Source organism: Geomonas sp. Red276 (assembly GCF_054784495.1).
The window spans coordinates 1-89057 of the sequence record NZ_BLXW01000022.1 but is presented as its reverse complement, the minus strand read 5'-3'; the positions used below and the strand labels follow the sequence as shown (position 1 = coordinate 89057).

General features: G+C 62.2%; 75 protein-coding genes, 1 tRNA gene, 1 other RNA gene and 2 pseudogenes. 25 read left to right on the top strand and 54 right to left on the bottom strand.

Translation table 11 applies throughout. The features are described from left to right. The 6 genes and pseudogenes from ACYVL5_RS15640 to ACYVL5_RS15615 form a co-directional block, all read left to right on the top strand. Positions 1-120 (top strand): annotated as a pseudogene (locus tag ACYVL5_RS15640) (IS1595 family transposase); the annotation flags it as partial. Positions 121-259: 139 nt separating this feature from the next. Beyond that, complete coding sequence (locus tag ACYVL5_RS15635; protein ID WP_460596510.1) at positions 260-580, top strand: YkgJ family cysteine cluster protein; 321 nt, start codon at positions 260-262, stop codon at positions 578-580. Between the two features lie 100 nt (positions 581-680). Continuing rightward, entirely contained in the window at positions 681-1457 is a 777-nt protein-coding gene (locus ACYVL5_RS15630; protein ID WP_460596509.1) for an HAD family hydrolase, read from the top strand. A 394-nt stretch (positions 1458-1851) separates the two neighbouring features. After that, positions 1852-2325 carry a permease gene (locus ACYVL5_RS15625; RefSeq protein WP_460596508.1) on the top strand — a complete coding sequence of 158 codons (474 nt, stop codon included), beginning with the start codon at positions 1852-1854 and terminating at the stop codon, positions 2323-2325. Next, entirely contained in the window at positions 2325-2870 is a 546-nt protein-coding gene (locus ACYVL5_RS15620) for a permease (protein ID WP_460596507.1), read from the top strand. The genes ACYVL5_RS15625 and ACYVL5_RS15620 overlap by 1 nt, the downstream gene beginning before the upstream one ends. Then, on the top strand, positions 2867-3211 hold the full coding sequence (locus ACYVL5_RS15615) for a PadR family transcriptional regulator (protein WP_460596506.1): 345 nt from the start codon (positions 2867-2869) through the stop codon (positions 3209-3211). Before ACYVL5_RS15620 ends, ACYVL5_RS15615 begins: the two co-directional genes overlap by 4 nt. Before the next feature lie 242 nt (positions 3212-3453). Here ACYVL5_RS15615 and ACYVL5_RS15610 read toward each other — a convergent pair whose 3' ends face one another. The 3 genes from ACYVL5_RS15610 to ACYVL5_RS15600 form a co-directional block, all read right to left on the bottom strand. Then, entirely contained in the window at positions 3454-4290 is an 837-nt protein-coding gene (locus ACYVL5_RS15610) for a hypothetical protein (RefSeq protein WP_460596505.1), read from the bottom strand. A gap of 176 nt (positions 4291-4466) precedes the next feature. After that, on the bottom strand, positions 4467-4865 hold the full coding sequence (locus ACYVL5_RS15605; RefSeq protein ID WP_460596504.1) for a response regulator: 399 nt from the start codon (positions 4863-4865) through the stop codon (positions 4467-4469). 13 nt (positions 4866-4878) lie between these two features. Continuing rightward, a complete protein-coding gene (locus tag ACYVL5_RS15600) occupies positions 4879-5304 on the bottom strand; it encodes a Spy/CpxP family protein refolding chaperone (protein ID WP_460596503.1) in 426 nt (141 codons plus the stop codon). 290 nt (positions 5305-5594) lie between these two features. On the opposite strand from ACYVL5_RS15600, the gene ACYVL5_RS15595 reads away from it, so the two are divergent. After that, entirely contained in the window at positions 5595-6026 is a 432-nt protein-coding gene (locus ACYVL5_RS15595; protein WP_460596502.1) for a bacteriohemerythrin, read from the top strand. A gap of 74 nt (positions 6027-6100) precedes the next feature. On the opposite strand, the gene ACYVL5_RS15590 is transcribed toward ACYVL5_RS15595, so the two are convergent. Then, on the bottom strand, positions 6101-6313 hold the full coding sequence (locus ACYVL5_RS15590; protein ID WP_460596501.1) for a hypothetical protein: 213 nt from the start codon (positions 6311-6313) through the stop codon (positions 6101-6103). A gap of 283 nt (positions 6314-6596) precedes the next feature. On the opposite strand from ACYVL5_RS15590, the gene ACYVL5_RS15585 reads away from it, so the two are divergent. The 4 genes from ACYVL5_RS15585 to ACYVL5_RS15570 all read left to right on the top strand — a co-directional run bounded on the left by ACYVL5_RS15585 (position 6597) and on the right by ACYVL5_RS15570 (position 10340). Next, entirely contained in the window at positions 6597-7625 is a 1029-nt protein-coding gene (locus ACYVL5_RS15585) for a hypothetical protein (protein ID WP_460596500.1), read from the top strand. Positions 7626-7669: 44 nt separating this feature from the next. After that, positions 7670-8950 carry an OmpA family protein gene (locus tag ACYVL5_RS15580; protein WP_460596499.1) on the top strand — a complete coding sequence of 427 codons (1281 nt, stop codon included), beginning with the start codon at positions 7670-7672 and terminating at the stop codon, positions 8948-8950. 351 nt (positions 8951-9301) lie between these two features. Continuing rightward, complete coding sequence (locus tag ACYVL5_RS15575; RefSeq protein WP_460596498.1) at positions 9302-9658, top strand: helix-turn-helix domain-containing protein; 357 nt, start codon at positions 9302-9304, stop codon at positions 9656-9658. Between the two features lie 310 nt (positions 9659-9968). After that, positions 9969-10340, top strand: coding sequence for a pyridoxamine 5'-phosphate oxidase family protein (locus ACYVL5_RS15570; protein WP_460596497.1), 372 nt, complete (start codon positions 9969-9971; stop codon positions 10338-10340). A gap of 323 nt (positions 10341-10663) precedes the next feature. Here the strand turns inward: ACYVL5_RS15570 and ACYVL5_RS15565 are convergent. From ACYVL5_RS15565 to ACYVL5_RS15540, 6 genes and pseudogenes are all read right to left on the bottom strand, one after another. Beyond that, positions 10664-11080: pseudogene (locus ACYVL5_RS15565) on the bottom strand (DUF2459 domain-containing protein); the annotation flags it as partial. 334 nt (positions 11081-11414) lie between these two features. Beyond that, the gene (locus tag ACYVL5_RS15560; protein WP_460596496.1) at positions 11415-12026 is read right to left on the bottom strand and encodes a hypothetical protein; all 612 of its coding nucleotides are present in this window, start codon (positions 12024-12026) and stop codon (positions 11415-11417) included. Positions 12027-12078: 52 nt separating this feature from the next. Further along, positions 12079-13272, bottom strand: a complete 1194-nt coding sequence (locus ACYVL5_RS15555) for a Wadjet anti-phage system protein JetD domain-containing protein (RefSeq protein WP_460596495.1) — start codon at positions 13270-13272, stop codon at positions 12079-12081. Then, on the bottom strand, positions 13269-16697 hold the full coding sequence (locus ACYVL5_RS15550; protein WP_460596494.1) for an SbcC/MukB-like Walker B domain-containing protein: 3429 nt from the start codon (positions 16695-16697) through the stop codon (positions 13269-13271). The genes ACYVL5_RS15555 and ACYVL5_RS15550 overlap by 4 nt, the downstream gene beginning before the upstream one ends. After that, the gene (locus ACYVL5_RS15545; protein ID WP_460596493.1) at positions 16684-17319 is read right to left on the bottom strand and encodes a DUF4194 domain-containing protein; all 636 of its coding nucleotides are present in this window, start codon (positions 17317-17319) and stop codon (positions 16684-16686) included. The genes ACYVL5_RS15550 and ACYVL5_RS15545 overlap by 14 nt, the downstream gene beginning before the upstream one ends. A 177-nt stretch (positions 17320-17496) precedes the next feature. Next, positions 17497-18918, bottom strand: coding sequence for a Wadjet anti-phage system protein JetA family protein (locus tag ACYVL5_RS15540; RefSeq protein WP_460596492.1), 1422 nt, complete (start codon positions 18916-18918; stop codon positions 17497-17499). 277 nt (positions 18919-19195) lie between these two features. Here ACYVL5_RS15540 and ACYVL5_RS15535 point away from each other — a divergent pair, with 277 nt between their 5' ends. Together ACYVL5_RS15535 and ACYVL5_RS15530 are read left to right on the top strand one after the other, a co-directional pair. Beyond that, positions 19196-20452 carry a hypothetical protein gene (locus ACYVL5_RS15535; RefSeq protein WP_460596491.1) on the top strand — a complete coding sequence of 419 codons (1257 nt, stop codon included), beginning with the start codon at positions 19196-19198 and terminating at the stop codon, positions 20450-20452. 107 nt (positions 20453-20559) lie between these two features. Then, positions 20560-21231 carry a fibronectin type III domain-containing protein gene (locus ACYVL5_RS15530; protein ID WP_460596490.1) on the top strand — a complete coding sequence of 224 codons (672 nt, stop codon included), beginning with the start codon at positions 20560-20562 and terminating at the stop codon, positions 21229-21231. 751 nt (positions 21232-21982) lie between these two features. Here the strand turns inward: ACYVL5_RS15530 and ACYVL5_RS15525 are convergent. The 7 genes from ACYVL5_RS15525 to ACYVL5_RS15495 form a co-directional block, all read right to left on the bottom strand. After that, on the bottom strand, positions 21983-23323 hold the full coding sequence (locus ACYVL5_RS15525) for a Fic family protein (RefSeq protein WP_460596489.1): 1341 nt from the start codon (positions 23321-23323) through the stop codon (positions 21983-21985). A gap of 155 nt (positions 23324-23478) precedes the next feature. Then, positions 23479-24225, bottom strand: coding sequence for a carboxymuconolactone decarboxylase family protein (locus tag ACYVL5_RS15520; RefSeq protein ID WP_460596488.1), 747 nt, complete (start codon positions 24223-24225; stop codon positions 23479-23481). 11 nt (positions 24226-24236) lie between these two features. Next, positions 24237-24644, bottom strand: a complete 408-nt coding sequence (locus ACYVL5_RS15515) for a cupin domain-containing protein (RefSeq protein ID WP_460596487.1) — start codon at positions 24642-24644, stop codon at positions 24237-24239. 16 nt (positions 24645-24660) lie between these two features. Beyond that, positions 24661-25647, bottom strand: coding sequence for an aldo/keto reductase (locus ACYVL5_RS15510; protein ID WP_460596486.1), 987 nt, complete (start codon positions 25645-25647; stop codon positions 24661-24663). A gap of 127 nt (positions 25648-25774) precedes the next feature. Then, entirely contained in the window at positions 25775-26956 is a 1182-nt protein-coding gene (locus tag ACYVL5_RS15505) for an iron-containing alcohol dehydrogenase (protein WP_460596485.1), read from the bottom strand. 375 nt (positions 26957-27331) lie between these two features. Continuing rightward, entirely contained in the window at positions 27332-28228 is an 897-nt protein-coding gene (locus ACYVL5_RS15500) for an AraC family transcriptional regulator (protein ID WP_460596484.1), read from the bottom strand. A gap of 296 nt (positions 28229-28524) precedes the next feature. Continuing rightward, positions 28525-29439 (bottom strand): DNA-3-methyladenine glycosylase family protein, encoded by a 915-nt coding sequence (locus ACYVL5_RS15495; RefSeq protein WP_460596483.1) that lies wholly within the window; start codon positions 29437-29439, stop codon positions 28525-28527. 224 nt (positions 29440-29663) lie between these two features. Between ACYVL5_RS15495 and ACYVL5_RS15490 the strand changes: the two genes are divergently transcribed. The 3 genes from ACYVL5_RS15490 to katG all read left to right on the top strand — a co-directional run bounded on the left by ACYVL5_RS15490 (position 29664) and on the right by katG (position 32724). Beyond that, positions 29664-29975 carry a hypothetical protein gene (locus tag ACYVL5_RS15490; protein WP_460596482.1) on the top strand — a complete coding sequence of 104 codons (312 nt, stop codon included), beginning with the start codon at positions 29664-29666 and terminating at the stop codon, positions 29973-29975. 69 nt (positions 29976-30044) lie between these two features. Continuing rightward, complete coding sequence (locus tag ACYVL5_RS15485) at positions 30045-30350, top strand: DUF3303 family protein (protein ID WP_460596481.1); 306 nt, start codon at positions 30045-30047, stop codon at positions 30348-30350. Positions 30351-30537: 187 nt separating this feature from the next. Next, positions 30538-32724: a catalase/peroxidase gene (gene katG, locus ACYVL5_RS15480; protein WP_460596480.1), complete on the top strand. Its 2187-nt coding sequence runs from the start codon at positions 30538-30540 to the stop codon at positions 32722-32724. A gap of 74 nt (positions 32725-32798) precedes the next feature. On the opposite strand, the gene ACYVL5_RS15475 is transcribed toward katG, so the two are convergent. Continuing rightward, a complete protein-coding gene (locus tag ACYVL5_RS15475; RefSeq protein ID WP_460596479.1) occupies positions 32799-33848 on the bottom strand; it encodes an adenosine deaminase family protein in 1050 nt (349 codons plus the stop codon). A 122-nt stretch (positions 33849-33970) separates the two neighbouring features. Further along, positions 33971-34723, bottom strand: a complete 753-nt coding sequence (locus tag ACYVL5_RS15470) for a flagellar motor protein MotB (RefSeq protein ID WP_460596478.1) — start codon at positions 34721-34723, stop codon at positions 33971-33973. Positions 34724-34875: 152 nt separating this feature from the next. On the opposite strand from ACYVL5_RS15470, the gene ACYVL5_RS15465 reads away from it, so the two are divergent. The 4 genes from ACYVL5_RS15465 (at position 34876) to ACYVL5_RS15450 (ending at position 40733) form a co-directional block, all read left to right on the top strand. Next, on the top strand, positions 34876-35499 hold the full coding sequence (locus tag ACYVL5_RS15465; RefSeq protein ID WP_460596477.1) for a TetR/AcrR family transcriptional regulator: 624 nt from the start codon (positions 34876-34878) through the stop codon (positions 35497-35499). A gap of 245 nt (positions 35500-35744) precedes the next feature. Next, entirely contained in the window at positions 35745-36488 is a 744-nt protein-coding gene (lexA, locus tag ACYVL5_RS15460) for a LexA family protein (RefSeq protein WP_460596476.1), read from the top strand. Beyond that, a complete protein-coding gene (locus ACYVL5_RS15455) occupies positions 36464-37717 on the top strand; it encodes a DNA polymerase Y family protein (RefSeq protein ID WP_460596475.1) in 1254 nt (417 codons plus the stop codon). The genes lexA and ACYVL5_RS15455 overlap by 25 nt, the downstream gene beginning before the upstream one ends. Positions 37718-37745: 28 nt before the next feature. Continuing rightward, positions 37746-40733, top strand: a complete 2988-nt coding sequence (locus ACYVL5_RS15450) for a DNA polymerase III subunit alpha (RefSeq protein ID WP_460596474.1) — start codon at positions 37746-37748, stop codon at positions 40731-40733. A gap of 185 nt (positions 40734-40918) precedes the next feature. Here the strand turns inward: ACYVL5_RS15450 and ACYVL5_RS15445 are convergent, their stop codons facing one another. From ACYVL5_RS15445 to ACYVL5_RS15325, 25 genes are all read right to left on the bottom strand, one after another. Then, a complete protein-coding gene (locus tag ACYVL5_RS15445) occupies positions 40919-41725 on the bottom strand; it encodes a tetratricopeptide repeat protein (protein ID WP_460596473.1) in 807 nt (268 codons plus the stop codon). A gap of 370 nt (positions 41726-42095) precedes the next feature. After that, a complete protein-coding gene (locus tag ACYVL5_RS15440) occupies positions 42096-44573 on the bottom strand; it encodes a hybrid sensor histidine kinase/response regulator (RefSeq protein ID WP_460596472.1) in 2478 nt (825 codons plus the stop codon). Between the two features lie 300 nt (positions 44574-44873). Then, positions 44874-46031, bottom strand: a complete 1158-nt coding sequence (gene ftsZ / locus ACYVL5_RS15435; protein ID WP_460596471.1) for a cell division protein FtsZ — start codon at positions 46029-46031, stop codon at positions 44874-44876. 161 nt (positions 46032-46192) lie between these two features. Beyond that, entirely contained in the window at positions 46193-47428 is a 1236-nt protein-coding gene (gene ftsA, locus ACYVL5_RS15430) for a cell division protein FtsA (RefSeq protein ID WP_460596470.1), read from the bottom strand. A gap of 9 nt (positions 47429-47437) precedes the next feature. After that, positions 47438-48265, bottom strand: a complete 828-nt coding sequence (locus ACYVL5_RS15425; protein ID WP_460596469.1) for a cell division protein FtsQ/DivIB — start codon at positions 48263-48265, stop codon at positions 47438-47440. A 317-nt stretch (positions 48266-48582) separates the two neighbouring features. Beyond that, positions 48583-49500 (bottom strand): D-alanine--D-alanine ligase, encoded by a 918-nt coding sequence (locus tag ACYVL5_RS15420; RefSeq protein WP_460596468.1) that lies wholly within the window; start codon positions 49498-49500, stop codon positions 48583-48585. 48 nt (positions 49501-49548) lie between these two features. Further along, positions 49549-50451: a UDP-N-acetylmuramate dehydrogenase gene (murB, locus tag ACYVL5_RS15415; protein WP_460596467.1), complete on the bottom strand. Its 903-nt coding sequence runs from the start codon at positions 50449-50451 to the stop codon at positions 49549-49551. Between the two features lie 5 nt (positions 50452-50456). Beyond that, positions 50457-51842 (bottom strand): UDP-N-acetylmuramate--L-alanine ligase, encoded by a 1386-nt coding sequence (murC, locus tag ACYVL5_RS15410; protein WP_460596466.1) that lies wholly within the window; start codon positions 51840-51842, stop codon positions 50457-50459. A gap of 213 nt (positions 51843-52055) precedes the next feature. Next, a complete protein-coding gene (gene murG / locus ACYVL5_RS15405; RefSeq protein WP_460596465.1) occupies positions 52056-53153 on the bottom strand; it encodes a UDP-N-acetylglucosamine--N-acetylmuramyl-(pentapeptide) pyrophosphoryl-undecaprenol N-acetylglucosamine transferase in 1098 nt (365 codons plus the stop codon). Next, positions 53150-54217 carry a putative lipid II flippase FtsW gene (ftsW, locus tag ACYVL5_RS15400; RefSeq protein ID WP_460596511.1) on the bottom strand — a complete coding sequence of 356 codons (1068 nt, stop codon included), beginning with the start codon at positions 54215-54217 and terminating at the stop codon, positions 53150-53152. Before ftsW ends, murG begins: the two co-directional genes overlap by 4 nt. A gap of 32 nt (positions 54218-54249) precedes the next feature. After that, the gene (gene murD, locus ACYVL5_RS15395) at positions 54250-55611 is read right to left on the bottom strand and encodes a Mur ligase family protein (protein ID WP_460596464.1); all 1362 of its coding nucleotides are present in this window, start codon (positions 55609-55611) and stop codon (positions 54250-54252) included. A gap of 114 nt (positions 55612-55725) precedes the next feature. After that, positions 55726-56817 (bottom strand): phospho-N-acetylmuramoyl-pentapeptide-transferase, encoded by a 1092-nt coding sequence (gene mraY / locus ACYVL5_RS15390; RefSeq protein ID WP_460596463.1) that lies wholly within the window; start codon positions 56815-56817, stop codon positions 55726-55728. Next, positions 56817-58232 carry a UDP-N-acetylmuramoyl-tripeptide--D-alanyl-D-alanine ligase gene (locus ACYVL5_RS15385; protein WP_460596462.1) on the bottom strand — a complete coding sequence of 472 codons (1416 nt, stop codon included), beginning with the start codon at positions 58230-58232 and terminating at the stop codon, positions 56817-56819. Before ACYVL5_RS15385 ends, mraY begins: the two co-directional genes overlap by 1 nt. Before the next feature lie 297 nt (positions 58233-58529). Beyond that, a complete protein-coding gene (locus ACYVL5_RS15380) occupies positions 58530-60044 on the bottom strand; it encodes a Mur ligase family protein (protein ID WP_460596461.1) in 1515 nt (504 codons plus the stop codon). Between the two features lie 15 nt (positions 60045-60059). Further along, positions 60060-62024, bottom strand: coding sequence for a penicillin-binding protein (locus ACYVL5_RS15375; protein ID WP_460596460.1), 1965 nt, complete (start codon positions 62022-62024; stop codon positions 60060-60062). Continuing rightward, a complete protein-coding gene (ftsL, locus tag ACYVL5_RS15370) occupies positions 62021-62356 on the bottom strand; it encodes a cell division protein FtsL (RefSeq protein ID WP_460596459.1) in 336 nt (111 codons plus the stop codon). The genes ACYVL5_RS15375 and ftsL overlap by 4 nt, the downstream gene beginning before the upstream one ends. 12 nt (positions 62357-62368) lie before the next feature. Beyond that, positions 62369-63310 (bottom strand): 16S rRNA (cytosine(1402)-N(4))-methyltransferase, encoded by a 942-nt coding sequence (rsmH, locus tag ACYVL5_RS15365; RefSeq protein WP_460596458.1) that lies wholly within the window; start codon positions 63308-63310, stop codon positions 62369-62371. Further along, a complete protein-coding gene (mraZ, locus tag ACYVL5_RS15360) occupies positions 63311-63793 on the bottom strand; it encodes a division/cell wall cluster transcriptional repressor MraZ (RefSeq protein ID WP_460596457.1) in 483 nt (160 codons plus the stop codon). A gap of 329 nt (positions 63794-64122) precedes the next feature. Further along, positions 64123-64446 (bottom strand): hypothetical protein, encoded by a 324-nt coding sequence (locus ACYVL5_RS15355; RefSeq protein ID WP_460596456.1) that lies wholly within the window; start codon positions 64444-64446, stop codon positions 64123-64125. Positions 64447-64480: 34 nt separating this feature from the next. Next, entirely contained in the window at positions 64481-64984 is a 504-nt protein-coding gene (locus ACYVL5_RS15350) for a hypothetical protein (protein ID WP_460596455.1), read from the bottom strand. An 88-nt stretch (positions 64985-65072) separates the two neighbouring features. Beyond that, positions 65073-65502, bottom strand: an RNA gene (gene rnpB / locus ACYVL5_RS15345) — RNase P RNA component class A. 232 nt (positions 65503-65734) lie between these two features. Beyond that, positions 65735-66448: a zinc ribbon domain-containing protein gene (locus tag ACYVL5_RS15340; RefSeq protein ID WP_460596454.1), complete on the bottom strand. Its 714-nt coding sequence runs from the start codon at positions 66446-66448 to the stop codon at positions 65735-65737. Positions 66449-66490: 42 nt separating this feature from the next. Continuing rightward, positions 66491-67609 (bottom strand): Nif3-like dinuclear metal center hexameric protein, encoded by a 1119-nt coding sequence (locus tag ACYVL5_RS15335; RefSeq protein ID WP_460596453.1) that lies wholly within the window; start codon positions 67607-67609, stop codon positions 66491-66493. Positions 67610-67730: 121 nt separating this feature from the next. Then, positions 67731-67807 (bottom strand) — tRNA-Ile (locus ACYVL5_RS15330). A 229-nt stretch (positions 67808-68036) separates the two neighbouring features. Continuing rightward, complete coding sequence (locus ACYVL5_RS15325) at positions 68037-69167, bottom strand: THUMP domain-containing class I SAM-dependent RNA methyltransferase (RefSeq protein ID WP_460596452.1); 1131 nt, start codon at positions 69165-69167, stop codon at positions 68037-68039. A 233-nt stretch (positions 69168-69400) separates the two neighbouring features. Here ACYVL5_RS15325 and sucC point away from each other — a divergent pair, with 233 nt between their 5' ends. Continuing rightward, positions 69401-70561, top strand: a complete 1161-nt coding sequence (gene sucC, locus ACYVL5_RS15320) for a succinate--CoA ligase subunit beta (RefSeq protein WP_460596451.1) — start codon at positions 69401-69403, stop codon at positions 70559-70561. Positions 70562-70719: 158 nt separating this feature from the next. Continuing rightward, positions 70720-71607 carry a succinate--CoA ligase subunit alpha gene (gene sucD / locus ACYVL5_RS15315; RefSeq protein ID WP_460596450.1) on the top strand — a complete coding sequence of 296 codons (888 nt, stop codon included), beginning with the start codon at positions 70720-70722 and terminating at the stop codon, positions 71605-71607. 62 nt (positions 71608-71669) lie between these two features. Here the strand turns inward: sucD and ACYVL5_RS15310 are convergent, their stop codons facing one another. Beyond that, entirely contained in the window at positions 71670-72206 is a 537-nt protein-coding gene (locus ACYVL5_RS15310; RefSeq protein ID WP_460596449.1) for a DUF4337 domain-containing protein, read from the bottom strand. A 268-nt stretch (positions 72207-72474) separates the two neighbouring features. Here ACYVL5_RS15310 and ACYVL5_RS15305 point away from each other — a divergent pair, with 268 nt between their 5' ends. Next, positions 72475-73788, top strand: a complete 1314-nt coding sequence (locus tag ACYVL5_RS15305; RefSeq protein WP_460596448.1) for a sensor domain-containing diguanylate cyclase — start codon at positions 72475-72477, stop codon at positions 73786-73788. A 191-nt stretch (positions 73789-73979) separates the two neighbouring features. Here the strand turns inward: ACYVL5_RS15305 and ACYVL5_RS15300 are convergent, their stop codons facing one another. From ACYVL5_RS15300 to ACYVL5_RS15280, 5 genes are all read right to left on the bottom strand, one after another. Then, the gene (locus tag ACYVL5_RS15300) at positions 73980-74747 is read right to left on the bottom strand and encodes an outer membrane protein assembly factor BamD (protein WP_460596447.1); all 768 of its coding nucleotides are present in this window, start codon (positions 74745-74747) and stop codon (positions 73980-73982) included. 33 nt (positions 74748-74780) lie between these two features. After that, the gene (typA, locus tag ACYVL5_RS15295) at positions 74781-76586 is read right to left on the bottom strand and encodes a GTP-binding protein TypA/BipA (protein ID WP_460596446.1); all 1806 of its coding nucleotides are present in this window, start codon (positions 76584-76586) and stop codon (positions 74781-74783) included. A 102-nt stretch (positions 76587-76688) separates the two neighbouring features. Continuing rightward, positions 76689-77417, bottom strand: a complete 729-nt coding sequence (locus ACYVL5_RS15290) for a hypothetical protein (protein WP_460596445.1) — start codon at positions 77415-77417, stop codon at positions 76689-76691. A 57-nt stretch (positions 77418-77474) separates the two neighbouring features. After that, positions 77475-78935 carry a lytic transglycosylase domain-containing protein gene (locus ACYVL5_RS15285; RefSeq protein WP_460596444.1) on the bottom strand — a complete coding sequence of 487 codons (1461 nt, stop codon included), beginning with the start codon at positions 78933-78935 and terminating at the stop codon, positions 77475-77477. Positions 78936-79562: 627 nt separating this feature from the next. Beyond that, positions 79563-80690 (bottom strand): DUF362 domain-containing protein, encoded by a 1128-nt coding sequence (locus ACYVL5_RS15280; protein WP_460596443.1) that lies wholly within the window; start codon positions 80688-80690, stop codon positions 79563-79565. Positions 80691-80859: 169 nt separating this feature from the next. On the opposite strand from ACYVL5_RS15280, the gene xerC reads away from it, so the two are divergent. Then, positions 80860-81741, top strand: a complete 882-nt coding sequence (gene xerC, locus ACYVL5_RS15275; protein ID WP_460596442.1) for a tyrosine recombinase XerC — start codon at positions 80860-80862, stop codon at positions 81739-81741. Between the two features lie 140 nt (positions 81742-81881). Here the strand turns inward: xerC and ACYVL5_RS15270 are convergent, their stop codons facing one another. The 3 genes from ACYVL5_RS15270 to ACYVL5_RS15260 form a co-directional block, all read right to left on the bottom strand. After that, on the bottom strand, positions 81882-82556 hold the full coding sequence (locus tag ACYVL5_RS15270) for a fibronectin type III domain-containing protein (protein WP_460596441.1): 675 nt from the start codon (positions 82554-82556) through the stop codon (positions 81882-81884). Between the two features lie 778 nt (positions 82557-83334). Continuing rightward, positions 83335-84930 (bottom strand): acetyl-CoA hydrolase/transferase C-terminal domain-containing protein, encoded by a 1596-nt coding sequence (locus tag ACYVL5_RS15265; protein ID WP_460596440.1) that lies wholly within the window; start codon positions 84928-84930, stop codon positions 83335-83337. Positions 84931-85487: 557 nt separating this feature from the next. Then, complete coding sequence (locus tag ACYVL5_RS15260; RefSeq protein ID WP_460596439.1) at positions 85488-87590, bottom strand: methyl-accepting chemotaxis protein; 2103 nt, start codon at positions 87588-87590, stop codon at positions 85488-85490. 208 nt (positions 87591-87798) lie between these two features. Here ACYVL5_RS15260 and ACYVL5_RS15255 point away from each other — a divergent pair, with 208 nt between their 5' ends. Beyond that, positions 87799-88239 carry a PAS domain-containing protein gene (locus ACYVL5_RS15255; RefSeq protein ID WP_460596438.1) on the top strand — a complete coding sequence of 147 codons (441 nt, stop codon included), beginning with the start codon at positions 87799-87801 and terminating at the stop codon, positions 88237-88239. A gap of 63 nt (positions 88240-88302) precedes the next feature. On the opposite strand, the gene bfr is transcribed toward ACYVL5_RS15255, so the two are convergent. Further along, positions 88303-88767: a bacterioferritin gene (bfr, locus tag ACYVL5_RS15250; RefSeq protein WP_460596437.1), complete on the bottom strand. Its 465-nt coding sequence runs from the start codon at positions 88765-88767 to the stop codon at positions 88303-88305. Between the last annotated feature and the right edge of the window lie 290 nt (positions 88768-89057).

The following is an 89057-nucleotide window of genomic DNA, read 5'->3' as shown; positions in this document are numbered from 1 at the left end:
CAGTACCGCTTTAACCGTCGTTTCGATCTTGCTGCTATGCTTCCCCGCCTCGCTGCTGCCGCTGCCCGGACTGGCAGCCGACCAGAGCGGTGGTTACGCCTAGCGGAAGATTGGCGCTAATCAGGTTTTTCTAAGCCTTTCCTCGTGTGATTTCATTGAAACTCCCTCCACTTTTGCAGTATAGTCCCCTCATCCTCCGATCCGCCCAGTCACCGTGGTTCCCGTCATTGAACGTGCTGTCATAGAGGGGGGTGTGGCTATGTTATTTCCCAGGCGTGAGAAAGAAGTCCGGCATGGAGTACTGCTGGAGAAACCGGTCGATGACCCTCCCTGTTGCCGCGGCTGCGACGGGGTCTGCTGCCGCTCCTTCCCGAGCGTGGAGCTTACCTGGGAGGAATACGAGCAACTCCAGGCCTTGGGCGCCACCCGCCTGGAGTTCGCCCTCTACGGCCCTCCGAGGCTCATGATCGAAAACGGCTGCGAATTCCTGGTGGGAAGCCGCTGCGGCATCTACCTCCACCGCCCCGCCATCTGCCGGCATTTCATCTGCCGGACCGAGGGCGGCGCCTCCTCCGCCTAACCATCCGTACACAGGACACCTTTTCGGTGCCAGGCTGCGGACCACCTCCTGGCCGGCATGGGGGACTGCCCCAAACCTAACGAGCCCACCGGAGGCAGACATGATAAGAGGAGTACTTCTCGATCTCAGCGGCACCATCCATCTCGGCCCCAACCCCTTACCGGGTGCGGTCGCGGCGGTAAGCTCCCTCGAGAAGCGGGGGATACCGGTCCGCTTCGTCACCAACACCTCCCGCAGGACGCGCGAAACCCTCTACCGGGATCTGAACGAGATGGGATTCAGCATCCCGGCCGAGCACATCTTCACCGCGCCGCTCGCGGTCCGGCGCTACCTGGAGCTGCACGGCCTGCGCCCCTACCTGCTGGTCCACCCCAACCTCTTTGCCGATTTCCAGGGGATCCCCCGGGAGAACCCCAATGCCGTGGTGGTGGGGGATGCCGAGGACGATTTCAGCTATCAAAAGATGAACGAGGCCTTCCGGCTGCTCAAGCAGGGTGCCAAGCTCCTCGCGACCGGCCGCACCCGCTACTTCGAGGGGAAAGACGGGCTGGAACTGGACGCCGGCCCCTATGTCGCCGCCCTTGAGTACGCCGCCCAGACCAGCGCGGTGGTACTCGGCAAACCGTCCGCGGAGTTCTTCCTGGAGGCAGCCGAAGAGCTGGGGCTTCACCCCTCGGAGTGCGTGATGGTCGGGGACGATCCGGAATCGGACGTGGCCGCCGCCGTGCGGGCCGGCCTGCACGGGATACTGGTCAAGACGGGGAAGTACCGTGACGGTGACGAGAAGCTGGTCGGCGATGGGGGGATGGTGGCGAGCGACGTGGTCGCCGCCATCGAGTGGGTGTTGGAAAACGTGGCAAAACCAATCAAACAGTAGAACGCGGATGACGCGGATTTGGCGGATTTACGCGGATAACCCATAAAAACATTTTCTGGAAACTTCAAAAGCTTAATCCCGCACCGCAAATACGTTCTCATGTTTCTTCAAAAAAAAGCCGCCCGGGGTGACCCGCTAGCTAGTGGGTTAACGTGGGTATGGTTTTTAGGACCACAGGATGTAGCCTCCAGGGCGTAAAACCGCGCTGGGGGCTACTTTGCGTTTGCCCCCCTCCCGCCCCACGCATCACCAAGCAGTTTGGAGCCTTCCGTTACCTTTAGCGCCGCGCCCTACGCCTAGCCTACCCGCGAGCTTCTTTCCACTTGACTTTCAACAACCAGCACTCTACTGTAATTTACATATAGATGCAAAAAGCATCTGATGGAGGTGTTCGATGGTATCAATTTCCTTCTGGTCCATCACAGCGGTGGTGGTGCTGGTTTCCTGGTGGCGGGACCCGGAGCGGACTAAAAAGGCACTCCGTACCAGCGGCCGATCGCTGCAGGGGCTCATACCAAACGTGCTGGGGATGATCGCCCTGGTCGGCCTGGTGCTCGCGTTGGTCCCACAAGAGATGCTGACCAAGATGTTCACCTTCAAAGGGGTGACCGGCTTTGCACTGATCTCGCTGGTTGGCGCAGTCGTCACCATTCCCGCCCCGATTGCTTTTCCCTTGGCCGGTTCGCTGCTTCGGGTGGGAGCGGCTCCGGCCGCTCTGGCCGCGTTTATCACAACGTTGACGATGGTCGGCATTGTCTCGGCCCCCATGGAGGTATCCTACTTCGGGGTGAGGTTTACCCTGGTCCGGCAGACCTTGAGCTTCGCCGCCGCAATCGTCATAGGTCTGCTCATGGGGGTGTTTCTCTGATGGCAACGCAACTCATGAAATACCGGTTATTTCTCCTGGTCGCAGCCGTCGACGTTACGTTGGCCCTCTGGCGACCAGCGCTGGCCGGACATTCGGCGACGAACGCATTTAGTTTCCTGGCCGAGGTCCTGATGATCCTCCCGCCGGTGATGGTGCTGATAGGACTGCTGGATGCATGGGTCCCCCGGGTGTTGGTGGAGGCGCATCTTGGCCGGGGTGCCGGGTTGCGCGGTGCAATCTTTGCCATCCTCCTCGGGACCGCCGCAGCGGGGCCGATCTATGCCGCATTCCCCATCGCGCTCTCCCTGCGTAACAAGGGGGCGCGGTTGGCGAACATGGTGATCTTCCTGGGCACCTGGGCCAGCATCAAGATTCCGATGCTTCTCATGGAAGGCAGTTTCATCGGCCTGCGCTTCGCCCTTTTGCGGCTGGCATTCACCGTACCGTGCGTCTTGGGTGCCGGCTACCTGATGGAAATGATCATGCCTGAGGATGCCGTGCTCGACGCGGCGGAGCCGGGTTTAAGGGAGGAAACGGCAGTATGACAGCGAAGGTAAGACAGCACTATCGGCATTTGCCTGCGTTCATCCTGTTGGCGCTGGCGGAAAAACCGGTGCACGGAAGCGCGATACACAGCGTGTTGATGGAACGGATGGGGCTTTACCGGCCGGACAGCGGCGCCATCTACCGGACTCTTCAACAACTGGAACAGGACGGCGAGGTCGTCTTTGAATGGGACACCAGCGGGAGCGGGCCGGCGAGGAAGGTCTACAGCCTCACCCCTGCGGGATGGGGAAAATTGGAACAGTGGCGGGAGGATATTGAAATGCGAGTAGTTAACCTGCAGAACTTCCTGGAGATTTTCTCTTCGTTGAAGAAGCCATAGAAGGGGTTGAGGGCATAAACGACAAGCCCTCGGGAGGGAGCGAGTGCCCCGGAGGTACAAAATCAGCCCCTATCCAGGCTTAAGACCTGAATAGGGGCTGATTCGTTTACCACAACATCTTGTGTGCCGTTTGCCGTACCCACGATAACCCACTAGCTAGGGGTGACCCGCGGGCGGCTTTTTTTGTCAGAGGCTAGCTCTTTCTGAGAGTTGTTCGCTCGGAGTGGACGAGAGCTCGCAGACTAGAAGAGGTAGTAGAGGGAGAAGCCGAGGCGGACGCCGTCGACGTCCTTCACCTTGGCGCCGGTCTCCTTGTCGGAGACATCGGTGGACCAGACGTAGGCGACACTCGGGATCAGGTAGAAGTTGTGGGCGACCTGGATGTAGGGGGCGGCCTCGATGTCGAAGTCTTCGTTAGCAGTCACCTTGCTGGTGGCGGTGTTGAAGTTCGCGTCGAACTTGGCATCGAGGGTGAAGGTTTCGTTGATCTCCTTCTCCACGCCGAGGGTCAGGGTGTGGGTGTCCTGCTCGCCGTTGTTCCTGATGGTGGCACGGTAGATGGCGTACGGGGTGTGGTGGCGGTTGAGCTTGTAGCTCGCGGCCACGAATGGGCTCACGTCGGTGGTGCCGGTGCCGCCGGAACCTTTGCCGGCGGTGTCGAATTTCAGGCCGAGGCCGCCGACCACCGCGTAGCGCTCCTCCTCGCCACCCAGCAGGTGAAACTTACCTTGCAGGGCGAAGTCGCCGAAGCCGTCGCGCTGCTCCAGCTCGGGATCCAGGCCGGGCATCTCGACCTTCGCGCGCTCGTTGAAGAGATAGGGGATGGAAGCGGTCATCTCGAAGCCGGGGATGATGCCGACGCCGACGGAGTAGAGGGATTCGGTGGTGTTGTAGTAGACCTTGCCGGTGCCGTCAGCCGGGCTGCCGAGGTTGCCGGCAGCGTGGGTGTACTCGAGGGTGGCCTGGGCTTCCACCTGCTTGGGATCGAGGATGTCGGTTACCAGCAGCTTGTGTTCCGCGCGCGCGGCGGTCGCTGTCATCATCACGAGGCCGAAGACAGCAAGGAAAATCTTCTTCATTGAACTTTTTCCTCCAGGGTTGAATTGTGAAGCAAAAAAATTCATTAATACATCAACTTCACATTAAAGGCAACCCCTGGATCCCCTTGATGCCGAGACAAAGCGGCACACGCTCATTACGAAATAATAGATCTGTCCCGGTTTTCCAGTTTCGTTTCTACGGTTTCTGGATGGCTTCAATGATGGAGCGGAAGGCCCCGGGGGACGCGGGCCTTCCGCGAGTACCACCAGACGATGCTCAGGATGTCCTCCGGCCGGCACGGCTTCCTCAGCACCGGGGAAATCCCGATCCGCGACGCCTCGCGCTCCACCACGAAGGAGGCGTCGCCGGTGATCATGACGATGCGGAGCTTCGGATAGAGCCGCTTCGCCTCCTCCGACAACTCGAGCCCGTTCAGCCCGGGCATGTTGAGGTCGGTGATCATCAGGCCGTAGCCCCCCTTCTTCAGCATGCCGAGCGCCTCCAGCCCGTTGGAGGCTGCATCGACGCCGACTTCTTCCTGTTCGATGACGCACTTCAAGAGCTTTCTGAAATGGTCGTCATCGTCGACTACGAGGACGTTTCCGCGCTCCATGGCCGCCCCCCGATCAAAGTGGCGGAGCTGGGCGCCGGCCGGGGTCGGGCTCAAGCTTCTGGGCCAGCGTACGCTGAGCGGAGGTCAGCACGGCGTTCACCTGGAAGCGCGTCTTCACCCTGGAGACCGTCAGCTCCTCCTCGACCTGGGCCAAAGCGGCCGCCAGGGACTGGACGGAGGCCTCGTCGTAGCTCGTCGCCCACCCGGCGAGACGAAGCTGCGCCCGCAGCTCCTCCCCCTTTTGGACCAGGGAGGCGTCGGCATCGCGGGCGGCCTGCATGATCGCCTCGATCTGGGCCTGCTGGGCAGCGGTCAGATCGAGAGCCTTGGCCATCGACTGCACGGGATCGGGCGGTGGGGGAAACCCTGCCGCGGAGCCGAAGCTCGCCAGCCCGAAGATGAGAAGCGCCACGGTGCTTCCTGCCATTACCTTTTTCATCGTCTCCTCCTTCTGTTGATTGGACACTTGGGGAAGCGCCCGCCGGTATCGGTGTCGATGACTAAAAGGTACCGCAGCGCACCATTAAGTTGGGTAAAGAGATGTGGAGAATTGTCAACGGGGAACGGAGTCAGTTTCAGGAGGCTCTACCTTCAGGGAGAAGAACACTCACCAGCGCCAAAGAATGACATAAGCAGGTGAAACTCCTACGCCGGCTTGACAAGGAGAGCGGCAGACGGCAACCTTTTATGACTGAGAATCGCACCTTATTCTATTCTGGCAGGGCTGGCATGACGATGATAACGTGGAACTTTGCTTTCGTGGTTGGCATTGAAGAGGTCGATCAGCATCACCGGCGCCTGGTGGACCTGCTGAACAAAGGGTATCGCCAGTTGAACGATGACACCTCACCGCTCAACCTTCGACCGGTCCTCATGGAGCTCGTGGACTACGCCAACTATCACTTCGCCTGCGAGGAGAGTTGGATGGCTTCCGCCAGTTACCCCGACCTGCCAAGGCATAGAAAAGAGCATGAGCTCTTTACCGAAAGGGTGCTGGCTCTCACGAGACGGCACCAGGAAGAGAAAGAGGTCACCCTCGAGACCCTGAACTTCATCCACAACTGGATCACCCACCATATCCTCGAAGTCGACGTGGAGTTCGCCGACTTCGTCAAGGCCTGGAAGATCACCAACAAAATACAGAGTCTTACCGCCCGCTGACCGGCTTTTCTTGTCACATCATACCGGTCAACGCGCTCTACTCCCGCGCCGAAAGGGAGTGCGGCTCCCGCCACTCACCAAAGCGGCGCCACCGGCTGTTCCGTGAAGACGGGAACCGGCCCACCCCTTCCGTCGCCGTCGCGGTCGGAGAGCGTGAGCAAGGAGAGGTAGGGCCTCGCGGCCGGGTCGTAGATGACCGTGATCCGCCCGCCTCTTCCCGGGGCGCCGGGGAACCCGTCCCGGCCATCCCTGCCGTCCCACCCCGATTCTCTCCCCTTTGCGCCCATGGCCCCCTCCTCAAAGCAGTATTAAGATCCTCATACCAGCTGACTGTGCAGGCAGTGTGGAGGAAATATGGAATTAACGGCAGCATGGGAATCGGTCAGGGGTGTCGCCGAGACAGTAGTTTTCTTTGCCGCGCCGACATTGACATGTCCAGCCGACGAAGTAGATTAATAGAATCCATTCAACAACTGGCTTTAACCAGGACCCCGACAGGAACCTGCGCAATCCAAAGAGCAAGGGTGGCCTCACTGTCTGATTCGCCACTCTGTGCAGTGGGACGATCCGATGGACCATACACTCAGGAGAGGGGCGATCCTCCTCGCCGTTGTCATCACCTTCGTGCTGCTGGTACTGCCGGCACTCCCGATGGCGGCGCAGGCCGGCGAATTCACCTTCCTGACCGAGCATCCCGGTAAGGCAACCGCGACGGTCACGGTGGCCAACCAGCCGCTGAAACTGCTGAGCCGCCAGGACGCCGCCGCCTACAAGCGAAACCTGGAAAAGCTGCGCGAGCTCATCCTCAAGCAGCCGGTGTTCCACCCCCCCCGCGGGGTGGAGGTGATCGGCTACTTCCGCCCCAACGATTCCCTCCCCGCCTCCACCAAGCTTCCCATCCCCGGCTTCGGGTACCTCCGCTTCCATTTCTACCATCTCGCCCCCAAGAGCGGAAAACCGGTCCGCATCTGCTGCACCACCGACGAGATCCACGTCTCCATCAACGATCCCGGCCAAGGCTTCGACGGCATCGGGGGGGAGAGCGGGTTCGCCTCCAAGGCGATCTACGAACCGCGGAAGGTGGCGGAGATGGCGGGCTTCCCGGTCTACCGGATGGACGGCGGCGACGAGCTCGTGCTCCTCACCCGCAACGGGGTGGTCCCCTGGATACCGGTGACCAGGGAGGAGTACGTCACGGTCTATCTCAAGTACTGGCAGGCGATGGCCAGGGAGACCCCGCAGGAGACCGTGTTCCTCCCGCAGATCGTCGCCAGGCACCGGGCCGCCCTGGAGAGGATGACGCCGGAGGAGCGGAAGATGCAGGCGCGCCAGTTCACCTGGGACCCGTACGAGCCGACCCTCGCGCCGGTGGGGAGCGAAGAGGGACGGCCGCTGGTGCGGATCAACCCGGCCTGGTACGACCCGTCCCTGCCGCGCTCCGCGTTCCAGCTGATCGCCCTCCGCTTCAGCTACAGCGGCAACCTCAACCACGACGCCCCCGGCAAGACGGTGCAAGGCGACGTGAGCCCCTTCAGGGTCTGGCAGGCGCTGCACACCTCGGACTGGGGGGAGATCGGCAAGGCCTTGACCGGTCAATAACCTGAAACGGCCAAAGAACCAATTCAAGTAAGGGGGGGACAGCCATGAAACGACAGCTACTGCTGGGAGGAGTGCTTCTGTTGGCCGGGGCGGCGGTCTGCCACGCCGACTGGCTGAGCGACACGATCCAGGGGGCCGGGAAAAGGCTCGGCAATCGTGCGGTGAACGACGCCGGCAACAGCGCCTACGATTCCGCCAAGGGGGCCGTGAAGGGGGACAAGTCCAAGGCGCCCAACGCGAAGCAGACGCAGGGGGGATCGCCGCAGGGAGGGCAACAGCAGTCGGCGGCACCGTTGCCGGCCGATATCTCCATAGAAGAAGCGGAAAGGGTCCTCACCAAGTTCGACTTCGTCCCGGGTGACCAGATGATCTTCCACGACGATTTCGCCGAGACCGAGGTGGGCGAGTTCCCGCGCAAGTGGACGCTCGACGGCCCCAAGCCCGGCAACAACAACACGGTCGACGTCGTCGAGTACCAGGGGAAACATTTCCTCCGTTCGGTTCCCGGCACCGGGGGGATGCCCCCCGCAACCCAATACCTGCGGCTGGACCAGAAAGGGGACTTCCCGGAGAAGTTCACCATCGAGTTCGACGCCGTCCTCTCGTCGGTCAACAACTCGCCGGTCTACTACGTCATGTACAAGGTCCTCTTCGTCCCCGCCGACAAGAAGATCGACCTCTGGCGGCGCTCAAGCCCTGCCGCGCTCCAGATCTCCGGCCAGGACAACGTCTCCGCCAACACCATGACCAAGGTAAAGCTCAACGACGGCAAGGTACACCACGTCTCCATCAGCGTGAACGGCACCTTCGTCAAGGCCTACGTCGACAACCAGCGGGTGATCAACGACCCGGACGGGGTGAAGCGCCCCATCAAGCAGCTCGGTCTGCAGATGTCCACCCCCAACAACTTCAAGGCCGAGAACGTGATGTTCACCAATTTCAGGCTGGCGGCCGGCGGGAAGGAGATCAAGTCGGCGCTCGACACCGACGGCAGGATCGTCACCCACGGCATCCTGTTTGACACCGGGAAGTCCACCATCAAGGGTGAGTCGCTCCCGACCCTCAAGATGATCCTGGGCCTTTTGAACGATGATCCCGAGCTGAAGTTCTCCATCGAGGGGCACACCGACAACCAGGGGAACAAGAAGATCAACCAGCCGCTCTCCGAGGAGCGCGCGGCAGCGGTCAGGTCGTGGCTGGAAGGAAAGGGGATCGATTCCGGCCGCCTGAAGACCGCCGGCTTCGGCGACAGCAAGCCGATCGACAGCAACAAGACCCCGGAAGGAAGGGCCAACAACCGGCGGGTCGAATTCGTGAAGTTCTAAGCCCGGCGCCAAGAAGGCCGCCCCCATCACCGGGGCGGCCTTCTTCTTTCTACTTACCGGGGCCTTTTTAACCTTGACCGCATGATACATAAATAAGGTATATTACGGTCTATGCCGTGAGGCTAACGAGGCAGGCGGACAAGCAGAAAGAGAAGCTTCCGGAAAAGGTCCGGGGGGCTCTCCTCTTTCTTTTACACGAGATTTCGCGACGAGGGCCGGTGAGGGGTGATTGGCCCAACTATGGCAAGCTCGGTCCCGGCCGTCACCACTGTCATCTGAAGAAAGGGAAGCCGACGTACGTCGCGGTATGGCAAGAAGTTGCCGGGGAGATCCGACTCGTGGAGGTCACCTATGTTGGAACGCACGAAAAAGCACCGTACTGAAAACCAACTGGAGGCCCGTTTCGTCGGGAGCCGGGAGGAGATCGGCAAGCTGCGCGAGTATGCCAAGCAGATCGGGGCCAAAGAGAGCGATGGTGGTGTCACCATTCAAGAAGCCTTCCCCGGTTACGCTGATAACGCCGGCGGGATGGCTATCAGAGGGGCACGCTTCAGGGAAGGGCTGACCCAACGGCAAGTTGCCGAAGCCACCGGCATCCCCCAAAGGCATATCTCCGAATTGGAAAACGGAAAACGGCAGATCGGCAAGGAGTGGGCGAAACGACTGGCAAAAGCCCTCAATGTCGGCGATTATCGACTGTTCCTGTAGCTACCTTCACTGGTTTCCCGCCCCTGGCTTTCGTGTACGTTGAGCATGTCACCTACTGGACCGACCTTTTTCCAGCAGCCCCTGTGACGAGATACCTGGCGTCCGAGGCCCGTCGCCGCTGCCCCCATATTTAATTTCACAACTGCACCTTTTAATGGGGACACTTCTCTTCTATGCTCAATGAGTGGGAAGCTCCCCCGACCGCTCCCGTACCTCTGGCTGCGGACGGAGTTGCCGGTGGAGGCGCTCCCTTTCGACGTCCCTGATGAATGAATTGGCCAACCGATGCAAACGAAAGAGGAGAAGGATCATGATTCCCGAGAAGCTGCTGGAAATACTGAAACAGGATGGCATCGTCGCCATCGCGACGTTGGGGGAAGACGGGCCGCACATGGTCAACACGTGGAACAGCTACGTCAAGATCACCGAAGAGGGGCGGTTGCTGATCCCCGCCGGCTATATGAACCGCACCGAAGCTAACGTCGCCTCCAACCCCAACATCCTCATCACCCTCGGGAGCAGCAAAGTCCAGGGGCTGCACGGGCCGGGCGCCGGATTCCTCATCAAAGGGAAGGCTACCTTCGAAACCTCCGGCCCGGACTTCGACCTCCTGAAGGCCAAGTTCAGCTGGGTCCGCGCCGCCCTGGCGGTCGATCCCGAATCCATCACCCAAACCTGGTAGCCCCTCCCCCCCGTTCGACTCCTTATACCCTCACCCTTCAGGGGTGGCCGAAGGCCCGACTCTTTATACCCTCGCCCCTTCAGGGGAGAGGGTGGCCGAAGGCCGGGTGAGGGAGGTTTTGTCGGAGCCCTACCCTCACCCCCGCCCCTCTCCCCCAGTGGGGGCGAGGGGAGAGGTAAAAAGGGGAGAGGGTGGCCGAAGGCCGGGTGAGGGAAGGTTTTCTTCGCCGCCCTGACTTGTTTCATGACCCCCGCGGCCCGCAAGGTGAAGGCGGTATCCATCGGAACTCCTCCGCTTTCCAGCACCTTGGCCGTCCACGTATTGCAGGTGTCGAAGATGACGTAATACCCTACCGCATCGAAGAACCTCCCCTCCCCATGCGCGCCGTCCTTGAGAGGATACGGGCGGTGGCTGGCGTCGAGCTTGAAGCTCGCCCGCAACCGCTCCCTCATCCGCGCCAAACCCGTTTCCGACACGTTGAGCTCCACGATCTCGCTTCCGGGGAACGACTTCGCCGGAGTCGCCGGAATGGAAAAGACATGCATGACGCTGGGATTTCGCCAGAACACCGTCTTCAGGAAGACCCAGCTACTGACCTTTTCCGCCTGGTAGAATTCCGCCTCGCCCCAGCCGAACTCGTAGTACCTCCCCGGCGACAGATACTCCTTCACAAAGGCAAGCTCTTCCCCGAGGTCATCCGCCGACAACACGACGCCCGTATGCCATCCGTGCGCCGGCATCCAAGACCGAGCGCTCCTCGGCCTTGGATGCCGGCGGGTATTTCCACGTCTTGCCGGCAGCGCACCCGGTAAGGAGCATCGTCAACACCACCGCCACCAGCACCCGCCATTTCCGCCGCAGCAAATCGTTACCTGTAGTGGACATCGCTCCTGCCCCCGTGGCTTTTCCAGGTGAGCTACCAGGTAAAGGATGCCAGAAAGGCGGGATTTTAACATCCGTAAGGAGGCGCGGCCCTGTATGCCCACCGTTTCTTCATGCCGCGTGGGCACAGGGTGCCCACCCTACGAGTATCAGTCAGGCCGCGTGGGCACGGATTGTCCCCCCCTACGGGTATCAGTTGCTGCGGACGACGAACTCCATAAAGAGCCAGGCAACGACGAGGGAGACGGGAAGGATGTACCAGATGATGCGGCCGACGGAGTGGCGTTCCGGCCGCGCCGGCCAGCCGTCGTGGAGAAAGGCAAAGGTCACCCCGCGGCCGGCGCGCCATTCGAGGTTCCAGAACAGGCCAGCCAGGAAGTAGAGGAAGGAGGAGGCGTAAAGGTTCTCGAGCCACATGGGAGTGTAGGAGCCGTCGCGAAGGAGGATATAGAGGTCGTACGACCAGCTGGCCGAGAAAAGCCAGAGGCAGAGGGCGCAGTAAAGCTCCCACGCCCTCCCCTGCCGGCGGATCGTCTTCCAGATGACACCGACGGCCCAGGGAGCGGAGAGGAAGGTGAAGGTCGCCATGAAGAAGGCGTCGAAGTAGTCCCAGGTCGGGTCGCCGGTGTAGGGCGCGATGACCGAGGTGCCGACGGCCCCGAGGAGGAAGGTGGAGACCTTCCACGGGACGGCCAGAAACCGGCGGTACCCCGGCTGAAGCAGCGTGCATGCGTCCCGCTTCAGGCCGATGAGGATGAACGCGGTGACGGTGATCAACGAATATGCGGTGACATAGATCTTCATGCCGACGTTATCGGAAGATGCTTGCCAAACTTGAAGGAAAGACGTGATGCGCTCAGGGGAGCGGACCGCAAGGATCAACGTTTTCCTGTTCCAGCCACCGGGGTGGATCGTGAGCCAGGATGGCCTCGACCAGCGGCGAGAGGAAGGGATGGCGTGAAGCCAAGGCTGCCAACTTCCCGGTGTCGAGGCGGTCGCAGATTTCTCCATACCGGGCCAGCAACTCCGGGGTCATGAGGTGGGGATGCAAGGTCCGTTGCAGCTGATCCTGTATCCGCGCCATGATCCGCACTCCGCCCAGGTCGAGGTCACCCCAGTGGAAGAACGGGACGCCGGAGGGAAGCTCGTGGTCGAGCATCCGGATCAGCGACAGCGTTTTCGACGAGGGGAAACCGGCCGTGTAAAGAACCAGCCCCTCATCCTCCACCTCGGCGACATGCCGGTTGAAGGAGGCGGGGTTCTCGATGAACAGGACGTAGGAGGGCAGAGACGGGAACTCCACCCCGTCGACGGACTGCGGAGGGAAACCGAGGTAGGGGCGGACGGCGCGAAAGTCGAACAGCCGCCCCCGGTTGCGGATGGTTATCGGCCCCCTGAAAAGGACCGGGTGAGGGAATTTCACCAGCCCCAGCGACTGGTAGAGCTCGGCAGGGTCGAGCTCATCCCCCGGAAACTGCCGCTGCCAGATCCGCGAGAAACGGGGCATCATCCGCTCCATCGCCTTGGAATCCCCGACATGGCGCGCGCTGAAGGTGCGCAGATCCAGCCCCTCCTGCTTCCCGGCCGCGACGGCGTCCAGGGCCCGAAGAAGCTCCCCGGCCTCACCCACCTGTGTCACCGCCAAACCGTGGGCGGTTTTTCCCACCCGCCAATGCTCGGCCATCTCCTCGGCCAGATCCGCGATCCAGGAAGGCATCCCCGCCACGACCGGCCGGAGGTCTCCCAAGGCACGCGCCGCCTCGACGCTCGCCACCGGCAGGCCGAGAAAAGCGGCGAGCTTCGCGCCGTCAGTCAGGGTGATCCGTTCAACGAGATGGGCAGTGGTGAGGCGCCCCCATTTCAGATGTATCGCCTCCTCGCGTTCGGCAGAGTTCAGGTAGGCGTGCAGGGCGTCCTTGTCGTCGAGATTCTCCGCCTCGAAATAGGAAAGTGCCCGGCTGCGGGTGATGGGAAGCGAGACGGCCATATCGGGGGAGGCCTCCCACTTCCGAAGCATCTTCAGCAGCAACTCCTCTCCGTACCGGCTCATGGTGCGGGGACCTCGAACGGCGCCAGGGAAGGCTCAGACGGCGGCGCGAAGTAGGGATTGTCCGATCTCAGCAGGCGCTGCCCCTCCTCGGTCGGGTACTCCACCTCGAGATCGACGTTCCCGCCGTCCCGGAAGATCCGGACGATGGTGCTCATGTTCTCCGACATGATGCCGTACTTCTCGTCGGGAGCCGCCAGGATCACCTGCAGATGGATGTCCTTCAAGAAGGTGAGGCAGTTGGAGCAGTTCTCCAGGTCGAGCTTGTTGAACGCCTCGTCGAAAAGGGCCAGCGCCACGCCGCCGCGCCCCTCACCGGTCGCCGTGGAGCCGATCCGGTAGGCGGAGGCGAGCGAGGCCCCGATCGCCACGTAAAAGGGGGCCTGGTTCTCGCCCCCCGATCCCTTCTGGATGCGCTGCTTGAGCGAGGTCTTCTGGGTCCCGTCCTTGTCGAACATGGTGAAGTCGAAGACCAGATAGTTGCGGTAATCCTCCAGGTGCTTGGAATGATTCTCGTCCTTGAGCGCCTCCGCGATCTCCTCGATCGCCTCCCGATGCGGTGAGGAGGGATCGTTCGCCAGGTCGAAGAGGCCGCCGACGTTGGCCTGGCTGGCGGCGTCGAGCGAAGCGATGTAGGAGAGGATCTTCTCGTACTGCGGATTGTTCTTCCACTTGAACTGGTAGATCTCGTCGTGGAAGGGGCGCTTCTTGAGGTGGCGGTTCAGGTCGGTGACGAGCGACTTCACCTTCTCCAGCCGGGCGTTCAGGTTGACGACGAACTTGGCCCGGAAGGCGATCTCCGCCTCGTAAAGCGCGCGCGAGGACTTCTCCCGGTATTCCGCCAGCGCCGTGTCTTCCAGGCTCTTCTTCATCAGCCGCACGGCGTAGGAGACCTCCTCGAAAGAGCCGTCTCCGGCCGGCACCGCCTCCTCCGAACTCTGCAGGTAGCGGTTGCAGTGTTCCCGGAACTGTCCCCGGGCCTTCTCCTCGGTCCGGCCGATCCGGTCGGAAGCCTGCCTCGCCTCCTGCTCGGCGTGGTCGATCAGGGCGTTGTAGTCCCAGGAGAATTTTTCCCGCAGCCTTTCCATGACGTCCATCGCCTCGGCAGTGACGAAATGGCGGCTGTGGCTTGAGTTGTCACGCTCCTTGCCGAAGTGGTCGAGCATCCGCTCCTTGGCCTCAAGCTCGCTTTTTAGCTTGGCGATGGCATTTTGCAGCTCGACCGTCTTTTTCTTCAGCGCCTCGCGCCCTCTCCTCGCCTCCTCGATCGCCTTCTCCAGGGCGGCAATGGAACCCTTGAGCCCCTTGTCCTCGTGCTGGGTGAGATCCTGGATCTCCTGCCTGAGCCCTTCCAGCCGCCCCTGCCCTTCGTCGCGCACCCGGGCCAGCTCCTGGAGGCTTAGCGGGAACTCCTTCAGCGCCTGCACCTTCCCCAGGGCCTGGCGAAGCCCGAAGAGGATCTCGACGTTTTTCTGGAGGGCCTCGCGGTCCAGGTTCTTCTCCCGCGCCTCCTCCTGGATCCGCTCCAGGAGTTGCTCCCTCGACTGCCGGCCGAGGATGGAATCAACCGGCCGCATCGCGGTGGTGGCCCCGCCGGTGTAGAGCATGAGGTCGGCGGTGGCGGCCCGGTCGTGCTTGATGAGCTCCTGCTCGGTCTCCACCCGCATGACGTTCCCGAGGTGCCGGTTGACGTAGGCACGCGCGTGCTCGTTGTCGGTGGTCACCAGTTCCGCCAGCGACCCCGGCAGCGCCTTATTGAGCCAGCGGCCGCTCTTGGTGGTGTCGACCACCCGCTGCCCCTTGTTGAACTGGCGCCCTTCCCGCCGGTAGACCCGGATGGCGTCGGTCGCCTGCGCCGGATCGACGATTAGCGCCTCGCGGTGCGCTCCCAGGCAGCTCTCGATGGCGTTTCGCCAGCGCGGGTCGGAAACGTCCACCAGGTCGCACAAAGGCGTGGAGGGGATCTTGAATTCCGCCAAGAGGTCGCAGAGGCTTTCCGTCTCGTCGCTGATCGCCTTCCCCACCTTCAGCTTGGCCGCCCGCTTGGCGAGCTCGGTCACCTGGCGGTCGATGTCGACCAGCCGGGACCCGTACGCGCTGCTGCTCTTCTCCAGGGACGGCAGGTGCTCTTCGATGGCGGCGAGCAAGGTGGAAACCGTCACATCCGCCGCTGCCGGGTCCGAGGGCCAGAGCGACTCCAAAATCCCCTCTCCCGTGGTGACCAGGCCGTTGGCGTCCCGGATGGCGCGGGCGAGCGGCGCCGGTGCCGCCTCGACAAGCTCTTTTCGCTCCGGAAGCCCCTTGAGGGTTTTCCTCACCCCGGCCAAGGCCTTGAGGGCATCGCCCGTCTCCCGTTCCGAGCGCTCCAGGTCGAGCTCCAGCTTTTTCTTGCGGTGCTCGAGGTCGGAGTTGGCGAGCAGGGCCTTCTTCTCCGCCAGCGCACCGATGTCGTTCTCTATCTTGAGATCGAAACGTTCCTCCTCCTGGGCGATCTCCTCCAGTTGGGACTCGGCCGCCTCCAGGGCCTCCTGCTCGGGGCCCAATAGTTCCATGATGCGGTCGATCTGGGCGGTATGGCCGATCCAGGTGAAGGTCGCCTGGGCCTTGTGCGCCTTGATGGCGGCGTCGCAGGTGGCGGTGATGGCGGCGAGGTTCTCGATCCTGGTCGCCACCTCCTCGGCCTTGGTGCTCATGTCCCGGTAGTTCTTGAGCGCGCGGCGCAGGTCACCGAGCCTGAGCGACTCGTCCTCCTCCAGGATGAACTTCCTGACGAACTCGGTGGTGTCGGTGATGGGGGAAAAGACGATGGCGTTCTTCAGGTTCTTGAGGATGGTCTCGTCGTCGTTGGGGTACCCCTTGTCCTCGCTCAACTGGGCGAAGAGCTCCTTGGTGAAGCGCCCCGCCTGGGTCGGGAAGGAGACCGTCCCGGGGAAGCGGCGGCTGAAGGAGTGCTTCACCTCGCTCCAGGGAATGGTCTCCCGTCCCTGCGGGGTGGAGCGGACGAAATCGCCGATCCCCACCGACAGGCCGGGGACGATGAAGCGCCCGTCGACCCGCTCGTCGGGGTCGGAAAGGGTGGCGCTGAAGGCGAGTCCCACGCAGCTCTCCTCCCCGGTCGCCTCGTCGATGAATCCGAGCGCGAGATAGGTGGTCGCCTGCTCGCGCGGGCGGATGGAGGCGGAGAGATTGGGATCGTCCACCACCCCCAGGCAGTACTCCCGGATGCTCCGCCGGCTCCGCTCGCCCGCTCCCGCGTTGAGCATGACCCGGTTCTTGTTGGCGCCGGTCAAAACCGTCTGCACCGCGTCGAGGATGGAGGATTTCCCGGAGGCGTTGGGGCCCACGATCGCCATGTTGCCGCGCACCGGGATCTCCACCGCGGAAAGGAGATACCACTGGACCAGTACGATCTTGTTAAGCTTCTTCATCTGCGCTCTCCCCGGTTACCTCGCTCACCTCTTCCTCAGCCTCCTCTTCGCCTCCCGCGATCATCGACTCGAGCTGGCTTATATACCCTTCGGTGGTGACCATGCGCACGGCGGGACGGATCTGCAGGGAGATCACGCGGTCCTGCTCGTCCTCCACCTCGATGATGCCGAAGCGGCAGAAGGTGCGGAGGATCTCGCGCAGGCGCACGAGTCCCGGGCGCTCGCGGCGTACCAGGGTCTGGTACCGGTTGAGGAGGGCTTCGGTCTCGGTGAACACTGACCCCTGGCGCGCCTCGAACCTCTCCACCCCCTCCTCGTAGAGAAGGCGCAGGCAAAGGAGGAGCAGCGACTCCTCCTGGCTCAGTTGCACCACCCGCGCGCCGTCCTGCGGCAGGATGCCGACCAGCCCGTAATCCTGATCGTAGACGAGCCGACGGTTAAGGGCATCGAAGAGGTTGGTGAAATACGGTATGTGGCCGATCACCCGGTGGTAGTGTTTCCTGTCGCGGCTTTGGTCGGCGTAGAGAAACTGCCGTTCGAGGAGGACCGACGCCGTCTGCCGCATATCCGCCGCCAGCAGGTCCCCTTCCGCATCCAGCACTCTCTTCAATTCGTAAAGCATCCCGTGCTCCTTACTAATACGTACAGATCCCCTCGCCCCTCCAAGGGCGAGGGGCAGCACTTCCTTATCCCCTCGCCCCTTTAGGGGAGAGGGGCAGGGGTGAGGGAGGCTTTAAAATCTTCCCTCACCCGGCCTTCGGCCACCCTCTCCCCCAGGGGGGGCGAGGGTATAAGATATCTATATCCTTCTCCTCACCACGAACCCTGCACATTCGAGCCAGCGGTTGCGGCACGGCTCGCCGGTCGGTTCAACCTCGTACCTCGTCGCCAGGCCGAACCCTTTGCTGCCGAGCTTGGAGAGGAACTTGACGTGAGTGAAGGCGACGTAATCCTCCACCGTCTCGATCTCCATCTCCTGCGCATTCACCTGGTCCTTCGCTGCCAGGTGCCGCTCGAGGTAGGCGACCACCTTGTCGGGCGTCACCCTCCGGCGGGCCATGTAGAGGGTCAGCGCCCGGCTCTTGGCGATCACCTCCGCCGAAACCGCCGCCTCCCGCAGCACCTGGCCCGACAAGGGCGAACGCCGCCGCGCAACCAGCCGCACGCTGTTGGGCGAGAGAACGGGATGGTTCATGAGGGTGGGCGGCGACGGGAATTCTCCATCCGGACCACAGGCCGCCGCCCCCCCCGCCCCGACCGCTTCCAGGACGGCGGCGATCCGGTTGCGCATCCCCGGGGTCGTCTTGTCGAGGTAGCGCACCGTTTCGGCAACGCGGTCCTCCAGGCGGGCCCGGAACTGGTCGATCTTGGCCAGCCGCCGGTCCACCAGCTCGAACGAGCGGACAAGGTACTGGATGTCGTCCATGACCCGCATGAGCGACCTGGTATCCGTTTCCCCGTAGCGCTCCGCGTAATGCTTGGCGATGGCAACCGCCGTCTCGTATTTCCCCTGCAAGACGCGCAGGTGCTGGAGGATGCGGGTGCGGAACCGGAACGGGTTGTTCTCCGACTGCAGGGTCTTGTAGTCGGCGATCAGGATGTTGGTGACGAAATCGTCGAAGAAGGAGGCGAAGATCTCGCGCGGCGAACGGCTGGCGATGATCTGTGACTGGATGTCCTTCAACCCGTAGATGATGCTGGTTAAGTGGCTGGTGAACTTGCGTGTATTGTCCACCGCCTCGATCAAGAGCTGCCCCATCTCGTCGGGATTGTTGATCGCCGCTTCGATCTGGACCAGGATACCGAGCACGGTGCCGCCGTAGCTCTTCTTTTCGTTGTGCGAGATCGAGATCAGCGACGCCAGGAGGGAGCTGACGATGGGGGGCATGACCACCGTCTTGTTGTACCCCTCCTGGTCCTCTTCCAGCCAGCCGGTCCTGATCAGCCGATGGTAGAGATAGTCGGCGCAGCGGGGAACGGTGGGGAACTGCTCGATCTCCTCGGTATCCTCGGTACTCTCGGCTACCCACTGCAGCCGTTCGATCCGCCCGAGCGTTTCCTGTATCTCGGCGATCACGGCGTCGCGGCGCGGGAAGAAGTCCTCCGCCTCGTTCTCGTCGAAGAAAACGGGATAGAGAGCCAGCAGCACATCCTCGTAAAGATGCCGGTTCGGGCCGGCCAGCGGCTTGAAAATGTCGTCGGGGAGTTTCTTGAAAAGCATCAGCCATCGACTCGAAGAATAGGCGTGATACGGTCGGCAAGACCGCGGCGTACAGCGGTTCACATTGACCTATCATCGCCTCAAAGTCAAGGCGTCAGAGATATTCGCAGGGATGATTGACCAAGGCCCACCATAGGTGACGACGCTTCAGTCAGTTCATAGTGTCAGAGCATTTCCATTGAGCCGAGAGAATGCCTGCGGTGATAAAATTGATATACACAAAGAACACGATCTACGCCGATCCGGATAAAAGAATCGCAGCTCCGCGAGGTGATCCATGACTGAAGAAGAGACCGTTCGTGACGCGCGTACCGGCGCCAGCCTCCCGGCGACATTTCCCATCCGGGGAGCGAAGCGCTGGCGCCTCGTCTTCACTGCCGCCAAGGGGGTGCTCTTGGTGGCGCTGCTCCTTTCCACCGTTTTCATCGTGACCGTCCCGGCCTCATCGTCTGCCGCAGTGTCGGTGGGGATTTCGGTTACCTTCGCACCGCCGGCGCTCCCGGTCTACGTCCAGCCTCCTCCCCCCGCCCCGGACTACATCTGGGTCCCGGGATACTGGGCCTGGGATCCGGAGTACGGCTACTACTGGGTGCCCGGCACCTGGGTCCCCGCCCCCTACCCCGGCTGGCTATGGACTCCCGGCTACTGGGCGTGGGACAACGGGGTCTATTTCTGGAACGAAGGTTATTGGGGCCCGGTGGTGGGCTACTACGGAGGGATCAACTACGGCTGCGGCTACAACGGGTACGGATACTACGGGGGATACTGGCGGGATAGACATTTCTACTACAACCGCGCGGTGAACAACGTAGGGTCCAACGTCACGACCGTCTATCGAAGCCCGGTCAACCGCAGCACGACCAGGCGGGTAAGCTTCAGCGGCGGCGAGCGGGGGGTGCATGTACGCCCGACGACGGCCCAGTTGGCGGCAACCAGGGAGCGGGGCTCCGGCCCCATCGCCCCGCAAAGAGAGCACACCCAGGCGGCCCGCCGCGACCCGGGGCTGCGAGCCTCGGCCAACCGTGGTCGTCCCGGCATTGCCGCCACCGTCAGACCGGGTGCCCTGAGCGGCCCGGGAGTGGTCCCGGCGAAACGCGCCGGCGCGCCGTACCGGGCTCCTGCCGCACATCAAACCGGTGGACGGGAGAAAGTTCCGGGAGGTGCTTCGCCGGAACGAGCTCGCCACGAGCCCGCTCCCGCTGGAGTGCAACGAGGCGGACACGAACAGCCCGCGCACCAGCAGGCGGCGCCTCGCCGCGAACGGCCGGGAGCGACTACGTACCGTCCGCCCGCAGAACCGCGCCGCGAAGAGCGGACCCCGCGGGAGTTCGCCCCGCCCCCGGTACAGCGCCGGGAACAGCCGGCCGTACGGGAGATCCGCCCCCCGGCAGGATATTCGCCCGCTCGGGAGATGCCGCGCATGGCGCCCCCGTCAATGGGTGGGCACGCCGAACCGCGCGGAGCGCCTCATGAAGCGCCCCCGGCTCCGCACGGAGGAGGAGCCCCCCGCGAGGAGGGTGGTCACGGGAGATGACGGGGAGCTTTGATAGGAGGGAAGTGGAATGGGACTTGACAGCCGGAGAACAGCCATTATATTAGATTGCATTAACAAAATCCAATCCCACGAACAGGAGGTGTTGCATGCCGTTACCGGTTAACCCGATCAGCGTCTTTGATACCAGCTTCCTCAACTATCCCCATCTCAAACTGGCCAGCCAGATCATGGCTATCGGCGAGGCGTTCATGGCCCACAAGTATTACCAGGCGATGCCTCCAGGCGTCCCCGTCGGGGTCGAAATCAGGGACATCGGCACCCGTTACCATGACCTGACCTACGCGGTAATGACCGGCACCTTCGGCAGGAAAAGCGAGCGCGACGCACTTCGTGAAAAAGCCGTGTTGGCCACCACGCTGGCGCTGAACTGGGCGGGGATGAAGTACTTGATGGAAAACGACTTCGATTACATCAGCAACCTCGCGGTAGACCACAAGAAGGCTCCCGCTCCCAGAAGCACCACTCCTGTCATGCTCCCCGCGCCGAACAAAGTCTACTTGGAGCAGGCCCCCATGACCGGCTCCCTGCGTCTTGTGATCGGAAGGGTAAAAGGAGCCGCCGCATACCACATTCAGGCCTGTAAAGGGGATCCCAACGACGAGGCCGCGTGGAACCTGGAGTGGCAGTTCACCAAGATCAAGGGAGGCGTCACCTTGAACGGCCTGGAGCCCGGCAAGGTCTACTACGTCCGCGTCAGGTGCCTTGGCCACGCCGGCCTCGGCCCCTGGTCCACCTATGTCCATCTCATGGTCACCTGAAACCATCATCCCCCCTCCCCTCGCAAGGGGAGGGGGGATAACAGGTATGACGAGGGGCACCATCCGTCGAGCTTCCCCGCCCAAGATTAATGCTTGAAGCCCCCAACCGGACTGTCACCCCCACGAAAAAAGCTCGCCTTCATAGCCGGTTCGTTCCCCAGTCCAAAAGAAAACTCCACCCGTTTAAAGGCCGCGAGGACGCCGGGTCTCACCTATCGTGTCGGGAAAGAGTCGACGACGCCAAAAATTCGCCCACCGCGGAAACAGCACGTCCTTGATGAACGATTTTCGTTATGCCCCTCCACGCAACTACCAGCAATGACAGTGATAAAAAGCGGATAACGAAGATCCCGGAAGGATTTTCGCTATTCTTTCCGCCAGTAGGTAAACCTTCCCCGGCACATCGCACGACTCCGAGGCAGTACCGTTCAACAGACGGAGGTCAGATCTCAGGGGTAGAAGATTTACGAGGGAGGCCACCAGGAGCCTTAAGTTTGAAAGGTTACCGAGGTAGGGCGGGAAATTCTCAAGGAAGGGGAAAAGTAGCCTCATGTCCGGAGGGAGGACCGGGCCGGTGGAATTGTTCGCACCGGCTCCCCAGCTCTCTGTCGACCGGGAAACAAAAACGTCGATCTAGCGGTGAAAATGTCCACGAAGCGCCGCAAAGCCTTACCCTGAAAGCTCGAAGAATAATTGCGCTGCGCATGAAAAAAAGTCGCCTCGATTCCCTATGCCGGCCTTTCAGGGTTCTTCATGGATGCGACAGCTCTTCCAGCCTCTTTCTCAGGTCCAGGGGGGCGGCGAAAGCGAAGGCGTTACCCTGCTTGCGCTTTCTAAGCAGCGGCACCTCCTCTGAGAGCTTCAGGAGATCGGTACGGGCTGTCTGATAGCTGATTCGGTGGCTGTTGCGGTGTCCCTCTATTGTGTAAAGCGCACCAGGATGTTTGAGCGCGTGATCCAGCAGGGCAAGTTGGCGGTGATTGAGTTTTCCCTGAAAAACGGTGCGTTCCAGTAGTTTCTCCGCCTCCTCGATCTCCCCCGCCTTCGTTCTCAGGTACTCGTGCAGCCGCTCGATCGCCTTTCTTATCGTTTCTAATTGGTGAATCAGGAAGTAGGTTACGTCGTTTTCGTCGGTCTCGGTAAAGAGATAGGCTTTAACATACTGCTGGGGCGCCTCTTTGATGACGGCCGAGATGGAAAGGAATTCCAAAAGCCAGTATCCGTGCCGTAGCGCGTACCAGTAGAAGAGTGCCCGTGCGGTGCGGCCGTTGCCGTCTACGAAGGGATGGTCGTAACCGATCATGAAGTGAAGGATCATCGCCTTGAGAAGCGGATGGAGAAATCCCTGCGCCTCCCGCTCGTTGGCAAAGGTACACAAAAGCTCCAGACGCGATTCCAACTCTTCGGCTTTGGGAGGAGTATGGAGAATCTCTGTTCCGCCGGCATCGACGACGTGGATGCGGTCGTTGACGGCCCTTAGACGACCCGCCTTGTCCGGATCCTGCAGCGTCTCCTCGGTGAGGATCCGGTGCAGCTCGAAAATCATCTCCTTGGTCAGGTTCTCATTGCGGTTCTCGCGGACGAACTGCATGGCGAGATAGTTGTTGTAGATCATCTGCTCGCTGTAGTCCCGAGGCGGCCGCCCCTCGCGAAGCATTTCTTTGGCCACTTCTCGTGTGGTAGCGGCACCTTCTATCTGACTGGAGTTGATGGCCTCTTCCATGAGGGAACTGACGAGATAGGTGTCCCGTGTGTTTGGGTTGGTAATTGGCTGATGCATGAGGATGCTGCCGCTGGCATTCTGGTCGAGCCAATGCAGATCCTTCAGCATGGAATCTATGACCACGTACCGGAAATGGTCACCTGCTTTGTCTATGAAGGGAAGCTGCTTGTAATTGCGCGACAATTTGAAGCTCAGCCAATACTGTTCCGGTGTGAGTCCGTGCGGAGGCTCCAAGTAGCGGACCTTGTCCCAGTGGAGGTACCTCCCCTGAGCGTCAGTAACCATCCGCAAGCCGATTACCTTGCCCAGCAGCGCCGGCCCGGCAGCGACGACGGCATTGAGGATATCCTGCGTAAGGGGAGGTCTCACGGGTATTTTCATTGCCACACCTCTGTAAAAGTTCTCTCGATTATACACAGATATATAGCAATTACTACTTTTTTCATAATTAGTACTTCGTCTCCCCTTCCCATTCAACCCCTCGCCCCTTCAGGGGAGAGCCGAAGGCCGGGTGAGGGAGGTGGTCACCCGGCTTCGTTCAGGCAGCGGAGGGCATTGAGGGCCCGGGGATACCCCACGTAGGGGATAAGCTGGGTGATGATCTCGAGCAGGAGTTCCTTGCCATTGCCGATCTTCACGTTCCCCAGGATGTGTCCCTTCAACTGCGGCTCGCACCCGCCCAGTGACAGCAGCATGGAGAAGGTGAGGAGTTCCCGCATGTTGATGTCCAGCCCGCCCCTGGTCACGTAATCGCCGAAACAGTTTGCCGACAGGAACTCCTGGATGTGGCGCTGGCCCTCGGGTGCCTGCCGGTACATGGTGTCGATCATCTCTCCGAAGATCTCCTTCTGGAGCGCCAGGCCCTTGTCGAATCGGGTCTCGGGCGAGGTGGTGGACTGCCCCTCCAGCGGCAGGGTAATCCCCCTGCTTTGCAGGATCTCGTTGGTGGCGAGGAGAAAATCGAAAACCTTCGCGATCCCCACGTAGGGAACCGCCTGGTACACGATTTCCTTTATCTCGACGGGCGAGACCCCGACGTTGAGGGCGCCGCCCAGCATCACCCGGTATTCGCCCAGCGCCTGGCTGGCGATCATCGATGCCAGGATGATCATCAGGCGGCTCCTGGAATCAAGGCTTCCGTGGCGAAGCACCTCGTCGAAGGCGAAGTTGTCGAACACCTCGATCAGTTCAGGGTCGGTGAGCTTCAGGGTCGACTGGTGATAGGGAAAAAGTTCCTCATGGTTTTTTTCTGCTGTCTCGCTGATAGCCATGGTCGTCCTCTCTACTTCAAGGTATCGTAGTCGTCGTCCGCTACCGGCTCCAGCCAGGTTGCCGGCCCTTTTTCCGGGTGGATCTCTATGGCAATGTGGGCAAACCAGCTGTCTTTAGCGGCTCCGTGCCAGTGCTTGACATCGGCGGCAATGGTGACGACGTCGCCCGCATGAAGCTCCTGGGCCGGCTTGCCCCATTCCTGGTAGTAGCCCCTGCCCCCGGTGACCAGCAGGACTTGGCCGCCTGCGTGTTTATGCCAGTTGTTGCGGCACCCCGGCTCGAAGGTGACGTTGCCGATGGGAAGGGCCGAATCGCCAGGGGTCAGCATCTTGAGCCAGACGGTTCCCTTGAACCTGTCCGTTGCCAGCTTCTCCCCGATGGGGAAGATCACGCCGGTGCTGAGATCGTTCGTGTTCATATTCGCTCCTGTTTTTTCAAAGACCGGTTCTTTTTTCGAGGGCCTCCGGATACCGCGCTCCTTCGATCGCTATCCTGGCAGCCGCGCTCTCGATCTCGCCGAGATCGGCGCTAGTCAGTTCTAGGTCCACCGCGCCGATATTCTCCTCCAGCCGGGCGAGTTTGGTGGTGCCCGGGATGGGGACGATCCACGGCTTCTTGGCTAGGAGCCAGGCGAGGGCTATCTGCGCCGGAGTGGCCCGCTTCTTCTCCGCGATCTCGGTAAGGAGGTCGACGAGCGCCTGATTGGCCTTGCGGGCCTCGGGAGTGAAGCGCGGGACGATGTTGCGGAAGTCGTTCTTCTCGAAGGTCGTCTTGTCGTCGATCTTGCCGGTCAAAAAACCCTTGCCGAGCGGGCTGAATGGGACGAAGCCGATGCCGAGCTCCTCCAGGGTGGGGATGAGCTCCTCCTCGGGGCGTCGCCACCAGAGCGAGTACTCGCTCTGTACCGCCGTCAACGGCTGTACCGCGTGGGCCCGGCGGATGGTGTGCACCCCCGCCTCCGACATGCCGAAATGCTTCACCTTTCCCTCGCGGATCAACTCCTTCACCGTTCCGGCGACCTCCTCGATGGGAACGTTGGGGTCGACCCGGTGCTGGTAGTAGAGGTCGATCGTCTCCACGTTCAGGCGCTTGAGAGATCCTTCCACGCTCTCCCTGATCCGCTCGGGGCGGCTGTCCTGGACCTGCTGGCCATTTTCGTCGACCCCGATCCCGAATTTGGTGGCGACCGCGATCCTCCCGCGGAAGGGAGCGAGCGCCTCGCCCACCAGGGTCTCGTTCGCGTACGGACCGTAGATCTCGGCGGTGTCGAAGAAGGTGATGCCGTGATCAACCGCTTTGGCGATGAGATCGATCATTTCCTTCCGATCGGGAACCTTCCCGTAGGCCATGCTCATCCCCATGCAACCGAGCCCCAAGGCCGAAACCTCAAGACCGCTATTTCCCAAGATGCGTTTTTTCATGATCTCCTCCGTTCACCTTTTAGGGCTGGCTGACGGTCCCTGAAAGGCAACTGCTCCCCGCACCGCGTCCCCCCCCCTACACAAGGGGAGGGACAGGGTGAGGACGGGTTTAGCTGGGGCGGGCTAATCAGAAAGCCGCACGCAGTATCTGCAGTACCTCGTCTTTGCCGAGCGAAGTCAGTATGCCCAGGTTTCCGTCTTCCACGGCTTTTCCGGCGATGAGGTCGAGGTCTTCTTCCCTGACTCCGGCTTCGCGCAGGTTCGCCGGCATCTTGATGGCCGCGTAGAAAGCCTCCAGCTGCCGCACCCCGGCCTCCGCGGCTTTGGCATCGTCCTCCTCGCGGACCTCCATGACGTTGCGGGCGAATCTCGCGAAGAGCGGCAGGTGTGCGGGAGCCGAAGTCATGGTGTGACGCATCCAGGTGGGAGTCAGCAGCGCCAGGGTGACGCCGTGGGTCATGTCGTACTTGCTGGAGAGCTCGTGCCCCATGCCGTGCAGCGGGAAGGAGAACATCGGCTTGCCGAGCAACAGCTGGAAGCCGGCCAGGGCCATGGAGCTCGCCCACATGATGTTGGCCCGGGCGTCATAGTCCGCAGGGTTGGCCAGGATCTTCGGGGCCTCCTCCAGCACCGCCTTCATAAGGCCTTCATTCATGCGGTCCTGCACGTTAGCGCCGGACTCGGGGGTGAAGTACTGCTCCATGAGATGGCAGAGGATGTCGGCGACCCCGGCCATGGAATGATACTCCGGCACGGTATACGTGTACTCCGGGTCGAGGATGGAGAACCTGGGATTGACCAGCGGGTGCATGAGCACCTTTTTCTTGTGAGCCTCGCCCACGGTGATGACCGCCCCCATGTCCATCTCTGAACCGGTACCTGCCATAGTCAGGATGGTAGCCAGGGGCGCCGCGGCTTTGAGGTTGGCCCCCGGCCCTCCGCGGAAGAGATCGTTGACCGGGCCATCATATTTCACCCCGGCGGCGATCGCCTTGCAGGCGTCGAGCGTCGATCCGCCTCCCACCGCCAGGATGAAGTCGCAGCCGTTAGCACGGTAGAGCCCGATCCCTTCCTCAACGCTTTCGACCCGCGGGTTCGGCTGGATCCCGCTCAACTCCACGTACGGGAGACCGGCTTTTTCGAACTGTCCGAGGATCGCCTGGTAGATGCCGTTTTGCTTGATGCTGCCGCCGCCATAGGCGAGCAGCACCTTGGAGCCGCCATGAGCCTTGATGGTCTCGCCTAAAATGTTGATTTGCCCCTTGCCGAAGTAAGCGGTGGTAGGAATGCTGTAAATGAAATTGTCCACGTTCGTTCTCCTTCACTGTGTTGATATCGATGGTTGAAGCGTACACCGGTGCGGAAAAAGCAGGTAGTTCGATCCTGTTCAATTTTTGCCTGATCGTCCGGAAGGCTAAAAAAATCGGAGTCTCAGGAGAAAACGGACGCCAGGGTGTGGGCAGGAGGTGTAGCGGGGAGCAAAGAGTAAACACCGGGAAACGCGGCGCTACGAGGGTGAAGGGAACCGTAAATGTGCTGGAATAGCCATTGCCCATTGGGCCGAGACGGCCCCACCCTTCGGTTGGGGACCGGCGGAAAGGATCCGAGAAGGCAAAAAGGGGACCGGCACCTGAGGTGCGGTCCCCTTTTCGCAGGGTACAGACGATCCTGGACCTCCTGAAGTTCAGGCTGCGGCAGATGACTGGCGTAGCCTGTTGATGTCCCTCAAAGGAGGCGCGCCGAAGAGACGCCCGTATTCGCGGCAAAACTGTGATGCGCTCTCGTAACCGACATTGAATGCCGCGGTCGTTGCATCGAGACGTTCGGTGAGCATCAAACGCCGCGCCTCGTTCAAACGCAGCATTTTCTGGTACTGCAACGGGCTCATGGCCGTCAGGGTCCGGAAGTGGTGATGGAAGGTGGAGGTGCTCATGTTGACCTTGGTCGCCAGATCATCGATGCGTAACGGCGAAGTGAAGTTTCCCTTAAGCCAGTCGATTGCCCGCGCTATCTGGTTGCCTTGGCTTCCCGTGGAAGCTATCTGGCGCAATCGATCCCCCTGATCCCCTACCAGCAGACGGTAGATGATTTCCTTCTGGATGACCGGCGCAAGGATAGGAATATCAACTTCGTCGTCAAGGAGGTCGATCAAACGCCGGAAGGCATTTACCAGGGGCATGGTCACCTCGCCGGTTGCCATGCCGCAGCTTGAGCGCTGGGCGCGGGGCTGGGGGAGGCTCGAGTCGAGCATCAACTGGGAAATCTCGCGCAGATCGAGTGTCAACCTGAGACCGAGGTACGGCTTTTCCGGGCTCGCCTCGATGATCTGAACGAGGGTGGGCAGATGGACAGCCGTGATCAGGAAGTGGTTGGCGTCGTAGACGAACGAGTCGTCACCGAGTTGCACCCGCTTGGCCCCTTGCGCGACGAGGCAGACACTCGGCTCGTACATGCCGCTTGTTGGCTCCGTCGGCGCCACTCGCCTGAAAAGAGCAAGCCCCGGGACCGCCGTCGAGTGCAACTCCCCCTGTTCGGTCCATCGGGCAATGCTCTCACCTAAAGCCTTTATCGCGCTTTCCATGACACCCCTTATGCATCCTGCAGAATTCAATAAGTTTGCCCCCTCTTTCCTCAAGACATCTTACTTCCCACCAGGCACTCTTTCAACGGCTTATCTGGCTTTCGGAGTATCGGGCAAGAAATCAGCAGGATTGATATATCCAAAAGATGTGCCCCGGCGCCACCGTCCTCAAAGGCCTTCCCCGCGTAGGCGGAAATATCCAAAGAGCCCGAAGGCAACATAGCCGGATGGCTTGAGCAATTGCAGAAGATCGAGAGATAGGAGTGATGAGACCGCCACTTCGAAAGTTGCGCCTGTCAGTGGGAATTCCAGAGGTTTACCGTTGCGTAGCTTCGCCAGGGACGCCACGTTTCTGCCAGTGCCAGAATTTCTTTTGGCGTACGGGGCTCAAGCGCTTTTTTAACGCCGAAATCCGTATGTGGAAACGCGTCCGACCAGCCTAAAGCCCGCATGGCAACGTACTGCGCTGTCCAGGGGCCGATGCCGGGGATTGCCATCAGTTTCTTTATCTCGATTTGGGGCCGGGCACCGAAACGAAGATCGACTTCTCTCCCTGCTACCACCTGGGCTAACTTCAAGATCGTTCGCGCCCGTACTCCCGTGATGCCCAACGGCCCCAAACGATCTTCGATAGGGCGATCCAAAGCAATGATCGCTTCGGGCGATGGGAAGATGTGGGTGAGGTCCTCCACTCCGGTCTCAATTGGAGTGCCATAGGCGGCAACCAACCTTGCGGCCAGTGTGCGAGCCGCTTTCACGGTGATTTGCTGCCCAAGAACTGCCCGCACCGCCATTTCGAAGGGATCGAAACAGCCTGGCAAGCGAGTGCCCAAGGTGCAGAGACCGGCGCGGATCGTGTTCATTGAGGCAAGAGCCTCATAGACCGCATACGGCTCGCAGTGCAAGTCAAACAGGTGACGAATCCGGGCCAACAACGTGGTCAATACCGGCAGCAGAGAGGGGCTAAACGTCACGGAGAGAACGTCGCGTTGTGGCCGGAAGCCTACTCGGACCCAGCCACGGACCTGTCGTTTCTCTCTGGCGGGCATGGTTACCGTGCGAAGATATTCCCCATCCACGACCCTCTCCACCCGAGGAATGGCACGCAGGGCGAGAAAGTTCAGCATCTGCTGCCATTGATAAGGCGGACGGTAGCCTAGCTCAAGAGTTACAGGCGATTTGAGAACAATAGTGCGGCTTGTTTTTTTCACCGTCCCAGAACGCTCCCCCGGTTAAGTATTCCCCCCCTCACATTACTGCATGCCTTATGCCTAGGCAAGAAGGCCGTCATGACTCCCCGCAGCGATAAATACTTGGCACTTCGGCTATTCCGCCGGCTACGGCAACCAATTCCTTGTTTTTTGCTCATTGTTTGCATGTTCGGTAGATATCCTTCCTCGCAAGCAGGCTCACGAAAGTAGGAGAGGAGGAAACCATGCCCATCGCATTCGCAGCAGCCCTGGTGCTTCAGGTTGCGGTCTTGACTGGCGCTATCTTCACAAATGCATTTCGTGGCGGCTCTGATCACGGAGTGTCAAACGAAGCACCGACGGCATGGGTTGAACCGCCGGAAGCGTTCCCTCCCTCACCACCGGAACCCATCTCGTCCACACAAGAAGAAAGGATCGGACCGCGCATTGTCCAACCGGTGACCGGTGGTGCGCCGGAAATTGCCATTCCGCTTGGCGGGGGTATGTATCAACCGGTCACCGGCGGAGCGCCGGTGGTAGGTGTCCCGCTCGATTGAGTGTTCCTTCCGACCTGTACAGACCCGAATGACTCGCACTATAATTGAAACAGCCAAGGAGGTAGAGTCATGCGTGTGCTGTTGGTAGCGAAACTGTCGACTTCAGAATTCAACGCCAGCCTCAAAAACGGCAATGCCGGCAAAATCATCAACCGCATCCTTGAAGACACCAAGCCGGAAGCAGTCTATTTCACGGCTGAGGAAGGGTGCCGGACGGCGATGCTGATCGTTAATCTTGATGACCCTTCTTCGATTCCGCGCTTGGCGGAACCGTGGTTCCTCAACTTCAACGCGTCGATCGAGTTCAAACCGGTCATGACACCGGACGACCTGAGAAAGGCCGCTCTCGACGACCTTGGGAGAAAATGGGGTTAACTGTACCGTCAAGATGCCCTACTGAGAGAGGCGGCCGCTAATGGCCGCCTTTTTTGTGCCCCTACACCTGGCCAGGAGCCGCTCTAACCTTCACTCTGTCAGAGCGCGTCAAGACTTGACTCTTTCGACAGACCGTCGCCTGCTCGGTATACTTTGAAGAGAAAAACCTAGCAGAAAGGAGCCGATTATGAGTGCCGACGACAAGTGCCCGAAGGCGGCCAAAGTCAGTGCGCAGACAGCCGCGCGGTCGAACAGAGAGTGGTGGCCGTCCCAGCTGGACCTCAAGATCCTGCACCAGCACCCACTCCAGGCCAATCCGATGGGCAAGGATTTCAACTACGCCGAGGAGTTCAAAAAGCTCGACCTCGACGCCCTCCAAAGGGATATCTTCGAGCTGATGACCGCGTCGCAAGAGTGGTGGCCGGCGGATTACGGGCACTATGGCCCGTTGTTCATTCGGATGGCCTGGCACAGCGCAGGCACCTACCGCATCGGCGACGGCCGGGGCGGCGCGGGAGCAGGGAGCCAGCGCTTCGCCCCCCTCAACAGCTGGCCCGACAACGCAAACCTCGACAAGGCGCGCATGCTTTTGTGGCCGATCAAGCAGAAGTACGGCAGGAAGATCTCCTGGGCCGACCTGATAATCTTCGCCGGCAACTGCGCCTTGGAGTCGATGGGATTCAAGACCTTCGGCTTCGGCGGCGGGCGTGAAGACATCTGGGAACCGGAAGACATCTACTGGGGGCCCGAGGACACCTGGCTGGGCGACCGGCGCTACACCGGCGAACGGCTGCTCGAAAATCCTCTCGCCGCCGTACAGATGGGTCTTATTTACGTGAACCCGGAAGGCCCAAACGGCAACCCGGACCCACTCGCCGCGGCCAAGGACATTCGCGAGACCTTCGCTCGCATGGCGATGAACGACGAGGAGACCGTCGCGCTCATCGCCGGCGGCCACACTTTCGGCAAATGCCACGGAGCGGGCGCCGCTACACACGTCGGCCCCGAACCCGAAGGAGCGGGCATCGAGGAGCAGGGGCTTGGCTGGAAATGCAGCTTCGGCACCGGCAAAGGCGAGTACACGATCACGAGCGGGCTGGAAGGCGCCTGGACCACCAACCCGGTGAAGTGGGACAACGGCTACCTCGATGTCTTGTTCCGCTACGACTGGGAACTAACGAAGAGCCCTGCCGGCGCGCACCAGTGGACGCCCAAGGACCCGTCCGCAAGGGACAGCGTGCCTGACGCCCACAACCCCGCGAAAAGGCACGCCCCCATGATGCTGACCACGGACCTGGCCCTGAAACTGGACCCGATCTACGCACCGATCGCCAGGCGCTTCCACGAGCATCCCGATCAACTGGCGGACGCGTTCGCCCGCGCCTGGTTCAAACTGACCCATCGCGACATGGGTCCCCGGCCGCGCTATCTCGGCCCGCGGGTCCCTGCCGAAGAGCTCGTCTGGCAGGACCCCATCCCCCGTTGTACTCACGAGCTGATCGACGATCGGGATATCGCCGCCCTTAAGGAAACGATCCTGGCCTCGGGACTTTCCGTCTCCCAGTTGATCTCGACGGCCTGGGCATCGGCGGCCACCTTCCGGAGCTCCGACAAGCGCGGCGGGGCAAACGGAGCGCGCATCCGCCTGGCCCCGCAAAAGGACTGGGAAGTCAACCAGCCGGCCCAACTGAAGAGCGTGCTTGAAACCCTCGAGGGAATCCAGCAGCGGTTCAACGCCGCGCAACAAGGCGGCAAGCGTGTCTCGCTAGCCGACCTGATCGTCCTGGGGGGATGCGCTGCGGTCGAGCAAGCGGCCAAGAATGCCGGCCGGCATCTGCCGGTACCCTTTACCCCGGGACGCATGGATGCCTCGCAGGAGCAGACCGACGTGGCGTCATTCGCCCCGCTGGAGCCGGCCGCGGACGGATTCCGCAACTACCTCAAGAAGAGATACTCGGTAACGGCCGAGGAGTTGCTGATCGATCGGGCGCAGTTGTTGTCGCTGAGCGCTCCGGAGATGACCGTGCTCCTAGGCGGCCTGCGCGTTCTGAATGCCAACTTCGGGCAGTCTCAACACGGCGTCTTTACCAAGCGGCCGGGGGCGCTGACCAATGACTTCTTCGTGAACCTGCTGGACCTGAGCACGACGTGGAAGGCGACCTCGGAGGACGAGGATGTTTTCGAGGGCCACGACCGGGCGACGGGCGCACTGAAGTGGACCGGCACCCGGGCCGACCTGATCTTCGGTTCCAACTCCCAGCTCCGCGCCCTGGCGGAGGTGTACGGGAGCAGAGACGCCCAGGAGAAGTTCCAGAATGACTTCGTCGCGGCTTGGAACAAAGTGATGAACCTCGATCGCTTCGATCTGGCTTGACCTCTCAGGCATCACACAAAAAAAGCCTTGGCCATCGCCAAGGCTTTTTTTGTGCAAGGCGGCCTTCGCCTGCATCACGGCGAAGACCAATCGGCGGCAAAGTAGCGATCGAGATCACAGATCCATCCATCCTTGAGGCGCTGTTCGACAAAGCTCGCTTCGAAGCTGTTGCGGGCCAGGCGATACGCCTCCCTGACCCCTAAGCGGGGAAACGCTTCGAAGGTGGCGGTGTAGTTGTCGTTCAGGTACCCCCCGAAATATGCGGGATCGTCCGAGTTGACGGTCACCACGATCCCAGCGGCCAGCATGCTGGCGATGTTGTGGGCGGAAAGGTGCGGGAAAACGGCGAGCTTCACGTTGGAGAGCGGACAGACCGTGAGCGGTATCCTCTCGCGTACCAACCTTTCCACCAGAGCGGGGTCATCCATGCAATGCACGCCGTGATCGACCCTTTCGGCCTTCAAAAGATCGAGCGATTGGCGAACGTAATCGGCCGTTCCCTCCTCCCCCGCATGCGCCACCACCCGCATTCCCAGCTCACGGCAACGCGCGAAGACCCGTTCGAATTTCTCCGGAGGGTTCCCCCGCTCCCCGCTGTCGAGGCCGACCCCGATAAACTTGTCGCGAAACGGCAAAGCCTCTTCCAGTACCGAAAAAGCGTCTTGCTCAGGCAGATGGCGCAGAAAGCAGAGTATCAGCGAAGAGCTCAGGTGAAGCTCTTCGCGGCCGCGAGCCAAGGCCCGGTCGAGTCCGCCGATGACGGTGCCGAAAGGAATCCCCCTGGCAGTGTGCGTTTGGGGATCGAAGAAGATCTCCGCGTGGACGATGTTGTCAGCCTTGGCGCGATTGAGGTAAGCCCACGCCATGTCGAAAAAGTCGTCTTCGGTCTGGAGCACGCCGGCTGCGGCGTAGTAAAGGTCGAGAAAACTCTGCAGGTCCGTGAAGGCGTATGCCGAGCATAGCGCCTCGATGTCCGGGTAAGGGAGCTTGATGCGGTTGCGTCGAGCCATCGCGAGGATCAGTTCGGGCTCGAGGGTGCCTTCGATGTGGAGGTGCAACTCCGCCTTCGGCATGTGACGTAGGATATCGGCAAGCTGGGTGCGGGAGATGGAATCGAGCTTCATCGGGATTCCTTCCAATGACAACAGTGTGACCGCATGTCAGTGCGACAAAGAAACCAAGTCAACTCAATCATAATCTGACAGAGAGCTTTCCGCTAGGACTGAGCAGATGAAGCGCGGTGGGTTCATCTTCCCAGCACCACGACATCCACCCGCCGGTTCTTCGCTCTTCCCTCTGCGGTTGCATTTTCCGCCACCGGCTGGTACTCGCCGAACCCGGTCGCCGAGACCTGCTGGGGTGAAACCCCATACTCCCCTACCAGTTTTTTCACCAGTGAGGTGGCCCTGGCGGTGGAGAGGTCCCAATTCGAGTTGTACTGGCGGTTATTGATCGGTTGGTCATCGGTGTGACCTTCGATACTGCAACGGTTGGCGTACCGGTTCACGATGGCGGCCACCTCACCCACAATCTCGGAATTATCTCCCTTAAGACCAGCACTGCCGGAGTCGAAAAATCCTGCCTCTTTCAGACTGATCACCAGCCCGCGCTCGCTTAAGGAGGTGGATACTTTCCCTCCGGCCCCCTTTTTCATCAGGTAGGCATCCAAGGCCGCCTTGATGGCGCGGAGATCCGACTCGCCCGCCAGGGGCTTTCTCCCCGAGACAGCGGGTGGCGGCAACGAGGGCCTATGAAGGTCAGGGACGATGACGGGCTTGCCACCATCGATGATCGCCGGTTTCTGAGATGCCCCGCTACCGACCTGGACCATCCCGAACGCCTCGCGTATCGACTGCGCGGCGTCTTCTGCCTTCTTTTTGTCCTGCTGGGACATGGCGTACAAGGTGACGAAGACGGCAAAAAGCAGCGTCAGCAGATCGCCGTAAGATACCAGCCACCTTTCGTGATTGGGTTCCTTTTCGGGTTCTTTCTTGCGCATGGCATTTCCTCCGCGGCATGGGCGTCACCAGGGCCCTCTCATCTCTTAACGGTACCGTACAGTACAGTTTTATACCTGGACAAATTATACCCGGGTAGACTAGAATGCAACCCCGAAGTGATTAGGAGTTTTTAGCGGGGGATTAAGGGGATATGAGACTGAAAACGGAAGCCAAGCGGCAGGCGATCATCGAGGAGGCCGCCGAGTTATTTCGCGCCGTTGGGTTTGAGCGCGCCTCGATGGCGGAGATCTGTGCCCGGGTGGGGGGATCGAAAGCCACGGTGTACAACTACTTCTCCTCGAAGGAGGAGCTCTTCATCGAGGTCGTGATGCAGTCGACGGAGGCGCAGTTCGAGGCGGTGCACCAGTCGTTCGAGGAGGAGGTAGAGGATGTATCTCTCGCGCTGCGGCGTTTCGGCGAGCGTTTTCTCGCCCTGATCTACTCGCCGGAAATCCTGGCCACCCGTCACATGGCCATCGCCCAGGCGAAGCATTCCGAGGCAGGGCGGCTGATCTACGAGCGGGGTGTGTTGCGCAGCCAGAAGCTGATTGCCAATTTTCTCGAATCCTGCATGAAGAAAGGAAAGCTCCGCCAAGCCGATCCGATGATCGCGACCCTCCACCTGGTGAGCCTGCTCGAAGCGGAGTTCCGGGACCGCTTTTTATTCCAGTTGCCCGGAGACATCACCGCAGAAGAGATTGCAGCGGGAACGGCCCGCGCCGTCGAGGTCTTCATAGCCGCCTACGCTCCACAGCAGCCGAAACCGGGAGCCTAGTAAGTTCTCCGCCTACGCATACCTAACCGCGTAACAAGCGACCTCGCAAACGAAGCGTCCCACCTTGCAGCACGCAAGTAAGCTCTCATCCCCTCCCCTCTTGTCCTTATACTCCCCGCCATCGTGCATGGTCCTCTGCGTCGGAAGATGACGACGACGTCCTGCTCCGTATAGTCCCCCCTCTTGACTTACGATAAACTTACGAGTATCGTTACCGGGCGAAGTACAAGTCGGCGGGAGGGGGTATGACGCCTAAACAGAGGAAGGTGCTGGAGTTTATCCTGGAGTTCCAGCAGCGGCAGGGGTACCAGCCGTCGCAGCAGGAAATCGCCAAGGGGTGCGGGTTCGAGTCGCTGGGGACGGTGCAGCATTACCTGCGGATCCTGGAGAGGGACGGGTACCTTTCGCGGCAGTGGAACGCTAAGCGGGGGCTGCGGCTGACGGTGGCGGAACAGGGAGAGGCAAATCCCCCCTGGCCCCCCTTCGCAAAGGGGGGGACGTCCGGGCCGCAATCTCGCGATGTGGCGGGGACGTTGGGGCACCGGGGGGCGTTATCGCCGGAGATCGAGATACTCCCAACCGCGGCGCAAACGGAGCTGCCGCTGATCGGGATCGTGGCGGCGGGGAGGCCGGTGGAGGCGTACCAGATGGCGGATGCCATCGAGGTGCCGTCGGCGATGGCGGGACCGGGGAACGTGGTGTACGAGGTCCGCGGCGATTCCATGGTGGAGATGGGGATCATGGACGGCGATTATGTGGCGGTCCACCCGCAGGCGGTGGCCGAGAACGGCCAGACGGTGATCGCGGAGGTGAACGGCTCGATCACCATCAAGACCTATTTCAGAAAGGGAGACGTGATCGAGCTCAGGCCCGCCAACGTGGCGATGCAGCCGATCATCGTCACCGAGGACGACGAGTTCCGGATTCGCGGAGTGCTGGTCGGCTCCATGAGGTTTTACCGCAAGTGGACAGGGAAATCCTCCATATAACCATTCCCGCCTTTCCCATCGCGCTCGCCCGTGTCGTTCATTCTCACCTGCGTGGCCGTCCGGTGGCGGTTGCCCCGCTCAACTCGGAACGCGCGCTTATCCAGTGTGCGTCGCAGGAGGCGGTCTCCGACGGCGTGCATCCCGGCACCTCCATCTTCCAGGCCCGCAAGACGTGTCCCTCGCTGATCGTCATCGCTCCCGACCCGCACCTGAGCGCCAAGGGAAGCCAGGGGCTCATGGAACTGTCGTCGGAATACACCCCGGTGGTGGAACCGGGGGCCGGACGGGTCTTCCTGGACGTCACCGCGTCGCGCAGGCTGTTCGGACCGGCGCGGGACGTGGCGGCCAGACTGGAGAAGTCGATCGCGTCGCGTCTGAGCCTGGAGGCGATGGCGGGGACCGGGATCAACAAGCTCGTCTCGCGGGTGGCGGCCGATGTCATGGAGGAGCCCGGAGTCTACGACGTCTTCCATGGGGCCGAACGCCACTTCCTCGCGCCCTTCCCGGTCTCGGTGCTTCCGGGGGTGGGCGAGTCGCGCCAGGCCTTGCTCTTTCGGGATCTTAACCTTCAGCGGGTGGAACAGGTGGCGTTGCTCTCCGTTCCGCAGCTTCGCCTGGCGGTGGGGCCTTTCGCCCCCCTTCTCCACGACCGCGCCTGCGGGATCGACCGGTCACCGGTGCAGCCCCCGCGCATGAGCACGGAGATCGTTGAAGAAGGGCTCCTCGACCAGGAGGAGAACGACGACGCGGTGCTCTTGTGCGAATTGCTGCGGCTGGTGGAGGGGTGCGGCGTCAGGCTGCGCCGGCTGGGGAAGGGGGCGAGAAAGATTTCCCTGTCGGTCATGTACGCGGACGGGGTGGCGGAGCAGGGTAAGAAGGTTCTCCCCGAGCCGGTTTCGCTGGACCTGCTCCTTCTGCACGAGGTGGAACGGCTCTTCTTCGCCACCTGCAGGAGGAGGCAACGGGTACGCGGGCTGAGGCTTACGTGCGACCAGGTGGGTGAGGATGTGGGGCAGATGGATCTCTTTGCGCCGGTCAGTCAGCACCGGCACACGAAGAAGCAGTCGGACTTGCAGAGTACGCTCGATGCGCTCAGGGAGAAGCATGGGAGTGAGGTGATACGGTGGGGGAAAGGGGTCGCCGCTCACAGGGAGAAGGTGACGCTGAGTGAGCAGTCAGCGGAGTGGGACCCGGATGCTAGCAAGTACATGACGCTTACCAAGCAATAAAGCACTCTTAGACTCTCAGGTTTTCAAAATGTTTATCCATCTCCATGTCCATTCTTCTCTTTCCCCCAACTGGGGGATCCATCCTCCGGAACGGCTCTGCGCGTCGGCGGCGGCGATGGGGTTTCCGGCCATCGCCATCACGGACCGTAACGGCCTCTACGGTGTGCCGCGCTTCGTGGATGCCGCTCGGGAGGCGGGGATCGTCCCGATCATCGGCACCGAGGCGGTCACCGCCGACAACCGGGCGGTGCTTCTGGCAAAGAACCAGGAAGGGTACGCGAACATATCCCGGCTCATCTCGGATCTGCACTGCCGGAAAGGGTTCGACCTCACGGCGGCTCTGGCCGAGTACCGGCAGGGGATCGTCGTCATCTCCGACGACGCACGGCTCATTTCCTCTCTGAAGAAGGTTTCCGCCAACGGCCTTTTCGTCGAGCTCTCACCCGGCCATGCACTCCACCGAGCGCTCTCGCTCGCCCGCGAGACGCGTCTGCCGCCGGTGGCCACCTCGCGGGCACTCCTCTTGCGCAAGGAAGACTTCCACCTGCACCGGGTGCTCCGCGCCATCGACCTCAACACCAAGCTCTCCCGGCTCGCTCCCGAGGAGACGGCCTGCGACTCCGATTACCTCTACCCGACCGCTCGGATCGCCGAATTCTTCCCCCATTGCCCGGAGGCGGTATCCAACTCTCTCAAAGTGGCCGACCTTTGCCGCTACGACTGGGATTTCTCCAGCACCATCTTCCCCGCCTTCCGTGACTTCGCCAACGGCACTGCATTCGACGAGCTCTCCCGCCGATCCCGCGAAGGGGCCCTCTGGCGCTACGGCGCCATCGACGACAAAGTGGAGGCCCGGCTGGCCAAGGAACTCTCCATCATCCACGACAAGGGGTTCGCCCACTATTTCCTGGTGGTGGAGGAGATCTCCAAGCAGTCGCAAAGGACCTGCGGCCGGGGGAGCGCCGCGGCCTCGCTGGTCGCCTACTGCCTCGGCATCACCCATGTCGATCCGATCAAGCACAACCTCTTCTTCGAGCGCTTCCTCAACGAGGGGAGAAGCGATCCCCCCGACATCGACATGGACTTCCCGTGGGACGAACGGGACGACATCCTCGACTTCGCCTTCGCCCGCTACGGGGCCAAGCGCGCGGCCATGGTCTCCAATCACGTAGGCTTCAAGGGGCGTTCGGCGCTGCGCGAGGTGGCCAAGGTCTACGGGCTCCCCGATTACGAGATCAAGGAGATGACGGAAAGGATCTCCACCTTCTGGAAGGCCGAACAGAGCGCCGCCGCCATTGGCGGTCATCCGCTCTTCAAGGACGAGAGGCTGTCGCAGGACTGGATCGAAATAATCGCCACCGCGCAGAGGTTGAGCGGCCAGCTTCGTCATCTCTCCCTGCACTGCGGCGGTCTGGTCATCGTCCCGGACGAGATCCGCAAGTACGTGCCGGTGGAGATCTCGCGCAAGGGGCTGCCGTTCATCCAGTGGGAGAAGGACCAGACCGAGGATGCCGGTCTCGTGAAGATCGACATCCTCGGCAACCGATCGCTCGCGGTGGTGCGCGACGCCATGGCCGCCGCCCAGGTTAATTACGGCATCGAGATCGATTACCCTTCCTGGCGCCCGCTCGACGACGAGAAGACCTGCGAGCTGCTGCGCTCCGGGCTCACCATCGGCTGCTTCTACCTGGAATCGCCTTCCATCCGGCTTCTGATGCGCAAGATATGGAGCCCCACCGCACCTGCCGCGACTTTCAACTACGACCTCTTCGAGGTGCTGGTGCAGGCCTCATCCATCATCCGCCCCGCCGCCAACAGCTTCATCCAGGAGTACGTGGCGAGGATGCAGGGGAAGGCCTGGGCGCACCTCCATCCCCTTTTGGAAAGCGTGCTCGGCGAGACGCTCGGGATCGCCATCTACCAGGAGCAGATCACCCAGATCGCCATGGAACTGGCCGGCTTCTCCGCCAGCGAAGGGGATCAGCTACGGAAGGTGATCACCAAGAAGCATCGGGAGAAGAAGCTCGCCGACTTCCGGGCCAAGTTCTTCTCCGGAGCGGCCGCCCGGGGTGTCGAGCCGCCGGTGCTCGAGGCAATCTGGGACCAGATCCTCTCCTTCTCGGGTTACTCGTTCTGCAAACCGCACTCGGCGAGCTACGCCCACTTGAGCGCCAAGGCCTCCTATCTGAAGGCCCACTTCCCGGCCGAATTCATGGCGGCGGTCATTTCCAACCAGGGTGGCTACTACTCGCCCTTCGCCTACCTCTCGGAAAGCAGACGCATGGGGATCACCGTCCTTCCTCCCGACATCAATGCGAGCGACCACCGCTATAGCGCCAGGGAGATGAACCTGCGGATCGGGCTGATGCAGGTCGACGGGCTCACCACCGGCTGCGTCGAGAAACTTTTGAAAGAGAGAGCCGAGCGGGGGGCATTCTCCTCGTTTGCCGATTTCCAGCGGCGGGTGGCGGCGGCGAGGAGCGATGTGGAGCGGCTGATCAAGGCGGGGTGTTTCGACTCGCTGGAGGGGATCGGGAGGCGGCCGGCGCTCATCTGGGAACTGTTGCACCACCAGCAGCAATCGACCGGTTTTCTCTTCGAGCAGAAGACGGAACTGCCGCGGGCGCAGGCTTACGACGAGAGGACGGTGCTGAGGCAGGAGGTGGAGACGCTCGGTTTCCTGGTATCCCGGCACCCGCTCACTCTCTACCGGGAACAGTGGCTGAAGCACCGGCCGATCAAGGGCGCCGATCTCATCCGCCATGCAGGCAGGTGGGTCACCATGGTCGGCTGGTGGATCACCACCAAGATGGTGGAGGACAAGCGCGGGCGTCCCATGGAGTTCGTCTCCTTCGAGGACGTCACCGCCATCTACGACGCGACCTTCTTCCCGGACGTCTACGCAAGGTTCTGCCGGAAACTCTCGCAGCGGCGGCCGTACCTGTTGAAAGGGATCGTCGAGGAAGAGTTCGGAGTCGCCACGCTGAGGGTGAAGTGGGTAGGTTTCCTGGATTGAGCTCAGGGCGGGAGGGGAGCCCTCTCACTATCCCTTGTCCCAGTACGGGAGGGTGGCCGAAGGCCTCCTGCTTCCCCTCGCCCTCCGGGAGAGGGTGGCCGAAGGCCGGGTGAGGGTAGATCTAGCACCTTCCCTCACCCATATCCCCTCTCCCGGAGGGCGAGGGGATATGGGCTCTCCCAAGTTCAGCGTGAATTGGCCCGCCAGCCGTGTTCCATCAGGAAACGCTGGGCGGGGGTGTATTTCATCGCGGCGGCGGCCCTGATGAGGGCTTGCCCCAGGAACTCGGTCTCCGGTTTCTCACCTAGGCGCGCACCCTGCCAATACAGGAACCTCGGGTCCTGCGCGTCGGTGCTCTTCATCGCCGCCTGCAAAAAGCCTTGGGCGGTGTCGAGACAACGGGGGACTCCCTGCCCTATCGCATAGAGACAGGCAAGCCGGATCTGGGACTTGAAGTGGCCGTACTCAGCGGCCCTGCGGTACCAGTAGGCGGCCTCGAAGGGGTTATGGTGCTCGGGATCGCGGTCGTAGATGTAGGCCAGGTAATACATGGCAGCCGTCTCGCCGTCGAAAACGACCTCGTAGAGCAGATCCAGGGCGCGCTCGATGTCCTTCTGGCAGTGCTGGCCGAAGATGAAGAGCTCGGCAAGCACAATGACACTGGGTGCATACCCTCCCTTCCACGCGCTCTCGAGAAGGTCGACGGCGCAGTGCACGTCGTGGGGGACGCCTGATCCCTGAAGGTGAAGCAGGCCCAGTTCGTGTTGTGCCCGCGCCTTTCCCCCCTTGGCGGCGGTGGCCAGGTAACTTGCCGCCTTCACCTCATCCCTCACCACTCCTTCACCCATCAAGTGCAGAAGCCCCAGGGCCTCCGCTCGTTCAGCCTCAAACTCCGATACGTCTGCCGAAGCCTTCTTGGACACCTTTTTTATGCGTAACTCCTTGGCTTTTTGCCTGAAGTCTATGATGTTATGCCTGGTAGCGTCTGTCATTTGAAACCCTCCGAAGCACAGAATGCCACCCTACTGTCAGTAAGGGTCGTGTCTCGAAAGGTTACAACTACTATGCCAGAGATCTAATAGGACCATCACGATCCCATAAGGCCGCAAAGAGACATGTAAAAGCCATTAGAGAGCGATTAGAGGCTGATTGGAGAGGCGAAAACGGGCGGGGAAAGGGGTGTCCCGATAAGCGTCACTTGTCCCGAAACGGGCCGAAAAGCGACAAAAGTTGAGCACAATTGCGGCTGGAGCTAGCATGGCGGCTGGAGCTAGCATGGCGGCTGGAGCTGGCAAGGCGGCGGGAGCTGGCAAGGCGGAGGGAACTGGCATGGCGGCTGGAGTGGGCAAGGCGGCCGAAGCTTCAGGCGGCCAGGACCTCCCGTACCTTCTTGAGCAACTCCTGCGGCGTGCTGGGCTTGGGAAGGAAGTTCCCCTTGGCGAAGGTCACCCCCTTCCGGGCCACATCGTCCGGCGTGTATCCGCTTGTGAAGAGGACCTTCGTCCGCGGGTTCTTCCTCGCGATGGCGGCGTAAGCGTCCTTGCCGTTCATCTTCGGCATGACCACGTCCATGATGACGAGATCGACGCTCTCCCGGTGCTCGAGAAAGCGGTTCACGGCATCCTCCCCGTCCACCGCCTCGATGACCCGGTAGCCGTTACTCGACAATACCTCCGAGGTCAGCCTGCGGACCTCCGGTGCGTCTTCGGCCACCAGCACCGTCTCACTCCCCGCGTAGCAGCCCGTATCGACCACATCCGCAACGGTCCTGCCCACATCCTTGCCCAGGATCGGCAGGTAGACGTCGAAGATGGTACCGACTCCCGGCTCGCTCGTCACATCGATGAACCCTTCATGCTGCTGGACGATGCCATACACGATGGCCATCCCGAGCCCGGTCCCCTTGCCGACCTCCTTGGTGGTGAAGAACGGCTCGAAGATGCGCGCCTTGGTGGCGGCGTCCATTCCGGCGCCGGTATCCGCCACCGAGAGCATCGCATAGCTTCCCGCCTTGCCCACGCCCCGTTTCCGGACCAGCTCCGGAGTCAGCTCGACCACCGAGGTGCTGATGCTGAGCCGGCCGGATCCGCTGATGGCGTCGCGCGCGTTGGCGACCAGGTTCATCAGGACCTGCTCGATCTGCCCCGGGTCGGCCATGATCTGCAGCCGCTGCCGGGAGAGGTCGATGTCCAGCTCGATCTCCGCGGTTATCAGGCGCCTTAAGAGCTTGTTGATGTTCTCGACCACGTGGTTGAGCTCTACCGCCCGGGGATCTTTGACCTGCTTCCGGCTAAAGGCGAGGAGCCCCTCGGTAAGGTGTGACGCCCGGTCGGCCGCGAGCTGCACCTGGTCGAGATACTTTGCCGCGGGATGGTCGGCGTCGACGGTGCCCTGGGAGAGGTTGGCGAAGCCGATGATGGCGGTGAGGAGGTTGTTGAAATCATGGGCGATCCCTCCCGCCAGCTGCCCCACGGCCTCCATCTTCTGGGAATGACGCAGTTGCTCCTCCATCCGCCGTTCCCGCTCGACGTACATGGCGTTGCGGATGCTCATGCCGATCACCGGGGCGATCCCCATCAGAAGGGTCATGTCACTTTGCACGAGGAGCCGTTTCGTCCTCACGTTGTCCACCGCCAGCACTCCGAGGGATTCCCCCTCGTAGACGATCGGACAGCAGATGAAGGACTGGGCCGCCATCATCTCGGTGAAGGCGGCGCTGCGGGCGGCGTGATGGGGGCCGACCTCGGCCAGGTCGTTGACCAGCACCGGTCGCTGCTCACGGAAGGTCCGGACGAGGACCCCATTGGAGTTCGGGTGGAGCTTGAAGGAAGTTTGCCGCAGGAGTTCGAGCTGGTCGCCGCGATAGCCAAACCCGGTCCGGAAGGTCAGCTCGGACGGCCCCTCGTCGGCCAGCAGGATCAGGCAGCGGTCATAGCGGAGGCGGTTTTCCAGCGCCATGATCACGCTCTCCAGTACCTCGTCGATGTCGCTCTGCCTGCTGATCGCCTGGCCGACCTCGTTGACCATGCGTGCATTGTTATAGTTGGACTCCACCTGCTCGACCAGGTGCTCCGACGATTCCCTCAACTCCAGCAGGGCCCCGGTCAGCTCCTTCCCTTCCAAAAGCTCCGCGGTATAGGAAGTGCCCAGGAACGCCATCACCAGCATCGACGAAAGCGCCGCCACCATCTGGGGGGAGACGAAGAGGGCCGAACCGGCCACCGCGAGCAGCAGCACGGGCGTCAGGCGGTTCCTCACGGTGCGGATGCGTACGTAGGAGGGCTTGTTCCAGGTCACGATGTACCGGCAGCAGTCCCCCCCCCTGAACAGGCACTCGGGGTGCTCGACCTTGGGCAGGCCGAAGTTGAAGACCAGCGGAACCGCCTCCAGGAAACCGAGCCGGTTTTCGCACTGGTAGGCCCGCTCCTGGACCCCCTTCACCGGCTGGGCGGTGATCTCGTAGGTGGTCTCCGCCAGGCGCTGCGACGTGTAGAGCGAGGAGCGGGTCAGCTTGGGGACCGACCGGGCGATGCCGTTGAAGACCACGGCGGGGCTGACCATGCCGAGGAAGCACTTGGCGCCCAGGCCGAGGCCGTCCAACGAGGCCGCGAAGCGCCCGCCTTCCCGGGAGATGTCGTGGCCGATCATCGTATTCATCTTCTCATGGAAGAGATCGACCTGGCGCTGGGTGAACCAGTGCCCCTCGTCGCTGACCTCGCCTGAGGTCATTCCGGCATAGCTCAACAGTTCTTCGACGTCGACGTGCCGGTATTTGCGCCTGATGAGCGTCACGAAGATGTTGATGATGCGGCTACTGTAAAGCTGCGGGCTGGCTGGCATTAAAGGGGCACTCCGTTGTATTGCGGGGGACGGCATCTTCTGGTGCCTGTCTCCTTTTCTATCGGAGCAAATGCCGCTCCCCTTTAATGGAAAGAGCAGCCGCCCGTCAACAGCCCCTCTCTCGAACCTTCCCTCACCCCGGCCCTCTCCCGGAGGGAGAGGGAGAGCCTGCTCGAGGGGAAATTGGGAGTGGTGAGGGTGGGGGGATCCCGGCGGAAGAGGGATCGCCGGGCGGAAAAAAGAAAAGCCCGGCGCCGTTGACGGGCCGGGCTTTTCAGTGGGGGGACGGAAGGGGTGCTGCTAGTCGACCGACTTCCTGAGGAAGGTCGGGATGTCGTACTGGTCCTCGTCGTCCATCAGGAAGGCGCTCCGCTGGGAGCGGATCTGGGTGTCGCGCTGGTGCTTCTCGCGGATGAAGGTCGGGATCTCGCGGTTGATCTCCTGCTGCTTCGCCATGGCGGAGACGTTCTTCAGCTCGTGACGCCCCTTCTCGAGGTCGAAACGGTCGCCGAAGCCGGTGGCGATGGCGGTGATCTTGATCGTCTCGCCGAGGCTTTCGTCGATGACCAGACCGATGATGATGTTGGCGTCCTCGTGGACCTTCTCGTGGATGATCTTGCTGGCGGCGTCGAACTCGTCCATGGTCATGGAGGCGGAGCCGGAGATGTTGACCAGCACGCCCTTGGCGCCGGAGATGTCGATGTCCTCGAGCAGCGGGCTGGAGATGGCGCGCACGGCGGCGTCGATGGCGCGGTTCTCGCCGTTGCCGAGGCCGATACCCATCATGGCCATGCCGCGCTCGCTCATGATCGACTTGACGTCGGCGAAGTCGACGTTGATCAGGCCGGACTGGGTGATCAGGTCGGAGATACCCTGGACCGCCTGACGGAGCACGTCGTCGGAAGGTTTGAAGGCGTCGAGGATCGACATGGACTTCCCGGCCAGGCCGAGCAGACGGTCGTTGGGGATGACGATCAGGGAGTCGACGTGCTTCTTGAGCTCCTTGATGCCGTCCTCACCCTTGGCCAGGCGCTGACGCCCCTCGCGGGTGAACGGCTTGGTCACCACGCCGACGGTCAGGGCACCCTGCTCGCGGGCCACCTCGGCGATGATCGGGGCGGCACCGGTACCGGTACCGCCGCCCATGCCGGCGGCGATGAAGATCATGTCGGCACCCTTGAGTGCCTCGGTAAGTTTTTCTTTGTCTTCGAGAGCGGCCTCACGGCCGACGTTCGGGTTGGCACCCGCGCCAAGCCCCTTGGTGAGCTGGGTCCCGATCTGGATTTTTACCGGCGCCTTGGACATCCTGAGGGCCTGGGCATCGGTGTTGGCCACGATGAAATCGACGCCGGCAATGCCGACCGCCATCATGGTGTTGACCGCGTTTCCGCCGGATCCGCCAACCCCGATTACCTTGATTTTCGCGCTTTGATCGATGCTCTCATCGAAGTGAAACATGTCCCCTCCCCCTCCTTTTTCGCGCCCCCCGGCCGAAGTTAAAATTAACCGCCTTTATACTACGTTTTGCTTTTCATTGGAAGCCGAAAATGCACTGAGAGATAACTTTTCGGCCTGCCATTTTCCGAATCATTCCGAGCCAGTGGCCGTATTGCGGGCCGTTAGAAGAACTCGCCAAACCAGTCCTTCATTCGCCTACTTACCCGCCTGAAGACGGTGTCGTCGCTTTGCTGGGGGGGGAATTCGTGGATCCCGACGTTCTTGCTGCCGTACACCACGAGCCCCACGCCGGTGGCATAGACCGGGGAGTTCACCACGTCCGTCAAACCGCCGATTTTCTGGGGGAGTCCGCGGCGGACCGGGAGATTGAAAATCTGCTCCGCGAGCTCCGGCATCCCCTCGAGGATGGTGGAGCCGCCGGTGATGACCACGCCCGAGGCGATCATGTCCTCGAGCCCGCTCTTGACGATCTCGCGGTTGACCAGGGTGAAGATCTCCTCGACGCGCGGCTCGAGGATCTCGCAGAGGAGCTGGCGGGAGAGGACCCGCGGCTTGCGGCCACCCACGCTCGGGACCTCGATGGTCTCGTCTTTACCGACCATGGAGGAGAGGCAGCAGCCGTACTTCTGCTTGATCCGCTCGGCCTCGGCCATCGGGGTACGCAGCCCCACTGCGATGTCGTTGGTCAGGTGGTTCCCCCCCAGGGAGAGCACCGAGGTGTGCTTGATGGCGCCGTCCACGAAGATGGCGATGTCGGTGGTGCCGCCGCCGATGTCGACCAGGGCCACGCCGAGCTCCTTCTCGTCAGCCGAGAGCACCGCCTCCGAGGAGGAGAGCTGTTCGAGGACGATGTCGGCGACCTCGAGGCCCGCCCGGTTGCAGGACTTCACGATGTTCTGGGCGCTCGCCACCGCGCCGGTGACGATGTGGACCTTGGCCTCCAGCCGGACCCCGCTCATCCCCAGCGGCTCGCGGATGCCATCCTGGTCGTCGATGATGAATTCCTGGGGGAGGATGTGGATGACCTCGCGGTCCATCGGGATGGCGATCGCCTTGGCGGCCTCGATCACCCGTTTCACGTCCTCGGGGGAGACTTCGCGGTTCTTGATGGCGATGACACCCTGGGAGTTGAAGCCCTTGATGTGCCCTCCCGCGATGCCGGCGTAGACCGACTTGATCTCGCATCCGGCCATCAACTCGGCCTCCTCGACCGCCTTCTTGATGGCCGACACCGTGCTCTCGATGTTGATGACCACCCCTTTGCGGAGCCCCTTGGAGGGGCTCGTGCCGATGCCGACGATGTCGAGACCGTCTTCGGTCAGGTTGCCCACGATGGCGCAAATCTTGGTGGTGCCGATGTCGAGTCCTACGATCAGGTTGTCTCTTCTGCCGGACATAACTCCCCCCTATACCTTTTTAACTATTATTTTGTCTGTGTAATCCAGATCGATGTAGTCGAGCGCCTGCATCTGGGGCTTGAGGTTCGCGTAGATGGTGGAGAAGCGGGCCAGCTTCTCGTCGAAATCCCCCTTGCCCAGCTTGATGGGAATCCCCCCGGCCATGGTGAAGAGGGTGAACCCGTACCCCTTGTCGTAGTGGATCTCGGAAACGTCCTCCATCCCGAAGCCTTTCCCTTTTCTCAGGGTGTCGACCAGCTGCAGGGCGCTCACGAACGCCTCGTGGCTTCCGGAGGGATCCTTCTCGAGATCCTCCTCGGCGACGCCGGTGATCAGCGGGTAGTCGAGCCGGTCCCCCTCCACCAGCGGCTTGAAGAGGTTACCCTTGGCGTCGAGGTAATAGAGGCAGCCGACATTGGCCACCGCCGCGGCGGAACGCTCGGTGAGCGCGATGGAGATGGTGTGGGGGAAGAAGCGGCGGACCTGGACCTTCTCGATCCACGGGTTCTTGGAGAGTTGCTCCACGACCCGCTTGAGCCTGACGGCGAGCATGGAATCTCCCGGCTTGATCCCGGCCATGGCGATGACTTCGTCGCGGGAGAGCTTCTTGGTCGGCGATACCTCGATGGTTTCCAGCCGGAAAAGGGTGACGGCCGAGACATTCCGGTAGGCTTTCACCCCACCGAAACCGAGAGCGGCGCAGATGACCACCCCCCCGATCCCCCTGGCGAGCCAGGTGACGATCGGGCGCCAGTTGATCGGCTTGCGCTGCTTGGGCGCCTTCTTCACCCGGTTGTGGGCTACCTGGCGCGGTTTTTTTGTATGCAGATCACGCATCCGGACACCGTTTCTAGGTTAACGATCAATACAGTTCAATGACTTCATTCAAAGCGGCTCGCGCCGCATAAAACCCAATCCGGTTGTTGGGGACTGGCTCCGCCTGGTGCCTGCCCCCTTTCGATCAGGGGACGAGAGGAGGATCGGCCTTCGGCTTTCGCCTCCCAGGGGGACAGGCACCTTCGGAGCCGGTCCCCTTCCCCTACATCCCGTGACCATCCCGCTTTATCCCCAGGAAGTGGGACCGACGCCGATCGGCCCCCGGGCCGACCCCCTCGGCCCTGCCTCCCTGGGGAGGCGGAAGGAGAAGCAAGGGGTTAGATTTTCAGCGAGGCCGACAGGACGATCCTCTCGACCAACTGCTGAAAACTGATACCGGCCCCGCCGGCTATTTCCGGCAACAGGCTCAGGTCGGTCATCCCCGGCAGGGTGTTGACCTCGAGGATGTAACAGTCGCCGCTCTCGGTGACCAGGAAGTCGACCCTGCTGTAGCAGTCGCAGGCGAGGCAGGCATGGGCCTTCTCTCCGGCCCTCAGCACCTTCTCGTAGGTCGCCTCCGGCAGCCGGGCGGGGAGGATGTGCTCGGCCATCCCGGCGGTGTACTTGGCCTCGAAATCGTAGAACTCCCGCTTGGGAACGATCTCGATGGCACCGAGCGCCCGGCCGTCGAGGATCCCGACCTGGACCTCGCGCCCGTCGATGAACTTCTCGACCAGGATCTCGGCGTCGTACTTGAAAGCCTCCTCGAGGGCGGCCGCCATCTGGGAGAACTCCTTCACGATGCTTACCCCGACCGAGGAACCTTCCTGGGAGGGCTTCACCACCACCGGCAGCGGGAAGGTGAGGTTGAGCGGCTCGCCCCGTCTGAGCACCTGGTACGGTGCGACGGAAAGCCCGGCGGCGGAGAAGACGGTCTTGGAGAAGATCTTGTTGATGGCGAGGGCACTGGCCAGGACGCCGGAACCGGTGTAGGGAATCCCCATCAGCTCGAGGAGCCCCTGGACGGAGCCGTCCTCGCCGAAACGGCCGTGGAGGGCGATGAAGGCGATCTCGATCCCCTCGGCGGCCACCCGGCCCGCCAGGTCACGGCCGACGTCGATGCCGACCGCACGGTACCCGAGGGAGGTAAGCGCCCGGAGCACCGCCTGCCCGCTGCTCAGCGACACTTCGCGCTCGGCGGAAAGCCCACCCATCAATACACCGATCTTCTTATGCTTCATATCCTCGACGGTCATCCTCAGGCCCTTCCCCCTTTCTCGATCATTGCATCCCCGCAAGGGAACCTATCCTTCCCCGATGATCCTTACTTCCTCTTCCAACTCCACCCCCGAGTGCTCCCTGACCCTCACCTTCACGAGGGCGGCCAGGGCCAGCAGGTCGGCAGCCTTGGCGCCGCCGCGGTTGACGAGGAAGTTGGTGTGAACCTCGGAGACCTGGGCCCCTCCCACCGTGGTACCTCTGAGACCCGCCTGCTCGATCAGTCGCCAGGCCTGGGTCCCCGGGGGATTCTTGAAGAAGGAACCGGCACTCGGGAAGCCGACCCGCTGCGACTTGCCGCGGATGTGGAGGTAGGAGGACATGGTCTCCTCGATCACCCTCCGTTCGGCCGGCTCCATCCTGAGCTTGGCGCCCACCACGATCTCCCCCGGTTCCAGCTTCAGGAAGCGGTAGCCGAATTCCAGCTCCCCCACCTTCCGTACCTTGAGCTCCCCCGCGAGGAGCGTGGTCAGCGTCTCCACCCGCTGCAGGGTCTCCCACCCGTGCGCCCCGGCGTTCATCGCGACGGCCCCGCCGAAGGTACCGGGGATGCCGCAGAGGAACTCCACCCCGGAGAGGCAGTGCTCGGCGGCGACCCGGCAGAGCATCGCGTTGGAGACTCCGGCCTCCACCTCGAGCCGCGCTCCCGGCATCGGTTTCACCGCGTCGAGCGCCTTGAGAGAGATCACGCAGCCCCTGAGGCCGCCGTCGCGGACCAGCAGGTTGAAACCGGCACCCACCAACGTGTAGGGGATGGACGCCTCTTCCATCTTGGCGACCGCCCACCTGAGGTCGGGAAGATCGGCCGGCTCGATGTAGAGATCGGCAGGGCCACCGACCTTGAGCCCGGTGTGCTGGGCCATCGGCTCGTCCCAGCGGACCTCGCCGCGGAGCTCGGCCGCGATGGCTTTGAGCTGTTCGCGGAGCACGCGGCTTACCCCTCGGCGCCGCCGGAGAGCCGCTTCAGCATGGTCTCCCCTACCTGCCAGACGTTACCGGCGCCCAGGGTCAGCAGGATGTCGCCCGGCTGGAGCATCTGCTCCAGGTGGTCGCAGAGCTGGTCGCGGTCGGAGATCCAGGAGACCTCGCGGTGGCCGTGGCGGCGGATCCTTCCGGCCAGGTTCTCGGCGGTGACCCCCTCGATCGGCGCCTCGCCGGCCGGGTAGATGTCGGTCAGGATCAGCACGTCGGCGTCGTGGAAGGCCTTCACGAACTCCTCGAAGAGCTCCTTGGTCCTCGTGTAACGGTGCGGCTGGAAGACGACCACCAGCCGGCGCTCGCTCCATCCCGACTTGGCGGCGGCCAGGGTGGCGCGGATCTCGGTCGGGTGGTGGCCGTAGTCGTCCACCACCATGATGCCGTTGGCCTCCCCCTTCAGGTGGAAGCGGCGTCCGACGCCGCCGAAGGCCGCGAACCCTTCGCGGATCACCTCGAAGGGGATGTCGAGCTCGCGGGCGACCGCGATGGAGGCCAGCGCGTTCAGGACGTTGTGGGCCCCCGGCATGTGGAAGGTGATCTCGCCGAGCCGCACACCTTTGTGGTGGGCGACGAAGCTCGTGGTGAAGCCGGAGAGCTTGATGTCGGTGGCGCGGTAATCGGCCTGGGCCGACAGCCCGTAGCTCGTGAAACGCTTCTTGACCCGCGGGAGGATGTCCGCCACGTTGCCGTTGTCCAGGCAGAGGACGGCCAGGCCGTAGAAGGGGATCTTGTTGATGAACTCGACGAAGGTGTCCTTGATCTCGTCGATCCCGCTGTAGAAGTCGAGGTGGTCGGCGTCGATGTTGGTCACGACGGCGATGGTCGGGGAGAGAAGGAGGAAGGAGCCGTCCGACTCGTCCGCCTCGGCGACCAGGAACTGCCCCTGCCCGAGCCTGGCGTTGGTACCCAGCGAGTTGAGCCGGCCGCCGATCACCATGGTCGGGTCGATCCCCCCCTTGGAGAGGAGGGTGGCCACCATGGAGGTGGTGGTGGTCTTACCGTGGGTGCCGGCCACCGCTATGCCGTACTTCATCCGCATCAACTCGGCCAGCATCTCGGCGCGGGGGATGACCGGGATCAGCTTCTCGTGGGCCTCGATCACCTCAGGGTTGTCTTCATGCACGGCACTGGAGATGACCACCACGTCGACGTTGGCGACGTTTTCGCGGGCGTGCCCGTAGAAGATCTCGCCCCCCAGCCCGGCCAGGCGCTCGGTGATCTCGGAGGAGCGGAGGTCGGAACCGGAGACCTTGTAGCCGAGGTTCAAAAGCACCTCCGCGATGCCGCTCATCCCGATCCCGCCGATCCCTACAAAATGTATTTTTTCGATTTTTCCGTACACGGAACGTCCTTTCGTTTTGCGTCGTCGGGGGTCTGGCTCCGCCAGGTGCCTGACCCCTTGTCTTTTTTCCGCAGCGCCGAGGTCCCCACCTTTGCGAAGGGGGGACAGGGGGGATTTCACCAACTTTCACCGGCTCATTTACGCTGCCGGCCTGGAAGCTCGGTCCACCTTTCCCCGCCCTCTCACCCCCTCCCTCCGGAAGCGGGAAGAGGGTTACTTCATCCGCTTGGCCAGGTTCACCTTCTCCATCATGGCGGCCACGATGGCCTGGGCGGCGTCCAACTGGGCGAGCGAGCGGGCGTTACGCTCCACCTCGGCGAGCCCTTCCGGGTTCTCCAGGTGGGAGACGATCTCCTTGGCCAGCAGCTCGCCGGAGAGGTCTTCCTCCAGGATCATGAAGCCGGCGCCCCGGTTGATGAGCGACTCGGCATTCTTTCTCTGGTGGTCGTCCGCCGCGTAGGGGAACGGAATGAAGATGCAGGCCTTGCCGCAGGCGGTGACCTCGGCGATGGTGGTCGCCCCGGCCCGGCAGATAACCAGGTCCGCGGCGCCGTAGGCGGCCGACATGTCGTCGATGAAGGGAAGCACCTCGGCCTGGAACCCGGCCGCCTGATACCCCGCCCGCACCTCCTCGACATCCTTTTGCCCGGTCTGGTGGACGATCTTCAGCCGGTCCTTCACCCCCGCCAGAAACGGCAGCGCCTCGATGAGGGTCGTGTTGATCCGGTGCGCCCCGGCGCTCCCGCCGAAGACCAGCAGGCTGAAACCGTTCCCCTCGGTCGGGATCCGCTCGTGGAAGCTCCAGAGGATCTCCTTGCGGATCGGGTTGCCGGTCAAAAGCGTGCTCCCCTCGGGGAAGAAGGCCGCCGATTCCGGCATCGAGATGTAGATGCCGTCGGCGATCCTTCCGAGCACCTTGTTGGTGATACCCGGGAAGGCGTTTTGCTCGTGGATGAACCGGGGGATCCCCATGCCGCGGGCGGCCAACACGAGCGGAGCCGAGGCGTAGCCGCCGACGCCCAGCACCAGGTCCGGGCGGAACTCCTTCAGGATCTTGCGCGACTGCGCGTACCCGTAGAGAAGCCTTCCCGCGCTCAGGAGTTTCCTGGTGGTCCCGAGCCCCTTCATCCCGCTGGCGCTGATGGTGGCGAGCTTGTATCCCAGCTTGGGAAGCATGCGCGCCTCGATGCCGTGGCTGGTCCCCACGAAGAGGACCTCGTTCTCCGGCGCCCGGGCCAAGAACTCCTCGGCCACCGCGATCCCCGGGAACAGGTGCCCGCCGGTCCCACCTCCCGCTACGATCAGTCTCATGCCTGCCCCCTCATGCTGGTCGATACGTTAAGGAGGACGCCGATCGCGCAGAGCGAGATGATCAGCGAGCTGCCGCCGTAGCTTAAGAAGGGAAGCGCCAGACCCTTGGTCGGGAGCATCCCGGTGACCACCGCCATGTTGATGAACGCCTCCAGCCCGATCAGGATGGCGATCCCGAAGGCCAGGAAGCGTCCGAAGTTGTCCTCGGCCGCGATGGCGACCCGGATCGAGCGCTGTACCAGCAACAGAAACATCGAGGCGATGACGATCACCCCGATGAATCCCAGTTCCTCGCCGCAGACCGAGAGGATGAAGTCCGTGTGCGCCTCGGGAAGGTAGAAAAGCTTCTGCTTCCCTTCCCCGAGCCCCTGCCCGAAGATCCCCCCGGTCCCCAAAGCGAGCCAGGACTGGATGATCTGGAAACCCGTGTCGGTCGGGTCGTTCCAGGGATTCATGAAGGCGGTGATCCTCCGCATGCGGTAGGCCTCGGTGAAGACCAGGTAGCAGATACCCGGAAGGGCGACGAGCCCCATCCCGAGGATGTACTGGAGACGGGTGCCGGCGGCGAAGAGCATCACGATGGCCACCGTCGCCATGGTCATGGCGGCCCCCATGTCGTGCTGCTTCAAAAGGACCGCGATGAAGATCCCCAGGATCAAGAGGTACGGGAAGAACCCGGAGGCGAACTGGCGGAGCTTCTCCTGCCGCTTGTCGAGCGAGTAGGCCATGTAGATGATGAGCGCCACCTTGGCGAGCTCGGAGGGCTGGAAGTTGAAGCCCGGGAGCCTGATCCAGCGCGAAGCCCCCTTGGCCGCGCCGCCGATGCCGGGAACGAAGACCAAGAGGAGCAGGAAGAAACAGCCCAAGAAAAGCGGCACCGCCCACTTCTTCCAGACGTGGTAGTCGATGTGCATGATGACGCCCATGGCGGTGAAACCGACCACGGCGTAGATGGACTGGCGCTTTAAGAAGTAGAAGCCGTCGTGGTACTTCTTGGCCGCCATCACCGAGGAGGCGGAGTAGACCATGACGACCCCGAAGCAGGTGAGGATCACCACCATCATCAGCACAATGATGTCGTAACCCTCAAGACGCTTCACGCATCCTCCTTGGGTGCCAGGGCGCGGACCGCGGCCTTGAAGCAGTTGGCGCGCTCCAGGTAGTCCTTGAACATGTCGAAGCTCGAGCAGGCTGGGGAGAAGAGGACCACGCCGCCGGGCTTGGTGAGCCTGTGGGAGAGCTCGACCGCCTCTTCGAGGGTGGCGGCGAAACGGGTGTCGGTCAGGGAGCCGAGCGCCTCGTTCATCCTTTCCTTGGCTTCCCCGATCAGGATCAGGTGGCTTACCCGGGCCTGGACCAGCGGGGCGAGCGGCTCGTAGGAGCCACCCTTGTCCTTGCCGCCGGCGATCAGGGTGATGCCGGATTCGAAGCTCTCGAGCGACTTCACCACGCTCCCGACGTTGGTCCCCTTGCTGTCCTCGTAGTAGCCGACGCCGTTCACGGTGGTAACGAGCTCCATCCGGTGCGGGAGCCCCTTGAAGGACTTGACCGCCTGGTAGGCGCAGTCGCCGTCGCAGCGCATGAGGAGCGTGGCGGCGAGGCTCGCCATGATGTTGTCGAGGTTGTGGACCCCTTTAAGCAGGAAGCCTTCGGTGCCGAAGGAGAGCGACTTGCCGTTGTGGTTGAAGGTGATGAAGCCGTCGCGGCAGCTGATCCCTTCTTCCAGCTCCTGCCGGCGGCTCATCGGGAAGATGCGGGCCTTGAGCTTTTCGGCGCAGGCGGCCACCAGCGGATCGTCGATGTTGAGGACCGCGTAATCGCTCTCGGTCTGGTTCTCGAAGATGCGAAGCTTCGCGTCGATGTACTCCTGGTAGCTGTGGTAGCGGTCCAGGTGGTCCTCGGTGATGTTGAGGAGCACGGCCACGTCGGGGCGGAAGCTCTCGATCCCCTCCAGCTGGAAGGAGGAAAGCTCGACCACCACCCGCTCCACCTCGCGGCCGCTGGTGACGAGGTCAATCAGGGGGTCGCCGATGTTGCCCCCCACGTAGGTCTCGAAGCCGCAGGCGCGGAAGATCTCGCCGGTCAGGGTGGTCGTGGTGGTCTTGCCGTTGGTGCCGGTGATGGCGACCATGGGGGCCTTGATGAACCAGGAGGCGAGCTCCACCTCGCTCACCACCCGCCGTTTCTGCGAGCGGGCCATCTGGAGGGGCTTGATATCCATGGGGACGCCGGGGCTCACCACGATCAGGTCGGCCATCAGGAAGGAGTGCGGGACGTGGCGGCCGAGCTCCAGGTTGAGCTCCAGGTCCTCCAGTTCCGCCAGCACGTCGGCCAGCGCATCGTAGTCGCGCATGTCGGTCACCGTGACCCGCGCCCCCTGTTCGGCCAGGAAACGGGTGACGGAGACGCCGGTGCGCGCGAGGCCTACTACCAGAATGTTTTTACCTGCGAGTTCCATCGTTGCCTTTCTTGCTGCTTTGCGGATTCTTAAACGCGACCCGCCATGATACCCGAAAAATCCTGCCCTTTGCGTGAAAATTCACTCAGATTCAAACATTTATCGGGTTTTCATTTACCTCATCTTAAGGGTTGAGATGGCCACCAGTGCGAGGATGATGGTGATGATCCAGAACCTCACGATGATCTTCGGCTCCGCCACCCCTTTGAGCTCGAAGTGGTGATGGATGGGGGCCATCCTGAAGATCCTCTTCCCGCGGTACTTGTAGGAACCGACCTGGAAGATGACTGAGAGCGCCTCCACCACGAAGACGCCGCCGACGATCACCAGGAGGATCTCCTGCTTGGTCAGGACCGCCAGCGTCCCGAGCGTCCCCCCTAAGGAGAGCGATCCGACGTCCCCCATGAAGACCTCGGCCGGATACGAGTTGTACCAGAGGAACCCGAGCCCGGCGCCGACCATGGCCCCGCAGAGGATGGCGAGCTCGCCGGAGCCGGGGACGTACGGTATCTGCAGGTAACCGGAAAGCTTGGCGTTACCGGCGATGTAGCCGAAGAGCATGTAGGTCGCCGCGTTGATGGCCACCGGGCCGATGGCCAGCCCGTCGAGGCCGTCGGTCAGGTTGACCGCGTTGGAGGCGCCGACGATGACCAGGGTCACGAAGGGGATGAAGAGGATCCCGAGATCGGGGTGGACCCGCTTGAAGAACGGGAGGTACAGCTCGGTCGAGAAGCCGGTCACCTTGAAGTAGGGGAGGCAGTAGAGCACGATCCCGACCAGGCCGGCCAGGATGATTTGCCAGAACATCTTCTGGCGGGGGGAGAGCCCCTTCGGGTTTTTCTCGACCACCTTCTTGTAGTCGTCCACGAACCCGAGGACGCCGTAGCCGGCGGTGATGAAGAGGGTGAGCCAGATGAAGTGGTTGGTCAGGTCCGCCCAGAGCAGGGTCGGCACCACGATGCAGACCAGGATCAGCACCCCGCCCATGGTGGGGGTTCCCTGTTTCTTCAGGTGGGATTCGGGGCCGTCGGTGCGGATGACCTGGCGGGCCTGGAGCTTCTCGAGCCGGCGGATCACCCAGGGACCGACGATGAAGGAAAGGACCAGCGCGGTGATCATGGCGTAGATGGTCCTGAAGGTCAGGTACTTGAAAACGTTGAAGAGTTTGGCGCTCGAGGCGAGCGGAACCAGCAGATGGTACAGCATTAGTGACGTCCCCCTTTCGCCTCGGCCAGCAGGGCCTCTTTGACCAGCTGGGCCGCCCGTTCCATGCGCATCCCGCGCGATCCCTTGAAGAGCACGCAGTCACCCGGCTCCACCCAGGCGGCCACTTCGCGGGCCACCTCCTCGTGGTCCTGACCGATCATGACGTGATCGGCGGGAAGGCCGGCATCGAGTGCCCCGCGGGCGACTTCCCCGGCCAGATCCCCCAGGAGATAGAGCCTCGCCACCGAGGCGGCGGCCAGCTTCCCGAGCTCGCGGTGGGCCTCCACGGTGCCGGTACCGAGCTCCAGCATGTCACCCAGCGCCGCCACGCAGCGCCCTCCCCCTTCCACCACCTCGTGGAGGGTCTTGAGCGCCGCCGCCATGGAGGCGGGGTTCGCGTTGTAGCTGTCGTTGATGAGGATCACCCCGGCGGTCTCCTCGAGCTGGAAGCGCTTGTCGTAGGGGGTGAACTCTTGCAGGCCGAGCTGTATTACGTCGCCGGAGACTCCGAGCGCCTGGGCGGCAGCAGCGGCAGCGAGGGCGTTGTAGATATTGTGGCGGCCGTAGGCGCGGAGACGGATCTCCTGCTCCTGCTCGCCGGGGAGGCGCAGCGTAAAGCTCTCACCCGCCTTGCCGAGGCTGGTGATGTTGGCGCTGCTGACCTCGGCGCCCCTCAAGCCGAAGGTCAGGCGGGTCACGTTCAGGTGGGTCGGGCACTTGGAGATGAGCGGATCGTCGACGTTGTAGACCGCGGTGGAGCCGGGCTTGAGCCTCAGGAAAAGCTCCCCCTTGGCCTTGGCCACCCCTTCCACGCTCCCCAGGGTCTCCAGGTGGGCAGGGAAGGCGTTGGTGATGATGCCGACGTCCGGGTCGGCGATCTCCGCCAGCCGGTCGATCTCCCCGAAGGCGCTCATGCCGAGCTCGACGACCGCCCAGCGCTCGCGCCCGGTGAGCCGCAGGAGGGTGAGCGGGAGGCCGATCAGGTTGTTGAGGTTTCCCTCGGTCTTAAGGCCCGGTCCGGTCTGGGAGAGGATGCAGGAGAGCATCTCCTTGGTGGTGGTCTTCCCGTTGGAGCCGGTCACCGCCACCATCTTGATCTTGAAGCGGCGGCGGTGGAAGGAGGCCAGATCCCCCAGCGCCCGCTCGGTGTTCTCGACCACGACGGCGGAAACGCCGGCCGGGAGGTCGTTGCCCTGTTTCCAGTGCTGGTCGACCAGCAAGACGGAAACGCCCTTCTCAGCCGCCCCTTGTACGAATTGGTGCCCATCGAAGCGCTCGCCTCGGAGCGCGATAAAAAGTTCACCCGCCGCCACCGCGCGAGAGTCGGTGGAAACGCCGGCCACCGTGACAGCGGGGTCTCCCACCATGCTGCCGCCGGTTGCCTCGGCTATCTCTTTAAGGGTGAAACTTGCCATGTTCGAATAATTCCCTTCTGGTCTGTTTTTGGTAGCGAGCGGTTCTCAACTTCAAACCCGCCCTCACCCGCCCTTCGGGCACCCTCTCCCCTGAAGGGGCGAGGGTATATTTACTTTCTCCCCTTCGGGGAAGTGCCCCCGTCAGGGGCGGTACCTGCTCATTCCTGTGTCCCCGTCAGGGGGGGGCGTCGATCTCCCCACTCACCGTTAGGGGGGGCGTCGATCTCCCCACTGCCGTTGAGGGATGTCGATCTCCCCTCGCCCCTTTAGGGGAGAGGGGCGGGGGTGAGGGAGATCTTACTTCTTCCTCAGCGCCTCGGCGGCCTCTTCCCGGTCGTCGAAGTGGTGCTTCACGGTGCCGACGATCTGGTAATCCTCGTGACCCTTGCCAGCCAGGAGGACGATGTCCCCGGCCTTGGCCACCCGGATGGCGAGCTCGATGGCATCGTGCCTGGACTCGATGGTCACGAATCCCTTCTCGGCGATACCGCCTGCCAACTCCTCCGGGCGGTACTCCCTGAGCTTCAGCGGCAGGATCCCGGCCTTCACGTCCTCGAGGATGGCGAAGGGATCTTCGGTGCGCGGGTTGTCCGAGGTGACGATGGCCAGGTCGCTGTAGCGGGCGGCGATCTCCCCCATCACCGGGCGCTTTCCCTTGTCGCGGTCGCCGCCGCAGCCAAAGAGGGTGATGATCCTGCCGGTTTTGAGCTCGGCCACGGTGGCCAGCACGTTCTCCAGGGCATCCCCGGTGTGGGCGTAATCGACCAGCACCGTGATCCCCTTGTCGTTTTCCACCCGTTCCAGGCGCCCGGGGACCTTCTTGTGCCCCTCGATCCCCGCCACGATGGCGGCATCCGGGAGATCCAGCGCGATGCCCGTCCCCACCGCGGATAGGATGTTGTAGAGGTTGAAGCGCCCGAGGAGATCCGAGGAGAGCTTGAGAATCCCGCGCGGAGTCTTCAGCTGGCAGCAGATGCCGTGTACGGTGAACTGGACGTCCTGGACGGCGATGTCACCTTCCGGGCCCGCCGAGTAGCCAAGGACGGGAGCGGACGCCTCTTCCTTGATCCGCCGCCCGTACGGGTCGTCCAGGTTGACCACCGCGCAGCGCTTGGGCTTAATATCGTCGGGAATGAGGAGATCGGTGAAGAGCCTCAGCTTGCTCCCGAAGTAGGATTCCATGTCCAGGTGGTAGTCGAGATGATCGCGGGTCAGGTTGCTGAAGACCGCCACGTCGAAGAGGCAGCCGTCGGCTCTACGCTGTTCGAGGCTGTGGGAGGAGACTTCCATCACCACCCCCTTCGCCCCCTCGTTCACCAGCTGGCGCAGCGTCTGCTGCAGATCGACGGATTCCGGCGTCGTGTTGGGAGCGGGGATCGAGACCTCGCCGAACCGGTAGCTGATGGTCCCCAGCACCGCCGGGGGATACCCCGCCGCCGCCAGGATCCCCTCCACCAGGTAGGTGGTGGTGGTCTTCCCGTTGGTCCCGGTGATCCCCACGGTCGGGACTCCCGCCGTCGGTATACCGTAGAAAACCGCCGCCATCAGCGACATGGCCCGCCGGGCGTCGGGGACCTCGATGAGGGTAGCCCCGGCAACGGCGCAGGGGCGGTCCGCCACAATGGCGACCGCCCCCCCCTTGACTGCAGCCTCGACGAACTGGCAACCGTCGATCTTAACTCCTTGCAGGGCAAAGAAAATCCCGCCTGGTCCGACCTGTCGCGAGTCGTAGTAGAGTCCCCCGATCTCGAGATCGGAGTTGCCGGTCACCCGGGCGCCCTCTACACAGCTGAGCAGTTGTGTCAGTTTCATCTCTATCTCCTTGGGTCAGGCCGACGGCACGAACCGGACCCAGACTTCTTCCTCGGTGGTGATGGGGCTTCCCGGTGCCGGGTGCTGCTCCACGGCCCGTCCGCTTCCCTGCAGTTTCACGTTGAGCCCCCGTTTCTCCATGACCCTCAGCACCTGGCGCATGCTCATCCCGCGGAAGTTGGGCATGGCCCCGGCCGGGGTCCCTTCGACGCTTCCCCCTTCGGAGACCTGGGGGGGATCGGGCTCCCGCACCTCCTTGGCCTCCACGGAGACCGGCTTCTTCTTGAAACCCTTCTCCGGCGGCACCCCCAGGTAGCAGAGCGTCTGCTGGGCGATGGCGCTGAAGGCCGGGGCGGCCACCACGCCGCCGTAGGGGCTGGTGGTCGGCTCATCCACCACCACCAGGATGGTGAGCTTCGGGTTGTCCACCGGCACGAACCCTACGAAGGATGCGGTCCGCTTCCTGGCCGAGTAGGCGTGGGATGCGTGGTCAACCTTCTGGGCGGTGCCGGTCTTCCCCGCCACCGAGTAGCCGTCCACCTGGGCGGCGGTGCCGGTCCCCCCTTCGTTCACGACCCCTTCCAGCATGTGGGCCACGACCTTGGCCGTGGCGGGGGAGATGACCTTCCTCTTGAGCTGAGGTCCGAACTGCTTCAGTACCTCGCCGTCGTCGTTGGTGATCCGCTCCACCAGGTAGGGCTTCATCAGGTTGCCGCCGTTGGCCACCGCCGAGACCGCCGTGGTGATCTGCAGCGCGGTGGCGGTCACCCCCTGCCCGAAGGAGATGGTCGCCAGGTCGATCGGGTACCACTTGGCCTGCGACCTGAGCACCCCGGCCGCCTCGCCGGGAAGGTCGACTTCGCTCCGCTCCCCGAACCCGAAGGCGGTCAGGGCGTCGTAGAGCCTTTGGGAGCCGAGCCGGCCGCCGATCTTGGCCGCCCCGATGTTACTCGAGTATTTGAGCACCTGCGCCACGCTGAGCGTGCTGTAGCTGTGGGTGTCGTGGATGGTCTTGCCGGCAAAGGCCCAGCTGCCGTTCTCGCAGTTGAAGGCGTCGCCCGGCCTGATCACGTGGCTTTCCAGCGCCGAGGCGACCAGGAAGATCTTGAAGGTCGAGCCCGGCTCGAAGCTGTCCGAGATGGCCCGGTTTCTCAGCGCATCCTGGCCGTACTTGGAGAAGGCGTTCGGGTTGAAGGTCGGGTAGTTGGCCATCGCCAGCACCCGCCCGGTGTCCGGCTCCATCACGATGGCGATCCCCGACTTGGCGCCGTTTTTCTCGACCGCCTTGGTGAGCTCCTTCTCCGCTATGTACTGGATATTCTTGTCGAGGGTGAGGACGACGTTGCTCCCTTTGGAGCCCTGTTTCCCCTTCTTGAGATCGATGTCCCGCCCCAGCGCGTCCCGCTCGGTCACCAGGTAACCGGTGTTCCCCAGGATGGTGGAATCGTACTTCTTCTCGATCCCCTCCAGACCGGTCGGGTCGACACCGGTAAAGCCTACCACAGCCGCCGCCACCTCGGAGTTCGGGTAGTAGCGTTTGGTCTCCTTCACGAAGCCGATGCCGTCGAGGTCGAGGTCCCTGATTCTTTTCGCCTGCTCGGGCGGGATCCTGCGGGCCAGCCAGACGAAGTTGCGGCTCGCCTTGAGTTTCGCCTCCAGCTCCGGCTCGGGGATGCCGAGGATGGGAGCGAGCTTGGCCGCCTCGTCCGGGAGGTTCTCCATGTCGCGGGTCTCGGCGTAGCAGGAGTCCATCTCCAATGAGACCGCCAACGGCGCATTGTTCCTGTCAAAGATCGCCCCGCGTCCCGGGGTGAGCTGCACGATCCTCTGATGCTGCTTCTCCGCGAGCTTCACCAGCTTGTCCTTCTGCAGCACCTGCAGAAAGAGGGCGCGCCCGGCGGTCAGTACGAAGAATACGACGAAAAGAGCGGCCACCGAGCGCATCCGCACCCTGGCCCATTTTTCGTGCTTCTCTATCACTTGACCACAACCACCTGCTGGTCGGTGGGGAGCGCCATGCCGAGCTGGCCTTTGGCGATCTCCTCGATCCTGGCAGGGGTCTTCAGGGAAGCGACTTCCACCTTCAACCGCTGGTTCTCCTGCTGCTGCTCCTTGAGAAGCCGGGCGGTATCGGAGATCTTAAGGTTGAGATCGATGACCTCGACCCTCGACCAGACGTGGAAGATGGAAACCAGGGTCAGGAGCACCATCACCGCGATGAGGTAGCGGAAACTGACCCAGTGGTCCCTGATTACGACCCCGGTTCTTACCGGTGCGGCTACTTTGCCGTATTCGACCTTGCTCTGTGCCATGATGAAATCCCTCTAGATGATCTTCTCGATTACTCTCAGTTTCGCGCTGCGCGACCTCGGGTTGCCCGCAACTTCCTTTTCACTCGCTTTAACCGGCTTGCCGGTCACCACCTTGCACTGCGGGACCTTTCCGCAGACGCAGATGGGAAGCTCTTTGGGGCAGGTGCAGCCGGTGGCGGCGGCCCGGAAGGACTCCTTGACGATCCTGTCCTCCAGCGAGTGGAAGGAGATCACCGCGCCCCGCCCCCCTTTCCTCAGGAGCTTCAAGAGGGCCGCCAGCCCTTCCTCGAGGCTCTTCAGTTCCTCGTTGACCGCGATCCGCAGCCCCTGGAAGGTCCTGGTCGCCGGGTGGAGCCGCTCCTCCCACTTGGCCTTCGGGATCGCCCCCTTGACGATGTCCACCAGCTCGAAGGTGGTCTCGATCGGGCGCTCGCCTCTGGCCTTGACGATGAAGGAGGCGATCCTCTTGGCCCAGCGCTCCTCCCCGTAGTCCGAGATGATGCGGGTGAGCTCCCCCTCGGAGAGCTCGTTGACCAGGTCGGCGGCGGTGGGGCCTTCCTCCCTGTTCATCCGCATGTCGAGCGGCGCGTCCTGCATGAAGCTGAATCCCCGCTCCTCGCGGTCCAGCTGGTGCGAGGATACCCCGAGGTCCAGCACGAAGCCGTCGATGGCCTCCACCCCGATTCCCGCCAGGGTCTCGGCGATGTCGGCGAAGTTCCTCTGGAAGATCCGGACCCGCCCGCCGAAGGGGGCGAGCCTCTCGGTGGCCGCCGCGATCGCCTCGGCGTCCCGGTCGAACCCCAAAAGCACCCCGTCGGGGGAGCTGGCGGTCAGGATCAGCCCGGCGTGCCCGGCGCCCCCCAGCGTCCCGTCCACGTAGATCCCGCCGGAGCGGGGGGAGAGCGCCCGGAGTACCTCGTCGGGCATGACCGAGATGTGGTGGAAGTCCACCATCTAGAGCCCCAGCCCGGCGAGCGCCGCGGAGTCGGTCGGGAAGTTCTGCTCGTCCTGCTCGCAGACCTTGGTCCAGACGGCCTGGCTGTAGATGTCGATCTTGGTCTGCATCCCGACGAAGTGGATGTCGCGCTCGAGCTGGGCGGTCTTCCGGAGATCCGAGGGGACCAGGAGCCTGCCGAGCTTGTCGGCGGTGCACTCGACGGCGGGGACCAGGATCATCCTCCGGACGGCGGCCAGTTCAGCCACGCTTAAACCGAGCGAGGTGCCGTCTTTCAACTTCTCCTCGATGGCCAGGAATTCATGGTAGGGGTAGATGGCCAGACCGTAGCAGACCTCCCCGTTGCCAAGCCGAACCGGACTCGACTTGGTGAGGAAGAAACGCTCGTCGCCGAAGGTATCCACCAGAACCTCGCGAAACTTCGCGGGAATGCTGGTGCGCCCCTTGGCGTCGATGGTCGTGTCGAACTTCCCTCTGAACATGATTTCCCCGGCACCCGTTGCCACTTTATACCACTTTATACCACCGTCGGCTGAATCATACGGGAGGGATAGAGTGATGTCAAGGCAAAATTGTCACGAAAAAGTGATCTTTTCCGAAGATTTTCCAAGGGTTTAAATGAGAGAGCCGCCGAGGGGGGACGAGGTGGTAAAAAGGGGCAACGGGAACGGGGGCGCGGCCCGAAAACAGGTGGGCAGGGGAGTTCGAAACTGCCGCACGGGGAGGTAACGAGGGGGTGTGTCTTTGGGCGAGCCCCTTCCCCGGGGGGGGAAGGGACGGGTCCTGCAGAGGGAACTTCGGGTTAGCGAGGCTACTTTTTACGGTCGAAGAGGGAGACCACCTTGCCACCCTTCTTGGGGGCGTCCCCGCCTTTCTCCACCGGGGCCACCGGAGAGGGGGGCTCGGGCGGAACCACTAATTCCAGCATGATCGGGGTATTCCCCATGGTGAAGGGGGCGCCGTTCACCTGGCTTTCGTCGAGGATCCAGGTATAGACCTGGAGCGGCACGGTGAGGACCAGCAGTTTGACCTTCCACCACCCCGGCTTGACGTCGGGCGAGATGTCCTCGATTCTGGCGTAGAAGGCGGGCTTATTGTCGATGTGCGCGAGCACGAGGTCGTTGATGGTTGCCATGAAGTTGGATTTCCTCTCGAGTTGTCGTTGCCCGTCAGGGCTCCCCGTTCAGGAGGGGACCGTCCATCGAGGCGGGCGGGAAGAGCGCACGCAGTTCCGCGTAGACCCCCTTCAACTGCTGCTCGAGGCGGTAGAATTCCGAAACCGACTCCTCGGGGAGCTGGTCCTCGATCACTTCGCAGTTGAAGGTGATGCAGTTGAAGGGGCGGTACCCCGGGGGCATGAGACAGCCGGCGGTGGTGAGGTAGGGACAACGGGGACTGTCGAAGCGCGGTGTGAAGATCGGCTTGGCGGTCACCAGGTACACCAGGAGATCGACCTTGGTGAAATGGAGCCTGCCGGTCACGCAGCAGGCACCGTCGCAGGCGGCGCAGTGCCGCTCGGCGTTGGCCCGGGAGGCGATATCCTGCAGCGCCTCCTTGCACTCGATCATCTCCTGGCACAGGTTTCCTACCCGCTCCCGGTCCTGGATCGGAAGCATCACCCAGACAGCCGCCACCTTGCGGAGTCCGTCCTGCCATTCTTTCTGAAGGCTCATGGAGCCAGCCTCCTGTGTATCTGCGCAAAAAAGCCATCCAGGCCGCGAAGCCTTGATGGCGTCTTGTTGCCGTTTTACTGCAAAAATTGGCCGAAGCAGCCCGTAAGCCGGGTTCTGTTCCCGCGGCAGGTTACCCCGGCGCGGGCGATGGTCATTCATCTAGGAGCGCCGTTACCGACGCCCTCAAGCAACCAACCCGGAAGCACGGACGGGCCGCCCTTAACGCTTCCCTATTTGGTCTTGCTCCTGGTGGGGTTTACCTGGCATCCGGCGTCACCGCCGGACCCGGTGAGCTCTTACCTCACCCTTTCACCCTTACCCACCTTCGCTTAACGCCTCGCATAGCGAGGCAGCTTCGGTGGGCGGACTTCTCTCTGTGGCACTATCCCTGGGGTTGCCCCCGCTGGACGTTATCCAGCACCCTGCCCTATGGAGCCCGGACTTTCCTCCCTCCCCCTTCGCTGGACGCCTCGCGAGGCGAGGCAGCTACGGGGGACGGCGGCCATCTGGTCTGCTTCGGCCAAAACGATAACTGCGTGAAGCACGTTCTACGTTCTACGTTAACGGCTCACCGGACTCAACGAGTCCGCCCTATGTCTATGCCCCGCCCTGCGCCCGGATGATGCACCACGAGTGCGCCGAGTCCTCAGAGTTCCAACCTAGAACCTAGAACCTAGAACCTAGAACCTAGAACCTAGAACCTAGAACCTAGAACCTAGAACATAGAACATAGAACATAGAACTTGTTTGTTAATCCAGCTCCTGCTTCATGATCAGGATCCGCTGGCAGTGCGGGCAGGTGATCACGTCGTCGGCGCGGAAAAGGGTGTTGTAGAGCTGCGGCGGAAGGTGCATGTTGCACCCCATGCAATTCCCTTCCCTCGCCTCGACCACGGCCACGCCGCGGCGCTGGTCGCGAAGCCTCGAATAGCGCTTCATCACCGAGGCCGGGAGGATCTTGACGGTCTCCTCACGGGTAACCGCGTCGGCGGCGATGCCGGTCTCCAGCGCGGTTACCTTGGCCTGCAGCTCGGCCTGCTGGGTAGCCACGTTGGCCTCGAGCTCCTGGAGATCGGACTCCCTTTTCGCGATGTCGGCAGCGATCTCTTCCAGGGCGTTGATCTTCTGAAGGATCTGGTCCTCGAGCTCGGCGATCATCTTCTTGGCGCCGGAGATCTCCTTGGAGACCGCCTGGTACTCCTTCTGGGTCTTGATCTCCTTCTGGTGGGACTCCGACCGGGTGATGTTCTCGTTCTCGGCAGCGAGGCTCGCGTCGAGCGCCGCCTTCTCGGCTGCCACCGTCTCGGACTCCTCGCGGCGGGCCGCGATTCGCTCCCGCGCCTCGGCGAGCTTGGCTTCCAGGGCCTGCGCCTCGGCAAGGAGCTGCCCTTTTTCGCTGTCCAGACCGTCGATCCTCAGATCGATCTCCTGCAATTCGTATAACGACTTCAGCTTGTTACGCAAAATCTGCCTCCCCAACACCTCTATGGTTGATGCCCGACGGGTTTACCAGAAACTGAAAGGCTCCCGCTCGTGCTTGTACTCGATCACTTCCGTCTCATACTTCCTTGCCGCCAGGACCTCCCGCAAGGTGGCGGCCAACCCTTCCACCATGGGATGTTCGGTGGCGAAATGCCCGGCGTCGAGCACCGCGATGCCGAGCGCCTCGGCCTCGCGCGCCTCGTGGTACTTCAGATCGCCCGTCACCAGGACGTCGGCCCCCTTGCGGGCCGCTTCGTGGACGAGGAACGCCCCGCTGCCGCCGCAAAGGGCGACCTTCTTAACCGGACGCTCGCTTCCCCCCACCAGCCGCACCCCGGCCGCCCCGAGCGCCTCCTTGACCCGGCAGGCGAAGAGCCCGGCGGTCACCGGCTCGGCGAGCAGGCCGATCCTCCCGATCCCCCGCGCCGGGCCGCGCGCGAGCACCGGGTAGAGATCGAAAGCGGGCTCCTCGTACGGGTGCACCTTCCTGAGCGCAGTCATGGCCGCCCCGGTCACTTCCCTGGGGAGCAGGAACTCGAGCCGGCTCTCCTTCTCCCGGTGCAGCGCGCCGATCTCCCCCACGAAGGGGTTGGCGCCTTCCAGCGCCCGGAAGCGGCCGACGCCGTCTCCCTGGAAGGAGCAGTCGCGGTAGTTGCCAATGGGGGCCATGAAACGGGAGAGCCCCTCGAGGACCTTCTCCTCGTAACCGTGGGGAACGAAGACGGCCATCTTCACCAGCTCCTGGGAACCGGTGATCTTGAGCGGGGCCACCTCGGAGAGGCCGAGACGGCCGGCCAGGAGGTCGTTCACGCCGCCCGAGGCGATATCGTAATTGGTGTGCAGGGAGATGATGGCCAGATCGTTCTTGATGGCCGCTATGGTCAGCCGCCCGACCTCGTCGGCGGTGGAGATCTTCTTGAGGGGGGTGAAGATGAAGGGGTGGTGGGTGATCAGCAGCTGGCAGCCGGCCTCTATCGCGGCCTCGACTGCGGGGGGGCCGGGGTCCAGCGCCACCATGAGCCGGGAGACCTGCCGGACCGGGTCCCCGAGCTGCAGCCCCACGTTATCCCAGGACTCCGCATACTCCGCGGGAGCGATTTTACTAGTTATTCCGAGCAGATCCGATATTCTAGGAGTAATCATCGCGCACAAAAGAAAAAGAGTGCAACCGCTTGGTGTGCACTCTCTCTCTCCACTTTGAGTTTATTCTTTCGTCTGACCAGGTGCTTTAAGGGCATCCCCACATCATCCTAATTGTTGAGGGTGGTGGGCCCACCAGGACTCGAACCTGGGACCGACCGGTTATGAGCCGGTAGCTCTAACCAACTGAGCTATAGGCCCGAAAAGCGAAATTTAACTATAGGTTAAAAGATAAGCAGTGTCAAGGTTCTATTTTAATGTTTCCACCCCGAGCAGCCACGTACAGAGAGGAAAAGGGGACTGGCTCCGCTAGGTGCCTGTCCCCCTCCGTGAAACTAATCTCCGCCCCCCAAGCCTTGACACATTTAACAGTGCCAGCTCGCATCGCGCCAATTACGGACGTTCCCTCCCCTTCAAGGGGAGGCTGGGGTCAATACATCTCGTACTTCAACAGCCGGCACTCGATCGGCCCGTTGAAGAGCACGATCCTCCGCGCCGCCTTCAACCCCACCCCCTTGGCGAGCTCCAGGTTACCGGTGAATACATAGGCCGTGTACCCCTTGCAGCGCTGCTTCAGGACGTCGCCGATCTCCTTGTAGAGGGGCCTTAGCGCCTCCTCCTCGCCGAGCCTCTTTCCGTAGGGGGGGTTCATCACGATCACCCCCGGCCCCGGAGGGGGGATCAACTCACCCACCGCACCCCGCCCGATGGTGATCGCCTTCCCCACCCCCGCCCGCCCGGCGTTCTCGTGCGCCATGGCGATGGCCGAGTGCGAGATGTCCGAAGCCACCACCGGCGCCAGCAGGCCGGAGAGGATCCCCTGCCTCGCCTCCTTGGCGAGAGCCGTCCAGAGCGAACGGTCGTAGCCGGGCCAGCGCTGGAATCCGAAGGTGGTCCGCAAAAGCCCCGGAGGGATGCGAAGCGCCTTCATGGCCGCCTCGATGGCGATGGTCCCGGTCCCGCACATGGGGTCGACGAAGGGAACGCTCCCGTCCCAGCCGGTCATCTCCACCAGAGCTGCGGCCAGGTTCTCCTTGAGCGGCGCCTCGTGCTTGTCCAGCCGGTAGCCCCGCCGGTCCAAGGGCGCCCCCGAGCAGTCGAGGCTGAGATAGCAGCGATTTCTGAAGAGCCGCACGTTGACCCGCAGATCGGGATCGCGCGTGTCCACGCTCGGGCGGCTCCCGAAGCGGTCCCGCATGGTGTCGACGATGGCGTCCTTGGTCTTCAGGGCCACGAACCCGGAATGGGTCATGGCGCAGTCCCTCAGGGTGCAATCGACCGCCAGCGTCATCTCGGTGGTGAGGTAACGGGGCCAGGAGACGCTCCGCACCCCCTGGTAGAGCTGCTCGGGAGTCTCGCACGGGAACTCGGCGAGCGGCATCAGCACCCGGCTCGCGGTCCGCAGCCAGAGGTTCGCCTTGTAGGCGGCCGGCATCCCTCCGCCAAAGCGCACCCCCCCGCTTTCGACGGAAACATCCTCGATCGAAAGCCGGGTCAGTTCGGCGGCCAGTACCTCTTCCACCCCCTTGGCGGTGGTGGCGAAAAAATGGTCGGTGGTCATAGAAAAATCCAGGGAAGCTGATTAGCAAAGGGTTCTTGCCTTGCTCATGAGGACTATACACTCCCCCGACCGGGACGCGCAACGCTAAAAGCCCCCTCGCCCATCGGGAACCCGCCGCTTCTCCCCCCCGAAAGCCCAGCAGTGACGCGAAAATTTCCCCTCCCGTCACTTGATAACCATCCCGTTCATGATAAACATTGCAGTGGTGTAAACCCAGGTGAAGGGGAGCCGACATGAATATTCATGAGTACCAGGCCAAGGAGATCCTCCAGTCGTATTCCATCCCCGTCCCGCGCGGCCGGGTGGCGCTCACCTCCGACCAGGTGGAACGGGCGGCCAAGGAGCTCGGCGGCCATTGCGTGGTTAAGGCGCAGATCTATGCGGGTGGCCGCGGCAAGGCGGGGGGCGTCAAGGTGGTGCACCACCCCGAACAGGCCCAGGAGCTCGGCAAGGAGCTCTTCGGGAAGCGGCTGGTCACCCCGCAGACCGGCCCGGAGGGGCTCAAGGTCCGGAGGATCCTGGTGGAGGAGGCGGTCGACATCGCCCGCGAGTTCTATCTCTCCATCACGCTGGACCGGGCCACCTCCCGCTACTGCCTGATCGCCAGCGCGGAGGGTGGGGTCGAGATCGAAGAGGTCGCCCGCCGCAGCCCCGAGAAGATCAACATGTTCACCATCGACCCGACCACGGGTCTGCGCCCCTACCAGGCGAGGAAACTGGCCCTGAAGCTCGGGCTGACCGGGAGCATCTGCGAGGACTGCGTCCAGCTCATGCTGAATCTGTACCGTCTCTGCCTGGAGAAGGACTGCTTCCTGGTGGAGATCAACCCCCTGGTGGTGACCCGGGCCGGCTGGCTCCTCGCCATGGACGCCAAGGTGAGCTTCGACGACAACGCCATCTTCCGCCACCACGAGTACCCGGACATGATGGACTACTCGCAGCTCGACACCCTGGAGATCAACGCCGGCAAGTACGACCTCTCCTACATCAAGCTGCAGGGGTCGATCGGCTGCATGGTGAACGGCGCCGGGCTTGCCATGGCGACCCTCGACGTCCTCAAGGAGTTCGGCGGCGAGCCGGCCAACTTCCTCGACGTCGGCGGCGGAGCCACCCGCGAGAAGGTTGCCGAGGCCTTCAAGATCATCCTGGAAGACGACGACGCCAAGGGGGTCTTCGTCAACATCTTCGGGGGGATCATGCGCTGCGACGTCATCGCCCAGGGGATCATCGAGGCGGCCGCCGAGATGAACTGCACGCTCCCCATCGTGGTCCGCATGGACGGAAGCCAGGTCGAGGAGGGGAAGAGGCTTTTGGCCGAATCTGGGTTGAACGTGCAGACCGCCGACAACCTCGGCGACGGGGCCTCCAAGATCGTGGCCATGCTGGGGAGCTGACCGCCGGCCACGCGTCAGGCGATGGTCAGCGTAGATAGATCGAAAGCCTGGCCCGGGAGACAACTGACCGCCCCGTGTAGAACAGCGTGAGAGCGGTCCCCTCCCCTTCAAGGGGAGGGACAGGGTGAGGATGGGGGGTTACCGCCAAGGAGGGTTTAATGTCCATACTGCTCAACAGCGAGTCGCGGGTGGTGGTCCAGGGGATCACCGGAAGAAGCGGCCTTTTCCATACCCAGCAGTGCCGCGACTACGGCACCAACATCGTGGCGGGGGTCACCCCCGGCAAGGGGGGGATCCACATCGAGGGGATCCCGGTCTTCAACACGGTGGAGGAGGCGGTCCGCTACACCAAGGCCGACGTCTCCATGATCTTCGTCCCTCCCCCGGGGGCGGCCGACGCCATCCTGGAGGCCTGCGACGCCGGGCTCCAGCTCGCGGTCTGCATCACCGAGGGGATCCCGGTCCGGGACATGGTGCTCGCCCGCCAGGTCCAGGAGAAGAGCAAGACGCTCCTGGTCGGCCCCAACTGCCCGGGGGTGATCACCCCGGGACAGTGCAAGGTCGGCATCATGCCGGGTTACATCCACAAGCCCGGGAGGATCGGGGTGGTCTCCCGCTCGGGCACCCTCACCTACGAGGCGGTCAAGCAGCTCTCGGACGTGGGTCTCGGACAGTCAACCTGCGTGGGGATCGGGGGGGACCCGATCATCGGCATGAACTTCATCGACGTCCTCAAGCGCTTCAACGAGGACCCCAACACCGACGGGGTCTTCATGATCGGGGAGATCGGCGGGGGCGCAGAGGAGGAGGCGGCGTACTGGATCAAGAAGCACATGAAGAAGCCGGTGGGAGCCTTCATCGCCGGCGTCACCGCGCCTCCCGGCAAGAGGATGGGACACGCCGGCGCCATCATAACCGGCGGCAAGGGGAAGGCCGAAGACAAGATACGGACCCTCACCGAGTGCGGCGTGGCGGTCTCTCCGAGCCCGACCAGGATGGGAAGCACCATGCTCGAGCTCATGAAGGGGGGCGCGCCGAACCCGTGAGAGGGGGACCGCCGCGAGTAACCGGGGGGGGCGCCTGACGGAGCCGCCCCCCGTTTAGCGGGTCACATGAACAGGAAGAAGCCGTTCAAGAACTGGACGATGCCGTAGGCGCCGATGGTGATACCGATCACCCAGACGTACTTCTTCTTGATGAGCGCGGCGATCGACGAGAGCAGGATGGCGATCTGCAGGAAGATGACGGCCACGCCGAAGACCTTGCTGTGCTTCGACGCATCGTCCCTGATGCCCTCGAGCTTCTTGGCATCCGCCAGGATCTTGGCCTTTTCCCCCTCGTACTTGGCTATCTTGGCCGCGTAGCCGTCGATCTTGGCTTGATACTGCTGGGCCAGCGCCGGAGGGACCTTCCCCCCCTGCATCTTCAACTGCATCTCCATCTGGTCCCTCTGCATCTCATAGAGGTACCCCTTGATGCTCTTGGACTGGTAGAAGGCCCACTGGTCGGAGGCCTGGGTCTGACTCAACACGGAGCGGGTCGAGAAACCTCCTCCTTTGAATGTCGCCAAGGTGGCACAGACAGCAAGGATGATAGTGGTCAGTGCCATCCAGTTCAGCCACCGTTCTTTCTTTTCTTCCGCCATATATACCTCCTCGTGAAAGTGTGGTGAATTATACACAAACTCCCGTCACTGGAAAAGACATTGCCCGGCTCAGAGTACAAACGAACTAGGGGAAATTGCATCAATGTCCGTCCGTGATAATGTTATACCTTACCATCTCGTTATCCATGCACTCCTCCCGGAGCCGGAAGGGCACCCTAGTGAGGAACGCGCTCAGGAACGAAGGCGCGTGGGGGACCGCCCATTGACCACGGCCGGAGAGAAGCACGCGGACAGGGAGAAAGTGGCAATGGAAACGCAGCTCAGGGTGCTGATCGTCGAGGACGACCCGAATGATGCCCGGCTGGTGGTGAGGGAGCTCGAACAAGGCGGATACCGGGTCAAACAAGAAACGGTCGCCTCCGCCGACGAGCTTTCCCGGGCCCTCCTCAGCTCCTGGGACCTCGTCGTCTGCGACTTCTCCCTCCCTGGCTTCAGCGGCATGGAGGCACTCCGCATGGTTCGCGACCGGGGAGGCGACCAGCCGTTCATCATGGTCTCCGGCAAGGTCGGCGAGGAGGCGGTGGCCGACGCCATCCGTGCCGGCGCCGACGACTTCGTCCTCAAGGACCGCCTGGTCCGCCTGGTCCCCGTGGTGAAAAAGGAGCTCGCCGAGGCCGCCCGCCGCGAAGAGCACCGCCGCGCCGACAAGGAACTCCGCGACAAGCTGGAGTTCATCCAGGTCCTGATCGACACCCTCCCCACCCCCATCTTCTACAACGATCCCAACGGCCATTACCTGGGGTGCAACCGCGCCTTCGAGGAGCAGCTCGGCGTGAAGCGCGGGGAGATCATCAACAAGTCCGTCTACGAGATCCTCCCCCCCGACCTCGCCAAGCACTACTCGCGCGGCGAGCAGGAAATGGTGCCCGGCCAGGGGCCCAAGTCTTTCGAAGGAACCATCACCTGCGCAAGCGGCGAAAACCGCGACGTCATCTTCTACAGTGCCGTCTTCAACACCTCGGACAGTTCGGTGGGGGGAATGGTCGGGGCGCTGCTGGACATCTCGGAGCGCAAGCGCTCTGAGACGAGACTTCGCTACCTGAGCACCCACGACATGCTGACCGGCATCTACAACCGCGCCTATTTCGACGAGGAGCTCGACCGGCTCAAGAAAGGGAGGAAGTTCCCGGTCAGCATCGTGATGGCCGACGTGGACCGCCTGAAGGAAACCAACGACCAACTGGGGCACGCGGCGGGGGATGAGCTTCTCAAGCAGACGGCCGAGGTCTTCAAGGGGGCCTTCCGGAAGGAGGACGTGGCGGCCAGGATCGGGGGGGACGAGTTTGCCGCCCTGCTCCCCAACACCGACGAAACGGCGCTGAAGGAGGCGATGGAAAGGCTCCAGCAGCATCTCGCCTTAAGCAACGCAGAACACGGCGGGCTCCCCTTGAGCCTCTCCATCGGTGCCGCCACCGCCCACAGCGGCAACGAGCTCTCCACCGCCTGGCGCATAGCCGATCAGCGGATGTACCGCCAAAAGAAAGGGCGCCGAGGCAAAAATGCCGTTCCGCGCCCTCACGATCAACTCGAACTCAACACCGGCCCTACCAGCCAGTCCTGATTAGTCCATCCCTTCGTTTAATTCATCCAGCTATCAATTCGACCTGCCCTCCCCCTCTCACTTTGAGTGGAGCAGGATCTCCGCATAACCTCGCCCTTTACGGAAGAGGGGAGAACTCCGTATCCCTCTCCCCTGAAGGGGCGAGGGTACAGGGGGAATAGCCTTCGGCTTAAGGGGCGAGGGCAAACCGCCTACTTCCCGTGCGAGGTGTAGCTGGCGAACTTGGCCGCGGTCTTCACCGCTTCCTTGTGGTACTCGCTGTTCGGGAACTGGGTGGCCAGCTGAGAGAAGACCAGGTCGGCCTTCTCGCGATTTCCCTCATCGAGGTACCCCTTCCCCAGAAGGTACAGAGTCCGGTCCAGCTTGAGAGACTTCGGGAAGTGCTGCACCGCGTCGGAGAGACGTTTTATCCCCGCGGCGTTCTTGCCGGTGCGGAGATAGAAATTGCCGACGTAGGTCTCGTACTCGAGCTGCTTGTTCCGGCAGTCCGCGAGCTTCTCCCGCACCTCGGGAGCATACTCGGAGTCCGGGTACTGCCTAAGGAAACTCTCGAGGGTGATCACCGCGTTCTTGACCGGCGTCTGGTCGGTGTCGATCCCGGTGATCTGGTGGTAGTGGCTCAGCGCCGCCCGGTAGAGGGCGTAGGGAGCCTTCGGGTTGGTCGGGTGGAGCTTGCGGAAATCCTCGTAGGCGGCGGCCGCCTCGATGTAAGACTCGTTGGCGTAATGGGCGTCGGCAATCTTCAGCTCCGCCTTGGCGGTAAGCTCCGGCGAACTGTAGGCTTCCTTGACCTTCTTGTAGGCGGTAACGGCCTCTTCGTAGTTGCGCCTGGCGTAGGCAGCCTCCGCCTCCTGGTAGTACTGGTCGGCACTTTTCACCGGCTTGGGGGCCGATGAACAGGAGGCGAGAACGGTTACCAGGGAGAAAAGTGCCAGGTAGCTCACGATTCGCAAGGACATGCTGGACTCCTATCGAAGTTGGTTCAGCCTAAGCTAGCTGCGCGAGGCACGCTTGCGCAGGATCGGGTCGAGCTCTTTTTTCCGCAGGCGGATCGACTGCGGGGTGACCTCGACCAGCTCGTCGTCGTCGATGAACTCGAGCGCCTGCTCGAGGGTCAAAAGGCGCGGCGGAGTGAGCTTGATGGCATCGTCGGAGCCGGAGGCGCGGACGTTGGTGAGCTTTTTCCCCTTGCAGGGGTTCACCTCGAGGTCGTTGTCCTTCGCGTGCTGGCCGATGATCATCCCGCCGTAGACCTCGACGCCCGGGCCCAGGAAGAGGACGCCGCGCGGCTGAAGCGCGTCCAGCGAGTAGGCGGTGGTCTCACCCTGCTCCATGGCGACCAGCACCCCGTTCTTCCTCCCCGGGATCTCACCCTTGAAGGGCGCGTACTCGTGGAAGGTGTGGGTGATCACCGCGGTGCCGCGGCTCTCGGTGAGGAACTCGCCCCTGATGCCGATGAGTCCGCGGGCCGGCACGATGAACTCGAGACGGATGGTCTCACCCATCGGGGTCATGGAGACCATCTCACCCTTCCTCGGCCCCATCCGCTCGATGATGACCCCCTGGTACTCAGAGGGGACATCCACCACCAGGTACTCCATCGGTTCGTACTTCTTGCCGTCCACTTCCCGCATGATGACCTCGGGCTTGGAGACGGCCATCTCGAACCCTTCGCGGCGCATGTTCTCGATCAGGATGGAGAGGTGCAGCTCACCGCGGCCGGAGACCTGGAAGGTGTCGGGGTTGCCGGTATCCTCGACCCTGAGCGACACGTTGGTGCGGAGCTCGCGGTCGAGGCGCTCCCTGATGTTCCGGGAGGTGACCATCTTCCCCTCGCGCCCGGCGAAGGGGGAGGAGTTGACGATGAAGTTCATGGAGAGAGTAGGCTCGTCGATCGCCACGTAGGGAAGCGCGATCGGGTTGTCGGCGGCGGACAGGGTCTCGCCGATGCCGACGTCGGTGAAGCCGGCGATGGTCACGATGTCGCCGGTGAAGGCCTCGGGGATCTCCACCTGCTTGAGTCCGTCGTAGCCAAGGAGCTTGGTGACGCGCCCCTTGGTGATGCTTCCGTCGCGGCGGATCAGTGCCACGGTCTCGCCGGCGCTCACCTTGCCGTTGAAGATCTTGCCGGTGGCGATGCGGCCGATGTAATCGTTGTAGTCGATGTTGGTGACCAAGAGCTGGAAGGGAGCGGCCACGTCCCCCTCGGGGGGATGGACGTTGTCCTTGATGAGCTGGAAGAGCGGCTCCATGTTGTCGGAGGGCTCGTCGAGCTCACGCATGGCGTATCCCATCTTGGCGCTCGTGTAGCAGATGGCGAAGTCCAGCTGGGCGTCGGAGGCCTGCAGCTCGCAGAAGAGGTCGAACACCATGTCGACCACCTCGCTCGGGCGGGCGCCGGGACGGTCGATCTTGTTGATGACCACGATCGGGCGCAGCCCCAGGTCGAGCGACTTCTTGAGGACGAAGCGGGTCTGCGGCATCGGGCCGTCGAGGGCGTCCACCAAGAGGAGGACGGAATCGACCATCTTCAGGACGCGCTCCACTTCGCCGCCGAAGTCGGCGTGGCCCGGGGTGTCGACGATGTTGATCTTGAAGCCGCCGTGGTGGATGCTCAGGTTCTTGGCGAGGATGGTGATGCCGCGCTCCTTCTCGAGATCGTTGGAATCCATCACGCGCTCGGTGATGGCCTCGTTCTCGCGGAACACTCCGGACTGTTTAAGCATAGCGTCCACCAGGGTGGTCTTGCCGTGGTCGACGTGGGCGATAATGGCGATATTTCTGATCTTTTCCTGCATTTACGTACGGCTCCTTGCGTTTCGGCTCTGTCAAAATAAAAAGACGAGCATAACGCTCGTCTAAAGCGACTCAATATTGCATGTTCGGCGGGACTTTACAAGCTATTTTCTGATGATGCGGGGCCTTTTCCCCATCTGGGCCATCGCCTGCTTCTGGAGAACGCCGATCGGCTCGAGGTGGAACTGGAGCCACATCTCGCCGTAGGCCTTCATCTTCATCTTCTTCCCTTCCCTCAAAAGCTCCAGGTTCTGCTTGATGTTCTCGTCGCCGGGAAGCTTGGACTGGGCCTTGGCCATGATCTCGCAGGCCTTCACGTTGTCGCCGATCTCGTTCAGGCAGTAGGCGTACAGGCTGTAGAGGAGCGACTCCTTCGGGGAGGCCATGATCGCCTTGTCGAAGGTCTCCTTCATCTTGTCGTGCTTGTTGCGCTTCATGTAGGTGACGCCGAGCATCCCCATGGTGACCCAGTTCTTGAAGAACCCTTTCTCCAGGTAAGGGAAGGCGGTGGAGAACTCGCGCTTGACGAAGTAGACCATGCCGATGGCGGAGTTGATCTGGCTCTCCGTGTAGATCTGCCACTTGGCGTACTTGAGCCCCTCCTTGAGGTCGCGGATCCCCTTCTCGAAACGCTGGGCCTGGATGTCCTTCATGGCGGGCTCCATGATGGCTTCGAGCTTCTTGGTCACGGTGCGGGCGATGAGGAGGAAGGTGCCGGCAAAGACGACCAGGGCGACGAGGAGGGCGGCCCACCAATAGCTGAAGCTGGAGGCGAGGCAGACGATAAAGAAGGCGACCACTGCGGCAACGCCCGAGATTATGAAGTTATACATCGATGTATCCTTTTGATCGATTGGATTAGGTACTGGGTCCCGAGGAAAGCAGTCGGATCACCCCGAGTCTTTGCCCGGCTCTTTCCAGACGATGATGCGGCGGCCCGGCTTGAGAGCAACCCTCGACTTCAGGTTATTCCAGGCGGAGAGAATCTTGGCAGTGACATTGAAGCGTTTTGCCAGCGAGAAAAGAGTATCACCCTTTTTGACTGTGTAATATTTGTGGGAAGGTTTTTCCGCCTTGAGTTCCGCCTCGGCCACCACCGGCTGCTGGGCGGGCTTCGGCTCCTCCCCTGCGGCCACCTGGACCGGGATGATGAGGGTCTTCCCTTTGAGCTGCCTGGTCCTCTTCCCGAGGTTGTTCAGCTCCGCGATGGTCTGCGGGGTGGTGTTGAAGCGCCGGGCGATGGAGACCAGGGTGTCCTTCTTCTTGGCGCGGTACTGGACGTGGCGGACCCGCTCGGTGTAGCGCTCGGACTCCGGGATCTTGGCGTAGACCGCCTCGAAGAGCGCCGTGGTCCCCTTGGGGATCTTCAGCTCGTAGCCGGGATAATCGGGCGGGGTGGAAAGACGCCTCAGCTCCGGGTTGAGCTCCCGGATGGTCTGGGTGCTCACCCCGCAGGCCTTGGCCACCACCTCGAGATCAGTCCGGCCGGGGATCTTCACCACGTCGAACTCGATGGCCGGGAGGTAGGCCACGTCCGCGAAGCCGTACTTGGCCGGCTCCTTGGCGATGATGGCGGCGGCGATCAGCTTGGGAACGTAATCCTTGGTCTCGCGCTTTAGGTAGCCCCCCTTGGAGAGTTCCCAGAAGTCGCGGCTGTTGTACATGTTGATGGCGCGCAGGATCTTGTTCTCGCCCGCGTTGTAGCCGGCGGCGGCGAGGTACCAGTCCTTGTTGAAGAGCCCGTAGAGCTCCTTCAGGTAGAGGGCGGCGGCCACGGTGGATTTGAGGGGGTCGCGGCGCTCGTCGATCCAGGGATCGATCCTCAGCGCGTAGTGCTTGCCGGTACCCGACATGAACTGCCAGGGACCGACCGCGCTCGCCACCGAAAAGGCACGCGGCGAGAAACCGCTTTCGATCATCGCCAGGTAGACGAGGTCCTCGGGCATCCCCTCCTTTTTCAAAACGCTCCGCATCATCGGGATGTAGCGCTCGCTCCGGGAGAGCCACCTGGCGAAGGAGGAGTGACCGGCATTCTGGAAGTAGCGGATGAAGTAGTCGACCTTGCTGTTGAAGGTGAGGGGGATGTCGGACTCGGGGAGCTCTTCTTCGGGAAGTTTCAGTTCGAACGCCAGTTCCTGCTCGGCGCCGGCGTCGATCTCCTCGACGTCGTTGCTCTGGACTCCCAGCGCCTGGGAGAGCCCCGCCTCGGGAGAGGTCGACGCGAGCAGCACCCGGTCAGCCCCCGAGGTGGCGTGCCGATAATCGTGGTCGCTCGATCCTCCCGGAAGCTGGAAACCGAAGACGGTCGCCGGGGCAAGCAGTGCCAGTATGAACAGTATCGATTTGGTCATTGGACTCCTTGTGGACCTCGCACGGGAGACGTGAAGGCAGTGCAGGATAACGGAATCCGGCGCTTTTGTCAATGAAAGAGGGCGTTATCGCGTTCTAAGGGAGGCTTCTAGCGCGCCGTTTAGAGAGGCCACCCCCCCATCGCCCCTTCCCCTTCCAGGATACGGGTCGCAGATCCGTCCCGCCACGTCCCTTCAAGGATGCGGGCCCCTTATCGTCCCCTCCCTTCCAGGATGCGGGCTACCTACCTGACCCTCCCCTTACACAAGGGGAGGGTCAGGGTGAGGATGGGGTTATTCCCGGGGACATGCAACAAAGGGAAGGGCGAGGTAATCAAGGCAAAGAAAAAGGCCCCCCGCTTTGGAAAACGGGAGGCCTTTTCAATTTTTAGGAAGCCCCCTGATGTCAGGGGGGCTCTGGAACGCCCGCCGCCGGTGGCGACGGGCTAACTAGGGCAACCCTCTTTGCAGTGGGTTACGGGACGAATCGCGTACCAGGCAGTAAAGCTCATTACTGATCTCCTTATTCCCTGTGGTAGATTTACATCCCTCGCTGTGTGCTTCCCGGAGGATGTTCTGATAATAATACTCACCCCCCGTATTGTCAACGTCACCCCTATCATTAAAATGCTAACTCAGCTTTTTGATTACCGATAGCAGCAGACCGTCCTTCAGCTTCAGTGCCGCGTGGGGACAAAGCTCCCGGCAACACATACAGCGGATGCAGCGGTGGTAATCGAAGCGAAGACGTCCGCCCTGTACAGTGATGGCCTTGGGAGGGCAGGCCCTCACGCAGACCTCGCAGAGCCGGCAGACGTCGTCGACGGCCTCCGGGCGGGAGGTAAGCTGGTTGCGGAGCCGACTCTTGAGAAACTTCGGGAGCCCGAACTGCACGTCTGAGAGGTGCGGGAGCTTGAAGGGGGCGATGCCGGCCTCCCGGGGGCTCCCCCCTACGCACTCGATCTCCTCACGGTTGGCGCCCGGAAGCGCAAGGGAACGGGCGGCACTTTCGACATAGAGAAGGTTCCTCGGGATGGAGGCGAGCTCCGCCGCTATGACATCCACCGCCACCGCGTTGTCACTGGCCAACAGGTAGCCGACCTCCCTCGGGTCGCCGCTCCCCGGCCCGTTCCCCTCCATCGCGGTGATGGCATCGACGATGTTGAGCTCCGGGATCCGCAGCCGGTAGACCTCGAGGAGCATGCGGGCGAACAGCTCCTTGTCCGCCCCCGCCTTCAGGTGCCAGGCCGCCTTCTGGGTGCCGACCACCGCGCCGAAGAGGTTTTTCACCGCGCAGGTCATGGTCATCATCTCGTGGGTCTTCAGCTTGGGGAGGTTGATGAGCTTGTCCGCCTCCAGGTAGGGACGGGCCAGCTCGAACTCCTTGAAGGTCCCCTCCCCTTTGACCGACTGCGAGTCGAGGAAGGGAGCGAAGGTCGCCCCGGTCTCCTCGATGACCATCAGCAAACCGGCCTTCTCGGCCACCCGTTGCGGGCTCCCGATGCCGGGGGAATCCCCCACCAGGGGTATGCCCCCCTCCCCTTTCACCAGTTCGATCACCGCCCGCAGCAGTTCCGGGTGGGTGGTGACCGCCGCCTCCGGGGGCTTGGCCGCGAGCATGTTCGGCTTGATGAGGACCCGCTCCCCGGCGTTGACAAACCGTCCCATCCCCCCGAGCGGCTCCAAAAGCCGCACCAGGCCCTCCCTGACCTCGTTGCGGTCATACGACGGCACCCTCTGCAAACTTACTCGATACATCGTTACCTCGTTACGGTCTCGCCCTGAGGTCCCCGCCTTTGCGCAGGGGGGACGGGGGATTTTTGTGCAGCCGGCATTTGTCCCTTTCCCTTCATGGGACAGGGTGAGGATGGGGGGAAGGTGATTCCCATGGCACGCCGCCCTAAATTTTGCTATAGAGGTTGATACCATGAACAGCGCCATCGAGCAATTCTGCAAGTACCTCGAAAGCGAACGTAACGTCTCGGCTCACACCGTGGCAGCCTACCGGAGCGACCTCGCCTATTTCGCAAGCTTCCTCGGCGAGGCGGCCAGCCCCGGCAAGGTCGATCACCTCGCCGTCCGGCGCTACCTGGCCTCTCTCCACAAAACCCACAAAAAAAGCTCCCTCGGAAGGAAGCTCTCCGCCATACGCGCCCTCTTTCGCTATCTCGTGCGGGAAGGAAAGGTGGACAAGAACCCCGCCGAACTGGTCGCTACCCCCAAAAAGGAAAAGCGGCTCCCCTTCCACCTGAACATCGACCAGGTCACCGCGCTCGTGGAAGCGCCCGCCGGCGCCTCCGGACTTCCCCTGCGTGACCGGGCCGTACTCGAGATCCTCTACTCATGCGGAGTGCGCGTAAGCGAGCTCACCTCCATGAACGTGGGAGATCTCGATCTCCATGAGGGACTGGCCCGGGTGATGGGGAAAGGGGGGAAGGAGCGGATCGTGCCGGTCGGAACGGTCGCCCTCCGGGTCTTAGCCGGCTACCTCGAAGAGCGGGGAAACCCGAAGCCGTCCGAGCCGCTGATCCTGAACGCCCGGGGAGGCCGCCTTACCCGGCGTAGCGTGGCCCGCATCGTGGACGCCCACATGCTGCTGATCCCCACCATGCGCAAAGCCTCCCCCCACACCCTCCGGCACACCTTCGCCACCCACATGCTCGAAGGCGGTGCCGACCTCCGTGGCATCCAGGAACTCCTCGGCCACGCCTCCCTCTCCACCACCCAGAAGTACACCCACGTCAGCATCGACCGCCTCATGGAAGTCTACGACAAGGCCCATCCCAAGGCTCGCGGAACGCCGGACTGACAAACGGCGCTTTCCGGTGAGCCTCCGCAAGCACCCTCATCCCGCGCAGCCTCACCTTTAAGGACGCCCCCCCCTGCTCGCACACAAAAAAAGGCCTCCATTGCGGGTAGGAATGGAGGCCTCGATGTCTGCCCGTGGATCTAGAGTGCTCTCATGGCCACCACGGCCGACCAGGGGCTCGTTCCTGCCGAGTTGAGCCCTCTGATCCTGAAGTAGTAGATCCTGCCGGACTCCAGGCCGGCAATCAACATGCCAGTCGTCTTGAAGTACGTCCTGTAAAAACGCCAGGCCGATTCGTCGTTTGGGTCACGGTCGTTTATCCAGACCTCCCAATTCCGCACCCCCGGCATGGTCCCCACCGAGCCGAGCATCTGCCCGAGATGGCTGCCGTTGACTACCTCGAAGAGGGTAGGAGAACTCCCCGGCGCGACCACCGCAGACTTCTTGTTCGGGATGATGAACAGGGAATCCAGACCGACGTTGTAGAGGGCACTGGTGTCCTTTCTCCCTTTCTTCTCCACGAAGTGTACGAAGTCGTACAGGGCCTCGTCCACCTTCTCCACCGCCACATTACGCAGAGGGATCATCGTGAGGTTCCCGGCCTGAACCGCGAGATGGGCGGTGAAAAGCTCCAGCTCGCAGGCCTTCAAATGCTCCCGACTCGGCTCGATCGAGGAATCGTCCTGATACGATGGGTGGCTCTCGAGCTTGGCGTTCACCCCCATCAGCAGGTTCAGCCGTTCGGGAACCGATTTCAAATTCGGATGCCTGAAAACCTGCAACTCCTTGGACGACTTTATTGGCTTTTTAGCCATAGGTCCACCTCCTTTACCCGCTTTCTGGCAGACCAAGCCAGCATATCGCGAAAACCGGAATTTAAAAGAGACCAAACTTTGCACCAACCGCTGCTATTTCATCGGCGTACGGCCCTCATTTTAATGTACCCACCGGCTCGTTGGTTCATACTGCGACCAGCTATTCAGTATCACTGTGAAGATTTTGCCAGAAGCCTAATGTGTAGGTAGTACGGGGACTCTTATTAAGATCGTGAGGTTTAGAAAAAAATGGTAGGGTCCCCGAAAAGAACAGGGGGAATCGGTACAGGAAACCGGGGTTCCCGTACAAAACGCGCGGTATCCGTGCAGAGAACCGGGTTTCCCGCACAAAATGCAGGGTATCCGTACCGGGAACCGGTTTCCCGCACAAAACGCGGGGTATCCGTACGGGGAACGGGGTTTTCCGTGCAGAACGCGCGGTATCCGTACGGGGAACGGGGGGCCCGTACAGAACGCGGGGTTTCTGCACAGGGAACGGGGTGGCTCGTACAAAACGCGGGGATTCTGCACAGGGAATCGGGATTCCCGTCCAAAAAATGGGGGAATAGTACAGCGTGCTGCGGGGCTTGGCAAAACGTGAGGGACCGGGTACCGACGGCGGGTTACCCCGGTTTTTTTGAAAACCGCCTGCGTGGTCGGGTGAACGGCCTGGCCCATCGATGATGCCCCGCCCCACGCCCCCGTCCTAGCACAAGACGAGAAAAGGCCCCGCCGGAGGGCGGGGCCTTTCTTTGTTACCTATGGGAGCCTCTGGCGACTACTCGCAGAGGTCGATCTTCACATCCCAGTTCTTGAGCTTCATGGTGCCGTTCCTCTCAAGGTTGAGGTGCATCTTGAAGGCACGATCCCACAGCTGCGGCTCGTGGCCGACTTTGCGGGCGAGGCAGTCCTTGGTGGCGATCTCAAGGTACTCGGTGAGCTGAGCCTTGTAGTCCGGGTGGGCGCACTTCTCGATGATGCGCTTGGCGCGATCCTTCGGAGCCAGACCGCGCAGGTCGGCCAGACCCTGCTCGGTGACCACGCAGTCGAGGTCGTGCTCGGTGTGGTCGATGTGGGAGCAGTGCGGAACCACGCAGGAGATACCGGTCGGGTCGGTCTTGGACGGACGGGAGGACGGGGTGTGCATGATCTTCAGGAAGCCGTTACGCAGGAAGTCGCCGGAACCGCCCAGGCCGTTGATCATACGGGTACCGCCGACCAGGGTGGAGTTGGCGTGAGCGTAGATGTCGATCTCGACCGGGGTGTTCATCGCGATGCAACCCAGACGACGGATCGGCTCGGGAGCGTTGGAGATGGAGAGCGGACGCAGGGTGATCTTGTCGAAGTACTTGTCCATGTTGGCGAAGAACCGCGGGAAGCCCTCGTTCTCGGACAGCGACAGCGAGCAAGAGGAAGCGGCGTCCAGCTTGCCGGAGTCGAACAGGTCGAGCATGGTGTCCTGGAGAACCTCGGTGTAGACGGTGAGGTTGGAGAAGGGGCCCTTGGCCAGACCGCCGATGACGGCGTTGGCGATGGAGCCGACGCCGGACTGCAGCGGGAGCAGGTTCTTCGGCAGACGGCCGGCTTTCACCTCGTTGGAGAAGAAGTCGATGATGTTGTTGGCGATCGCCTCGGAGGTGTCGTCCTGCTCGGCGAAGGCGCGCCCCTTGTCACGCAGCTTGGACTCTACCACGGCGACGATCTTGGACGGATCGCACGGGATGTAGGTGGTACCGATCCGGGAGTCGGCGCGGGTGATGTTGAACACCTGGCGGTTCGGCGGATGGTTGCAGGAGATGTTGTCGTGGATCCCTTCGAAGGAGGGCTGTCCGGTGTTCACCTCGACGATCACCTTGTCGCAGATCATGAGGATCTCGGGGATGACGCCGCAGGAGGAGGTCGGAACCAGGCCGCCGTCTTCGGTGATGGCGGAGACTTCGATGATGGCGAGGTCGAGCTTGCCGGTCTCGGTGTCCTTGGTGTAGAAGCCGTAGCCCAAGTCCTGGGCAAACAGGGAGAGGTGCTTGTCGCCCATACGGATGCGGCCGGCGTTGATCCCGGCGGCGATGTCCTTACCGGTCTGGTACGGCCAGCGACGGTCGATCATGTCGAGCGAAGCCCAGCGGTTTTCGGTCTCGGCACCGACGGAAGCGCCGATGAAGAGGTTGAACTTCCACTTGCCCTGCAGGCCGTTCTTCTCGACGTGGTCGGCCAAGGCGATGGGCACCACTTTGGGGTAACCGGCGGGGGTGAACCCGGACCAGCCGAGGTTCATGCCCGGCTTGAAGAACTGGATGGTCTGTTCCGGAGTCATTACCTTGCTCATAAGCGACTTGCAACGTACCCGGTCTTGGAGCGTACCGTATTCGGACATCTTTTTCCTCCTGTTTGGTTTTGGTGTTTACAGACGCGAGCCTTTAAACACTGATAGGGACATGGCTTTGGGGGTGCGGCTGGCTACCGCCTCGCCCTCAACATGAGGCACCATTAAGGGCAAAAGTAGAACCGGATTCTACTTAACGGGAGTCTCATAGTCAAGGGTAAATACGGCAGATTTACTGTTCGACTGGCTGGACCAGGACGGCTCGTGTCGGTGCAGGACACGGCGACGGCAACACCCCGGAAGGAGGAGACGGGAGAGGTGTATACAGTATGCAATCTAATCTTATCCGTCGGCAACGTCAAGACAAAAACGGGTTTGATAAAAAGTTTCCGGCCCGGCGAGGGGCGTGCCGGCACAAACCTTAGTCATCAAGATGATTTACGTTTCCGTAAACTCGGAACGTTTTATTATTAATGATAACAACCTCCCCCCGGCTCCCCGTCGCACCCCGCCCCGGCGGGCGGGAAGGGAGCGGGTAAAACAAAGGCCGCCCCCGTCGGGGGGCGGCCCTAAAACGCCCTTTGAAATAATAGCGTCCTATCTAACCGCTATTCGAGCTTCAGACCGTAGTCCGCCTGGTAACCGATCCGGACCGCTCCCCAGTGACGGTTCCTGATGTAGATGGGGGTGGAGAGGTCGTTGAGGATCTCGCCGGTATCCCGCTGGTAGGTCTGCAGCAGGAAAGGCTCGGTGTTGCGGGCGCTCTTCAGGCCGGTCTTGTCGTTGAAGATCCTCTTCGTGCGGTTGTGGTTCTTGTCGTACTCGGCGTCCCCCGTCAGCGGCTCGGTGTAGCGGAGGTTGTGGCAGGGAACGTAGCCGTTGTCGTCCACGCAGATGGCGAACAAAAATGACTTCTGCCGCGCCAGGATCTCCTCCTGAACAGGGGAGACGAAGCGGTCGAAGTAGCTGTGGAAGGCCGTCTCGTACTTCTGCGGTGAGGTGTTGGGGATCGGCCTGTAGTTGCGGTCGAAGAGGTCGGCCTCGGTGATCTTCCCCTGGGCCATCGCCTCCTCGACGAGGGCGATCACCCGATCGCGCATCTCGGACGCCATCCCCTTGATGATGTCGTGGCGGTTGCCGACGCTGAACTTGCCGACCGTGGAGAAGATCTTCTCGGCCACCTCGGTCAGCACGTTGAACGCCTTGCCGCTCTCCAGCATGTCATGGTGCACCGTGGTGGCGGAGTTGGAGACGTTATGGATCTTCTCGGAGATCTCGGAGGTGGTTGCGCTCTGCTCCTCGGTGGCGGAGGCGATCTGGTTGATGAGCTGCGCCGTATCTCCCGCGAGGGAGAGGATCTTTTCAAGGCACTCCCGGGCCTGGGTGGATTTCGTTACCCCCTCCTCGACCCGCTCCCGCTCCTCGCTGATGGAGCTCACCGCTTCGCGACTCTCCTGCTGGATGGTGGTGATGATCCTGGCGATTTCCTTGGTCGAGGTCGCGGTCTTCTCCGAAAGGAGCTTCACCTCGTCGGCGACCACGGCGAAGCCGCGGCCGTGCTCCCCGGCCCGCGCCGCCTCGATGGCGGCATTGAGGGCCAGGAGCTTGGTCTGGTCGGCGATGTCCTCGATGAGGTTGATGATGTCGCCGATCTGCCCGGAGGAGGTCTCCAGCTTACCCACCGTGTCGAGAGTCTTGGCGACGTTCCCCTTGACGAGCTCGATCGCCTGGCAGACGCCATCCACCACCGCCATGCCGTCGTTGGCGGCCTGGTCGACCTCCACCGAGAAGCCGGCCGCCTGGTGCGTGTTGCCGGCCACCACGTTGAGGGTGGTCGCCATCTCCTCGGTGGCCACCGCCACCGTCTGGGAGCGCTCCTTCTGTTCCGCCGCCGAAACAAGCGTCTTGCCGGTCAGGTTGGAGACCTGGCAAAGGGAGATCGAGATGTTCTCCGCCAGCTGGTAAAGGACGGTGATGGTCTCCCGCAGCTTGCCGATCAGCCGGTTGATCTGGTTGGCGAGCTGGCCGATCTCGTCATCCGAGCGGACGGTGATCTCCTTGGTGAGATCGCCCTCCCCCGCCACCAGGTCGTCGATCTTGCTGGAGAAGTCCATGATGTCGCGTACCACTGTTTTCTTGAAGAACAGGTACATGCTCCCGATCATGACCACGAAGAAGCAGAAACCGGCCACCAGCAGCAGGGCCATCATCTTGAGCGCGCTCTGGTATCCCGCCTCCATGGAGGAGGTCAACACCACGGCGCCGCGGTACTTTTCGCCGGGGTCGTGACACTGCTTGCAGCGCTCCTCGTTGACAAGGGGAACCACCGCGCGCAGGGTGTGGGAACCGTTTTCCACCAGGCGGGTCTCCAGGGTCTTTCCGGTGGAGAGCGCCTTCAGCACGTCGTCGCTCACGGCGCTCGACGGGTTGTTGGCGTCCTTCCCTTCCTTGTTGTAGATCTTAAGGTCGAAGCCGAATCGGTCCTTGGCGACCTTGGCGAGCTCGAGGACACCCTTGGAGTCGGCCTTCATCATGAACTCGCTGATCTCGTTCACGATGACCGCAGCGAGAGTCCGGCTGTTCTTCTCTTGCAGATCCATGCTGGCGCGGTACTGGAGGCCGAGGGATAGAAGCCCCAGCACCGAGACCCCCACGAAGAGGGTGACCCCGATGATGAGCAGGATCTTTTTCATCAATTTGTTCCGGAACATCGTGCCTCCCATGAGAAAAACACCGTTGTGGTTCTTATATCGGCACATGTTGTTTACACTTTAATCCGCCGTTAACAAAAACTTGGTCGCCGCACTACCCCGCTCCGCATCGCGGAAACGGCAGGTGGGGAGGAAACAATGCCCCGTTGACCCAGATCAAAAACAAGGAGCGCGGGAGATGGTAGGCTTTACGGCAGGAGGTGTTACCGTGAAAGAGATACCGTTTGATGAGCTCTGTCGGCAACTGGTGCAGCATTGTGGCGACGCCGTCGTCTATTCGGACCGGGAGGGGAAGATCCGGCTCTGGAACGAAGCGGCCGAGAAGATGTTCGGTTTCAGCGCGCAGGAGGCACTCGGGCAGTCGCTCGACATCTTCATCCCGGAAAACCAGCGGGCCAAACACTGGGAGGGATACTTCCGGGTCATGGAGAGCGGGACCACCCGCTACGCGACCCAGCTGCTGGCGGCGCCGGCCATCCGCAAGGACGGGAGCCGGATCTCGACCGAATTCTCGATGACCATCGTGCGCGATGAAGAGGGAAAGGTCGCCGGAACCGCCGCCGTAGTCAGGGACGTGACTTCCAGGTGGCAAAAGGAGAAGGAGTTGAGGACGCGGCTGGCGGAGCTGGAGAAATCCTCACAGGGATAAAGAGGATTGAGGATGGGGATCGCCCCCTCCCTCCAGGGGAGGGGGAAATCACTTCACATCCCGTCAGGTCTGCTCCGAGAGATAAAGCTGCACACCCATCTGGGCGATCTGGTCGAGTTGCGCCTCGATGTCGTCGATGTGGGCCTCCTCGGCCTCCAGGATGGACTGCAAAAGGTCGCGGGTGCCGTTGTCGCCCAACTCGACCGCGATGCGGATGCTCTCGTTGTAGCCGCGGATGGCGGTCTCCTCCGCGGCGTGATCGAACTGGTGCATCTTCGGTACCTCGCCGCCGATGTGAATGGGATCCAGCCGGCTCACGACCGGCCTTCCCTCCAGGAAGAGGATCCGCTTGATGAGTTTTTCGGCGTGTTTCATCTCCACAATGGCCCGGTCGCGGATGAGGGACTGTAGCTTTTTGTAGCCCCAGTTCTCGCACATCTCCGCATGCACCATGTACTGGTTGATCGCGGTCAGCTCTTCGGCCAGTCGCACGTTAAGCTGTTCGATCACCCTCTCGTTTCCCTTCATGAATGACCTCCTTGAATTTGATGACCCCGCGGCCGCGTTTGAACGGCTCCTGCCACGTCTTAACGATGCTTCCGACCCCATCTTAAACATAAATTTTTTTTAATTCATTATATCGTTGCAGCCCTCCTTGGCAAGGTGGTCACCCAACGCAGACACGACACCCCCCTGTGTCAGGATAGTTGTCGCCTCTGAGGGGCCGTTTGGTTTTGGTTTTGTGACGATGTGAGGCGGTGAGCGAAGCGAGCTCGCCGGCGCCTCACGGAAATCGCGAACTGAAGATCCTGCCGCCC

Excerpts from the sequence above, each read along its gene's own strand:
- ACYVL5_RS15355 (WP_460596456.1), bottom strand. The coding sequence starts at position 64,446 with ATGGCAACCATCAACGACCTCGTGCTCGCGCACATCGACAATAAGCCC.
- ACYVL5_RS15470 (WP_460596478.1), bottom strand. The coding sequence starts at position 34,723 with ATGCGCAAGAAAGAACCCGAAAAGGAACCCAATCACGAAAGGTGGCTG.
- lexA (WP_460596476.1), top strand. The coding sequence starts at position 35,745 with ATGACGCCTAAACAGAGGAAGGTGCTGGAGTTTATCCTGGAGTTCCAG.
- ACYVL5_RS15575 (WP_460596498.1), top strand. The coding sequence starts at position 9,302 with ATGTTGGAACGCACGAAAAAGCACCGTACTGAAAACCAACTGGAGGCC.
- ACYVL5_RS15520 (WP_460596488.1), bottom strand. The coding sequence starts at position 24,225 with ATGGCTATCAGCGAGACAGCAGAAAAAAACCATGAGGAACTTTTTCCC.
- ACYVL5_RS15595 (WP_460596502.1), top strand. The coding sequence starts at position 5,595 with ATGACGATGATAACGTGGAACTTTGCTTTCGTGGTTGGCATTGAAGAG.
- katG (WP_460596480.1), top strand. The coding sequence starts at position 30,538 with ATGAGTGCCGACGACAAGTGCCCGAAGGCGGCCAAAGTCAGTGCGCAG.
- mraY (WP_460596463.1), bottom strand. The coding sequence starts at position 56,817 with ATGCTGTACCATCTGCTGGTTCCGCTCGCCTCGAGCGCCAAACTCTTC.
- mraZ (WP_460596457.1), bottom strand. The coding sequence starts at position 63,793 with ATGTTCAGAGGGAAGTTCGACACGACCATCGACGCCAAGGGGCGCACC.
- ACYVL5_RS15260 (WP_460596439.1), bottom strand. The coding sequence starts at position 87,590 with ATGTTCCGGAACAAATTGATGAAAAAGATCCTGCTCATCATCGGGGTC.
- ACYVL5_RS15290 (WP_460596445.1), bottom strand. The coding sequence starts at position 77,417 with ATGTATAACTTCATAATCTCGGGCGTTGCCGCAGTGGTCGCCTTCTTT.
- ACYVL5_RS15475 (WP_460596479.1), bottom strand. The coding sequence starts at position 33,848 with ATGAAGCTCGATTCCATCTCCCGCACCCAGCTTGCCGATATCCTACGT.
- ACYVL5_RS15580 (WP_460596499.1), top strand. The coding sequence starts at position 7,670 with ATGAAACGACAGCTACTGCTGGGAGGAGTGCTTCTGTTGGCCGGGGCG.
- ACYVL5_RS15510 (WP_460596486.1), bottom strand. The coding sequence starts at position 25,647 with ATGAAAAAACGCATCTTGGGAAATAGCGGTCTTGAGGTTTCGGCCTTG.
- ACYVL5_RS15620 (WP_460596507.1), top strand. The coding sequence starts at position 2,325 with ATGGCAACGCAACTCATGAAATACCGGTTATTTCTCCTGGTCGCAGCC.
- ACYVL5_RS15300 (WP_460596447.1), bottom strand. The coding sequence starts at position 74,747 with ATGTCCTTGCGAATCGTGAGCTACCTGGCACTTTTCTCCCTGGTAACC.
- ACYVL5_RS15440 (WP_460596472.1), bottom strand. The coding sequence starts at position 44,573 with ATGCCAGCCAGCCCGCAGCTTTACAGTAGCCGCATCATCAACATCTTC.
- ACYVL5_RS15450 (WP_460596474.1), top strand. The coding sequence starts at position 37,746 with ATGTTTATCCATCTCCATGTCCATTCTTCTCTTTCCCCCAACTGGGGG.
- ACYVL5_RS15305 (WP_460596448.1), top strand. The coding sequence starts at position 72,475 with ATGGAAACGCAGCTCAGGGTGCTGATCGTCGAGGACGACCCGAATGAT.
- bfr (WP_460596437.1), bottom strand. The coding sequence starts at position 88,767 with ATGAAGGGAAACGAGAGGGTGATCGAACAGCTTAACGTGCGACTGGCC.
- ACYVL5_RS15605 (WP_460596504.1), bottom strand. The coding sequence starts at position 4,865 with ATGGAGCGCGGAAACGTCCTCGTAGTCGACGATGACGACCATTTCAGA.
- ACYVL5_RS15350 (WP_460596455.1), bottom strand. The coding sequence starts at position 64,984 with ATGAGCCTTCAGAAAGAATGGCAGGACGGACTCCGCAAGGTGGCGGCT.
- ACYVL5_RS15500 (WP_460596484.1), bottom strand. The coding sequence starts at position 28,228 with ATGGAAAGCGCGATAAAGGCTTTAGGTGAGAGCATTGCCCGATGGACC.
- ACYVL5_RS15325 (WP_460596452.1), bottom strand. The coding sequence starts at position 69,167 with ATGACCACCGACCATTTTTTCGCCACCACCGCCAAGGGGGTGGAAGAG.
- ACYVL5_RS15265 (WP_460596440.1), bottom strand. The coding sequence starts at position 84,930 with ATGTCCGAATACGGTACGCTCCAAGACCGGGTACGTTGCAAGTCGCTT.
- ACYVL5_RS15310 (WP_460596449.1), bottom strand. The coding sequence starts at position 72,206 with ATGGCGGAAGAAAAGAAAGAACGGTGGCTGAACTGGATGGCACTGACC.
- ACYVL5_RS15590 (WP_460596501.1), bottom strand. The coding sequence starts at position 6,313 with ATGGGCGCAAAGGGGAGAGAATCGGGGTGGGACGGCAGGGATGGCCGG.
- ACYVL5_RS15425 (WP_460596469.1), bottom strand. The coding sequence starts at position 48,265 with ATGCGTGATCTGCATACAAAAAAACCGCGCCAGGTAGCCCACAACCGG.
- ACYVL5_RS15570 (WP_460596497.1), top strand. The coding sequence starts at position 9,969 with ATGATTCCCGAGAAGCTGCTGGAAATACTGAAACAGGATGGCATCGTC.
- ftsL (WP_460596459.1), bottom strand. The coding sequence starts at position 62,356 with ATGGCACAGAGCAAGGTCGAATACGGCAAAGTAGCCGCACCGGTAAGA.
- ACYVL5_RS15385 (WP_460596462.1), bottom strand. The coding sequence starts at position 58,232 with ATGGCAAGTTTCACCCTTAAAGAGATAGCCGAGGCAACCGGCGGCAGC.
- ACYVL5_RS15445 (WP_460596473.1), bottom strand. The coding sequence starts at position 41,725 with ATGACAGACGCTACCAGGCATAACATCATAGACTTCAGGCAAAAAGCC.
- ACYVL5_RS15630 (WP_460596509.1), top strand. The coding sequence starts at position 681 with ATGATAAGAGGAGTACTTCTCGATCTCAGCGGCACCATCCATCTCGGC.
- ACYVL5_RS15280 (WP_460596443.1), bottom strand. The coding sequence starts at position 80,690 with ATGTATCGAGTAAGTTTGCAGAGGGTGCCGTCGTATGACCGCAACGAG.
- ACYVL5_RS15540 (WP_460596492.1), bottom strand. The coding sequence starts at position 18,918 with ATGCTTTTCAAGAAACTCCCCGACGACATTTTCAAGCCGCTGGCCGGC.
- ACYVL5_RS15530 (WP_460596490.1), top strand. The coding sequence starts at position 20,560 with ATGCCGTTACCGGTTAACCCGATCAGCGTCTTTGATACCAGCTTCCTC.
- ftsZ (WP_460596471.1), bottom strand. The coding sequence starts at position 46,031 with ATGTTTCACTTCGATGAGAGCATCGATCAAAGCGCGAAAATCAAGGTA.
- ACYVL5_RS15560 (WP_460596496.1), bottom strand. The coding sequence starts at position 12,026 with ATGAAGATCTATGTCACCGCATATTCGTTGATCACCGTCACCGCGTTC.
- ftsW (WP_460596511.1), bottom strand. The coding sequence starts at position 54,217 with ATGATGGTGGTGATCCTCACCTGCTTCGGGGTCGTCATGGTCTACTCC.
- ACYVL5_RS15515 (WP_460596487.1), bottom strand. The coding sequence starts at position 24,644 with ATGAACACGAACGATCTCAGCACCGGCGTGATCTTCCCCATCGGGGAG.
- ACYVL5_RS15285 (WP_460596444.1), bottom strand. The coding sequence starts at position 78,935 with ATGACCAAATCGATACTGTTCATACTGGCACTGCTTGCCCCGGCGACC.
- ACYVL5_RS15380 (WP_460596461.1), bottom strand. The coding sequence starts at position 60,044 with ATGAAACTGACACAACTGCTCAGCTGTGTAGAGGGCGCCCGGGTGACC.
- ACYVL5_RS15585 (WP_460596500.1), top strand. The coding sequence starts at position 6,597 with ATGGACCATACACTCAGGAGAGGGGCGATCCTCCTCGCCGTTGTCATC.
- murG (WP_460596465.1), bottom strand. The coding sequence starts at position 53,153 with ATGAGACTGATCGTAGCGGGAGGTGGGACCGGCGGGCACCTGTTCCCG.
- ACYVL5_RS15545 (WP_460596493.1), bottom strand. The coding sequence starts at position 17,319 with ATGCTTTACGAATTGAAGAGAGTGCTGGATGCGGAAGGGGACCTGCTG.
- ACYVL5_RS15485 (WP_460596481.1), top strand. The coding sequence starts at position 30,045 with ATGCGTGTGCTGTTGGTAGCGAAACTGTCGACTTCAGAATTCAACGCC.
- sucC (WP_460596451.1), top strand. The coding sequence starts at position 69,401 with ATGAATATTCATGAGTACCAGGCCAAGGAGATCCTCCAGTCGTATTCC.
- ACYVL5_RS15535 (WP_460596491.1), top strand. The coding sequence starts at position 19,196 with ATGACTGAAGAAGAGACCGTTCGTGACGCGCGTACCGGCGCCAGCCTC.
- sucD (WP_460596450.1), top strand. The coding sequence starts at position 70,720 with ATGTCCATACTGCTCAACAGCGAGTCGCGGGTGGTGGTCCAGGGGATC.
- ftsA (WP_460596470.1), bottom strand. The coding sequence starts at position 47,428 with ATGTCCGGCAGAAGAGACAACCTGATCGTAGGACTCGACATCGGCACC.
- xerC (WP_460596442.1), top strand. The coding sequence starts at position 80,860 with ATGAACAGCGCCATCGAGCAATTCTGCAAGTACCTCGAAAGCGAACGT.
- ACYVL5_RS15270 (WP_460596441.1), bottom strand. The coding sequence starts at position 82,556 with ATGGCTAAAAAGCCAATAAAGTCGTCCAAGGAGTTGCAGGTTTTCAGG.
- ACYVL5_RS15335 (WP_460596453.1), bottom strand. The coding sequence starts at position 67,609 with ATGATTACTCCTAGAATATCGGATCTGCTCGGAATAACTAGTAAAATC.
- ACYVL5_RS15555 (WP_460596495.1), bottom strand. The coding sequence starts at position 13,272 with ATGAGCCGGTACGGAGAGGAGTTGCTGCTGAAGATGCTTCGGAAGTGG.
- murD (WP_460596464.1), bottom strand. The coding sequence starts at position 55,611 with ATGGAACTCGCAGGTAAAAACATTCTGGTAGTAGGCCTCGCGCGCACC.
- ACYVL5_RS15615 (WP_460596506.1), top strand. The coding sequence starts at position 2,867 with ATGACAGCGAAGGTAAGACAGCACTATCGGCATTTGCCTGCGTTCATC.
- rsmH (WP_460596458.1), bottom strand. The coding sequence starts at position 63,310 with ATGGTGGACTTCCACCACATCTCGGTCATGCCCGACGAGGTACTCCGG.
- ACYVL5_RS15550 (WP_460596494.1), bottom strand. The coding sequence starts at position 16,697 with ATGAAGAAGCTTAACAAGATCGTACTGGTCCAGTGGTATCTCCTTTCC.
- ACYVL5_RS15625 (WP_460596508.1), top strand. The coding sequence starts at position 1,852 with ATGGTATCAATTTCCTTCTGGTCCATCACAGCGGTGGTGGTGCTGGTT.
- ACYVL5_RS15600 (WP_460596503.1), bottom strand. The coding sequence starts at position 5,304 with ATGAAAAAGGTAATGGCAGGAAGCACCGTGGCGCTTCTCATCTTCGGG.
- ACYVL5_RS15465 (WP_460596477.1), top strand. The coding sequence starts at position 34,876 with ATGAGACTGAAAACGGAAGCCAAGCGGCAGGCGATCATCGAGGAGGCC.
- ACYVL5_RS15610 (WP_460596505.1), bottom strand. The coding sequence starts at position 4,290 with ATGAAGAAGATTTTCCTTGCTGTCTTCGGCCTCGTGATGATGACAGCG.
- typA (WP_460596446.1), bottom strand. The coding sequence starts at position 76,586 with ATGCAGGAAAAGATCAGAAATATCGCCATTATCGCCCACGTCGACCAC.
- ACYVL5_RS15490 (WP_460596482.1), top strand. The coding sequence starts at position 29,664 with ATGCCCATCGCATTCGCAGCAGCCCTGGTGCTTCAGGTTGCGGTCTTG.
- ACYVL5_RS15420 (WP_460596468.1), bottom strand. The coding sequence starts at position 49,500 with ATGACCGTCGAGGATATGAAGCATAAGAAGATCGGTGTATTGATGGGT.
- ACYVL5_RS15635 (WP_460596510.1), top strand. The coding sequence starts at position 260 with ATGTTATTTCCCAGGCGTGAGAAAGAAGTCCGGCATGGAGTACTGCTG.